The following is a 108,648-nucleotide window of genomic DNA, read 5'->3' on the forward strand; positions in this document are numbered from 1 at the left end:
CGCCTCGTTGGGAAAGGCGCGGCCGAACTCGATGATGGCGAGACCGGTGTCGTGCAGGCTGTCTTCCTTGTTTTGCGCCGCCATGCGCGTTGCCACGAAGGCAATGAAAATGACGATGGCGAAAAGGACGCACCAGACGATAATGCCCACGCCGAGTCTCCGTTCAAAGGGTAGGGTCGGGACCTTGTAGCGCGCGAGACTTGCGCGAATTTGACCGATATCAGATTTTCCTGCGCGCTGCAGCCAGCGCCATTGCGAGCTGGCGGCGCCACTGCGGCGGCTGCAGCGGCCGGTCGAACAGTTGGGCGCCACGCCTCTGTGCCTTGAGGAGCACCGGTTCGGCCAGCGTGGCCGGCAGGAAGGCAGGAAACACGGCTGGCGCAATCGGTCCCGCCCCCCTTGCCTTTGCCAGATGCTCGCGGCCGAGGCCGGCGAAGGCCTCGACGGCGGCGGCGATGCGCGGCCGGTCTTTGCCGGCAAGGAAGCTATCGCGGTCGAGCCCGGTGGCCGAAAGGATCTGCAGCGGAATATAGAGCTGGCCGCGGCGACGATGCAGCGGCATCAAAAGCAGCAGGCCGGCAATCGCCTGGGCGACGCCGGCGTGGCCGGCCGCATCCGCCGATCGTGCTGCGTCCTGCGGCGAAAGCACGAGGCTTGCAAGCTGGATCAGCGCGGAGGCGGTTTCGCCGGCATAACCTTCAAGTGACAGGCGGGTCTCCATCGGGTCGTCATAGAGGTCGAAGGTGCGGGCCTCGATCATGTCGACCAGCGTCTTGCGCGGCAGGCGGTGGGTTTCGATCGCCGTGAGAAGCGCGGCGGCGACGGGATTGGCCGCCGTCGAACCATGCGCACCGCCTTCCAGCAGGTCACGCCAATATTGCATGCGCACCTCGCCTGGCAGCGGCTCGTGCACCAGGTCGCGAATGCGGGCAAGCTCGGCATTGAATGCGTAAAGCGCCGCAAGCGCGCCGCGCCTGTCCTGCGGTGACAGAAGGCAGGCGAGATAACGGTCGCGATCACTGTCGCGCAGCATCGCCAGGCAGATATCCTGGTTCGTCGCGATATTTTCTTCCGCCATCGTCAGACCGCAATCAATGCCGCCGCGACGGCGCGCTGCTCGGCGAGCATGATGTTGAAGGTGCGCACTGCGGCACCCGTGCTCATCGGATCGGAGGCGATACCGCGCGCCTTCAGCGCCTGCTTCAATTCCTCGGGCAGACGGCGAAGCTCGGTTCCTGTGCCGACGAGCAGAACCTCGATATCGGCGGCCTCCTCCAGCACGCGGCGAAAATTTTCAGGCGACAGCGGCTTCGACATGTCCATGTCCCAGCCATGAATGCCGGAGGGCAGGCAAAGGATCGAGCCGCGATGCGACATGTCGGCAAAACGGAAACCGCCATTGCCGTAAGTATCGATCGGGGCGCGCCCGGGAAAATGCGCGGCGCGGATTTCTATGCCTTTGGCCATGTTTTCAAACCACCGTGCCGGATTTTACACCGGCATCCGTCTTGTTGCTCTCCTCCCCGTCGGGGCTCTCCGGCCGCAGCCGGAAGACGATCAGCACGGGAGCGGCGATATAGATCGAAGAGAAAGTGCCGAGAGCGACGCCGAAGAGCATCGCAAAGGCGAATGAGCGCATGACGTCGCCGCCGAACAGGTAGAGCGCCAGCAAGGCAAGCAGCGTCGTCGCTGCCGTCAGGACGGTGCGCGACAGCGTCTGGTTGATCGAGGCATCGATCAGGATCGGCAGCGGCATCTTCGTGTATCGCTTCAGGTTTTCGCGCATCCGGTCATAGACGACGACGGTGTCGTTCAGGGAATAGCCGACAATCGTCAGCACCGCGGCGATGCTCGTCAGATTGAATTCGATGCCGGTCAGCACGAAAAGCCCCAGCATGATGATGACGTCGTGCAGCGTTGCGATGATGGCGCCCACGGCGAACTGCCACTCGAAGCGGATCCAGATGTAGAGCAGGATTGCCGCGAGCGCGGCAGCGATGCCGAGCGTCGCCATCATCGTCAATTCGCCCGAGATGGCGGGGCCGACGACTTCGACGCGGCGGAAATCATAATCCGCCTCGAGCTCGCCGCGCACCAGCGTAGCTGCCGATTGCTCGGCATTCTCTCCGCCGCCCTGGGACGCGATGCGGATCCGCGCGTTGGCCGGGCCGCCGGTGCGTTCGACTCCGACCTCGCCGAGATTGAGATCATTGAGGCGCGATCTGAGATCGGCGATGTCGGCATTGCCCTGTTTCGCCGTCACCTCGATGAGCGAGCCGCCGGTGAAGTCGATGCCGAGCTGCAGGCCGACGGTGGCAAAAGCCGCCATGGCGATCAGCGAGATCGCAGCCGACGCCGTGAAGACATAACGGCGGATCCCCATGAACCGGATATTGGCGTGCTCGAAGAGATGGGTGAGGACGCTTTTCGGCAGGTGCCGGGGGTGGCGTCGCGCCAGCCAGACGGCGACGATCGAGCGGGTCAGCGTGAATGCCGTGAAGACGGTCGTCAGAATGCCGACCGCCAGCGTCACGGCGAAACCACGAATGGATTCGCTGCCGAGGAAAAAGAGAATGACGGCGGCGATAAAGATCGTGACATTCGCATCGACGATCGTCGCAAAGGCACGCGAGAAACCGCGACCGACGGCCTCGGCAAAGGAATGGGCGGTTTTCTCTTCTTCGCGGATGCGCTCGTAAACCAGCACGTTCGAATCAACCGCCATGCCGACGATAAGAACGATGCCGGCAATGCCGGGCAAGGTGAGCGTCGCGCCGGCAAGGCTGAGCGTCGCGATTATGAGGATCAGATTGAAGAAGAGCGAAACGACAGCAATGACGCCGAGGATGCGGTAGAGCGCGATCATCAGCGCTGCGACCAACACGACGGCGACGAGGCCGGCAACAAAGCCGGAGACGATGGATTCGCCGCCGAAGGTCGGGCTGACGCTACGCTCCTCGACGCTCGTCAGCGTCGCCGGCAAGGCGCCGGCGCGCAGCATCACGGCAAGGTCGCGAACACCGTCTTCGGAGAAATTCGCAGAAATCCGGCCCTCGCCGTTGGTGATGGCGGCATCGATGACGGGCGCCGACATGACCTGGTCGTCGAAGACGATGGCAAGGTGCTTGCCAATATTCTGTCCCGTCACCTCAGCCAACCGCTTGGTGCCTTCGGCATCGAGACGATAGGCGATGGAGGTATCCTGCGTCTGCGGATCGACGACCGGCTGGATATCGACCATGTTGCCGGCGCTGGCGAAAGCCGTGCGATCGACAAGATAGGGAACCGGCGGATCGTCCAGCGAATAAAGCACTTGCGATGTCGCCGGCCAGCGGCCGTTCAGCGCCTCCTGCCCCGACATGCTTTCATCGATCAAATGAAAAGAAAGCTTGGCCGGCTGGTTGAGGAGATTCTTCAGCCGCTCGGCATCGACCGATCCCAGCACCTGCACGGTGATCCGGTCGTCGCCCTCGGGACGAACGAGGAAATTCTCGTAGCCGAATCCGGCGATGCGGCGGCCGACAATATCGAGCGACCGGGTCCGGGCGGAGGCAACGTCAGCGGTAATGCCGGCGTCGGAAATCTGCAGCGAAAGCTGCCCTTCGCCCCCCTGCTGCAGCGTGAGCTCGGGCGCGGAATCTCTGCCGGTCGTGGTCAGGGATTTCAGACGATCGACCGCTTTCTGCGTCTCAGCAGGATCGGTGATCCGGACACTAACGGTCCGGTCGTTGCCGGTCAGCCCGGTATAGCGGATGCCGGCGCCGCGCAGCGCGTTGCGCACATTCGCGACTGCCTCTTCCAGGCGATCCTTGACGATATCGGAACGCTCGACCTTCAGAACGATATGCGAACCGCCCTGCAGATCGAGGCCGAGCATTACGCGATCGTGTCGCAGCCAGTCCGGCAGCGAGGCACGCTGTGCCTCGCTCAGCAAATTGGGCGCAGCGATGACGACGGCCGCAAACGCAACCAGCCAAATCAGAAGTGTTTTCCAGCGGGAAAAATGCAACATTCTCTCGACGATCTTCCGATCCGGCGGTTTGCCGCTATCGCTTGTTACGCCGCGTCGGCCTTGACAGGTTCACCCTTGACGCGAACTTCCGAAATGCCACTGCGGACGATGCGCACGCGCACACCTTCGGCAATCTCGACTTCGACTTCCTTGTCGTCGACGACCTTCGTCACCTTGCCGACGAGACCGCCGCCGGTCACGACCTGGTCGCCGCGACGGATCGCCTTCAGGGTTTCCTCACGCTTCTTGGCCTGCGCGCGCTGCGGACGGATCAGCAGGAAGTACCAGACGACCATCAGCGGCACGAACAGAATGATCATTTCGAAACCGGAGCCGCCGAAACCGGTTGCGGTATCGGTCGCACTCTGGGCGAATGCCGGGGTGATGAACATGCTAAACTCCTCAGGCTTGGCGGCGGAACTGCGCCTCATTTTTCAGGTTGCCGGACTATAGTTGCCGCTTCAATGAATGCAACAGAAACAGCCGGAAACAGTACCGATTCCGCTGCCTCATAACCTTTCCGGCGACAAAACGCCATGCTACCCCGCATCGAAAGATAAAGCGGATTGCCGCAGCAAGAAATCAGGAGCTTGCGATGACCGAGGAAATCAACACCGCCCTGCTTGGCGAGCTCAAACGGCTCGCTGATGCCGTCCAGCGCCTTGCCGGACCCGCACCCGCCGTCAACGACTGGGACGCGGCCGATTGTTTCGTCTGGGCGCCGCAGCGCCAGCATCTGCAACCCGTCAAGAAACCCAACCGGGTGGCGCTGAAACTCATCCGCGGCGTCGACCATGTCCGCGATATCCTGCACGAAAATACGGTGCGTTTCGCCGAAGGTTATGCGGCCAATAACGTTTTGCTCTGGGGTGCGCGCGGCATGGGCAAATCGTCGCTGGTCAAGGCCGTGCACGAGGATGTCAGGCGCGAAAGCGGGGTCGCGCTGAAGCTCGTCGAAGTTCACCGCGAGGATATTGCCAGCCTTCCCAACCTGCTCGACCTCCTGAAGGACACGCCATACCGCGTCATCGTCTTCTGCGACGATCTCTCCTTCGATCACGATGACACCGCCTACAAGTCGCTGAAGGCGGCGCTCGACGGCGGCGTCGAAGGCCGGCCGGACAATGTGCTCTTCTACGCCACCTCGAACCGGCGCCATCTGCTGCCCCGTCACATGATGGAAAACGAACAGTCGACAGCGATCAATCCGTCCGAAGCCGTCGAGGAGAAGGTTTCGCTGTCCGATCGTTTCGGCCTCTGGCTCGGATTTCATAAATGCAGCCAGGAAGATTATCTCGGCATGATCGACGGCTATGCCGATCACTTCAAGATCGGGCTCGCGCGCGACACGCTGCACACCGAGGCGCTGGAATGGGCAACGACGCGCGGTGCGCGCTCGGGCCGCGTTGCCTGGCAATACATCCAGGATCTGGCGGGGCGCATGCGCATTCATATCGACCGGGCGTAGACAGCCTCCGGTTCGATGCAAGACGGTCCAAAATGACAAAAGCCCGGCGGGTGGCCGGGCTTTTGCGCTTCCTGGTACGCTCTACCTACTCCAGGAAAGTCATCGGGTTGACCGGGGACGCGTCCTTGCGCACCTCGAAATGGACCTGCGGCTGCTTGACGTCGCCGCTCATGCCGGACACGGCGACGGTCTGCCCGCGCTGGATCTTTTGGCCGCGGGCAACGCTCAGCGTGTCGGCATTGCCATAGACGGTGACGGTACCGTCGTCGTGACGGACGAGAACCGTATTGCCGAGTTCCTTCAGGCCGTTGCCGGCATAGATGACGACGCCGTTTTCGGCTGCCTTGATCGGTGTGCCCTGCGGAACCGAGATATCGATGCCGTCATTGCGGCTGCCGTTGACGTTGGCGCCATAGGCGGCAATGACCTGGCCGCGTACCGGCCAGCGGTATTTGCCGATACCGGTCGATTCCGGCGCGTCGGAGCTGACGTCGGCCTTCTTCTCGACCTCATCGACGGTCTGGGTGGCGGCCGGCGCCTTATAGGGCGCGGGCTGAACGGACGCCGTCTGCTGGGCGGGCGCCGGATCAGCCGGTTTCGACTCGACCTTCTCAGCCGGGATCGAGGCGGTCTTGATCGTGTCGGTTTTGCCGTTCGGGATCTTCAGGGCCTGGCCGACACGCAGCGAGCTCGCCGAGATATTGTTGGCGGCCTTGAGATCGTCGATATTGGCGCCGGTCGCCTTGGCGATCTTTGCCAGCGAATCGCCCTGCTTGACCACATAAGTACCGGCAGCCGCCTTCGGATCCTTGCCAGCACCGGCGGGAACCTTTGCTGCCGGATCGGCACTCGCTATGGTCTTGTCGCGGGCGGAATTGGCGCCAGGGACGACGGCCACCTTCTGCTCCGGCGCCTTGGCCGGCTCCGGCATATTGCCGGGCTTGGCAAGATCGGCCGCCTGCGACGCCGCCTTGGCGGCATTGCCGCCATTGAAGGTCGGGATCAGGATCGCCTGGCCGGGTTGAGCGGCAGAGGCGGTTTTCAGATTGTTGATGCGCAGGATTTCCTTTTCCGGAACACCAAAGCGCCGGGACAGCGTGGCGATGTTTTCACCCGGGCGCAGCGTCACCGAAGGTGCATTGGTCGAGGACCAGCCGGAAATCTTCGGCGTCGTGCCTGTTGTCAACGAATCGGGCGTTGCTTTCGGTGCCGCCGGCGCCACGAGCCGCGGCTTTTGAGCCTGCGGCGAAGCCGGGAACGGCTGGGCCAGCGCTACTTCCTTTTCCCGCTGGCGGGATGGCGCGACAGCCGTCGGCGCGGCCAGCTCGGAACGCTGGATCGAGACCGGCGAAGAAGCCAGGCGTGCGCGGGACGGACGGACCGGCTCGTAACCCGGGTTCGCCGGATAGGACTGGTTCATCGCATTGTTGCCGCCGTAACCGGACTGGCTGGCGACAGCCGAACCGCCGAGATCGGCGCGCGGCACCGGATCGCCCTGAACGCCGCCCCGGCGCGGAATGGAACTTGTGGTGATCTGGTCCTGCCCAGAGGAGGAAAACAAACCGCCAAACCGTGTCACATCGGAACTGCAGCCCGTTGCGGCACTCGCCAGCAGGCCCACAACCAGAAGATTACCGGCCGACTTACCGAACTTCGGCGAAAGACTGAAACGCATTGACTCGACCCACTGAGAACGCAACCATTTGTGAGTCTATTAAAACGCGTTAGTATTACCACGCGGTTAAGATGCTGGAATCAGAGCGATATTTTTGGGAAGTTGATAACCATAGCTTTCGGGTGAAAAATCGCAGTGCCTACAGTAGCGAGGCAAGACGCGGAACGATCGGCAGATAAGGGGCTTCGAACAGTTCTTCGCGTTCGAAACGGCTGCCGGTTTTCGTCAACCGCACCATGCGACATTCGTTTTCGGAAATCATTAGCGGCGCGATCATCGAGCCGCCGGAAACGAGCTGGTCGGTATAAAAGCGCGGCATCGCATTGAAGGCAGCCGTTACCAGGATACGGTCGAAGGTGCCCTCGCCCTGCATGCCGGCGCTGCCGTCGGCATGGCGGATGACGACGTTGCGCAGGCCAAGCGATTCCATGCGCCGCTGCGCTGCCGCTGTCAGCGTCTTATAGCGGTCGATCGACAGCACGCGCTCGGCCAGTCGCCCCATGACGGCGGCGGTGAAACCGCTGCCGGTGCCGATTTCCAGGACTCGCTGGCCCGGCTTGAGCTTCAGGTGATGGAGGATGCGGACGACAAAATCGATGCCTTCTAGAAAGGAACCGCATTCGATCGGAATCGTGCGGCTCGAATAGGCATCGTCGGCAAATTGCGCCGGCACGAACAGCGAGCGCTGCGTCTGCTCGACCGCCGTCAGCAGATCGAGGTCGGAGATGCCTTCGGCACGTAGTCTGAGGACGAGCGCCGCAAAGCCCTCCTTCTCCGCCAGTCTTGCCGTCAAACCTGTGCTCCGTATCCCAGGGCCCGCGCCACGCGGTCCGTCACGGAATAATCGGTCAGATCCAGTTTCAAAGGCGTTACCGAAATCTTGTTATGCTTCAAAGCGTGAATATCGGTACCTTCGATGAAGGCGCCGGCGCGTTCGCCGAATTTCAGCCAGTAATAGGGAAAGCCTCGGCCGTCGGAGCGGGCATCGACCTGCAGATTGAAGGCGAGCTTGCCCTGCATGGTGACTTCGGCGCCGTCGACCTCGCCGGGACGGCAGTTCGGGAAGTTGAGATTAAGGAACGTGCCCTCCGGCAGGTCCAGATCCATCAGCTTTTCCAGAAGAACCGGGGCATGCGCCTCGCAGACTTCCCAGGGCACGATGCGTGCCCCGTCCTCGTAGAGATAGGCCTGGCTGAGTGCGAAGGAGCGCACGCCCTGCATGGTGCCTTCGATGGCGCCGGCGATCGTGCCGGAATAGGTCACGTCGTCGGCGACGTTCGAGCCCGAATTGACGCCGGAGAGAACGAGATCAGGCTTGATGTCCATCACCTGCCGGATGCCCATGATGACGCAATCGGTCGGCGTGCCGCGCAAGGCGAAATGCTTATCGGAGATTTTGCGCAGCCGCAGAGGTTCGGAGAGGCTCAGCGAATGGGCAAGACCGCTCTGGTCGGTCTCTGGCGCCACAATCCAGACGTCGTCGGACAGCGTGCGGGCGATCCGCTCCAGCGCAGCCAAGCCTTCCGCATGAATGCCGTCGTCATTCGTAAGCAGGATGCGCATCGCCTCAGGCCGCCCGTTCGATCTTGGTCAGTCCGCCCATATAAGGCAGCAAAACGTCCGGAATCGTGACGGAACCATCCTCGTTCCAATAATTTTCGAGGACAGCGATCAGGCAGCGGCCGACGGCGGTGCCGGAACCGTTCAGCGTGTGGACGAACCTGTTGGTCTTGTCATCCTTGCCGCGGTAGCGCGCATTCATGCGACGGGCCTGGAAATCGCCGCAGACCGAGCAGGAGGAGATTTCGCGGAAGGCATTCTGCCCCGGCAGCCAGACTTCGAGATCGTAGGTCTTACGCGAGCCGAAGCCCATGTCGCCTGTGCAGAGCGTCATCGTGCGGAAATGCAGACCGAGGCGCTTCAGCACCTCCTCCGCACAGGCGGTCATCCGTTCATGCTCGGCAATGCCGCTCTCGGCATCGGTGATCGAAACGAGCTCGCATTTCCAGAACTGGTGCTGGCGCAGCATGCCGCGCGTGTCGCGGCCGGCCGAACCCGCTTCCGAGCGGAAGGACGGCGTCAAGGCGGTGAAACGCAGCGGCAGCTTTTCCTGGTCGAGGATTTCCTCGCGCACGAGATTGGTGAGCGTCACCTCGGCCGTCGGGATGAGATAACGGTCGTCCGTCGTCTTGAAGAGATCCTCTTCGAACTTCGGCAGATTGCCGGTGCCGAACAGCGCTTCAGCGCGAACCATCAGAGGCGAGCTGACTTCGGTATAGCCGTGCTCGCGGGTGTGGAGATCGATCATGAACTGGCCGAGCGCACGTTCGAGCCTGGCGAGCTGCCCGGTGAGAACCGTGAAACGCGAACCGGAGAGCTTGGCGGCGCGCTCGAAATCCATATAGCCGAGCGCCTCGCCAATCTCGAAATGCTCCTTCGGCGTATGGTTCCAGCGCGGCTTTTCGCCGACGATGCGGGTGACGACATTGTCATGCTCGTCCTTGCCGACCGGCACGTCGTCGAAAGGTATGTTCGGGATGCGCGAGAGCGCGTCGTTGAGTTCGGCCGTCAGCTGCCGTTCTTCTTCCTCGATTGCCGGCAGCAGCGTCTTCAACTCGGCGACCTCGGCCTTCAGCTTCTCGGCGAGTTCGCCGTTCCTCTGGGCCATTGCCGCACCGATCTCCTTGGAGGCGAGATTGCGGCGGGACAGCATGTCCTGCGCCTTCTGCACGGCGGAGCGGCGCTTTTCATCGAGGGCGACGAGACTTTGGGCCAGAGGCTCCGCACCGCGCTTAGCAAGGGCGGCATCGAGCGCTTCGGGATTCTCACGGATCCATTTGATATCGAGCATCGTCGTTCCAGTCGTTGCAACAGAAGTGACCCGGCCAAAGCCTGACCGGGCTTCGACCGGATGAGACGGCGTAAATGAAGGGATTTCCGGATGACCTCAGACGCTGTCCGTCTTGGCAACGTCCGCGGATCCGCTGTCCTTTTCGACCGCCTCCCGGGCACGCTGGCGCTCCACGAGTCGCGCAGCATAGATGGAAATCTCGTAGAGAAGGATCGTCGGTATCGCAAGGCCGATCTGAGACATCGGGTCTGGTGGCGTCAGCACGGCGGCGACGACGAAGGCAAGCACGATGGCGAACTTGCGCTTTTCGGCGAGCCATTGCGACGTCAGCAGGCCGACGCGGGCAAGCAGCGTGGTGATGACAGGCAACTGGAAGACGAGGCCGAAGGAGAAGACCAGCGTCATGATCAGGCTCAGATATTCCGAGACCTTCGGCATCAGCGAGATCGCCACCTCGTCATGCCCCGGCGCCTGCTGCATCGACAGGAAGAACCACATGACCATCGGCGTGAAGAAGAAATAGACGAGTGCCGCGCCCATCAGAAACAGGACCGGCGAAGCGATCAGGAACGGCAGGAAGGCCTGGCGCTCGTTCTTGTAAAGGCCGGGCGCCACGAACTTGTAGACCTGGGCGGCAATGATCGGAAACGCGACCACCAGGCCGCCGAACATGGCGACCTTGACCTGGGTGAAGAAGAATTCCTGCGGCGCGGTGTAGATCAGCTGAGCCTTCTCGACGTCGAGATGCGCCCACTCCACCGCCGTCTTGTAGGGAATGACCAGATAGTTGAAGAGATGCTTGGCAAAAAAGAAGCATGCGATGAAGGCGACGAAAAACGCGCCGATCGACCAGATCAGCCGCGTGCGCAGCTCCATCAGGTGCTCGATCAGCGGCTGCGGCTTGTCTTCGATATCACCGCTCATGCCTCGTCCTTCTTCTTCGTCTGCGCAGGCTTCTTCGGGGTTGCGGGCTTTCTGGCAACCGTCGTTCGTTTCGGCTTTTCGGCAGGCGCGTTTTCCACCGGCGCGGCAATGGCAAAGGCGGCCTTATCCGCAGCCTTAGGGCGCGGCTTGCGTGGAGCCTTCGGCTTGGCGGCAACCGTATCGGCCGCGACGGCCGCTGCGGCGGCGGGTTCCGGCGCAGGAGCCGGCGCCGGCACCAGCGGCGGCGTTTCCGGCAGGCTCATCGATGGCGTCGGGGTGGATATTGCAGCCGGCGGCACTTCGGTCTTGTTCTCAGAGGGCGTGCTGGCTTTCTGCAGGTCGGCCTTGATCTCGTTGCCCATCTGGCGAAGCGGGTTCATTGCCTCGCGCAGGCTGTTGACCGGATTGAGCTTCTGGGCGTCGCCGATCGTCTGGCGGACATCGTCGAGCTCTGCCTCGCGCAGCGCTTCGTCGAACTGCGCGCGGAACTCACCCGCCACCTTGCGGGCGCGCTGCGTCATCTTGCCGAAAGCGCGCAGCATCGGCGGCAAATCCTTGGGACCGACAACGACGATCAGTACGACCGCGATGACCAAAAGCTCGGTCCAGCCAATATCGAACATGCAAGGCTCCTGGACGGGAAGCGCGGGGGCTGCGCTCTTTCCCAGACTTGTTTACTTCGTTTCGTCGGCCTTGTGATCGACGGTCTTTGCCGTTTCCGGCGCGTCTTCGTCCGTCATGCCCTTCTTGAAGCTTTTGATGCCCTTGGCGACATCGCCCATCAGTTCCGGAATCTTGCCGCGACCGAACAACAACAGCACGACGGCCAGAACGATCAGCCAGTGGTAAATGCCAAAAGAACCCATTACGCTTACTCCCTGTTGTGATGTTCCCAGATGTAAGAATTTCCCACACCGTTTCCAACATCAAGCCCTTTGAACTGCGCTTAATGTCACGGTATCGCCCTTTGTGACAAGCCATTGACCCGCCGAAAAATGGTGAGCACCATTGTTTTCGCCATGCATGGCAAAAGCAAGCGGAAGTCCTTCAATCTTCGGAGGTAGAACGCGGGGCGAGCAACCCAAGTTCTTCGAGATCCATCTGGGTAATGGGGTCTTCGTCCTCGCTCAGCTCGTCGTTCATCAATGGCGAGGGAATATTGAAATTCGCCGGGATGCGGCCCGAGAGCAGGCCTGCGCCCTTCAATTCTTCGAGACCGGGCAGATCGCGCAATTCCTCGAGGCCGAAATGGTCGAGAAAATCCCGCGTCGTGCCCAATGTCACCGGCCGGCCTGGCGTGCGCCGGCGGCCACGAAACCGCACCCAGCCCGCCTCCATCAGCACGTCGAGCGTGCCGCGCGAGGTCTGCACGCCGCGGATATCCTCGATTTCGGCGCGTGTCACCGGCTGGTGATAGGCGATGATCGACAGCACTTCCAGCGCGGCGCGCGACAGCTTCTTCACCTCGTTTTCATCGCGGCGGATGACGAAGGAGAGATCGGCGGCAGTACGAAAGGCCCAGGCCCCCTCGATCTGCACGAGATTGACGCCGCGCGGCGCATATTGCTCCTTCAGGCGCAGCATGATCTCGCGCACGTTGGCATTCCTGGGAAGGCGCTCGGCGAGGAAGCCTTCTGGGACCGGCTGCGACGAAGCGAAGACCAGCGCCTCGGCGATGCGCTCGGCCTCGATCTTGGCCTGCAGATCGCGGCCCTCTTCCTCGAAATCCTCTTCGCCCTTCAGATCGATCAAGCCGGCCGCTCCTGTTCCACCACCTGCAGCGTCGCATGTTTCGGTCCGCGGCGCATATAGATCGGCTGAAAGGCGCCGTCCTGGCGGATCTCGAGCTTGCCCTCGCGCACCAGCTCCAGCGAGGCGGCAAAGGCGCTGGCGATCGCGGTGACACGTTCCTCGGGCGCCGCGAGATAACGCAGCAGATAATGCTCCATCGCCGTCCAGTCGCCGACCTCGCCGATCATTTGGGTCAGTAGCTCGCGCGCGTCGGTCAACGACCAGACATTGCGTCTCTCGATCGTCACCTGGGTGATGGCGTGGCGCTGGCGCAGCGCCGCATAGGCGGTCAGGAGATCGTAGAGGCTCGCCACATAAGCCGATTGCTGCCGGTCGGGAATATGCTCGGGCGCGCCGCGCGCGAAGATATCGCGGCCGAGGCGGTTGCGGTTGACGAGGCCCTCGGCCGCCTGGCGCATGGCTTCGAGGCGTTTCAGGCGGAAGGCCAGCGTTGCCGCCATCTCCTCGCCCGACGGGCCATCATCCTTGACCTGCTGGGGGATGAGCAGCCGCGACTTGAGATAGGCAAGCCAGGCCGCCATGACGAGATAGTCGGCGGCAAGCTCGATGCGGATCCGCCGGGCGCTTTCGACGAACTGCAAATATTGCTCGGCCAGCGCCAGCACCGAAATGCGCGACAGGTCGACCTTCTGGTTGCGGGCGAGATAGAGCAACAGGTCAAGCGGACCTTCGAAACCGGCGACGTCGATCACCAGCGCCGGCTCGTGGCTGGCGCGCTCGGCGCCGTTGTCCTGCCACAGCTTGTCCATCGGCGTTGCCGCCTGCGGACGCTCCGTGCCCTTGACCGTGTTCACCACCCTGCTCCTCTGCGATCACACGATCGCAACCATCGCTTCAAATTCCGCTCTCAACTCCGCCTCATCGGCGCCATCCGGCGCGGCGAAGCCTGCTTCCACCACTTTCGCTCGGGCGAGCGACGCGCCGGCGAGCGGCGGAACATTTGCCACGACATCCCGCATCTCGTCCATATGGCCATTGCAATGCAGCACGATATCGCATCCGCCTGCAATGATATTCGCCGCACGCTCGCCGATCGTGCCGGAAAGAGCGTTCATCGAACTGTCGTCGGACAGCAGCAGACCGCTAAAGCCGATATGCTCACGGATGACGCCGTCGATCACGTTGCGTGAGGTCGTCGCCGGATTGTCAGGATCGATGGCGGTGAAGACGACGTGGCAGGTCATCGCCATCAACTCGTCCTTCATCGCGACGAAGGGCGGGAAATCATGGGCTTCGAGTTCATCGCGCGAGACGGTGACGACGGGCAGCTCCAGGTGGGAATCGGCAAAACCGCGGCCATGGCCGGGCATATGCTTCATCACAGGCAGCAGGCCGCCGGCCTTCAGCCCTTCGGCAGCCGCGCGGCCCATGGCGATGACGGTCTCAGGATCGCCGCCATAGGCACGGTCGCCGATGACGTTGCTGCTGCCTTCGACCGGCACGTCAAGCACTGGCAGGCAATCGACATCGATGCCAAGCTTCGAGAGGTCGAAGGCGTGCAGCCGCGACATAACCCAGGCGGCGCGCAGCCCAAGCGCCGGGTCACGGCGATAGAGATCCCCGAGGGCTTGACCCGAGGGATAGCGCGCCAGCACAGGCGGACGGATCCGCTGGACGCGGCCGCCTTCCTGGTCGATCAGTACCGGCGCGTGCCAGCCGACGCTGTCGCGCAGCTCGGCGACGAGATCGGCGATCTGCGAGGCTTCGGAGATGTTGCGCCCGAAGAGGATGAAGCCCCAGGGCCGTTCGCCCCGGAAGAACGCCTTCTCTTCGGATGTGAGGGCAAGGCCGCTGCAGCCAAGGATCATCGCTTTTGATTCGGTCATGTGAAAATCATAGATGGCGGCCCGCCAAATGCGAGCAAGGTCGGGCGCGATGCACAAAAAAGAGCGGCGGACCGATCCGGCCCGCCGCTCTTCAGTTTAACGATCCGACGTTATTTCGAGATGAGGCAGCTTCCACCGGCCGCACGATATTTCTCGCAGAGTGCTGCGGCCTCGTCCTTGGAGCCGACCGGGATTCGGACACGGTAGAACGTGCCCTTGCCGGCGATATCGGCCTTGCGGATCTCATGGGCGCGGCCGCTAAGCACGCCGGCGAATTTCTTCGACAGGCTGGCATAGGACTTGTTCGCCTCGTCTTCCGATGGCAGCGAAGCGATCTGGAGGCCATAACCGCCGGCGGATGCGGCCTGCTGCGGCTGAGCGGCGGCCGGTGTGGCGGAGGCGACCTGCGTCGGCTTCGGCTGCTGCGCCGGCGTACGGACATTACCCTTATCGGTGACGGTGCCGACGACATTGACGGGCTGATCGGCCGGCCGGGCAGTCGGAACCGGGGCCGTATCAGCGATCGTCGTCGTCTTGACCGGCCGTGCCGGCGCATCGACGGGGGCGGGATTTGCCGTCTGCGCATCGGCAGTTGCGGCAGGCGAACCCTGGGCCGGGGCGGATTCGGTCGGTGCTGCGGAACGCGCATCGACGGAAGCGACCTCGGCGCTTGCCGGGAAGCTTGCAGCCGTTCCACTAGCCGGCGGCACGGCCGGGGTCGACGGCGCGGACTGAGCCGTGACCGGCGGCTGGGCCGACGGCGGTGTCTGGGCAGACTTTGCGGCTGGTTCCGGCTGATCGAGCGGCGCGATCTCGTCGCGGGCGACCAGGGTGCCGTCAGGCTTGACGATCATCGTGCGGACCTTGCGGGGCGAAACAGACGGCGTCTTGTCGGCGCCGCTTGCGGACGCGTCGTCGGCGGTGGCCTGGTTCGGCAGCAGACGCGGATCCTCCGTCTCACCGACCGCGGTCGGCGTGACCCGATCCTCGGCGCCGGCGTTCTCGTCGTCCTCGGGCAGCGCTTCCGGTGTCAGCGTACGCTGGACGACATCGACGGGCGCCTCGTCGGACGACACGAGCGCCTGCTGCTTCGGCTCCTCGGCAGAACCCGCGACGCGGTCATAAACCGCCTTGTCCTGGTTGGGCACGGTCTTGCCGCCGGGATTTTCCGGAACGACCTTGACCGGCTCCTTATCGGCGGTGATCACGCGCGGCTCGCCGGATGCGACAATGCCAAGTCCCTCGCCGTTCCAGACGGAGGAATAGACGCCATAACCGACGCCGGCGAAGACCACCAGCACGACAGCTCCGGCAAGCAACCGGCGCATGGAACGGGCGCGACTGAAATCGGCGGCCTGGCTTGCCGATTCGATGTGGACCTCGGAGGTCTCGCGGCGCTCGACCGGCTCGCGCACGCTGCGGCGGAAATCCTCCTCCAGCGCCCGTTCGAAATCGTCGAGGCCGTCAGCAATGGTCGGCTTGACCGGCTTGGCCGCGACAGCGGTATCACGCGGCGACGCCGGAACTTCCCGCGGCTTGGCCGGTTCAAAAAAGCTCGCGATCTCCGCGTCGAGATCGAAATCGAAATCCGCCGTTTTCGCGACCGGAGCGGGCTGCTCGACCGGGGGCAGCGCCGGCACGTGCATGTCGTCGACGGTCTCGGGACGTTCCTCCGGATCGGAGATCATCGCCGGATCGAAAGGCAGGTCTTCGGTCGATTCTGCGGCGGGCGCTTCCGCGACTGGCGTCCAGTTGAAAGCAGGCGCTGGAGTTGGTGCCGGTGGCTCGGCAGCGAAGACGGGTGCGGACCGCGTGGGCGCAGCCGCCTGCTCGGGCGCAGGGGGTGCCGGCTGCGGCTTTGGCTGCGGCGCAGGCGCCTCGGAAAAATCGAGATCGGCAAGTTCCAGCTCGATGCCGGCTAGATCCAGTTCGAAATCGTGGCCGGCGAAAGGATCATCAGCGTCCGGCGCGGGCGGCTGTGTCCGCGTATAGGCCGTCGCGGCAGGCTGGGGCGCGGCGACCTCGGGAGGCTGGGGCGCGACCGGCTTTGCGGCTTCGGCGGCATAGGCAGGAGCCACTTCGGCCGGAGCGGACAGGACCGGTGCAGCGACGACCGGGACGGGCTGTACAACAGGGGCGACGGCCACCGGAGCGGCGGCGATGGTCTCCTGCGACACAGGCGCCAGATTGGCGCGCTGCAATACCGGATGCGGCACCGGATAGCGCGAGACGTCGGCCAGCAGATCGTCGAGATCGAAAGTGCCGGCGGTGTGCGGAACCTCCGGTACAACTTCGGTCAGGGCGGCATCAGCCTGGATCTCGCCTTCGACAGCGGCAGCAAGATCGAAACCGACGTCGGCGCTGAACTCCTCCAGCTCGTCCTCGACCTCAACAAATTCCTCGGCTTCAGCAGTCTCTTGCGGCGCAAGCGCCTCGTCGTGCCGATCGAGCTCGGCGGGAAACCCAAACGAGGCCGAAGCGGAGGCAAATTCCTCGACAGGCTCGACAGCGACCACGTGCGCCGGCTGCTCGACCGCAGGCTCCGGCTCTACCGCCACAGAATCAGCGAGCGGCGATTCAACCACCGGCTCAGCGGCTGCCTCGGCCACCGGCACGGCGAGAGTTTCGGCCGCCGGCTCGATTACATCCGCCAGCGGAGCAACCGGCTCCTCGCGTTTCGCAGCATGGAAATTGGCAAGCGGAAGCCTGATGCTGGCGGCCGACCATTGCGGGGCCTTGGCGGGCTGCGCAAGAGAAGAGACGGGCGCCGCACCGATCGACAATTCGAGCTCTTCGATCAGATCGCGGGCGCCACCGAAGGCTGCCTGGGTGGGCGCCTCGGAAACGGGGTCGACGGAAAGCGGCTGCGGGCCGCCCCTCCAATCGGCAGCGGCAACGTCCCAATTTCCTGCCGCAGGTTGCGCTGCTTCTTCATCGGCGACAGACGCAACGGAGACAGGTTCCGGAGCCTGCGCACGCTCGACAGCCGGGGCGGCATCGAGAACGGGCTCGACATAATCTTCGGGCGCAAAGCCGTCGGAAATCGGCTCGGCCGGATGGTCGAGTTCAGCGAGTGGACGCGGCGAATCGTAACGGTCGAACTCGCGACCAAGCTCGTCCTCAAGATCGAGGGCAGGCTCGCGCCGCGCGGCTTCGCTTACCGTATTCGCTGCAACACGCGGTTCGAAGCCGACGATACGAGCCAGCTCGGCCAACGGATCGTCGTCAGCGAACAGATCGTCTTTTCCGCGCGTATCATACGCAAGTTGTTTCTCAGCCATGCTTTTCCCACTCGCAAACGCCAACGCTCAAATGCCAGCGCATTGTGGGGAAATGGTGACGTTATCGCATTTCGTCAGGTGCGGCAGTGCCTGTAATGGCAAGTCCCGACTTCAAAACCGAAGCGACGGCGTACACCAGCCCAAGTCTGGCAATACTTGATTCTCGGTTTTTATCATTAACAAATCGTAATTCCGTCTGATCTTTACCTTTGTTCCAATGCGCGTGGAAGGAACTGGCGAGGTCGTAGAGGTAAAAAGCGATGCGATGCGGCTCCTGCGACTGAGCCGCTGCTTCGACCACACGCGGGAATTCGGCGAGCTTGGCGACGAGCTGCAATTCGGCCGGATCGCCAATGCCAGCAACGGCTTTCGCAAGATCTTCAGCCGATACTTCGAGGCCGGGGAAAGCCTCCCTCGCCTGCCGGAAGACCGACATGCAGCGGGCATGCGCATACTGCACGTAAAAAACAGGATTGTCCTTGGACTGTTCCGTCACCTTGGCGAAATCGAAGTCCAGCGGTTCGGAATTCTTGCGGTAAAGCATCATGAAGCGGACCGAATCACGGCCGACTTCCTCGACAACGTCCCGAAGCGTGACAAAATCGCCGGAGCGTTTCGACATCTTCACCGGTTCACCGTTGCGATAGAGCTTGACCAGTTGGCAGAGCAGCACCGTCAGCTTCGCCTTACCGTCCGAGACGCCGCGCGCCACTGCTTCCAGGCGCTTGACGTAGCCGCCATGGTCGGCGCCGAGCACATAGATCATCTCGTCGAAACCGCGGTCGAACTTGTTCTTGAAGTAGGCGACGTCGGCCGCGAAATAGGTGTAGGAGCCGTCCGACTTGATCAGCGGCCGGTCCATGTCGTCGCCCACTTCGGTCGAGCGGAACAGTGTCTGTTCGCGATCCTCCCAGTCCTCGGGAAGCTGACCCTTCGGCGGCGGCAGAGTGCCCTTGTAAACGTAACCCTTGAAGGTCAGGTCGTTGATCGCCGTGCGGATCGCAGCCGCGCCATTGGCGTGCAAAGTGCGTTCGGAGAAGAAGATATCGTGATGGACGTTCAGCGCCGCCAGATCTTCCCGGATCATCACCATCATCGCGCTGATGGTGCGATCCTTGACGATCGGCATCCATTGCTCTTCCGGCATGTTGTGCAGCCGCACGCCATAATCGGCGGCAAGTGACTCGCCGACGGGCACCAGATAATCGCCGGGGTAGAGACCCGAGGGGATTTCGCCGATCCGTTCGCCGAGCGCTTCGCGATAACGCAGGAAGACTGAACGGGCGAGCACATCGATCTGCGAGCCGGCGTCGTTGATGTAATATTCCTTCTCGACGCAGTAACCGGCAAAGGCGAGCATGTTGGCGAGCGCGTCGCCGACGACGGCGCCACGGCAATGCCCGACATGCATCGGACCGGTCGGATTGGCCGAGACATATTCGACGTTGACCTTGCGGCCTGCACCGAGGGTCGAGCGGCCGTAATCGGTGCCGGAGGCGATCATCGAGGCGAGCAGCCGCTGCCAATAACCGACGGAGAGACGGATGTTGATGAAGCCGGGACCGGCGACCGAGACATCGGCGACGTCGGCATCTTCCTTGAGCTTGGCGATGATGACGTCGGCAAGCGCGCGAGGGTTGGACCCGAGCGGCTTTGCCAGCACCATCGCGGCGTTGGTCGCAACGTCGCCATGGCTCGCATCGCGCGGCGGCTCGACGGTGATGCGGCCGAAATCGAGTTCGGATCGCTTTTCCCTGACCAGATCGATCTGTTCAAGGGCGGTTTTGATCCTGGCTTCGAAGTCGGTAAAAAGGTTCATCGCACTCTTCCATGCATAGGCTGTGCCAAAGGCGCAAATCGGCCTTCGGCGGGCGACCGCTGCCTATCGCAAATCCGGAGTGTGGTCAAACAATCGCCTGTGGGCACTGATTGCATAGGTGTCGGTCATGCCGGCCAAATAGTCGCCCACATGGCGAGCCTTCGGCGCATCGGCGAGGCCGGCGATATGATCGACCCAGTAATGGCTTTGCATCTCCTTGGGGCTGGCCATGTAGGCGCCAAAGAGGTCGGTGACGATCTGAGCAGCGCCGGCGCGGATGCGCATGATATCAGGATTGCGGTAGATGCGTTTGAAGAGCATCGCCTTGATTTGCCTGTCGGTTTCGGCCATCGCGTCGGAGAAGGTGGCGATCACACGGTCGGCAGCGCGAATGTCGGCTGCGCTCTCAGGGCGAAGAATTGAAAGACGCTGCTGGGCGACGCCGATCACGTCCTCAACCATGCGGGTGATCTGCCGACGCATGATCTCATGGGTGAAGCGGCTCGGTTCCAGATGCGGGTATCGCGCCCTCACCTCGGCCATCAACCCCGCCAGAAACGGGATTTCCTCCAGCATGTCGAAGGTCAGATAGCCGGAGCGCAGACCGTCGTCGATATCGTGGGTATTGTAGGCGATGTCGTCGGCGATCGCCGCGACCTGGGCCTCGAGGCTGGCGTAGGTCGCAAGCTCGAGATCGTGCAGTTCGCAATAATCGAGGATCGGCTGCGGGACCGGGCCGCGTGTGCCCACACCATCCGGCGTCAGCAGCGGACCATTGTGCTTGACCAGGCCTTCGAGGCTTTCCCATGTCAGATTGATGCCGTCGAATTCGGCATAACGCCGCTCCAGCTTGGTCACGATGCGCAGCGATTGGGCGTTGTGGTCGAAGCCGCCATAAGGGAGCAACACCTCATGCAAAGCGTCCTCACCGGTATGACCGAACGGCGTATGGCCGAAATCGTGCACCAGCGCCACGCCCTCGGCCAGATCCTCATCGAGCTTCAGGGCGCGGGCGAGCGCGCGGGCGATCTGCGCCACCTCGATCGTATGCGTCAGCCGCGTGCGATAGTGATCGCCATCCTGGGCGATGAAGACCTGGGTCTTGTGCTTCAGCCGGCGGAAGGCCGTCGTGTGGACGATGCGATCGCGGTCGCGCTGGAAATCCGACCGCGTCGGGCTGTCGTCTTCCGGATAGAGACGCCCACGCGTCGTCCAAGGGTCTGCCGCATAGACCGCCCTTTCGCTGTCGCCGAAACCTAAAGCCCGTCTGTCAATCGTCATTCTTCACCGTCATTCTGCCCGTTGCCGCATCTGCCCATTGACGCCGCTTTGCCCTGTTCATACCTATAGCCCGACGAAACGGCAAAGAGGCACCTGCCGACCGTTGCGCACATCATGGCATTTTCGCGAAGGTCATGGTAAGTTCTTTTGATATCAGGCATTTGAACATTTCAGTGCCAAAACCCATTCTCTCCGGATCTTGACCCCGGCAGGAGGAAACATGACGGATGCGAGTGTAACCCTTTCAGATGCCGCGGCAAAGCGTATCGCGGCGATCATCGGCGCTGAGGCCGGCAAGAGCGCGTTGCGCGTTTCGGTCGAAGGCGGCGGCTGTTCGGGCTTTTCCTATAAGTTCGACCTCGCCGACAGCGCGGCCGACGACGACATCATCGTCGAAAAGAACGACGCGAAAGTGCTGATCGACAGCCTGTCGCTCGTCTATATGGCGGGCTCCGAGATCGACTTCGTCGACAATCTGCTTGGTCAATCCTTCCAGATCAAGAATCCGAACGCGGTGGCAAGCTGCGGTTGCGGCACCAGCTTCTCGATCTGAATATCCAGACGCATTGCACTGTCCCAATGAACTGGCCGAAGAAGCCTCTTCGGCCGGTTTATCGTCTTGTCCAGTTGTGAAAGACCACGATAAAAGAAGCGCACGAAGCGGAACAGGACGAAGAGATGAAGATCGCGACTTGGAACATCAACGGCGTCAAGGCGCGCATCGACAATCTGACGCAATGGCTCAAGGACTCCGATCCCGATATCGTCTGCCTGCAGGAGATCAAGACGATCGACGAGGGTTTTCCCAGGCTGGAGATCGAGGCGCTCGGCTATCATGTCGAGACGCACGGGCAGAAGGGCTTCAACGGTGTGGCGATTCTCTCCAAGAGTTCGCCCTCCGAAGTCAACCGCGGCCTGCCCGGCGATGCGCTGGACGAACAGGCGCGTTTCCTCGAGGCGGTGTTCACGCTGCCGGATACCCGTATCCTGCGCGTCTGCTGCATCTACCTGCCGAACGGCAATCCCGTCGAAACGGAAAAATATCCCTACAAGCTCGCCTGGATGGAGCGCCTGCGGAGCTTTGCGGCAGAGCGCCTCGACTATGAGGAGATGCTGGTGCTTGCCGGCGATTACAACGTCATCCCCGAGCCGCACGACTGCTTCGACCCCAAGGTCTGGGAAAACGATGCGCTGTTTCTGCCGCAGACGCGCGAGGCATTCCGCAGGCTCGAAAATCTCGGCCTGACCGATGCGGTGCGCGCGACGACGGATGCGACGCAGCTCTATTCCTTCTGGGACTATCAGGCGGGTGCGTGGCCGAAGAACAACGGCATCCGCATCGACCACCTGCTGCTCTCACCGGAGGCTGCCGACCGGATGACGTCGGCGGCAATCGAAAAACATGTGCGGGCCTGGGAAAAGCCGTCCGACCACGTGCCTGTGATCGCCTATTTCAATTTTGCGGCCTGACCTTCACAATCCCTAGCAACGCGTCGCTGTAAGCCCGCGACAGGGCGCTGCATGGCGGCTTCAGTCGTCAGAGCCGCTCGCAATGGCGTGCGAGAGCGAGACCGCCGTACGACGATCGGCCTCGTTGGCAACCGAGAAGGCCTGCTCCTGAAGCGCTTCCATCCAGCTGCAGTCCTTCGGCTTGCAGCGGTCGAGAGCGGCGGTCATCAGCGCGAGACCGCGGGCCGACTGGCCTTCGTCGAAGAGAATATTCCCGAAAACCGCCATGGCGCCGGGATGGCCACTCTTGCGCGCCTGGTTCAACCATTTCTTCGCCTGCTGCGGGCTGGCATTGCCACCTTCGCCGGCTAGCATCATCTGCGCCAGTTGGAACTGCGCTTCGGGAACGCCAAAGGTGGAGGCCACCTGGAAATAAAGCTGGCGTGCCTGGGTGAGATCGATCTTGACCGGGCTGCCTGATATGCCGTGCTTGTAATAATTGGCGAGCGAGAGAAGCGCGTTAACGAAAAAGCCAGTGTCTTCCGAACCGGGTTCGACACCTTGCTGTGCAATCTCGCTGTAGATCTTGAAGGCTTCGAAATCGTCCTGGGCGACGCCGTCGCCGTCGGCATACATATTGGCGAGCGCCCAGCGCGAACCGGTATGGCCCTTTTCGGCGGCGTATTTGTAAGCTTCGACCGCCTCCTCCTTCTGTCCGTTTTTATAGGCCTTGAAGCCGAACTTGAAGAGGTCGAAAGGACCGGATTCCTTGCTGACGTCGCTCTTGATGTCGAAAGCGCGAACCGGGCCGGACATTGCCAGCGCTATTCCCATGCCCATCAGCATGAATTTGAGCAATTTGAACTCGGACGTTACCATTTCAACCGATTTCTTTCGTTCATCGCACGCAGCCGGCGTCGGCGCCGTGGATGTATTCATTCGAGGCGAGCGATCCCGCGGTGAGCTCCATGGCTCCTTTGCCCGCGTCGCATCCAGCCCATTGGCCTTTTCCGAAAGGCCGAATTTTCAGCATCTCATCTAGAACCACCCGGCTCCCGGCATGGCCCGACTGCAATCTGCCTGGCACTCCTTTGGCAGGCGCGGCATCCGCCTTCCCGCCCTTATCGCTTTCGTAAACAGCAAATGTGACGAAACCGGTATCGGCTTCTCCGCCCAAGCCGGGCGGCCTGGGCGCGCGCATCGAAAAGACCGGCATTGGACGGATCGATAACCCCGCTGCAAGGCGGGATCTACGGCCGGAACAGCCTTGTCCAAAAAGCGAAACGGCCGCAATCGAACGACTGTCGCCAATCGCGCCGCATGACCTGCTGTTGCCGGAAAAAAATCGACCCATGCTACTCTTTACACGCACCCTACGTCTGCCGTCGTCTCGCCTGCCAATAGCGCTGCGCTCTCTTTGTGGCGGGAAATAGACAAATTCGCCCCGCAGCCACCATACGCCAACCGTCGTAAAAAAGTGTTGCTGAATCGTCACAAAATCGGCACGGGATTGGCATGAATAAGTATGATTAACGGACTTAGAAATAGAAGAGCCCGGCAGTGCCGGGCTTTCAATTCTTCAAATCGGAGTATTAAAACTTAATCTTTAGGCTGGTCGACAGTGCAGTGACCAGATCATTGCCAAAGGAGTAGGAAACGTCGTTGCCGTAAGTCCGGCCGTTATACACGAAGGTGCCGGATTCCCCACTGGTCAGGATGCCGAGCGCGCCGGCCACACGCCATTCGATATGCTCGGTGGGTGTGTAGGCTGCACCAAGCCCCAGCGTCCAGCTGTCTGTCTGCGAACCATAGCCCTGGCTAGTGCCGCGGTCCCATGTGAGGCTGACTGCAGCGGCCCACTGCTCATTGAATTTGTGGCCGATACCGCCGCTGATCGTCCAACCATCGCGGTAGAAGAGATCGAGCGAGGTTAGACCACCCGCGGGGCAAGGCAGGCCGTTGGTCGGGCAGAATGCTACCGACTGCAGGACGCTCCAATTCGTCCATTTAACCGATCCGAATGCAAGCCAATCCGGAGCGATACCGCTTTGCAGCTTCAATTCCAGCGAATCCGGCGCTTCGGCGGAACCGGAAACAGGTGTGACTAGGCCTCCATATAGCGGCACAACTGGAACCTGATGGAGATCAACAGTGCCGGTCAAATTGTCGTACTTGACGCGGCTGTTGTAGACAAGGCTCGCGCGCATTGCATATTCCGGGATCTCGTAAGCCAGACCGGCGCGCCAGCCCCAGCCGCTATCGTCGATATCCAAGCGGCCAATACCGGTGCCGATGCCGAGACCGATCGGAACCGTGGACACCAGACGTTCCTTGAAGCCCTCAACTTCCTGATAGAAAGCGCCGCCGATGAAGCGAAGCTGCCCGGCACCGACGTCAAAACGATAGGAGCAAGTGCCACCGTAGTTGCGGGTCTTGATTTCCGTTTCGATGTTGTTGTTGGCGCCAGCCCAGTTCGAACCCGGATTGGAATGGCCACCAAAGGGTACGGAATAATCGACAAGGCAGTCGACTGCATCGCCGAAACCAGCCTTAAAACCAATGTAGGGGATGGTGTAATTCGCGGTCTCGTCGGCACTGTCCGGGCGGCTGTTCAGATTGCCGCCGCCCGTAAATATCGACGTGTTCGTGTCGCGGACGTCCTTCAGCTTGCGCAGCGGGGTGACGTAGGTAATGCCCGACTGGAACGAAAAAGGCGAGGTATCGAACAGCTGATCGATATTGTATCCGCCGCGCTCCAGACCGCCGGCAAAGGACGGCGATGCGAGCGACGAAAGAAGAATGAGCGACGTTACGCCCTTGGAAAACATACGCGATGCCATTGTGTCTCCCCCACTCCAGCAATTGATGTGGCGCCACTCTAGTAAGTGTTCGCCCGACATGGCAACGCGCCCCACGGCAGCGCTCCCGGGCATTGCAGTGGCCAACTTACGTAAAGAAATTGACGGACACGTCAAAAAATCTGGTTAATAAAATTCTATTCCGAAACCAGCGGGTTTCAGCCTGGCTTTTGGGTTTTCATTCCAAACATTGCGGAAGCTGTATCAATCTGACAACAGTGGCAGTTTTCGCCCTTGGGATGCCGGCAGAGCCACAATCCACAGGCTGAGCGCCTGAAATCAGCCGCTTTCAGGACCGAATCACGTGGCGCCCGCAACGACAAAGACGCGCCCGAGGGCGGACGCGTCTTTGAAATAACTTACCAAAATGGCCGCTAAAACTTATCCGGCTTCGCTGACCCTGGAAAGCGCGGTCTTCAAGCTGGCCATCTGACCCTTCAGTTCCTCGAGGCGGTCGCGCTCAGCCTCGACTACTTCGGGATTGGCGTTGGCGACGAACTTCTCGTTGGAGAGCTTGCCATCGATGCGCGCCATCTCGCCTTCCATCTTGGCAATCGCCTTTTCGAGACGGGCCTTTTCGGCGGAGAGGTCGATCAGATTGCCGAGCGGCAGGCAGACGGTCGCCTCGGCGACGACGATCTGAGCTGCTCCCTTCGGCGCATTGTCGGCGATCGAGATGGCTTCGACGCGCGCGAGACGCTTGATGGCGGCGTCGTGGCGGAACAGCCGTTCGCGGGTCAGGTTGTTGGCCTTGACGACGACCAGCGGCGCGGTTGCCGATGGCGGCACGTTCATTTCGGCGCGTACGGAACGAATGCCGGAAACGAGGTCGATCAGCCAGTTGATCTCGTCGGCAGCCGCGTCGTCAGCGTAGGACGGCGACGGCCATTCGGCATGGCAGACCAGCGTTTCGCGCTCTTTGCCTTCACCTGCCGTGTGCGCCCAGAGCTCTTCGGTCATGAAGGGCATGAAGGGATGCAGCAGCTTGTAGATTTCTTCGAGAATATAGGCGCTGCAGGCCTGGGCTTCGGCCTTGGCACCCGCGTCCTCGCCGTTGAAGACCGGCTTCAGAAGCTCGAGATACCAGTCGCAGACCTCGTTCCAGACGAAACGGTAAAGCGCACCGGCCGCATCGTTGAAACGGAAGGCTTCGAGCGCTTCCGTAACGTCGCGTTCCGTACGGGCAAGTTCCGTCAGGATCCAGCGGTTGATGGTGAGTTCGGCCGCCTCCGGCACGAAATGCGGATCGCTCTTTGCACCGTTCATCTCGGCAAAGCGCGTGGCGTTCCAGAGCTTGGTGCCGAAATTGCGGTAGCCGGCGATGCGGGCCGGATCGAGCTTCACGTCGCGGCCCTGTGCAGCCATGATCGCCAGCGTGAAGCGCAGCGCGTCGGCGCCGTATTCGTCGATCAGTTCCAGCGGGTCGATGACGTTGCCTTTCGACTTCGACATCTTCTGCCCATTCTTGTCGCGCACCAGCGCGTGAATGTAGACGGTATGGAAGGGTTCGACGGGATCGCCATTATCGTCCTTCATGAAATGCAGACCCATCTGCATCATGCGAACAACCCAGAACGGGATAATATCGAAGCCGGTGACCAGAACATTCGTCGGATAATAGCGTGCAAGCTCCGGCGTCTCGTCGGGCCAGCCGAGAGTCGAGAAAGGCCAGAGCGCAGAAGAGAACCAGGTATCGAGCACGTCCTCGTCGCGCGTCAGGATTTCGCCGGGCTTGAAGTTTTCGAGCAGGTCCTCGACATAGGCCTTCATCGGCCCTTCGTGCGAGAGGTAATGCTGGATCGCCGCCTGCAGCGCCTCTTCCTCGGTCTTTTCGACGAAGACCTGACCGTCGGGACCATACCAGGCGGGAATCTGATGCCCCCACCAGAGCTGGCGTGAAATGCACCAGGGCTCGATGTTCTCCAGCCAGTTGAAATAGGTGTTTTCCCAATTCCTGGGAATGAACCGGGTTCTTCCTTCGCGAACGGAATCCAGGGCGGGCTGCCCCAATGTCTTGTTATCGACAAACCATTGTTCCGTCAGCCGCGGCTCGATCGGCACGCCGCCTCGATCGCCATGCGGGACCATATGTTTATGCGGTTCGATCTTGTCGAGGAGGCCAGCCTCTTCGAAGATCTCGACGATCACCTTGCGCGCAAAGAAACGGTCTTGCCCTTCCAGGCGGTCCCAGGCGCCGTGGAGTGCGGCCGGATTGTCGAGCCCCTCGAGGAAATCTTCATTGTCCTTGATGGCAATGGTGCCGTCGACGTTCATGACGTTGATGGCACGCAGCTTGGTGCGTTTGCCGACGTCGAAGTCATTGAAATCATGAGCCGGTGTGATCTTCACCGCGCCCGTGCCGGCCGTCGGATCAGCATAGGAATCGGTGACGATCGGAATCTTGCGGCCGACGATCGGCAGGATCACATGTTTGCCGACAATCGGTTTGTAACGCTCGTCTTCGGGATTCACGGCAACGCCGGTATCCCCGAGCATCGTCTCCGGCCGCGTTGTCGCGACGACGATATAGTCACGCGTTTCGAATTCGGTCGGCTTGCCTTCCTCGTCGAAAGCAATCGGATATTGATAGGTGACGCCCGGCTCAAGGGGATAACGCAGATGCCAGAGATGGCCCTTCACCTCGTGCTGCTCGACCTCCATGTCGGAGATCGCCGTCAGGAGCTTGGGGTCCCAATTGACGAGGCGCTTATCCTTGTAGATCAGGCCTTCCTTATAGAGCGTGACGAAAACCTCGAGAACGGCCTGCGACAGTCCTTCATCCATGGTGAAGCGTTCGCGCGACCAGTCGCAGGACGCGCCCAGGCGCTTCAGCTGGTTGAAGATCAGTCCACCCGATTCCGCCTTCCACTCCCAGATCTTGTCGATGAAGGCTTCGCGGCCCATTTCGCGGCGGCCCGGCAGCTGCTGTTCCATCAGCTTGCGCTCGACGACCATCTGGGTTGCGATGCCGGCGTGATCCATGCCCGGCTGCCAGAGCACGTCCTTGCCGCGCATGCGCTCGAAGCGCACCAGGATGTCCTGCAGCGTGTTGTTCAGCGCGTGCCCCATGTGCAGCGAACCGGTGACATTTGGCGGCGGGATCACGATGGTGAAGGTCTCGGCCCCGGGCTTGGCGTTCGCGCCGGCGCGGAAAGCGTCCGCTTCATCCCATTTGGCCGCGATTTTCGGTTCGACGGCAGCGGAATCATAGGTCTTGTCGAGCATTTTCTGACCAATTTCGAGGTTCGAGGATGGGCGTTTGTAAATAGGATGGCCACGGCCAAGTCAATAAAAAAGCCGCCCCGGAGACCGGAGCGGCTTTTGCAAGAAAAAGCAATCCGATCAGCGGCGCGGGCCGCGCGCCACGCGCTCGATTTCCTCGCGCACCAACCGCTCGACCAGCGTCGGCAGATTATCGTCAAGCCATTCGCGCAGCATCGGGCGCAGCATGTCCTCTGCGATTTCGTCCAGCGAGCGGCGCTCCGCACCGTCGATCGCCGCAGCAAGCTCCTCGAAGGAACGGCTGATCTGCAGACCGGCATCTTCCGAAATAAGCGTCGGCTGGACCTCATCGACGATGCTCGGCAGGAAGCGCTCGGTCGAAGAACCAGCGGGCTCCAAGGCAGGCGGCGCCGTTTCGACGACGTGGGCTGGCTCGGCGGCGGCGACTCGTGCCGTTTCGACAGGCGCCGGCTCGACCGGCTGCTGAATCCCATGCGGGGGAACGGGTGCGGCAGCGGCCGGGAAAACAGGCTGGGCGGGCTGCGGCTGCGGCGCCGTAGCGCGCGGCAGTTCCGGCGTCACGGCCGGCTGCTGTTCGGGCTGGCGGAAGCCGCTCGGAATTTCCCGCAGGGCCTGACCGGCCTGCACGGCGCTACGCTCGGAGGCGGCGCGCACGCGGGCGGCGACATCGGCAAGCGACAGAGCGCGAGCCGGCGCTTCCGTCTCAGGGGCGGTCCCGGCCGAATTGGCGGCGACGAAACGCGGGTCGGAAGAGCGCATGGCCGGTTCGGGAAACTCCACGCCGGCGTAGGTGTCGTCCACAGTCAAATGGATCTCGGAGCCGTTTACGTCTTCGTCAGCGCCGTAAACCGGCGGCAGGGATGCAGAAATCGCCTTGCCGGCGCCGGGTTCATTGCTTTCGATGATCTGGCGGATGGACGCCAAAATTTCTTCCATGGACGGTTCACGCGCTACACTTGGCTGAGCCATATCTATCCCCGTTATCCCAAAACAACGACCGGATGGTGTGGAGAGCGTTCATCCGAATCACCACGACCTTAGAATACCCCAGACGTGAAAAAAATCATCGCGAATCAAATGAATGCGACCTTGCACAGTTTTGTTACCCAATGATTGCCATCGGCAATTCGCGGCCAAGGCGTCATGATAAATGATGTTTGTGAAGGGTTTCCGGCAGCGCGAACGAATCCGCCCGGAAATCGGAATCAATCTTGCGGGCGGATGCGTCAATTCAATCTGTCACAGCGTGCTTTGCGCGTTTAAAAAAGATATGCGGCGCGCAATAAAAACGGGCGCCATTGGCGCCCGTCGCTGCAATTCACCGAAGAGAACAGCGTCAGAAAACGAATTCGCGCGCCTTGGCGAAACCCGGCAGCGGCTTGACCGAAGCATTGAAGAAGACATTCTCCGAAACGGCGCCGCGCTCGGCGACGAAGACCTTGGCGCGGGCGGCATTGCCGTGACCTTCGACCGTGACCAGACGGCCGCCATCACGCAATTGGCCGAGAAGAGCGGCCGGAACTTCCTCGACAGCGCCATTGATGAAGATCAGATCATAGGGAGCGCCGGCGGCGTAGCCCTTTTCGAGCGGGCCGGTCACAACTTCCACCTTGCCGTAGCCGGCAAGCTTTGCCTTCGCCTCGGCGGCCAGACCCTCGTCGCATTCGAGCGCAATGACGGAGCCGGCGATGATCGACAGCAGCGCCGATGTGTAACCGGTGCCGCAACCAACTTCGAGCACGAAATCATCCTTGCTGACGGCCGCCAGCTGCAGCAGCTTGGCGAGCGGCGACGCCTCCATCAGGAAGCGGGCCGGCTTGCCCGGTGCGGCAGCGGAGATCTCGACGTCGTTGTCGACATAGGCCAGCAGCTTTGCCTTCTCCGGCACGAAAGCCTCACGCGGCACCGTGAGAAACGCCGTCAGCACGGAATGCGAGGTAACGTCCGTCGTGCGAACTTGGTTGTCGACCATCTTTGCGCGCGCTGCTTCGAAATCCATCATGTCCTCTCGCTCTTGAAAAGCGGTTCCTGTCCCCCGTCTCTTAATCCCCGACACGGATGCTTTCAAGGCTTGGGAGCGGTCGGCGAAAAGAATCCGACGGACGCCTCTTTCGCGCCACAGCAGGGACAGGACGCTGCAGCTCAAACGTGGAATCCCGTGCCCCGTCATGGTATGATTTGCAGCGGAGGAAATAGGAGGAGCAGGCCATGTCTGCGGTTTTCGAATATCTGACGCTGTTCGATTTCTCCATCCTCGCAGCGCTCATCGGCATCTTCTGCTGCGGGTTGCTGGACGGTGAAACGAGCTGAGAAGCGCGCTCTCCGGCTCGGACGGCGCAGGCCACAATCTCATGCGGGCGGAGGCGGGCTGCGCACGTCGCTTGATCTAGGCTGGACCGAGCGGCGGCGGCATTGGGCGCGATCGTCTCGAAAATATCGAGGATTCACAATCATTTATCAGTCGTGGGGAAATATTGGAGGCCTCGCCCGGAATTGAACCGGGGTACAAGGATTTGCAGGCTTTTCCCCGCTCTTGTTTTTACAGGGCTTTTTGCCCTTGTGTCGCGTTCATGTTGCTGTCAGCTGAGCAAGATGTTCGCCGCTTGTGCTAATTCTGTCCCGTCATCGGCACGCGGGAACAGGTGGCCATAGACGTCCATCGTCATGACGATCGAGGCATGGCCCAGGCGCTCCTGAACCATCTTCGCCGGCAGACCGAGGCCGCCATCTTCTTTCCGATTGATAAGCCAGCTCGCATAGAAATGCCGAAGCGCGTGAAGCCCGGTATACTTCGCCTTCAGGATCGGATTCCCATGCTTGTCGAGCTCCCCCGTGTCGACCGTCACCCCTGCCCTCACCATGGCCGGCTGCAGACCCTTCGTGACGACGTTGGAATGTGAGCGAGATTCGCCGTCTGGATTGGCGAAGACGAGCCCCGGCTTATTCCCTTGCTTCAGCTTCAGCTCTTTCAGGGCATTGACCACCAGCGGCGGCACGGGAATGGTCCGCGCCCCGGCTTCGGACTTCGGCGGCCCTGCTTTCCTGAACTGGTCGACACGCTGGCGAACGCTGATCTCGCCTCGTGCGAAATCCACATCCTGCCAGCGCAGCCCGCGCAGCTCTGACGAGCGCATGCCGGTGAATACGACGGTGAGCAGCAGCGGCCGCCAATTGCCCTCGAGGGCGCCTAGGAGCGCTTTGATCTCCTCGCGGGTGGGAATATCCACGCCGACCTCCAGCCGGCCCTTCTGACGCCGCTCAGCGCGTCTCTCGCGGCCTTTCCGGCTCCCGCGGATATCCCGCACTGGATTGCGCGTTGCAAGCCCCCGCTCGCCAGCGTCGGACAGGATGGAGCCAAGCGAGGTGAGGACCTTCTTGATCATTGCCGGCGATCGGCCCTCGCGACGCATCCTGTCCTCGAAGTCGCGCACGGCCGGCACCGTTAGCTTTGACAGCAGGGTCTGGCCGATCAGCGGCACAATATGATGTTCCAGATGGCTCTTGCGCTGGTTTATCGTCGATCGTTCCAGGCCAGCGCCCTCGCCTGACGCTATCCAGAGCGACCCGGCCTTCTCGACGGTGACGCTGGCACTGTCCGCAACGTGAACGCCTTCCCTGACCTCGACGGCGGCCGTTGCTGCGAACGCGTCCGCTTCCTTCTTCTTCGCGAAGGTCTTCTGCCGGCGCTTCCCGGTGGTGTCGACGTAATCGACAATCCAGGCGGATTTCTTTTCACCCTTCGGAGTGTTCCATTCACGCTTGCGGACAGACATTGAACTTACTCCTGGATGATCTTGCTCGCCGGTAGAGTTGCAATGATCGAATTAACGTCGTCACTAAGCTGATAAACTAGGATCTCCGATCCTTCATCGTAGATTTGCTCGCTCATAGACAATCCCGAGACCCGACTCTCGGAATCGTCATTAGCTGTGACGATGATGCGGCTTCTCTCCGCACGTGACGTAGCGTGCACGGCGTTGAGAGCCCATTTTTCTATGAATTCTCCCAGTCTATAACCAGCTGGAAAGTGCTTATCGACGGCACTTAAAACGAGTGATCTCACTGGCACTCGAAGCTCTTGCGATCGTCGCTCAAGACGACTGAGAACATCCAACGGAAGCACGAGCGGATCTTGAAACGATTCGGTCAACCTTGCGACGATCTCTGCATTTACCGAGCGGCCCATTGTTTTAGCTGCCTCGGTGATTTTATCTTTCATTTCTTCAGGCAGCCGAAGTTTCAACTGCGGGTCTTCCCGGCCCATTCTCTATCCCCTTTTCAGAACACCCTCTTATGCACCACCGTGGTCTTGACATCAAGTGACCACGGTGGTTACGTGATCACCGTGGTTCACAAGTGACGCGCCTAGGAGGGCGAACAGATGGAACAGAAAGAACCCCAGTTCGACCTGATTTGGGGCGGTGCGGAGATCGCGAAGCTAATCGGCAGGACCAAGCGCCAAACCTTTCACATGTTGGAGACTGGACAGTTGCCGGCCAAGAAGGTCGGCGATCGCTGGGTGGCCGAGCGCGGCACACTTCTCCGCTTTTTCATGGAAGCTGCAGCATGACCGGCGTCGATCACGAACACAGCGAATCCGTCGTCCTGGCCGCGCAATGGCTTGCCGAGCAGAACCCGGCGCCGCAGCCGATCATCCCCGAGCTTCGGAAGCGATTTCCGTTGACGGCGCTGCAGGCGTGCGAGGCCGCGGCGCTCTCGAACCGCTATCGCTTTCTCCGAAAGGCGCACGGGTAAGATGGTAGCGATAAACGTCTTTCCCGATGGTAATCATCGATAGGAGGCCGGTCCGTGTTGGATCACGACGATTGCTATTGGCTGCCGGTCCTACCTGCGGAAATTCGCCTGCAGATGGAGAAGCTTCCTCCAAACAAGCAGGATTGGCCGGTTGAGCTCAAAAAGGAATATGATCGGCTTCGGTCAGACTTTGTGAGGGCGAAGGCCGAATTCACGACCTGGTTCCGCAAGGATCGGGACTCTCGGATGAACAGGACCTGCAAGCTCATTTTGGTTTATCTCGTCGACTGCTTGAACTTCGAGACAGGCCGCTGCGATCCATCACAGCAGGCGATCGCCGACGAGCTGTCGATCGGCCTGAGCACAGTAGAGCGATGCATTCGACGGATCGCAGATGCCCGATGGATCGAGGTTGTCCGCCGCGGGAAGACGACGACGAACTTCTATCGGCTCCGAGCTCCCAAGGCAAAGGTCAACGCCCTGCTGGACAACGCCGCCGACCTGAAAGAGCGCCGCTTGGAAGCGAGGAAAATCCGGATGTCCATCCCAAGTGACCCCTCAAAAGTGAGGGATCACTCTGATGGTGACCCCGCAAAAATGAAGGCTCATGACCCGTCAAAAGTGAGGGCTCATGATCCCTCAGAAATGAGGGGTAAACATATAAATAGAACACCTGAAGGAGAACACCCGAACAAGGGTCCTTGCTTCGACGGCAACGAGGATACGTATCCGCGAGAGAGCATCCCTGTCCATGAAGCTCACTTCGGTGATTGGGTAAGGCGAAACATTCCCGACGTTACCCGGCACCGCGAAGCCTTCCGGCTGCTGCGAGAGCGGAAGATGACGCCCGAAATCCTGCGGAGGCTGGCAGCATGAAGAACGATCAGCTTGACCTCTTTGCCTGGGCAATCTCTCGCCCCTCTGCCGAAGTCATCGATCTCGTGCCTATCATTGTCCGGAACATGCCGGACCAAGACCCGCAGTACCCTGAGCCAGCAAAGGTCATTCGTCCTGCGTTTGAGAAAAAGAGGGGCGTCGCATGATCCCCTCTCTATCAGCCCGGTGGCGGATACGGATCGTGGCCGTAGGTCCACTCGGTCTGCCATTTCCCGTCACGCCCTTGCACAAGAACTTGCGCATCGTGACCGCTCTTGCCCGATGCGTGGGCCGCATCAACAGCTGCCTGCATCGCAGCCGCTTGTGTGTTGTATTTATAGTCTTTGTCGTTGTGACGGATTTTCCACTCAGTGCCGTCTCTCAGCACGTAGTAATGCGCTCTTGCCATTGCTTCCTCCCGTTATGGCTGCGGATCAAATTGCCGAAACTACGACCTAGAGTCGAGTCCAATTTTGAGGAGATGACGGCATGAACGAGACGCTTTTCTCGAGAAGCGAATTGCTGGCCGCCGACGGGCTCGGGCCGTGGCCGATCCTCATGCGGCCGGATGAGATCATCAACCTCAAAACCGCCGTACATACCGCCGGCCGCGACGAGAAGACGATCCGCGGCTGGTGCAAGGAATTTGGTATCGGTCGACAGGCCAAGCCAGGCGCGCCGCTCGATATCTCCGCTCCGGCGCTGGAGATGGTGATCCACGGCGATGTAGCGGCGCTGGAACTGCTCCGCGAGGGAAAGCGAACGCATCCCAGGGTCAGGCGCTATTTCGATCACCTTGGCGTCCCGGTTTAGACCGCGCTGAAACCCTCACAGGCTACCGGACGCTTCCAATCCTCACAGGCTGAAATCCGTGTTCTTCTGCATCTCGAAACGGAGATCCAGGAGTAGCGGGAATGCCACTTATCGATAGCAGAGAGCGCCGGCAGAAAGATCCCATCGTCAACGTCATGTTGAACGGCCGCCGGGTGACCTCAGGCTTTCGCACCGCTCTCTTCGCCGCATCCAGCCGCGCCGGTGTCAGCGTCAACGAATATGTCATCCAGGCCGCCGGCGAGAAGCTCCTCGCTTCCGGTAGCCAATTCTCGGGCGTCTTCGAGCCTGGCGATCTTCCGTCGCCCGCGGCGGTCGATGGCTGATCAAAACCTCTCGCACAAGGAATCCCAGCAGCGATGAAAAAGCCCTCGCACACCACACAAGTCAAACCGGGCGTCCACGTCGACATGCGCGACTATGGCCGGCAGCCGGACAGTGCAGTCACGGACATGAGCCATCTCGATCGCAACCGCGCCAAGGCGAAGGCCAGCACGGAAGGGAAGCTCAAGCTCGGAGGCAAGAGCGATGATAAATGAGGGTTCGAAGTTCCCTGGCAAAGACCATTCCGACAATGGCAAATGGATCGGCCCGTGGATGCCGCAATGGCGAGATCCGACCGGCAAAGGTCCGTTCACGACGCTGCGGCAGCTCTACGGCGATATTCAGGACGCCTCGGAAGCGCTGAAAGCGAAGCGGGAAGCCCTGAAGAAAACGGGCGAATTCACGCCTGCAGGTATCACCGGCAAGCTGAAGCAGGTCGCCCGAGCGGAAACCATTCCCGCCATTCGCACGGCTGCGGCCGAGCAGGTACGGCGATTCCGCAAGGAGGTGGATTCGCGGCGGGCGGCAATGAAGCCGTTCGATCACGACCCCAAAGATATCGTCAGCGAAATGCGGCGCCAGGAAGTGCGGGCGTGGCTCCGCACCCTGAAACCGGACGAGCGCACCAAGGCTGTGCGAAGTGCATCCGATCCTTTGATCAAGGAAGCGGCGCTCAGCGTGCCTGTCGAGCTCACAGGTTTGCTTCCGTCGACGCGCGACGATCTCACCCGCGAACTGATCGAAGCGCGTTACGGCGACGAGATCGCGGCCCTGAATGAACTGGACAAGGCTGTATCGACCGTCGAGCGCGCCGTCGACGGTGCCCGCGACGATGTCCGTAAATCCCTCGACATGATCCCGCACGATTTCAACGCAGAGTTCCGCGACGTCGAGGACGAGATAGATCGGCTTGCCGAGATCCGCGCATCGAAGCCTCAGCCCATCGACTTCGATTCCGTCATGTCAACCGTGAAGGCACTGAATATAGACGAGCAGGAACAACTGATGGAAGCAATCAAACACGAACAAAGACGCGAAGATACCCGCGCCTTCTATTCCGAGATGGCCAGGATCAGCGGCAAGTCCGCTGCTGAGATGGACAGAATTGCCGGCAAGTTTGGCGGCAAGAAGTCCGCCTAAGAGATGCGGTCCCCGTCGTTCCACGACCTAGTTCCCGCTGCCGGTCGTGGCGTCACAGCGGCGGGGACCGCACCATTACCGGAAGGGAAAAGCCTCCTCGCCGAGCAGGCGAACGCCGCCTTTCTCGAGAGCGTCGATGCTTTCGGCCAGGCGGCGCTTGCCGAATTGGCGCGTCCCGATGGCGATCGCAAGGTGATCAAGGCGAACGTGGTGACGCACCACCGCCGGCGCCGAGCAGAGATCAAACGGATGGCCGAGGCATTTGGACGGGGCGAGCTGCCGGCAACCGATCGCGCCCTTCTCAGGTTCGCGCTGGAGCGATCCATGGCGACCCTGGACGGGATCTATAAGGATTTCCGTCGATCAGTGAACATCATGCACGAGAAGGGTTGAAGACCATGTTGCAGCAAGGCGTCTCGATTGTCATCGATCCCTCGGGTGCGCAGACCGGCGGCCGCGTGGTCAAGCGCGAGTTTCAGGAGATCGGCGATGCCGCGATCAACGCGCAGCGCATGACCGATACCCTGTCGAAGGCGCAGCAGCAAATGGCGAAGTCCGCGCAACTATCGGCGCAAAGCCTATTCCAGCAGCAGGACGCCTTGCGGGCCCGGTTCAATCCGACCTATGCGGTCCTTCAGCGCTACAAGGTAACGCAGGACGAAATCCGCCAGGCGCACAGGCTCGGCGCCCTGTCGGTCAACGAGATGACAACGGCCCTCTCCCGCGAGCGTCAGGCAGCGCTGTCTGCCATTGCGGCGATCAAGGGGTACAACAGCGCGGTGACGGTCGCGTCCAGCACGCGGCAGACAGCGAGCAAGGGGATCAGGAGCTTCGAGACGGCCAACTTGGCGGCACAGTTCCAGGATATCGCCGTGACGGCCGCAATGGGCATGAGCCCGCTTCAGATCGCCCTGCAGCAGGGTACGCAGCTTTCGGCCGTGCTCGGCCCCATGGGCGCAGGTGGCGCTGTAAAGGGCCTTGGCGCCGCGTTTTTGTCGCTCTTGAATCCAGTCTCCCTGGTGACCATGGGTCTCGTCGCAGGTACCGCCGCCCTCCTCCAGTATGTGGGCAGCGCCGTAAGCGGCACCAAGACGGTCGACGAGCTCCTCAGTCGCCACGCGGAGAATATTCGCGGAATCAAATCCGCCTATGGTGAAGCCGCTGCCGGCCTCAAAGCCTATGTCTCGGAAAGCAAAGCGACGCTTGCAGCCAATGCCGGCGAAACGCTCGAGGCAACCAAGGCGATCGTCGCCAAATCCGCGCGCAACGAGCTATCCGAGGCGCTCGGCCTACCTGCCTCCGATTTCGCCGGCAACATCAACGTCATCGATCGGTTCAAAGAGGCGATCAACCAGCTGAAAAAGAGCACCGAGGCCGGAAAGCCGGACCTCCTGGCTTACCGCGATGCGCTGTCTCAGATCGCCACCAGCGCCGACGCGGCACCTGCTCAGAAAAAGCTCGCCAACAGGCTTCGTGTGATCGACGAGGATGAGCTGAAAGCCGCAATGGCGCTGCCGGGAATGCTGAAGGCGGTCCAGGTCGCCGCGGAACAAAGCGCCGGCGGGCTGGACAGGCTGAAGGCCATCGATCTCTCCCAGACCACACAGGGCGCCGCGGCGCTCGGCACGTCGCTCCAGACGGTTTCGCAGACCGCGAAAGGCACCGCCGCCACGGTCATCGATGTTGCCCAGCAGGCGGCAAACTCGAGGCGGCAGACGCTTACCTCGCTGGAGCAGTCCAGCACCCAGCTGCGCTCGATGAAAACCGAACTCTCGGATCTTCAGAAGGCGATCGCCGAGGCTGCGAAGACACCAGTGTCGGAGGTCTTCGGCGATGGCGTTGCCGGCCAGGCGGCCGCGGACGCGATTGCTCGGGCTGCATCATCTGTCCAGAAGGTCTTCCAAGCGCTTGATGGTGGTCAAACGACCGCGCTGCAGGCGCATGAGAGCCTGGAGCTCATCCGGCAGAGCCTTTACCAGATCGGCGGCGATCCGCGGATCATCGACGGCTTCATAAACGCCCTGATGAACGGGAACGGCCGCGTTCGTGACCTCCAGGCGTCCGTAGAATCCTTGTCGAAATCGATCCTTTCCATCCCTGACAAGACGGTCAACATCGGCATCCGGCAATACACCGTCCCGTCGGCCGGCGGCGGCTCGGCAAACGTCAACGTCATCGGCGGTGGCGCTCCCGATATGACGCTGCAGCAATATTCGATCGGCGGCCGGACGCACAACGTCTACGGCGGCATCAGCACCTTCGCGACGTCCCAGCAATGGGCAACGCTGACCCCGGCGGCGAGGGAACGCATCTATCGCGGTCAGTCGGATTTCATGCAGGAATTGTCGCGCACGACGTCGGGAGGGCTGATCTCTCAGAATGATTTCCAGGCGATGTATGAAACGCTCGGCTACCGTGCCGCGGGCGGTCCGGTGTCCGCCGGCGGAACATACCTCGTCGGCGAAAAGGGCCCGGAGATCCTGACGATGGCAGCGGCCGGCGCCGTGACCAACGCCAACAGCACCGCATCAATCCTCTCGGGTGGCCGCGATACCCTGTCGCTGATCGAGGACCACGCCAGCAATGCGCTGCAGGAACTCCGGATCCACACCAACTATTTCGAGACCTACGAGAGCGACTTTGGCGAGATGCTCGCCAGCCTGAAGGAGGTCAAATCCGGGATTGCATCGGTGGCTGTGGCGGCGCGCGCATCGGTCATGAGTTCTTACGGCTCTTTGGGCGGCAGTTACTCCAGGCGTGGCGGCGGCTTTGCCGGTTCGGGCGGCTCGAGCTCCAACTCTGCGATCGTCGATTACAACTCCCCCTTCATGGGGCCGGGGATCACCTTCACGAACGGTACCGGCGCCATCGGCTACGCCACCTATAACATCACCCCGGGCATAACCGGTATACAGCACAACCCCGGCCTGACTGGTTTCGCCTTGGGCGGCCAGATCATGCCCGGCGAAGATCAGAAGGTCGAGTTCTTCAAGCGCAACAAGGAACGTGTGCTGATCGTCGACGACAGCAAGGTTTCAGATGAGCGCAGCGGCTCGGCGGGCAAGGAAAAGGCCACCGTGAACGCGCCGATCACCGTCCACTTCCACGGCGACACAGGGGACGCTCGTTCCCGCCAGGCCGCGGCGGACGACATTCGCAGGACCATCCGCCAAGTCATGCAGGGGCGATAGACCATGAGCTTGCCGAGGCTGCAGGAATGGGGAACCGTTGAAATGGGTAGCGATAACCGGAATTCTCGACAGCACAAAATCGAGCGGTTAGTCCGCCTCTCGTCGGGGCAGACACCTGCACAAGTCGACGCTGAGTTGGTCCAGGACTACGAGGTAAAGCCGCACGAGGTCGACGCGGTCAGGGAGTTCCTCGCGGCCCATCCCCTGCCGAAATACAAGGAGATGAATGGCCTCCTGAAAATGGCGATTGACCATCCTCGACAGGAGGTCGGGATGGCCGTGCTCATGAAAGCGATGGGCGTTTCCGACGAGAGTGTCTTCTACGCCTTTGTCCGGCAGCTCACCAACGCGGTTTCGAAGGACGAGAACGCCGACGTGTCGGAGCTCAATTCGGCGATCGCCCTGGTAGCCGGGATTGAACCCAGAGATCATCTGGAGGCGATGCTGGCCGTCCAGATGGCGACGGTGCATATGGCAGCGATGCGTCATTCCAGATCAATGCTGACCTCGGGCACGATCGAGCTTCTGGATATCCACGAACGAGCTGCCAACAAGCTGATGCGCACCTTCACCACGCAGATGGAAGCCCTGCGGAAGCATCGTAACGGCGGCAATCAGAAAGTCGTCGTCGAGCATGTCCACGTGCATGAGGGCGGCCAAGCGATCGTCGGGAAAGTCACCCACGGGGGGAGGGTCTCCGAGAAAAGAGAAACGCAATTCCATGAACAAGGTAATTTATCCGTTTCAACTCGCGCCGCGGTGCTCGGCCACGTCGAAGAGAACCAAATCCCGATGCCGATCGCCGGCGGAGAAGGGCAAGAGTGTGTGCCGGTTCCACGGCGCCCGAGCCGGGGCACCAAAAGGTAAGAGGAACGGAGCTTATAAGCATGGCCGGTATACCTGCGAGGCCATCGAAGCCCGCAAGCAAATGGCGGAGATCATGCGGTCTCACCGGGAGCTGATGACGATCTTAGCCGATAAACGTGTTTGATGGGATTGAGTTTATCCATCAATGTGCGTTATATGTTCGCGGCGACCACGGATGAACTGGCGCGATGAATCGGCCGGCCTTTAGAGGTCCGGCCTTTTCTTTTGGAGCGATCAGCCACATGACCGTCTATCGGGGCAGCGGGAAATGTCTTCGCGATTATCAGATCAGCGTCGACGAGGCGGCACGGGTGCTGCATGTCACCGCGGCCCGCATCCGGACGCTCTCCCGAGAGGGCTATATCAAGCCAGGCCGCCGCAAGGGATTCTATCGCCTTGGCGACGTCATTGACGGGCATGCCGAGGCCGTGATGATGGGAGTGCTTGCCCGGCCGCTGGAGCGGGCCAACTGCAGACCGACGTTTGCGTGTCCTCTCGAAGACGACTAGAGATTGTCGGATCGGTTGACGAATCTAGGGGGCGCAGATGGGCTGGTTTTCGCGTGGTGATGATCGCGAGTTCGAAGAGTATCAGCGCCGCGAGCGTGCGCTGGAGCAGTCAACGCCTCAAGAGTATGTTGCTTACTTCATCGGCATCAACAGCAAAGCGATAGTCACCGAGCTGCGGATCATCCGTTGGGTCCTGATCGGAATCTTGATCATGCTCATAACTTTCGCGAACTCACTGCTTCCAGCAGGGTGGTGGCATCGAGGCGCTCTTTGAGAAGATAGCGATAATCACTGTTATCGCTGGTTTAAGCCTGTCAGGAGAAACATCCGGGCGGCGTGATCATCTCGACGGACGCGATTTCCCGATCGCTCAGCGGCTTGCCATTCTCCCAGGATCCGCTGAACGCGAACAGAAAAAAATGGACCTCAAGCGTGTCGCCGATCTGCTTTATCGGGCGATCCGGATAGATGTCGTTGTAGCGCCGGCGGGCGGCTTCAGCCTTGGCTTCCCAGTCCATAAGCCCTAAGTTGGGCATCGCTTGATCGATCGGCAACCAGCCCGCTATTTTACCCGCTTGTAGCAGGCAAGCTGGATGACGTTTACAAATTCGGCAATTTCCTTGGCCTGCATAGCTTCAGTCGAAAAAGCGGGCCGTTCATAAGCTGCAATGATCAACTGCCTAAATGCCTTCTTCAATTCGTCGATCTCCTGCTGCTTGTCGACGACTTCCATCATGACAGACATATCGACGTCTCTCTGCCTTTGTGTCATGACGGCACGCGCAGCCTCGCCGGCTGATTTGCAGATGTCCTCCTCGGCGATTGTTGTATTGGCCGATAGAATGAGCGACGCCACGCCAAACGCGGCGGCACAAAAGCTGTATTTCATAATGGAATCCCCCAACGCTCCACATACCACGAGAATGATGTCTAACGGGGGTTGTGTCTATTACGCCATTTAGGCGATCTCCCTGGATCTCCCTACCAGCGAGAAAGACCGTTATCGCTAGCCTGCGGCTTGCAAGCTAAAGGCGAATAAAAAAATCTCGCTGGATTCACGGATCTTTAGCGCCAGTTCACGCAAAAGTAGGCCCTGACGCGGTTGCGACTCTAGCACATCTCAGCTACCCGTCGCCTTGGGGAGCTTTATAAATGGCGTATTTAGAAGAATTACCTGAGCAATGCCCTCCTGCTACTGCGCAGGATCAAGCATTCGGCCCGGCTTACAGGATACTACCGGCGGCAGCGCCTGCAATTGAACATTTTTATTCCTATCGCCAGCTGGGATTGCCGAAACCAGGGGGCGTTGACGACTGCCGCTATATGTCGTGCTCAATGTTTACCAGCGTCGCCCAGGCGAAGGCTATCGCCAAGTTGCCAAAAAAACGTGCGACGTCTACTCACCTGGCAACGATTATGGTCGAGCCAGGCTTCGGAGCGTCGACCATCAATGCGGTAACGAGCCACGTTGATTTTTGGCCGTACGATACGTTCGATGTTACCTTAGCGGTAACGGGGGTGGTGGCATTATGAAGATGCCTAGAAAACGCAAAGTGACCTTTGCGGCAACGTTGATCTTCGCTGACGAGCCGCAGCTCGTCTTGCTGAAGGATCGAGATTTGCCGATCGTTGCTGTCGCTATCCCAGACGACGATCCGCGTAAGTCGATGTTTCTTGCAACGACTCTTCCTCGTAAAGAGTGGCAATCCTATCTCGATGGGAACTGCGACCTGAGGTATCTCTTTACGTATCCTAAGGCGCGATTAGTCTACACCTTTGACCTCAACGCAATGCAAGATAACATCGTCCGGATGGACCCTTATCTTGAGGCGATACCAGAGGAGCTTCTTCCAGAGCCACGCATGTTCTCCGTGTTTCACACCGAGGAATTGCCAGTCGAACCAATGGCGTCGGACGAAGAAGTTTTGGTGGTTGACGGCGAGTGGGATATGCCGGAGTTCGGTAATTTCTATCAGCGGTACTCGGACGTCTACGCGTTCATAGCTGCAATCAAAAACTGGAAGTCCTTGCACGTCCCCATCGAGCTTCGACAGAAGATTCTACAGATATTCAACACCAAGCCCTTCCAAGGCGGCTTCAGCTATGTCCACTTCTTTCAGGAGTTGAATTCTAGAGTTCAGAGGACGCAGAGGCTCGGTCTTGATAAGATTAGTTATGCTTCTCCGGGGACGGTGGAAATAAGAGGCGAAGCAGAGTTGTTTGCCGAAATGCAAAGCCTAATCCCGAATTTCCTCGAGCATAGGGACGAGATCTCGGAACAGTACAAAAAGCTGTACCAATACCTCTCCGAGAACCGTTACCTTCAGATGTCAGGCGAAAACTACCCAGACGAGCCTGTGATATCGAGCTACATCAATTCTGAAGCGCGAGCGTTAGCGGAATTGATGTCCGAGCCGGATTTTGATGCAGTTCATGCACTTGCCCATGACAATGCATTGGTCACAGCAAAGATCGTACTCGCATTTCAGCGAAGGCTTGATGAAGCCGCAGCCTATTTCGCCCAAGGTCGCGTGAGCTTTAGCTGATTCCAGAAACGGTTACAGGAACCCGTCGCCAGCGTGGTCTTTGAACCTGTCGGCGCGTCGGACATACGTCTCGACTGTCCGGGGATCGCGATGCCTTGTTACCTCCATGATCCGCGAGATGCTGGCACGGTTTTCTGCCGCCGACGTGACGAATCCGGCCCGCAGTGAGTGACCCGATAGGCGCTCGACATCGAGGCCGGCCGCGTCGGCATACTTCTTCACGATCAGAGCGACCGACTGCGCCGTCAGCGGCTCATCCGTCAGATGGTCGCCACGGATGATCCGTCGGAAGACCGGGCCCGAGCTGATGCCGGCAGCCGCAAGCCACTCCTTGAGCCTGTCCGCCGGTCTCAGCGCCTTTCCATTCAGGACGGCAACCGATTGGCCCTTTGCCTCCTGGTCAGTCTTCGACTTCGGCAGGAAGACGTCGACACCATCGTCGGAGAACGTCAGATCCTCGATGGTGATGGCGACCAGCTCGGAGCGGCGGAAGGCGCCGGCGAAGCCCAGCAGCAGTAAAGCCCTATCCCGCCTGCCCTGGAGCGTCTCAGGCTCAATGCGGGCCATGAGCGCATGAATGACATCGACGGTCGCCGGCGCCTTCTGGCGGGGCGCTGTGCCGACGGTGCGACGGATGCCTTTCAGGATGGCAGCCACCCCGGCATTGTCGGTCGGGTTCTCCTCACCGGCGCCGCGGTGGAAGAATCGGATCGCAGCGAGCTTGCGGGCGATCGTCGGCACCTTCTTGCCTGCAGTGGCCAGCGAGGACGCATAATTCGCCACGGTCGCAGGGAGGGCTGGCAGCGAGCTTTTGCCTCTCTCCGCTGTCCAGCACCGGAAATCCTCCCAATCGCATCTGTAGGCTCGCATGGTGTTCTGTGACAGGGCCGCGCGGCCATAGTCCAGTGCGTCGGCGCTCAGATCGGTTGCAGCGTCCAAACCCGGCTGCGGGGTCACCAGCATCAATGCGGACATGCTCAAAACATCCTCCCGTTGATTGGTAGCGATAAAGGGCATTCTCGGCAGCTATTTCACGAGCCGGACACCAGGCTGACCATGATTGAGAAACTCGATGCCCTCACCTTCGAGCGCCCGCATCACGGATTGGATCTTGTCCAAGCCGCTCGTGAGCACTTCCGCGCCGCGCTTCTCCATCGAACTGATGGTGTTGATGTTCACTCCCGCCTTCTTTGCGAGGGTGCCTTGATCCAGGCCGGCCAGTGCACGAGCTGCCTTCAATTGGTTGCCAGTGGTAAGCATTTCGTTCTCCAAAACTACTGCACTAGGAATTTTTCATAGTTTACTGTTGACTGCAAGCGAATTTAATGGTTAATAGGAAACTAGGAATAATTACTAGCCAAGGGAGTTAACGAGATGGCACGCAAATACGAAGTCACCTTTCAGGGTTCGCAAGGCCAGGTCGCCAAGGTTCTGGACCTGAAGGCCAACGTCACCGTCGTAAAGTTCGCCCGCCGCCGCCAGGCAAAGCTCTTCCCGGGCCAGTTCGCTGGCGTCCTCGTCAAGTCCAAAGCCTGAAGGACCCGATCATGTTCACCGCTCTTGCAATCATCGCCATCGGCTTTATTGCGGCTTTCGTCCTCAAGGACATCTACCTCGCCTGAGACAGGCAAGATCCTAAAATCCGGAGATCACCAATGCTTGAGAAATCCGTTCAGGCCGCCGGCGAAGCCATGCTTACCCGCCGCCAACTCATCGCCGCCTCGGCCGCCGTTGCCGTCGGCGTCGCCGCCATCGCGCCGATCGCAGCTCATGCGGCCGCTGCGGATCCGCTGCTGGACGCGGTCGCTGCTTTCCGGTCTGGCATGGCGGATTACAACGCCAACGCGCCGCAAGATGATCCTGGGGCGAATGCCTACAGCCTGATCTCGTGGATGCCGCCACATGCGGTCCTGGCAAACTGGACGGCACCCGCCACCACCCGGGACGGCGCCATGGCCGCGCTTCGCCTCGCGGTCGACGAGGAGGAGACGGGAGACAGCCCCCTGGTCGGTCCGATGATGCGGGCAGCGCTCGCATACCTCGAGCAGGAGGGCCGGCTATGACGAGGATCACCCGCCGGCGCCTCCTTGCTGGCGTCGCCGCTGCATCGCTCCCTGTGGCTCTGCCGGCGGAGGCAGCGGGCTTGGATGACGTTTCCATCGTCCGGATGCTGATCGACGCCCACAAGGCCGCCGTGGGCCGTTGGGACGACCTGGCAGTGGTATGGCCCGACGAGGAATCCGTTGCTTTATGGGAAAAGCTGAGCGCGGAAAAGGACGATGCCGCCGCGGCCGTCTGCTTCTACCGGCCGACGACGATCGAGGGCGTCCACGCAAAGGCCGAATACATCTTTGGCTGCGAGGACTTCGTCGACCAGGAAGCGAACGATGATTGGACCCGAGCGGAGCTGGTCAGCGGCTTTCTGCCGCCGGTCATGGGAACGTGAATCGGGGCGTTCCATGTTGCATTCCATGTCGCGTGGATTCGCCGTGGCTTGACGGAAATCGTTGGAAACCAAGGGAACTGGCTTGCAACATGACGCGACATGAAAATAACCGGGAGACGGTGGCGCCACCTGGTTAACTTCATGATTTCATTGTGGAAAAGTTTGGAGGCCTCGCCCGGAATTGAACCGGGGTACAAGGATTTGCAGTCCTCTGCGTCACCACTCCGCCACGAGGCCTCACATGCTCATTATCTGAGCCGTGGCGAGCGTTTAGAATGATCGTAAGGAAATCGCAAGAGGGCATTTTGCAAAAACGCCATTCCCCGGCAGCCGACAAGACCATTTTTCGATCGCGGAACAGGTCCGGCCTTAGGCTGAAACGTCCTCTTGGCGATCGTGCCCTGCTTCGAACCAACAACAGCATTCGAACGAACTCTTAACTTGACTTCGAACGTCTGCCTGCCATCTTCCGCCCTGGGAGGGTGAAGGAGCTGCTGATGGAATGGGCTGCCCTTAAGTCGAAGCAGGGACGTGCCGCGTATGATGCCGAAACCGGCGATCTCCGCGTAAAGTTCTCTGGTTCCGCGCCGGTGAGACATGCCGACATTCCGCCGCATGTCTACCAGAACCTGCTGGAAACGAATGATCCCCATTTCTATTACCAGTACTATATCGCGCCCTCGCGCGTCCCGCCGGCTCGTCGGGGGCCGATCTCGATGATCACCTATGGGCTGAAGCTCGTTCTGCTTCTCGCCGCCTGCAGCCTGTTGATGGCGACCGACCTCGATCCCGGCCATGGCGGGATTTTCGAGGAAAGCGAACTGAGATCGAATTAGGACCACCGCCGGGATTCATACGTCTCGATCCCGGCAGCCGGCATGGCCCATTCAGGCAACGTTGCTGACAGTCGCAAGCGAGGTCCTGCTCCGGGAGCGGTAGCGGCGTTCGTCCCGGCCCCGGTCGTTGTCGCCGTCGCGCTCGTTGCGGCCGTTAAAATTGCGATAGTTGCGAGGCCCGCTATAGCCGCCGCCCTGGCCTTGATCGATGACGCAGCCTTCCGGACGGCGGCAGATACCGCTGGCGTCAAATCCGCGGCTGTCGACAGGTTGGGCTCCGGCCGCCCCTGCCGAAAGAATCGCCGCCGCTGACAGGACGACAATCAAGAATACCTTCATCACCTCACCCCGCGGACGATCGTGGCACGTTTGGAGCTCCATAAACCACAACGCGAAAAGCGATCACCGTGGGCGGGCTCTTCGGCGTTCACCGTTATCCGGCCGGCCTTCGCCGCCTGTGCCACCAGACCGCCAGCCTGCGCCGAAGCCTGCGCGCTACCGGAAGATCATGCGAGAGCACCAGGAGGCCGAGCGGCAGCATCCAGAAACCCAGAATCGGGAGAAAGCCCAGGAATCCACACAAGACGAGGGCCACGCCGATTGTCATACGCCCAACGCGCGAACGCGGCATTCCAATGCTGAAGGCGCCGAGCATAAGCCTGTGGCTTGCGTGATCGATGCCGAAGCGCCGTGCCCGCACCTTGCGCTTATCGCTGCCCGCGCCCTGGCGATCATTCCTATTTGTCATTTCCCAGAGATGGGCATAGGCTACCCAAATACAAGTTCATTTCATTTTTTTGAAAAAACCGCTTGGCAAATCGGGCAAGCATTTGTATTAGCCCACTCACACCGCGCCAAGCAGTGATCCCTGGTAGCTCAGCGGTAGAGCATTCGACTGTTAATCGACAGGTCGCCGGTTCGAATCCGGCCCGGGGAGCCATTTTTCGAAATAACTGCTTGTTTTTGTCGAGAAATCGAAAAATAGGCACCTGTTTCCCCACTTTCCCTTCCCATTTTTTGAACGCCTTCGCGGCCTGTGGCCTATAGCGCCTCCTTCACTAGCCCTAAATCGGCACCCCCTACTCCTTGCATAAATTCACAAGGCGCATAGATTCAATCCATCAGATAGCTTTTGGCAGGTGACCACGGATGTACTGGCACCGTGCTGATGCAATCAAAGAAGGTCGGCGCGAACGGTCGCGCCGACCTTTCTTTTTATCCAAAGGCCGTTCTGTGGCTACTGCCGATAATTCCCGTGCCGGCCCGATATCTTAATCTGCTGGCGTCGGGGTGCTAAACCGACGGAATCCCCTGCCCGGTTTATGCCGATTACCAAGTCTGCCGACGACACCAGTCATCGATATCCTTCTTGGTACGGTCTTTCTCGTAGCCGTAGCGCTCCTGGATCTTGCCTTCGAGCTGATCGCGCTTACCATCGATGACGTCAAGGTCATCGTCGGTCAGCTTGCCCCACTGCTCCTTGACCTTACCTTTCGCCTGCTTCCAGTTACCTTCGACGCGATTCCAATCCATGGTTATTTCCTCCTATCGCTAGATAAGAGGAACGGAGTCGAGCGACAAGTGTTCCGCTTCGTCGGGCTGCCAACCATTGCAGAGCCGACATTTGTCCAAAGGTCAGCGCCGGCATCAGATTTGGAACCGAGACAACTGTCTAATAGCTGCACGAACGTCCGTCACCGGGTCGGAAGCCATCGGCACAGGCCGGGTTCATCGAGTCTCCTGGCTGATATGCGGACGCCGAGCCATAGGAATTCGGCGCCGTCGAGCAGGCGGAGGCGATAGCGGCAAGAGTGATTGCTCCGGCGGCTGCAAATAACCGAAATCTGTTCATGGATGTTTCTCCCATTTCCGCTTTGACCGAACCGCGAGAGCCCCCCAGGAATATCGGGAGAGTTCCCAGAGCTCATCGCGGCGCATCATCCTGCCCCTAAAGATATAGGCGCTCTCTCAACCGACGTTAGTTCCAGCCGCGCAGATTCTCGCCGTCCGCTAGACATTTGCGTGCGAGCAGCCGCTTTGGTTGCTCTCTGCAGCATCGCAAGTCCTGCTTGACTTGAACGGCAACCAGAACATAATAGGAACATCGGCGCAGACAAAACCTGGTTGGAGTTCTGAAGGAGATCGAGGTCGTGCGTCCTGAGGCAGCTGAGAAACTGGCAGAAGAAGCGTTGAGAGGAGAAGTCGACGCAGTCGTCGCTTTTCACGATGGCGACATTCGTGCCGCCCTCACGACGCTGCTGCTGGATTGCCATCATCTGCGACTTCAGCTTGCCCTCAGCGATAAGGGCATGAGCCGCGGCATGACAGCTGAGCGGACAACCGGTGTCGAAGGGATATGAAACATCGTCGCGGCATCGGACTGGCGCCCCCCGATCACCATGCTGTCGAAATCGACACGGTGACGCTGACGACCCTACCGCAATGGTACGTCATTTACGCCCGTTGCCGCGCATGCCAGCGCCAAACGCTGATCGAGCGGCGGGACGTTGCCCGTCGCGGTAGCCGCGACCTGTCTCTCGCCGAACTGGCCAAGCGCCTCAAATGCCGGCGATGCGGCAACCGTTCCGGCAATCTGCTGTTCCTCGAGATGCTCCCTCGCGATTGAAGAGATCTCCAAAGCTACTCTGCGTCGGCCGGGAACAAACACCGTGCAGAAAAGTTGTGTGGCACCAACCACGTAACGTCGACTTTGACAGGAGGTCTCTCATGGGTCGCGGTATTCTACTTTGGCTGCTCGGTGTCCCACTGCCTATCATCATACTTCTGGCTTTGTTTATGCGATAGGAGCGAATCATGTCGGTCTCAACGACAGGTTCCGGAGAGGTTGTTGCTCCGGTTGAATCCTCAAAATCCGCCATGACATGGGGACCTATCTTCGGCGGGGCGGCCGCCGCTATCGGCGTGACCCTCATCCTTCTGCTTCTGGGATCGGGGCTCGGGCTGACGATGGTGTCGCCCTGGTCGGGGCAAAGCAGCTCGCTCGGCACACTTGGCGTCACGGCGGCGATCTGGCTCGTGCTCGTGCAATGGCTCTCCTCCGCTCTCGGGGGCTATGTTACCGGGCGGCTGCGCACAAAATGGGCTGCGGTCCACACCGATGAAGTTTTCTTCCGCGACACCGCCCATGGTTTCATAAGCTGGGCACTGGCGACGATCTTTGTCGCCGGTTTCCTTGCGTCGTCGCTGACATCGCTCGCCAGCGCCGGCGCACAGGCGGTGGGATCGACCGCGCAAGCCGTCGGCTCGACTGCCGCTGCCGCCGGCACGGCAGCAGCGGCGTCGGCAACATCGCCCCTGGATCTGCCCACCGCCTATTTCACAGACGCCTTATTGCGTCCTGATCAGGCGCGTGCGGCAGCGCCATCGAACGATGCCGCGGCAACATCGGAAGTCTCCCGCATTCTCCTCAACGGCGCCGCCGAGGGGCAAATTCCTGATGACGACAAAGCCTATCTTGCCTCCATCGTCGCTGCGCGGACCGGTCTTTCCGAAGCCGATGCGCGCGCCCGCGTCGACACCGTGCTGAAGCGTATCGACGATGCCAAGGTCGCCACGCAGAAAGCTGCCGACGAGGCACGCAAGGCCGCCTCCACCACGGCCCTGCTCGGATCCCTGTCACTTCTGGTCGGCGCTTTCATCGCCGCGGCAGCCGCGGCTTTCGGGGGATCGCAACGCGATGAAGAGGAAGATCTCATCGTGACCTCCAGGATCTAAAGAACGAATCGAACGGGGGCGAGCTCGACGCTGCGCCCCCGTTTTCTTTGGCACACCGGCTGACATCGACTGGCGGCAACGGGGCGACCGCCTTTATCAAAAGGCTCAATGGACACCGCGCGGTTCTGCACCATCTTCTCCTACAGGGGCTGTGGAGAGCCGTATGCGCTGGCGCTTTCGACGAATTTCCGACCTGCTCGTTTCCTGGACAGGGCATCGCGCGATCCCGGTCGCGCTGATCGCATTGGCTGTCACATGGACAGCAGTCGGCCTGAGCTTTTCCTTTCCACGGCAGTGGTTTTTGCTGACCAACATGGCAGGGACACTCATCACATTCTTTATTTTGCTGCTGCTGCAACAGTCTCAGAATCGAGACATGAAAGCGCTTCACACCAAGCTCGACGAACTGATCCGATCGAGCGAAGCAGGAAACCATTGGATTTCGGCGGAAAAGAAAGACGCTGACGCGATTGAAGGCATGCGCCAGCAACATCAAGAGCAGATTTCGGAGGAGCGGGCTTGAGAGCGATGCGTTTAAATTGACGTCTCGGCGGCGGATCTTTCTTCCGCTTCCTCCTCCATGTGTTCAGCCTTTTCAGCAAGGGTCTTGCTCATTTCTCGGAGTTCGCCCTCGTCCAGCTTCTCGATACCAACAAATTTATTGGCGGCCTGGCTTGTCAGAATGAGCTCATCAAGCTTGGCCTGCAGAGCCTTGCCGTCGCGGTTCTGGCTGTTCTGCAACACAAACACCATAAGGAAGGTGATGATCGTGGTCGTCGTGTTGATCACCAGCTGCCAAGTTTCGGAATAATCGAAAAAGGGTCCGGAAACCGCCCAGACAAGCACGAGCATCAGGGCTGCGACAAAGGTGAACGGCCTTCCCGACAGCTCGGCGACGGTGGTTGCGAAGGAAGAGAAGAAGTTGGATTTGTTGGACATTTAAGAGGGCTCCCGCAGCGTCAATGCTGTCAATCGACAACATCAACTCCATATCTGCGCGGAAGTTCCTTATGCGCTCCAGACCGGCGACGGCGCCCTCACTCCGCCAGATTGCCATCCAGGCGCTCTGCCGCGGACTTCATGCATAAAGTGCGGCTTAACTCTCGGTTTTTGTGGCTGCTCCAGAAACAGCCGCATGTTTTCGGGCGCCACGCGTCAGCGTTTTTGAGATTTGGCGACAGCCCGCTTTTGATGGCTAAGGACGAGCTCGATCTGGACATCCTGCTGAAACTCCAGCACCTGCTGACGGACATCGCTCTCCGCAATGCCCGCGGCCAACAACTGGTCGGCCAGCCTGCGGCATTCGGCCTTCCAGAATTCGATCGCGTCCGCACCATGACGCCGGCCTAGTTCTCGGGCGCAGCGCTCGATATTGGCGATTCCGGTAGCGGAGGGAAAGGCAATGACCTTGCCTTCATGAGAGGCGGCAGGGCGGCGGGTCGTTTCAGTAGCCATCGAACACAGGTTTCCTTTGATCCTATGTGTTGTCTACGGGACGATGGTTAATGCTTTCTATTCGTTTGCCTGGTTCGACGGCAAGACTTGGCTCCGCGTGGTCACATCGCACTGTCTTCGACCTTGACGGCGGCCCGCCGATGCGCCGACAGTCTCGGTCGTGACCGACACCTCAGCCAGCAGAGACCAATGATGACAATAACCGCCGCCCCCCGCGACTTCCTGAAAAGCCTGTTCGACGCGGCGGTTCGCGCCGCCGATCCGTTGACCGGCATAAAGGCCCGTCTGCCGGAGAAGCCGAAAGGCAGAACCGTGGTGATCGGCGCCGGCAAGGGCGCGGCGCAGATGGCCCAAGCGCTCGAAAGCGTCTGGGACGGACCGCTCGAGGGACTGGTGGTCACCCGATACGGCTACGGCTGCGACACGCGCCACACCGAGATCATCGAGGCGGCTCACCCGGTGCCCGATGCGGCGGGGCTTGCTGCGGCAAGGCGGTTGATGGAAACGGTGAACCAGCTGACGGAAGACGATCTGGTGATTGCTCTCGTCTGCGGCGGCGGCTCGGCGCTGCTGCCCGCCCCGCCGAAGGGACTGACCCTTGAAGACGAGATTGCACTCAACGAAATGCTGCTTGCTTCGGGCGCGCCGATCTCGGCGATGAATGTCGTGCGCAAGCATCTCTCCACCATCAAAGGCGGCAGACTTGCGGCGGCGACGAAAGCGAGGGTCGTCAGCCTGATCGTGTCCGACATTCCGGGCGATAATCCCGCCCATGTCGCCTCAGGGCCGACCGTGCCCGACAGTTCAACTCGGCACGAGGCCCTCGAGATTATCAGGCAATACGGATTGCCGCTGCCGCAGGCCGCCCTCGATCATCTGAACTCGCCGAAAGCTGATGCGCCTCGTCCGGACGATCCGGTGTTTTCCCGGCACGAGCATCACATCATTGCCTCGGCCGGCGTATCGCTGGAGGCAGCGGCCGCCCAGGCGAAAGAGCAAGGGATCGAAGCGGCTATCCTTTCCGATGCGATCGAAGGTGAATCGCGCGACGTGGCGCTGGTGCATGCGGCGATCGCCCGCGAGGTGCTCGGTCGGAACAGGCCTTTTTCGAAGCCGGTCGTCATCCTGTCCGGCGGCGAGACGACGGTGACGCTCCGGGGCAAGGGCGGCAAGGGCGGGCGCAACGGCGAGTTCGCGCTCGCCATGGCGCTCGCGATCGACGGACAGCAGGACATTCATGTCCTTGCCGCCGACACGGACGGCATCGACGGCTCGGAAGACAATGCCGGCGCCTTTGCCGATGGCGGCACAGTCAAGCGCCTTCGCACCGCCGGGCTCGACGCGCGCCGGCTGCTTGACGGCAATGACAGCTATTCGGGCTTTGCTGCCGTCGGCGACCTCTTCGAAACGGGGCCGACCGGAACCAACGTCAATGATTTCAGAGCCATTCTGATCGGTTAAGACCCGGCCGGATCACGCCGTGATCCGCCCCTGCCCGACAAGCCAGCCGACCGATTCCTGCACCGCCTGCAGCGACGTATATCGCGGCGTGTAACCGAGCAGGCGTGCGGCTTTGGCGATCGAGCAATTCGGACTGCGGGCAATATGCTCCCATGTCGCCTCCGCATCCTCGGCCGTCTGGCCTTCGGCCCAGACGTCGAACGGGGCGAAGGTGAGGTTCGGTTCTCGCCCGAACCAGCGCGACATCGCCTCCGCATAACCGCGAAGGGTCAGGGCCTGCTCCGAAACCGCGTGGAAACTTTCTCCGATCGATGCGTTCCAGCGGGCAATTGCATCCATGAACATCGCCGCCACGTCATCGGCGTGGACGTGATGAACGGTCTCCAGGCCGAAATTGGGCAGGGCCAGGGTTTCGCCGCGGGCAAGGGTCGAGAAGACCTCCAGGTTGAAATTGCCGGCCGGATTGAGTGGCGCCCATCCGGTGCCGACGATGTGGCCGGGGTGGATGATGGTTGCCGGGAAGCCTTGCAGCCGTGCCTGCTGCAGCAGATAGGTTTCGATCGCCGCCTTCTGGATACCATAGTCACCGAAGGGAGACTTCGGCGCCTCCTCCCGTGTCGGCACTGTCGTGGGGTAACCATGTGTCCAGATCGTGCCGGTGTGCAGGAAGTGGCCGACATGCCCGGACAAGGCCGTCACCAGTTGCTCGGCACTTTCCAGCGTGAAGCAGATCATGTCGATGACGATATCGGCCTTCAATGCGCGCACGGCTTTGCCGAATTCGCCGGCCCGCTCCATCCCGGCCCGATCCATCTGGCGCTGGTCGACGCAGGCCCAGGCGTGGTTTTCCCTATAAGGCTTCGCCGCGCCGCGGCTGATGGTGACGACGTCGTGCCCCGCCTCCACCAGACGCGGAACAAGATAGGTTCCGACATGGCCCGTCGCCCCGATGACCAAAACCCGCATTGTCGTTCCTCCCTTGGCATGATCCGCACCGACTATGCTGCGCCGACCCAAGATCCTGCAAGCGGAGTTTTCCCCGGAATGGCTAACCGCCCGGCTATTGATTCTTGAAAACCAGACAGGTGCCGCCGTGCCGGCGGATCTGGTTGCAGACGTCGTTGGCTTCCATGCGCGTCTGCCGGGCGATGCGGGCGACATAACGCGGACGGAAACCGAAGCTGCGGTCGCGCTGGCGCAGGATCAGCGGCTGCTCCGCATCCAGGGGCGAAGGCAGATCCTGCACGGCATCGAGAAACAGGCGCCGGGCCACCGCTACATCGGCATTCGCGGCCAGCTGAACGCCCCAGGGCGCCCAGTTGCCCTCCTGACGCCAGGGCGTTTCCTTCAACCTCCGCCTTTCGGCGAGCGCAACGCAGCCATCGAGAAAGGGCTTGTCCTTATCGAGCGGGGCTGCGGCATTCTCCGGCGGGTTATCCTTCCATTCCTCGACCGTATGGGCAGTGATCGCCATCACATAACCCCGCGTCTCGTAAGGTAATCTGCCTGACGTAAGATAAGCGGCAAGACCGTTTTCGCCGGCATTATAGGCGGCCGCGGCAAGGCCGAGATTGCCGAACCGATTTCGCAACTCGTCGAGATACTGCGCCGACTTCCTGAGCGCTTCCAATACCTGATAGCTGTCTTCGAGGCCGCGCAGTTTCGCCGTTCCGGGCATGAACTGCGCAATTCCCTGCGCTCCCTTGAAGCTGACGGCATCGGGGCGAAAGGTGCTCTCACGCCAGATGAGACGGGCGAAATAATCCGGCGGCAACTGATTGGCCGCGGCGAAATGCTCGATCGCGGCGCAGAGATCGCGATTGAAATTGTCCTTGCGGATGCAGAGCGTCTCGCCTGATCCCGAGGCCGAAGGCCCCGAATAGAGACAGGCCGGCTCGGCAGTGCTCTCTTCCGGCCGAGCCTTTGGCGTGCCCGCCATGGAAAGCAGGAAACAGAGCGAAAGCATGGCCTTCGCCGATCTCCTCACCATATCGGACTGACGCTTTCGCCCTATCATTGGATCTCGGCAGGTTCGACTTCCATCGCGACGCCTATCTTAGATACCATCAATCCAGGCGCGACGCTTCCCCATTTGGCCCGGACGGTCTGAGCTTTCCAATTTTCGTCTTTCATGCGAAAAAGCGCTCGCAGCCGACGACGATCTATTAGACGCCCCGGCCACCAGAGTGGAGACCAAACATGGGTGTGACTAAGATCGCTATAGGCGCAATACTGCTGGGCACCATTCACCCCGTTTCAGCTTTTGCGGTAAACGCCGAACACGCGACGGCAGCGGGTCCTCTAGCGAATCATGACGATGCGGTCATCAATACGTTTCAGGTGATGTGCACGCTTGAGCCCGAAAATTTTGAACGTATCAGCGCCACAGCGCAGGCGATGTCCATGCGGAAGTCAACGGATAAGACGGAAAAGCAAACTGCAGACATCACGCGTCATGTCGAAGTCTTTGAAGGAACTCTCACCACTGGTCGCTTCAGCTTGCTTCTCGAGAAGATCAGCGGTCCCGCTATCAACGCCACAAACTGCGGAGTGGCATCAAATACACAGGACAAACGCGCATTTTTTGATGACATGGTCAGAACTCTTCACCTGAGCCAGAGCGGCTCCACACGAACCAGCCTAAATGGCAATCCGCTGACAACGTGGGACGATGTTTACGGCCCTCACACATTTCTCGATTTCACAGATCTCAGGGGGAGCAATGGCGTTCTGGTCCAGTTGTTGGATGCGCCAGCGAAACCTGAATAGCCCTGATCACAAAAAAGCCGCCGGGCCAATGGCCACGGCGGCGGGCTTCACAGCAGCGATCAGGCCGACGGCTGCTTCGTCTTTCTCAGATACGGCAGCACCGTATCGAAGGAGCCGAAGCGCGTGATCGCGTCTTCGTTGGACACCGCGGCGGTGATGATGACGTCCTCGCCCTGATTCCAGTTCGCCGGCGTCGCCACCTGGTGCTTTGCCGTCAGCTGGATGGAATCGATGGCGCGCAGGATCTCGTTGAAATTCCGGCCGGTCGTCATCGGGTAGGTCAGGATCAGCTTGATCTTCTTGTCAGGGCCGATGATGAAAACCGAACGCACCGTCGCGTTGTCGGCAGGCGTGCGGCCTTCCGAGCTCTCGCCGGCGCCGGCCGGCAGCATGTCGTAGAGCTTGGCGACCTTGAGATCCTTGTCGCCGATCAGCGGATATTCGACGTCGAAGCCGGTAGCCGTCTTGATGTCGCCCTTCCACTTGGCATGGCTTTCCACAGGATCGACGGAGATACCGATGATCTTGGCGCCACGCTTGGAAAATTCGCCCGCCAGGCCGGCCATGGCGCCGAGCTCGGTGGTGCAGACGGGCGTGAAATTCTTCGGGTGCGAGAACAGAACCGCCCAGCCATTGCCGATCCAGTCATGGAAGCTGATCGGTCCCTGCGTGGTGTCGGCAGTAAAATCGGGGGCAATATCGTTGATACGCAAGCTCATGGTCGGCCCTCCAAAGCCTTGTGTTAAATGTCGTTCATCTCAAATCGAGGGCATGGAACCCGTCCGCCGGAAGCGGTCGCGAGATTACGATGATCAGGATCGCGCCCGCCCACAGTAACAGCTTCCCATCCCAGGATTTTAACTAGGTTATATATCACGATAACCGAAGGCATGCTCTTTCGATTTCCGGCCCGGCGCCGCATTATTTTTTCCCGCGGGCGCACAATGAAAGGGGTCAAAGCAGGCGCAACCGCCGCCCGCGCTCAGTCAGCCTGGATGATTTGATCCTGTCGAGGCCGCTGACAGCAGGCGAAATCGTCCTGGACGCCTTGAGCACCCTTCTGCCATTCAAAAACTTCCACGGTCTCATCGACTACTTCCAAAGATGACCGTATCGACGCCAGCCTTGGATAGGCTTAGAATGCGTGTGGCTATACTGCGCCCGAAAGCGGCAGTTTGATCATTTTTTGTGCATATTTATTTATGCACACTTTTCAGGCGGGCGCGCTTGCCAAAATTGCTGCAGTGCGTCATGAATATAGCAATGACGCATCTCGATCTGACGATTCTGGTCATCGACGAAAATGCCATTCGCGCCTCGATCATCGAAGAAGGGCTGCGCGAGGCAGGGCATGCGCGCGTCACCGTGGTGCATGAGGTCAACGGCATCGCGCGCACCATCGAAACGCTTATGCCCGATGTGATCATCATCGATATCGAAAACCCCAACCGCGACATGATGGAGCATCTGTTCCAGCTGACGCGCACGGTCAGCCGGCCGATCGCCATGTTCGTCGATCGCTCCGACACGGCCTCGATCGAGGCTGCGGTCGATGCCGGCGTCTCGGCCTATATCGTCGACGGATTGAAGAAGGAACGCGTCAAACCGATCCTCGACATGGCCGTCAGCCGCTTCAATGCCTTCAGCCGATTGCGGCGGGAGCTTGCCGATGCCCGTTCGGCGTTGGAGGAGCGCAAGCTCATCGAGCGCGCCAAGGGCATATTGATGAAGAAACGCGGCCTGAGCGAGGAAGAGGCCTTCGCCCTGCTACGCCAGACTGCGATGAACGAAAAGAAGAAGATGTCGGAAATCGCCCAAAGCGTTGTCACCGCCGCGGGACTTTTGATGTGATGGCGAGCGGCCTCCTAAATTTCCGGAGGAAACCGGAGTGGACATGATCACGAAGACCGCCAGTTCCAGCGGCGGGCTGCCTTCGCCCGCGCATATCAACAATGAAGGCCCGAAAGTGCTGCGGGCCGGCTTCATTCCGCTCGTCGACGCATCGGTACTGATCGCGGCAGCGGAATTCGGCTTCGCGCAGAAGGAAGGCCTGACGCTCGATCTCGTCAAGGACGTCTCCTGGGCGAATGTGCGCGACCGCCTGGCATTCCGCCAATTCGATATCGCCCACATGCTATCGCCGATGCCGGTCGCCTCCATGCTCGGCCTCGGCTCCAATCCCTCGCCGACGATCACACCGTTTTCGCTGGGGCGCGGCGGCAATGCGATCACGCTGTCGACGCGGCTCTTCGACCGGATGCGGGATGACGCCGGGCTGCCGGAAACGGCAAGCGCACTGGATAACGCCTATGCTCTGGCAAAAACGATCGCGGCGACAAAGGCACGCGGCGAGCCGCTGCCGACCTTCGGGGTCACCTATCCCTTCTCCTCGCATAATTACGAATTCCGCTACTGGCTGGCGGCCGGCGGCATCGATCCCGACAAGGACGTCAAACTTGTCGTCGTGCCGCCGCCGCTGACATCGGATGCGCTGGCAGCCGGGGCGATCGACGGCTTCTGCGTCGGTGCGCCCTGGAACATGGTCGCCTCGGAGCGCGGTCTCGGCCGCATCGTTGCCGCCAAACAGGATATCTGGCCGTCGGCGCCGGAAAAGGTGATCGGCATGCGGCCGGATTGGGCGGAAAGTCATCCGGAGACTGTTTCCCGGCTGATCGTGGCGCTCGACGCGGCAGCCCGCTGGTGCGACCTGCCGGACAATCACGACGCGCTGGCCGCCGCCCTTGCCGATCCACGTTATATTGCTGCTCCCGTCGATATCATTCGCCGCGTTCTCGCCGGCGAATTCAGCCTCGATGCTAGAGGAAACCGGCGCATCATCGCCGATTATTTCCAGTTTCATTCCGGCTTCGCCAATTATCCCCGCCCGAGCCACGCGCTTTGGATCTACAGCCAGATGATGCGCTGGGGGCAGGCCGAGGCAAGCCTGAACAAGGCGCGGGCCGCGGCCTCCGCCTACCGCCCGGACCTCTACCGCACGGCTCTCGGCGAGGCCAACGCACCTGGTGACGCCGATATCCGCATCGAAGGCAATGACGAAGGCGACCGCTTCATGGACGGCCACGTCTTCGATCCGACCGACCTGCCGGATTATGTGGCAAGCTTTGCCGTCAAAAGCGCCCTGCCCTTCGCTCCCCACAGCGATGAGATCTGATCCATGCCGGCCTGCACAAAACGCCAGCAAAGTTCGATGCCCGCCGTCACCGCAACGCACAAAAGATTTGCACGTTTTTTGACAGCTGCAAAAACGTGCAGATGGCGGCCTTCTGCAAATTATCTTTATTTTCAACAACTTAAAGAAAATCCTCTAAACTGGCACGCAGTTTGCAAGGCTATTATCGCACAGATCAATGGCGATCAGCGCAGTGTGTGGGCGCAATAGGCGCTCGCAGAAGACCAAGAATTCGGCGTCCAATGGCGGGCGCCACCAGCAAAGCCGCTGATCAGGATATTTCGCGCACCTCGTGCAGCGCAGCCTGACCAGCGGCTTTTTGTTTTTAACCCCCAGCGATGGATCGGCGCGACCTTGTCGGGCCACGGAGAAGCCATGTCTGTCATCGAGAAAGTGCAGCCCATGTCCGCCGGCGAACCAGCCAAAGCATTGTGGATCTCCACGGTTGCCTTCACCCTCTGTTTCGCCGTCTGGACGATCTTTGCGATCATCGGCATCCGCATCAAACAGGAGCTCAACCTCAACGAGGCCGAGTTCGGATTGCTGGTCGGCACACCGGTTCTGACCGGTTCGCTCGTGCGCATCGTCCTCGGCATCTGGACGGGGCGTTACGGCGGCCGTCTCGTTTACACGCTGACAATGCTTGCCGCCGCAGTGGCAACCTTCCTGCTCTCCTACGCTCACACCTATACGCAGATGCTGATCGCCGGCCTCGGCGTCGGGCTTGCCGGCGGCTCTTTCGCGGTCGGCGTCGCCTATGTCTCGCCCTTCTTCCCCGCGGAGAAGCAGGGAACGGCGCTCGGCATCTTCGGTGCCGGCAATGTCGGCGCGGCTGTCACCAAATTCGCCGCTCCCTTCGTGCTGCTCGCCTGGGGCTGGCAGGCGGTTGCGGAAATCTGGGCCGTCTGTCTGGCGCTGATGGCTATCGTCTTCTGGTTCACCACGACTGACGATCCGGCCTTCCGTCTGCGCCGCGAGCGCGGCGTCGCCTCCAAGAGCCTCGCCCAGGAATTCGCACCGCTGCAGAACGTCCAGGTCTGGCGCTTCTCGCTCTACTATTTCTTCGCCTTCGGCGGCTTCGTCGCCCTGTCGCTGTGGCTGCCGCGCTACCTGGTCGGCGTCTACGGCTTCAACCTCGAAACTGCCGGCATGATCGCGGCGGCCTACTCGATCCCGGGCAGCATCTTCCGCGCCTTCGGCGGTGTGCTGTCGGATAAGAAGGGTGCACGCAGCGTCATGTATGCGATGTTTGCCGTCTCGGCCGTGGCCACCCTCATCCTGTCGCTGCCGGCCGCGACCATCACACCTGTGATCTTCATCGTCGTCATCTTCGTGCTCGGCTTCTTCATGAGCCTCGGCAAGGCCGCCGTCTATAAGCACATTCCGGCCTATTATCCCGACAGCGTCGGCGCCGTCGGCGGCATCGTCGGCATGATGGGCGGTCTCGGCGGCTTCATCCTGCCGATCGCCTTCGGCCTCCTCAAGGACATGACCGGCCTCTGGTCCAGCTGCTTCCTGCTGCTTTTCGCAATCGTCGCGATCTCGCTTATCTGGATGCACCTGTCCGTCAAGCAACTGTCGCGTCAAGGGCACTCGGCGCCCGTGGCTGCAACCTAATCCAAGGGACTTGAACGTATGACCGAAAAACTCGTCATCATCGGCAATGGCATGGCGCCCGGGCGCATGCTGGAGCACCTCTTCGAACGGGCGCCCGGACGCTATGAAGTCACGATCTTCAATGCCGAGCCGCGCGTAAATTACGACCGTATCATGCTGTCGCCGGTCCTCTCGGGCGAGAAGGACTACGAGCAGATCATCATTCACGGTGACGGCTGGTACATCAAGCATGGCATCATGCTCTACAAGGGCCACAAGATCATCAACATCGATCGTGATGCCAAGACGGTCACCTCCGACCATGGCGTTACTGAAAGTTATGACAAGCTGGTGATCGCCACCGGCTCCGTGCCCTTCATCATCCCGGTGCCCGGCAAGGATCTGCCCGGCGTCATCACCTATCGCGATCTCGACGACGTGCAGGCCATGCTGCTTGCCGCCCAGTCGCGCGAAAAGGCGGTCGTCATCGGCGGCGGTCTGCTTGGTCTCGAAGCGGCGGCCGGCCTCGCCCAGCGCGGCATGGACGTCACCGTTCTGCACGTCATGCCGACGCTGATGGAGCGCCAGCTCGATCCCGCCGCCGGTTATCTCCTGCAGAAGGCGGTCGAGGAACGCGGCATCAAGGTCATCTGCAAGGCCAATACCAAGGCGATCATCGGCAATGGCAAGGTCGAAGGCATCGAACTCGACGACGGCCGCATCATCCCGGCAACCCTCGTCGTCATGGCCGTCGGCATTCGTCCGAGCGTCGGCCTGGCGAAGGACGCCGGCCTTGCGGTCAATCGCGGCATCGTCGTCGATGCCGGCATGCAGACCTCGGACGGCGATATCTTTGCGCTCGGCGAATGCGCCGAGGTGGGCGGCATGGTCTACGGCCTCGTCGCGCCTCTTTACGAGATGGCCCGCATTGCCGCGGCACATCTGTCGGACGACCGCACGCCTGCATTCGTGCATGCGGACACGCCGACCAAGCTGAAGGTTACCGGCATCGAACTCTATTCGCTCGGCGATTTCGCCGACGGCGATGACCGCGAGGAGATCGTGCTGCGCGATGCCAGCGCCGGCGTCTACAAGCGCCTCGTGCTGAAAGACAACAAGATCATCGGCACGGTGCTGTACGGCGAGACCGCCGACGGCGCCTGGTTCAATGATCTGAAGAAGAAAGCGACCGATATTTCGGAGATGCGCGAGACGCTGATCTTCGGTCAGGCCTACCAGGGAGGGTCGCCGCTGGACCCTATGGCGGCCGTTGCAGCCTTGCCGGATGACGCGGAAATCTGTGGCTGCAACGGCGTATGCAAGGGCAAGATTGCCTCGACGATCACGAGCAAGGGGCTGACGTCGCTCGACGACGTGCGCGCCCATACCAAGGCCTCCGCCTCCTGCGGCTCCTGCACCGGCCTCGTCGAACAACTCATGGCGCTAACGCTCGGCGACGGCTACAATCCGGCCGCCGTTCAGCCGATGTGCACCTGCACCGAACTCGGCCATGACGACGTTCGCCGCCTGATCAAGGCAAAGGGTCTAAAGAGCATTCCCGCCGTCATGCAGGAATTGGAATGGAAGACCTCCTGCGGCTGCGCCAAGTGTCGCCCGGCGCTCAACTATTACCTCGTCTGTGACTGGCCGGACGAATATGCCGACGACTACCAGTCGCGTTTCATCAACGAGCGCGTGCACGCCAACATCCAGAAGGACGGCACCTACTCCGTCGTGCCGCGCATGTGGGGCGGCGTCACCAATTCGAACGAGCTGCGCGCCATCGCCGATGTCGTCGACAAGTTCGAAATCCCGATGGTCAAGGTCACGGGCGGCCAGCGCATCGACCTGCTCGGCATCGAGAAGGAAGACCTGCCCGCCGTCTGGGCCGATCTCGGCAAGGCCGGCTTCGTCTCCGGCCAGGCCTATGCCAAGGGCCTGCGTACGGTCAAAACCTGCGTCGGCTCCGACTGGTGCCGCTTCGGCACCCAGGATTCCACCGGCCTCGGCATCCGCATCGAGAAATTCATGTGGGGCTCATGGACGCCGGCCAAGCTGAAAATGGCCGTGTCCGGGTGCCCGCGCAATTGCGCCGAAGCAACCTGCAAGGATATCGGGGTGATCTGCGTGGATTCCGGTTTCGAAATCCATTTTGCCGGAGCGGCCGGTCTCGACATCAAGGGCACCGAGGTGCTCGGCTTGGTGAAGACCGAGGACGAGGCGCTGGAGCATATCGTGGCGCTGACGCAGATGTACCGCGAGCAGGCCCGCTATCTCGAGCGCATCTACAAATGGGCCAAGCGGGTCGGTCTGGATGAAATTCGCCGGCAGATCATGGGCGATGCCGAAAAGCGCAAGGCCTATTACGACCGCTTCGTCTTCTCCCAGAAATTTGCCCAGGTCGATCCCTGGTCGGAGCGTGTTTCCGGCAAGGACAAACACGAATTCAAGCCGATGGCGACGATCGGCTATCCACAGGCAGCCGAATAAGGAGATGGACATGAACTGGATCGCAATCGGTGACATCTCCGATATTCCCCTGCGCGGCGCACGCTGCGTGAAGACGCCGCAGGGCAAGATCGCCGTCTTCCGCACGGCCGAAAACGAGGTCTTCGCCATCGAGGATCACTGCCCGCATAAGGGCGGCCCGCTCTCCCAGGGCATCGTGCATGCCAAGGCGGTCACCTGCCCGCTGCACAACTGGGTGATCTCACTCGAAACCGGCAAGGCGCTCGGCGCCGACGAGGGCGAGGTACGGACCATACCGGTCCGCAATGAGGACGGCGCCCTGTTCATCGCGCTCGAAAGTCTGTTGATGGCGGCTGAATAATGGCGGCTGAGGTCAAGACCACCTGCCCCTATTGCGGCGTCGGCTGCGGCGTTATCGCCACGGTCGACGACGCCGGCGCCGTCAGCGTCAAGGGCGACCCCGAGCATCCGTCGAATTTCGGCCGGCTCTGCTCGAAGGGTTCGGCGCTGGCCGAAACCATCGATCTCGACGGCCGGCTGCTTTATCCCGAAATCGCAGGCGCGCGCAGCGGCTGGGACGAGGCACTCGATCTGGTCGCCCGTCGCTTTTCCGAAACGATCGCCGAACACGGGCCTGATTCCGTCGCCTTCTACGTCTCCGGCCAGTTGCTGACCGAAGATTACTACCTCGCCAACAAGCTGATGAAGGGCTTCATCGGCTCGGCCAATATCGACACTAATTCCAGGCTCTGCATGTCCTCGTCCGTGGCCGGGCATCGCCGCGCCTTCGGCGCCGATACCGTGCCAGGGACCTATGAGGATATCGAGCTTGCGGATCTGGTGGTGCTCACCGGCTCCAACCTCGCCTGGTGTCATCCCGTCATCTATCAGCGGCTGGCCGCGGCAAAGGCGGCGCGGCCGAACATGCGGATCGTAGTCATCGATCCGCGCCGGACGATGACATGCGATATCGCCGACCTGCATCTGGCCATCCGCCCGGACGGCGACGTCGCGCTGTTCATGGGGCTGCTTGCCCATCTCGCCACAAGCCCTGCGATCGACCAGAACTATATCGCCTCCCATACGGAAGGTTTCGCCGGCGCCTTTGCTTCAGCCGCAGCGCTTGATATCAACGATCTGCTCGAACGGACCGGCCTGCCGGCCATGCAGATTCGCGAATTCTTCCGCCTGTTCGAGACGACATCGAAGGTCGTCACCTGCTACAGCCAGGGCGTCAACCAATCCTCGTCCGGCACCGATAAGGTCAATGCCATCCTCAACTGCCACCTGGCGACCGGCCGCATCGGCCGCCCAGGCATGGGCCCCTTCTCGCTGACCGGCCAGCCGAACGCCATGGGCGGGCGCGAAGTGGGCGGTCTCGCCAACATGCTCGCCGCCCATATGGCAATCGAAAATCCTGAAGACCGCGACCGCGTTCAGCGCTTTTGGGAATCGCCGGTCATCGCATCAAAACCCGGTTTGAAAGCGGTCGACATGTTCCGCGCCGTCGCCGACGGGCGCATCAAGGCGCTCTGGATCATGGCCACCAATCCTGTTGTCTCGATGCCGGATGCGAACAGCGTCGAAAGCGCAATCGCCGCCTGTCCCTTCGTCGTCGTCTCCGACATTCTGCGAGAGACGGATACGGCCCGGCACGCACAGGTGCTTCTGCCCTCGCTCGGCTGGGGCGAGAAAGACGGCACGGTCACCAATTCCGAACGGCGCATTTCCAGGCAGCGGCCGTTTCTCGGCATATCAGGCGATGCGAAGGCCGACTGGTGGCAGCTCGCCGAGGTCGGGCGCCGCATGGGATTTGCTGCCGCCTTCGACTTCGATGCGCCGGCCGAAATCTTCGCCGAACACGCCGCCCTTTCCGCCTTCGAAAACAACGGCAGCCGCGACTTCGACATCGGCGCCCGCGCCGACATGACCGGCGCCGCCTATGACGAACTGTCGCCCTTCCAATGGCCGCAGGCGGCAGGCAGCTCGCCCGGCGTCACCCGCTTCTTCGCCGATGGCGGTTTCTACCATGCCGACGGCAAGGCACGCTTCGTCGCGGTGGAACCGCCCGCAACCGATCGCACCAATGCTGACTTCCCCTTCACGCTGAATACCGGGCGCATCCGCGACCAGTGGCACACGATGACGCGAACCGGAAAGAGCGCCAGGCTTTCCGCCCATATCGCCGAACCCTTTGCCGAGATCCATCCGCGCGATGCGATCGAGGCCGGCATATCGAGCGCCGGTCTCGTCGAGATCGACAGCCCGCACGGCCAGGCGATCGTCCGGGCCCTGGTGACCGATCGCCAGGCGCGCGGCGGCATTTTCGCACCGATGCACTGGAACGACCAGTTCGCGGCAAAAGGTCGGATCGACGCGCTTGTCGCGCCGATCACCGACCCTTTTTCCGGTCAACCGGCGTCGAAAAACGTTGCCGTCGCCGTTCGCCCCTTCCGCGCCACCCATTACGGTTTCGCCGTTTCGGCCGTCAAACCGGCCATGCCTGACGCGGCCTATTGGGCGCTGGCGAAGGCCGTCGGCGGCTGGAGGCTGGAACTTGCCTTCTCCGAAGCCGTCGACGACTGGGTGGCCTGGTGCCGCGCGGTTTTCGCCATTCCCGACGAAATCGAACCGCTGGGTTATGCCGACCGGCAGACCGGCGACCTCAGGCTTGCATTCTTCGACGGCGAGACGCTGCTTGCCGCCCTGTTCCTTGCACGAGAGCCGGTCGCCGTCGCGCGCAATTGGGCGATCTCGCAGCTTTCCGTTGCGCACGGCGATCTGAGGAAACGCTTTGCGCTCGTTGCTGGTCGTCCCGGGGCTGGCAGGCCGGATCCGGGTGCGACCGTCTGCTCCTGCTTCAGCGTCGGGGTCAACCAGATCGCCGCTGCCGTGCGCGGCGGATGCCACAGCGTCGAGGCCGTCGGCAAGGAAACGAGCGCCGGAACCAATTGCGGCTCCTGCCGCAGCGAAATCGGCCGGATCATTGATCGCTGTCTTGCCGCGGCCGCGGAGTGAAAGGCAGGAAACCGAAATGCGGCCTGCTATAAGGCCGCGTTCGAGACGACGAGCATTTTATGGTCGTCCGAGATGCGAACCGAGATCTGATCATAGGATGGGAGGGTCGGGTGAAGTGTCTCCATCTTGTGGTGATGGGTAGCCGTAACGACCATGACATCGGCGCCTGCGGCCTCTCCAGCGGCGATGCCGGCAGCAACATCCTCGAACACCAGGCAATCCTCCGAACTGACACCGAGGCGTTCGGCACCGAGGATATAACATTGCGGATTGGGTTTTCCGACCGTCACATCCTCGGCCGTCACCATGAACCTCGGCCGCGGCAAACCTGCCGCCTCCAGCCGCCGGTGCGCCAGACGCAAAGGTGAAGAGGTGACGATCGCCCAGCGATCCGGCGGCAGCGAGTTCAGGAAAGCCGCCGCTCCTGGAATGGGAACGACGTCTCTGACATCAGCGATTTCCGCCTCGGTCACCAATTTTGCCTCATATTCGGGGTCGATGCCGGGCAGATTCAGCCGGGTAATCGTGTCGATGCCGCGCGAGCCGTGCATCTTAGGCAAAAATTCTTCGACATCGAGCCCGTGACGCCGCGCCCATTCGCTCCATGCGCGCTCGGCCGCGTGAATCGAGTTGAGGATGGTGCCGTCCATATCGAACAGGAAGGCGGCATAAGGCTTCTCGAAGCCGCGGGGCATCGGCAGGGACAAAGGCGGATCCTTTTGGGAGAGCATCGGATGGTTGTCGCTATCGCCGGATCAAACGGCAAATCAGCAGCTTTTGCAAGCTTTCAAGGCGACAGTCCATCTCGTGCCATGCATCAGGGGACGCAGTTTCAGCGGATCCGTCCGCGAGCAAATCCACATGGACCGGCAAGGGCGATAGACCGAGATCTGCCGCCTCGCGAGGGGTAATGATCAATAACGCCCTTGAGCTGCGGAGCGGCGTTTCCTCATGCCACTACGGCAGGTGGGCACGCCAATCCAGCGGCTTTGCCGTTACGGTTTATCTGCAGCGATACAAGGTACGCGTGCAAAGTTTCTCAGAAATTTCGGAACAATGATTCAGAGGTGTAGTTACCCAAGGGTCATCCAAGATGAAAATCAAAGGAGGATATCCTCATGACAAGATCCCTTATCGCCGCGTCGCTGCTGGCAATCGGCATGGCATCTTCGGCCTTTGCGCAGTCGAACCCCGATCCGATCGGGCCGACGAATGGTGGCTCGACCGATCCGAGTTCGGGTAACTATTCGTCCGATTACACCAACAGCGACAACGGTATTCATCCAGTACAGGTCGCTCCGGTCGATCCGACCACGACACAGAGCATCGGCCGGCCGCAGTCCATGGAATGCCCCGGCATGCCGCAGCAGATGTCCGGCGTCGATACGCGCGGCGGTCAGAGCGGCGCATCGATCAGCGAAGCGTGCCGCGAATACGACAACTAAACAGGCAATTTCTCCTCCCAAAGCGCGTCGCGCGAGCGCGCGTCATGCATGGAAAGGGCCGGTTCACGCCGGCCTTTTTTCATGTCGCGGCAGCGGTGAAAAACTCGCCGCGCGCTGAAACTTTTAATCCGGGCCTTCCGTACATCCGTAGCAGCTTGAACGGCACACAGATGGGGAACGGCTTCATTGGCAAAGGACGCAGCAAAACCTGTCATCCTCTGGTTTCGCAAGGATTTACGCCTTGATGACAACAAGGCGCTCAACGCCGCCCATTTTTCGGGGCGGCCGATCATTTCTCTGTACATAAGGGAGCCGGAGGCTGCAGGCACCGGTCCTTTAGGGGCGGCGCAGGCCTGGTGGCTGCACCATTCGCTGGAAGCGCTGGACGGCTCGCTGCGCAAGCGGCGCGGAGGGCTCTTGCTTGCCAGCGGCGAAGCGCTTGAAGTGCTCCGCGCCCTGATCAGGCAAAGCGACGCCGATGCCGTCTTCTGGAACCGGCGCTATGATCCGCCGGGCATCTCCATCGACGCCCGCATCGAGCACGAACTGGAAAAGCGGGCGATCGAAGTGAAAAGCTTCGGCGGCCAACTGCTGCACGAACCTTCGCAGCTGATGACCGGCAGCGGCACACCCTATCGCGTCTATACGCCTTTCTGGCGCGCGCTCGAGAGCTCCATCGAACCCGAGCCGCTGGACATTCCGTCGAAATTACAGCTGGCATCGAAGCTTCCCGGATCGGAAAAGTTGGAGAGCTGGAAGTTGCTGTCGACGCAGCCGGACTGGGCGAGCAATTTCGCAGATCTCTGGACGCCCGGTGAGGAAGGCGCTCAGGAAAAGCTTCGCACTTTCATTGAGGATAGGCTCGACGGCTACAAGGAAAACCGTGACTATCCGGCAAAACCGGCAACATCGATGCTGTCGCCGCATCTGGCGCTCGGCGAGATCTCCCCTGCCCGCATCTGGGATGCGACGCGCGGCTTGTCGAAACACGTGCCGGCCGCCGACATCGTGCATTTTCGCAAGGAAATCGCCTGGCGCGAATTCTCCTATCACCTGCTCGCCCATTTCCCGCGTCTTGCGACGGCCAACTGGGACGACCGTTTCGACGGCTTCGAATGGCGTCGCGCCGAGAAAGATTTCAAAGCGTGGTCCCGCGGCATGACCGGCTATCCGATTGTCGATGCCGGCATGCGCCAGCTCTGGCGTTACGGTTGGATGCACAATCGCGTGCGGATGATCGCCGCCTCTTTCCTCATCAAGGACCTGATGGTCGACTGGCGCCACGGCGAGGCCTGGTTCCGGGATACGTTGGTCGATGCCGACCCGGCCAACAACGCGGCAAGCTGGCAATGGGTGGCGGGGTCGGGCGCGGATGCCTCGCCGTTCTTCCGCATCTTCAATCCTGTGCTGCAGGGCGAAAAATTCGATCCCGACGGCGACTTTGTCAGGGCTCATGTGCCGGAGCTTCGGAAGCTCGACGCAAAATATATCCACCGGCCGTTCGAGGCGCCGAAGAGCGTGCTCGACGCGGCTGACGTCATCCTTGGCGAGACTTATCCGGAACCCGTCGTCGATCACGCCGGAGCCCGCAAGCGGGCGCTCGCCGCCTACAACGCCATAAGGGGCGCGGCATGAACGCGCATTTCGGTTCCACTCCGCGGCGGCTGAAAATCGCCGTCATCGGCTCCGGCATTTCCGGCGCCTCCGCAGCTTGGGCATTGCGTGAGGTGCATCAGGTTACGCTTTACGAGAAGCAGGCGCGGCCAGGCGGCCATACGGCGACGGTCGACTTGGATTACGAAGGATTTCGGATTGCAGTCGATACCGGCTTCATCGTCTATAACGAATTGAATTACCCGAACCTGACGGCGCTCTTTGCCGAGCTCGGCGTTGCGACACATGCGAGCGACATGAGCTTCTCGCTCTCACTCGACCGCGGCAAACTGGAATGGAGCGGCGGCGGGCTCTCGTCGATCTTCGCCCAGAAGCGCAATCTGCTGCGCCCCTCGTTCCTCTGGATGATCCGCGAGATCCTGCGTTTCAATCGCACGTGTCTCGCAGATCGCGCCGCCGGCCATCTCGCCTCGCGATCACTCGGAGACTATCTCGACTGGCGCGGCTTCTCGCCCGGCTTCACCAACAATTATCTCGTGCCGATGGCAGCAGCGATCTGGTCGACGCCATCGGCCCGCATGTTGCAGTTCCCGGCGGAGCATTTCGTCAATTTCTTCGACAATCACCGCCTGATCTACCACCGGCAGCAGCAATGGCGCACGGTGACGGGGGGTAGCCGCACCTATCTCGACCGGCTGCTCCAGCCGCTCGGCGAGCGAGTGAAACTGTCCTGCGGCGTGCGTGGAGTGATCCGCTCCGAACATGGCGTTACGATCATCGACGAAACGGGCAGCGAACGCGCCTTCGACAAAGTGATCTTCGCCTGCCACGGCGATCAGACGGCACGCCTGCTCACCAATGCCACCGGGCTCGAAAGCAGACTGCTTGCCGCCATCCCCTATCGGCCGAACCGCGTCGTCCTGCATCGCGACGAAGCGCTGATGCCGCAGCGGCGCAGGGTCTGGGCGTCATGGAACTATTTGCGCTCGAGCCATACGGATGGAATGGCGGGTGTAGCGGTCACCTACTGGATGAACCGGCTGCAGGGCATCGACTACAGATTCCCGCTGTTCGTGACGCTCAATCCGGGCCGCGAACCGGACCCTCGCAAGGTGTTTGCGGAATTCACTTACGAGCATCCGCAATTTTCAGCCGAGGCCATGGCGGCGCAACAGGCGCTGGCGGCCATTCAGGGGGAGAATCATTGCCATTTCGCCGGCGCCTGGACGGGATACGGCTTCCACGAGGATGGGCTCGTTTCCGGCCTGGCGGCAGCCGAGGCCCTCGGTGGGGTCATACCCTGGAGGCCTTCCCGAACCATCTTCCACGAACCCCGAACGGATACGGCGGCATGAGCGGGCGAGATAAGAGACGCGGTATCAGCATGACTGAAAACGGCCCTCCACCGGATACCGCAGCGGCGCTCTATGTCGGCGACATCATGCATCAACGCACAAAACCCTTCGGCCATCGCTTCCGCTATCGGGTATTCTCGCTGCTCGTCGATCTCGACAGGCTGGAGGAGGCCGGCAGCCTGTCGGCGCTGTTTTCCGTCAACCGAGGCAATCTCGTCTCTTTTCACGAACAGGATCATGCCGCTGCCGGCAGCGCGACGTTGCGCGCCTATGCCGACCGGCTGCTTGCCGAGGCCGGGCTCGAACGCGCCGTAAACATATTGCTTGTCTGCTATCCCCGCATTCTCGGCTATGTCTTCAATCCGCTCTCCGTCTATCACGCCTATGATGGCGACGGCGCGCTCGTCGCGATGATCTACGAGGTGCGCAACACCTTCGGCGAGCGGCATAGCTATGTCTGCCCCGTGGGGCATGGCGAACTGTCCGAAGGCGGGCTTCGCCAGAGTTGCAATAAGCTCTTCCACGTCTCGCCTTTCGTCGGCATGGCGGCGCGCTATCATTTCCGCATGCTGCCGCCCGGCGAGCATATCCGCTGGCGGATCCTCGAAACCGATCGCGAGGGCCCGCTCCTTTCGGCGACGTTCTCAGGACGGCAGGTCCCTTTGACCACCGCCTCGCTTCTCGGGCTGACAGCGCGCATCCCGTTCCTCACCTTCAAGATCATTGCCGGCATTCATTCGGAAGCGCTTAAGCTCCTGCTGAAGGGTGCGCGTTATTTCAGGCGCCCCATGCCGCCACCTGAAGTCAGCATCCACCGGCCCCGTTCGCTTGCAGATGCGCCGGAATAACATTAGCGTTTGACGCAATGGCCGGAGGCCGCCCGAGCACATCGCCCCGGATGTGTCGTCGTCCTTAACCGGCAAAAAAATGCTGGAGGAGGTTGGATGAACAAGGCGCAGGACCGGAATCTGCTGGCCGGGGACGCGGTGACGCTGACGGCCGAAAACATATCCCGTCTGGTAAAAGGGCTGCCGTTCAAGGCGAAACTGGCGCTACGCGGGCTTCTGCGCATGCAACACGGCTCGCTTGCGGTTACCCTCCCCGACGGTCGCAGGCTGCTGATCGAGGGCAAGAAGGCCGGGCCGAAGGCGGCCCTCAGCCTCAACAACTGGAACCTTGCCTACCGGGCGCTGACAAGCGGCACGATCGGGGTTGCCGAAACCTATATGGACGGTGACTGGGACAGTCCTGATATCACCGCCTTCCTCGAACTTTTCCTTGTCAATGGCGAGGCCGCGCACCGCTATGCCCACGGCAAAAGCGGCGTCGGCCGCCTTGTCGAGCGTGTCCGCCACTGGAAGAACGCCAATACCAAGGCGGGCTCAAAGCGCAACATCTCCGCCCATTACGATCTCGGCAATGATTTCTACCGGCAATGGCTCGACCCGAGCATGACCTATTCCTCAGCGCTCTATTCGACTGGCGCCAACGATCTGCGATCGGCCCAGAACGCCAAGTACCGCGCGCTCGCAGACGCGACCGGCATCGCGCCCGGCGATCATGTGCTGGAAATCGGCTGCGGCTGGGGCGGTTTTGCCGAATTTGCGGCCAGCGAGCTGAACTGCAAGGTAACCGGACTGACGATCAGCCGCGAGCAGCTCGCCTTTGCCGAGGAGCGCATCCGCAAAGCCGGCCTCGATGATCGAGTCGAATTCCGCTTTCAGGACTACCGCGACGCGGCCGGGCTCTATGACCGGATCGTGTCGATCGAGATGTTCGAAGCGGTCGGCGAGAAATATTGGCCGTCCTACTTCTCCAAGCTCCGCCAATGCCTGAAGCCCGGCGGCAAGGCCGGGCTGCAGATCATTACCATCCGCCCCGAAGCCTTCGATCAATATCGCAGCAATCCTGACTTCATTCAGAAATATGTCTTTCCCGGCGGCATGCTGCCGACGCGCAATCATCTCGCCGAACTCGCCGGCAAGGTCGGTCTGTCACTGGTCAGGGACTTCAGTTTCGGGCTCGACTATGCCCGGACGCTGGCCGAATGGCGCGAGCGCTTCCGGTCGGTCTGGGAACGCATCCGCCCGATGGGATTCGACGAACGTTTCAAGCGGCTCTGGGAATTCTATCTGTTCTATTGCGAAGCCGGCTTCCGTGCCCGCAATATCGATGTGCGCCAGGTCGTGTTCTCACGCAGTTGATCATTCCGCCGGATGCGGCGTCATCGGATGGCGACCCGTTGAGGACGGCCGCTCTCGCCAGCCGGTTACGCGGTTTACCAGCGCGAAATAAGCGCTGTAGGGAAGCAAGCGCGCCAGCTTCATCAGAGCGGTGAAACGCTTCGGGAAAGTGATCTCGAAGGCCTGCGATTTCAGACCGGCGGCGATTTGCCGGGCAGCTTCATCGATCGAGACGAGGGCCGGCATGGGAAAGGCATTCTTTCGCGTGGCCGGCGTGTCGACGAAGCCGGGGCTGATGAGCTGGATGCGGATGCCGATCTTGTCGAGATCGAATTTCAGGCTCTCGGCCATATTGATCAGCGCCGCCTTGGTGGCGCCATAGGCGGCGCCGGTCGGCAAGCCGCCATAGCCGGTGACGGAGGAGACGATGGCAATCTGCCCCTGCCCTTTCGCCTTCATGTGGCGGATCGCCGGCAAGAGACAGTTGACGACGCCGGAAAGATTGACGGCGAAGCTCTTTTCGAAATCGGCGCGATGCAGGTCCTCGGCATGAACGGGCAGATAGATGCCAGCATTGAGGATCGCCATGGCGAGCGTGCCGTGCTCGTATTCGATGGAGGCCATGGCATGTTCCATGTCCTCGGCATCGGTGACGTCACCGTCGAGAACGACGATGCTGCCGTCAAGGCCGCGGGCCTCGGCCTGCAGCTCGACCAGTTTTTCATGGCTCCTGGCGGTGACGGCGACCTTGTATCCCTCGCCGGCGAGCTTCAGCGCGAGCGCCCGGCCGATCCCGGAACTCGCGCCCGATATCCAGACGATTCCATGTTCGGGACGGGCGATGAAATCACGCATGACATGTTCCTCCGGCTCAGCCTGATCAACACGAAAACAGGGCCCGGAAGTTTTCATCTCCTCCCGGATTTACGGCTCTATCACACCATTGTGGCTGCTTTCAGCCGATCAGGTCGCCGATCATCTGACGAAGGGATCCGGTGAGCCTGACCGGCCCGTTGGAAACGGCAAAGGCGATGCAGGGCCTGTCCTTTTCGGCGACCGGCCGATGCTCGACCGTCTCATCGGCGATGGAGATGTCGCCAGGACCAAAATGGCCGCGTTCATCGTTGAAGGCGCCGTCGAGGATGAGGATCAGCTCCATGCCTTTATGGGTGTGGGCCGGTAATGCGCGGCCCGGACGGATCCACATCAGGCTGACCTCGCAGCCCTGCATGTCGAACGAATAGTCCTTGAAACCGGGCAAGCGCCGGCGCCACGGCACGTCCTCGGCTTCGAAGCCGAGCAGATCGCGCAAAGCCTGGGGAAATGGCGCCCCTGCCGGCCCCTTGGAAACATGGGATCCGGAGGCGGGAGGCGCAGAGGAAAAGATTGCCGCAAGCCGCTGGTCGCGATCGGCAATGGCGGCTTCCGGTGAGCGCTCCAGGGCTTCCCCGGCCAAAAGCTCGAGGCTGCTCACCAGGCGTCGATTATCCGGCTTCATTTGCAAATGGGATCGTACCAGCACCCGCGCCGGCTCGGGCAAGGAACCGGCGACGTAATGCGCCATCAATGCGTCGATCGTATCGATCTGCTCGTGAACCATGTCGGTTTTGGTCACGCCCTGTTGCTGCGTTCCGCTTCGGTTTGTCGTCATCTGTACGGGTAAAGTCAATCTTCGGATCACAGCGCAACCGCCGGATGCCGGGTGATGCGCCTTTTTAGGCAGGAAAGCGAAATTTTGTCGTGGCCGACAGAGGCATGGAATAGCATTTCTTGCCAACACAGCCTTGTGAAGGGAAAAGACCGTTCTTAAAGTAAGAGTTCGAAAGAGGCAGATTCCATGACCTTCCACCCCTCCGTCCTCGAAGCCATCGGCAACACGCCCCTGATCAAACTCAAGGGCGCCTCGGCGGCAACCGGCTGCACCATTCTCGGCAAGGCCGAGTTCCTGAACCCCGGCCAGTCGGTCAAGGATCGTGCTGCGCTCTTCATCATTCGTGACGCCGAGCGGAAGGGGCTGCTTCGGCCCGGCGGCGTCATCGTCGAAGGCACGGCCGGCAATACCGGCATCGGGCTGACGCTGGTCGCCAAGGCACTCGGCTACCGCACCGTCATCGTCATCCCGGAAACGCAGAGCCAGGAAAAGAAGGACGCGCTGAAACTGCTTGGCGCCGAACTCGTCGAAGTGCCCGCCGTTCCCTACAAGAACCCGAACAACTACGTGAAGGTATCGGGGCGGCTTGCCGAGCAAATGGCAAAGAGCGAGCCGAACGGCGCGATCTGGGCAAACCAGTTCGACAACGTCGCCAACCGGCAGGCACATGTCGAAACGACCGCACCGGAAATCTGGAAGGACACCGACGGCAAGATCGACGGCTTTATCTGCTCCGTTGGTTCCGGCGGTACGCTGGCAGGTGTCGCTGCCGGCCTCAAGGCTTTCAAGGCCGACATCAAGATCGGCATCGCCGATCCCGATGGTGCCGCTCTCTATGAATTCTACCAGAACGGCACGCTGAAATCCGAAGGTTCATCGATCACCGAAGGCATCGGCCAGGGCCGCATCACCGCCAATCTCGAAGGCTTCACGCCGGACTTTTCCTATCGGATCTCCGATGCCGAAGCCCTTCCCTATCTTTTCGATCTCGTCGAAAACGAAGGCCTGTGCCTCGGCGGCTCGACGGCGATCAATATTGCCGGCGCCGTCAATCTCGCCCGGGATCTCGGCCCAGGTCACACGGTGGTGACAATCCTCTGCGACTACGGCAACCGCTATCAGTCGAAACTCTTCAACCCGGATTTCCTGAGGTCGAAAGGACTGCCCGTTCCGGGCTGGATGGCGAGGTCGTCCGACATACATGTTCCCTACGAACCCGTGTGAGACCCATGCCCGTCAATGCCCTCTATCGTGACGACTTCTATCTCTCGACATGCGAGGCGGTCGTCACCGCCATTCACGACGACGGGGGCATCGAACTCGACCAGACCTGCTTCTATGCCGCATCGGGCGGCCAGCCCGGTGACACCGGTCAGCTTGAACGCGCCGACGGCAGCAAGATCGCGCTCGGTCAGACGAAACATGGTGCGAGCAAGGATATCATCATCCATGTGCCGCTCGAAAATGAGCCGCAGCCTGAGATCGGCGAAACCCTGGTGCTGCATGTCGATTGGCCGCGCCGCTACAGGCTGATGCGCATGCACACGGCCTGCCACTTGCTGTCCGTCGTCTGCTCCTATCCGATCACCGGGGCGGCGGTCGGCGAGGAGGAAAGCCGCATCGACTTCGACATGAGCGAGACGATCGACAAGGACGAGGTCACGGCCAGGCTGATGGAACTGGTCGGCCAGAACCATCCGGTTTATCTGCAATGGATCACCGACGACGAGCTTGCGGCCAATCCCGATATCGTCAAATCGAAGAATGTGCGCCCGCCGATGGGGCTCGGGCGGGTCAGCCTCGTCTGCATCGGCAAGAACTCCTCGATTGACAGCCAGCCCTGCGGCGGCACACATGTCTCTGAGACGCAGGAAGTCGGCCAGATTCACATCGCCAAGATCGAAAAGAAGGGCAAGGAGAACCGGCGCTTCCGCATCCGCTTCGGCGTGCCCGGCGACGAAGCCTGACAAGGGAGACCATTAATGACTGAGAGCAAGAGCCGTTTCGTCGTCTCCGCCGACTGGCTGCAGGGCGAGCTCGGCAAACCGGATCTGCGTGTGCTCGACGCTTCCTTCTATCTGCCGGCGCAGAAACGCGATGCCGATGCCGAATATGCGGCTGGCCATATTCCCGGCGCCATCCGTTTCGATCAGGACAAGATCGCCGACCATTCGACGTCGCTGCCGCATACGATCCCCTCGCCCGACTATTTCGCCACCGAAGTCGGCCGGCTCGGCATCAGCGAGAATGATCGCATCGTCGTCTATGACGGCATCGGGCTGTTCGCCTCGCCGCGCGTCTGGTGGCTGTTTCGGGTAATGGGGGCAAAGAACGTCTTCGTGCTCGATGGCGGGCTTGACGGCTGGAAAGCCGAAGGCCGTCCGCTCGAAACCGCCGCGCCGCCCTATGCGCCGGCGACCTTCACTCCTGATTTCGACGAAAGCCGCGTGGTGACGCTCGATACGATGCGCGACATCGTCTCAAGCGGCGTGATGCAGATCGCCGATGCCCGCAGCGCCGGCCGTTTCGCCGCCACCGAGCCTGAGCCGCGGGCCGGCATGCGCTCCGGCCATATGCCCGGCGCCCGCAGCCTGCCTTCCGGCGTCTTTGCCAGCCAGGGCCGGTTCAAATCACTGCCCGAACTCCGCCAGACGATCGAGGATGCCGGCATCGATCTTTCGAAGCCGGTCGTCACCTCCTGCGGCTCGGGAATCACGGCGGCGATCATCACGCTGGCGCTGGAATCGCTCGGCCATCATGACAACAAGCTTTACGACGGTTCCTGGAGCGAATGGGGCAGTCGTGACGATACGCCTGTCGTCACCGGCCCGCCGACGCCGGTCAAAGCCTGACCGCCATGGGAAAGACACCCGCTTCGCTGAAAGCTCACATTACGCGGCTCGAAATGACGGGAGCGCCGAAGGCCAGCATGCCGGTGCCGGTCAATATCCAGACGGCGATCATGCGCGCGCCCGGCATACCGCTGCCCTTCTACCGCTATCTCTACCGGCAGGTCGGCGCGCGCTGGCAGTGGGTGGACCGGCTGCGCATGAGCGACGAGCAGCTTGCCGCGACACTGAACGACAAGCGCAACAATATCAGCGTTCTCTATGTGAACGGGGCGCCGGCCGGCTTCTATGAATATTTCTGCGAAGACGAGGAGACCATCGAACTCAGCCATTTCGGCCTGATCGAACATGCGCTCGGCCTCGGCATCGGCAAATGGTTCCTGCTGCAGGCGCTCTATGCCATCTGGTCGCTCAATCCGAAGCGCGTCACCACGACCACCAACAATCTCGACCATCCGCGCGCGTTGCAGCTCTATCAAATGTACGGCTTTTCCCCGGTTTCAACCGGCACTGGCATCGTCCGGCCGCTCAGCGACAAGGAACTGCTGGAGATCGCGCGGAAGGGCTGATGGCTTGGTCTGCTTTCCGGTGCATCTGTCTGCGTGCTGACCACCTCAAGTACCCAGGCTATGTGGTGAACGCCTCCACCTCCCCTCCCTTCATTCCTTTGCCCGGCACAGGAATCCAGCCACGGCGCGTCTGCGCCGTGAATGAAGCAACACTTCAAGGGAAGAGTCTCCCGCGCCCAAGGACTTGGGCGCGCTGGATCCCTGTGACGAGCACAGGGAGGGCGTAGTAAGTGCCGGCCTAATGAAGCACCCGTTGTGATGTATCTCTGTACGCTGGCGGCGAGTTTGGCGAGAACGCCAACCACACTCTCCGTCGTCCTCGGCCTTGAGCCGAGGACCCATGCCACGGATGCTGGTGGATGCCGTGTGGATGCTCGGCTCAAGGCCGAGCATGACGGAGGGTGGGGTGGGCAGGAGAAACCATTCACCGCGCAGATGCCGGTGTCAGTGACGCCATCGGCACGCGAAACCAGACAATGCCAGCCACGGCCTAAACTGACTTGGTGAGGGAGGAGAGTGGCATTTCCCTCAAACGTTGATGAATTGGCTGCCTGGCGTTTTGCAACGGCGATCTCGACAAACAACAACTGGCGCAAGAAACGGGTGGCTTGGATGGCGGTCCGGGCGCAATTTCATGGCGATCACAAAGGAGATTTGCCATGACCGCCATCCGTTTTGCCGCCATGCCGACTGCCGATGCCAGAGCCCTCTGGGACGGCAGCCGCGACGCCTATGACAATCTGCCCGAGACGATGATATCAGACGGTGACGGCAACCCTTGCCGCCACTGCCTGCAGGATATCGACGAGGGCGAGGAAATGCTGGTTTTCGCCTACCGGCCCTTCCCGGAACTGCAGCCCTATGCCGAAACCGGGCCGATCTTCCTGCACAAGCAGCGCTGCGCGCGTTACGCCGCGGAGGAAATCCTGCCGCCGGTGCTGACGACCAGCCGCGATTTCATCGTGCGCGGCTACGGCGAAAACAACCGCATTGTCTATGGCACCGGCGCGGTGACCGCTATTGCCGATATTCCCGCCTATGCCGAGACATTGCTGGCACGGCCCGAGATTGCCTATGTGCATGTGCGCTCGGCCCGCAACAACTGCTTCCAGTGCCGGATCGACAAGGCAAACGCGCCGGCCCTGACGGAGACCGGCGCCCTCACCTAACCCAGAGTCAGGCAGTTTACGCCACGTTCAATACGCTCTCCGGCGCGAAGGCTTCGTAGCCGAGGGCTTCGGCGACCGGCTTGCTGGTGATGCGGCCCTTATGCACATTGAGGCCGTTTCTCAGGTGCTTGTCTTCGGCAATGGCGCGCAGGCCGCGATCGGCGAGCGCCAGCCCATGGACCAGCGTGGCGTTGTTCAGCGCGTGCGCCGAGGTGACCGGCACGGCGCCGGGCATGTTGGCGACGCAGTAATGCACCACGCCGTCGACTTCGTAGGTCGGATCGGAATGGGTCGTCGCATGCGAGGTCTCGAAGCAACCGCCCTGGTCGATGGCGACGTCGACGATAACGGAGCCCCTTTTCATGCCGGACAGCATTTCGCGCGTGACGAGCTTCGGGGCAGCCGCGCCGGGAATGAGCACGGCGCCGATGACGAGGTCGGCCGAAAAGACCTCCTCCTCCAATGCCTGGATGCTGGAATAACGCGTGTGCACGCGGCCCGCAAAAATGTCGTCGAGTTGGCGAAGGCGCGGCAGCGACTTGTCGAGAATGCTGACATCGGCGCCGAGGCCGGCGGCCATTCTGGCGGCGTGCAGGCCAACGACGCCGCCACCGATCACCGTGACCTTGGCCGGCAGCACACCGGGTACGCCGCCAAGCAGGACGCCGAGACCACCATTGGCCTTCTGCAGCACGGTCGCTCCCGCCTGGATCGACAGCCGTCCCGCCACTTCCGACATCGGCGCCAGCAGCGGCAAGCCGCCGCGGTCGTCGGTTACCGTCTCATAGGCGATGGCAGTGACGCCGGAGGCGACCAGACCCTTGGTCTGCTCGGGGTCGGGCGCCAGATGCAGATAGGTGTAGAGAAGCTGACCGTCGCGCAGCTGCGCCCATTCGGAGGGCTGCGGCTCCTTCACCTTGACGATCATGTCGCACTTTTCGAAGATATCCTTGGCGGAGGCGGCGATCTTCGCGCCAGCCGCAGCGTAGGCGGCGTCATCGGCGCCGATGCCGGCGCCCGCCTTGGTCTCCACCCAGACCTCGTGGCCATGGGCGACGTATTCGCGCACCGAAGCCGGCGTCAGGCCGACGCGATATTCATGGTTCTTGATTTCCTTCGGGCAACCGACACGCATTGGCGTTCCTCTCATTTTGTCTCCGCGGTCGCGGATCTCCTCGCAGGATGAATCCAACCACCAAGACAACGAAATGTCCTTGCAAAGACGATTTGCACGGAAGCGATTTTTCGCGGATTATTGCGCGATCATCATTATTTTTCGAAGGTTCCTCGAATGACTGCTCTCGACACCATCGATCTTGCGATTCTCAAGGTCCTGCAGGCCAATGCCCGCATCACCAACGCCGAGCTTGCCGAAAAGATCGGGCTGTCGCCTTCGGCCTGTTCGCGCCGGCTCGACATCCTCGAACGAAGCGGTGTCATCGGCGGCTATCACGCCCGGCTTTCGCACAAGGCACTCGACTACAAGATGATTGCCATCGTGCATATCTCGCTCTCCGGCCAGTTCGCCAAGACGCTGGCGGAATTCGAGGCGGCGGTGAAACTCTGCCCGAACGTGCTCGTCTGTTACCTGATGTCGGGCGAATATGATTATATCCTCCGGGTCGCCGCCCGCGATCTCGAGGATTACGAGCGTATCCATCGTGACTGGCTGTCGGCGCTTCCCCATGTGGTCAAAATCAATTCGAGCTTCGCGCTCAGAGAAATCATCGACAGGCCGAATGTGGGGCTTTGAGACCTTGCATCTTCGTTGAAAGCCTGCCCAGACTTTGGCGCGCCCAGGCGTTTCCCGTTCAATGGCAAATCATGACATCGAAGACCCACGGTTATATTTTCGCTCTGCTGGCGATCACCATCTTCTCTCTGCAGGACGCCATCTCGAAACATCTGGCGTCGACGTACCCGCCGATCTTCGTGACGATGATCCGTTATTGGGCCTTCGCGCTGTTCACGATCGTCCTCGCGTCGAAGATGCGCGGCGGCCTCAAGGCGACGGCCCGCACCAAACGGCCGCTTCTTCAGGTGGTGCGCGGCGTGCTGCTTGCCGTCCAGGTGGTTCTGGCCATCACCTGCTTTGCCGTGATCGGCCTTGCCCGCTCACAAGCGATCTTTTCCGCGACGCCGATCCTGATCGCGCTGCTGTCGATGCCGATCCTCGGCGAGCGGGTCGGATGGCGACGGTGGACGGCGATTAGCGTCGGGCTTTTCGGAGTGCTGCTGATCCTGAAGCCGGAAGGCGAGTTTTTCGATGTGAAGCTGCTTCTGGCCATTCTTTCGTGCTTCAACTTCGCCTTCTATGTCATCGCCACCCGTCTCGCCAGCCGCGACGATTCGTCGATGACCAGCTTCTTCTATACCGGCGTCATCGGCGCCATCACGATGACCGCCATCGGCCCGTTCTACTGGAGCTGGATGTCCGTGGGAGACTGGGGCTGGATGGCGCTCGTCTGCATGACCAGCATTTCCAGCCACTATTTCCTGATCCGCGCCTACGATCTTCTCGATGCCGCCGCCGTCCAGCCGCTGACCTATCTGTCACTGGTCTATGCCTCGATCATCGGTGTAGCGATCTATGACGAAACGCTCAGTCTCAACACTATCATCGGCTCGATCATCGTCGTTGCAGCCGGCATTTTCACCGTCTGGCGCGAGCACGTGGTGGGCCGCAGGGCGGCTGTCGCTCGAGTTCCGCGCGCCCAATAGGACGCTCTATCGCTTTGATAAAAACGTTCGGCGCAGAAAGACCGTCTGTCGCTTATCGTCCTGTTCCTCGTCGCATTTCAGTGCACATGGGTAGAGCGATCATTCTACTTTTCTCCAATGACAACGAGAAAAGAAAAAATCGCCGGTGATCTTGACCGCCAGTTTGCGGAGATGGGTTTCGCCGAACAGGGCGTCGAAGCGCTGCGAGCGGGGGCCGATGTGTCCTTGCGAACGCTGTACAAGTATTTTCCGAGCCGCGAAGCGATGGTGGTTGGAGCGCTGGAGCATCGCGACAAATCCTATTTCGACTGGCTCGCGGGCGGGCCTGAGAGCGGGATCGAGCATGTTCTCCATCCGATCGTTCGGCTCGGTGACTGGTTGCGTGAAGTGGCGAACACCGGCTGTCTCTTCCTGAATGCATTGGCGGAACATCCAGACAGCGCTGCTATTCGCGAAACCGTGCTCGACCATAAGGCGCGGCTTGCGGATGAATTTCGTATCCGTCTGCAAACCATTGCTCCCGACAAAGACGTAGAGCGGATCGCCGAAACGCTTTTCCTCCTTCACGAAGGCATGACGCAGACTGCGCGCCTGCATGGACGAGATCGAGCGACGGAGGCGGCACTTCGAGCGGCGAAAGCAGCGTTGGCGGCGGAGGGTATCGCGTGAACTATTATCGGCTTCCAATCCTGAGGGGATCGAAATGAGATTTTCCGACAAGAAAGTCCTCGTCACCGGTGCTGCCGGCGGTATCGGGGCGGCCATCGTGCGCCAACTTCGCGCCGAGGGAGCACGCGTGGCGGTTGCCGACCGCGATGTTTCTGATATCGAGGCCGAAGTGCATCTGCCTGGCGACCTCCTGGGAGCGGCCTATGCCGATGGGTTGCCGCAGGCCGCCTTCGAGGCGCTCGGCGGTCTCGACGTCGTCGTCAACAATGCCGGCGTCATCACCCGTGGAAAGGTGACCGAAACCACGGACGCCGATTGGGACCTCTCCGTCGGTGTCAACATGCTGGCGCCGTTTCGGATCAGCCGTGCGGCGATCCCACTTCTAGCGGCCGGAGGCGGTGGCGCGATCGTCAACACCGCTTCCTGCTGGGGCCTGCGTCCCGGTCCCAACCATGCCGTCTATTGCATGACCAAGGCGGCCATTGCCTCGCTGACCCAATGCATGGGCATGGACCATGCCCACCAGAACATCCGCATCAATGCGGTCTGCCCGAATGAGGTCAACACGCCGATGCTGCGCACAGGCTTCATCAAGCGTGGGTTCGATCCGGATACGGCGGTTGCCGAGCTTGGCAAAACCGTACCGCTCGGCCGTATCGCCGAGCCGGAGGATATCGCCGATGTCGTGCTCTTCCTCGCGTCTGATGCCGCACGCTACCTGTGCGGCACGCTGGTCGAGGTAAACGGCGGAAAGGCGGTGGGCTGATGCGCTTCAAAGGAAAGGTTGCACTGGTCACCGGTGGCCGTTCCGGCATCGGTCAAGCGATTGCCCGGAGATTACGGGATGAGGGTGCGCAGGTTTTCACCGCTCAGCGTGGCGAAGACCAGGAATTCATGAGTTTTCCGGTCGATTTCGCCGATCCCGCCTCGGCGGGCCGGGCGGTTGAAAAAGTGGTCGCAGAGGCTGGACGGCTCGATGTGCTCGTCAACAATGCGGGCATGATGCAGGAGGCGCTCGCCGAGGAGATGACGCTGACGGATTGGGAGCGGAACGTCGCCGTCAATCTCACCACGCCCTTCATGCTGATCAAGGCCGCCTTGCCGCATCTAAGGGCGTCAACGGGCGCCATCGTCAATATCGGCTCGATCGAGGGTCTCGGATCGAACCCGAAGCATGCGGCCTATTGCGCGTCCAAGGCAGGTCTTCACGGCCTGACGCGGGCAATCGCGATCGATCACGGGGCCGAGGGTATCCGCTGCAATGCGGTCGCGCCGGGGTGGATCGATACCGACCTCAACGTGGATTTCATCGAGAGCATGCCTGACCCGCAGGCCTTCCGCCGCGAGATCGGCCGCATCCACCCGATCGGACGGACAGGACGGCCGGAAGAAGTGGCAGCACTGGTTGCCTGGCTTGCCTCGCCGGAAGCCGGCTTCGTCACCGGTCAGATCTGGACCATCGATGGCGGACGCATGGCGAAGCTGAGCCTGCCGTAAAGCGGATGTGAGATGGTGAGTGAGGCGGTTTGTTACCTTTCACACTGCGCGTAAAACAGATCTCATATATTGAATCGATCATATGATCGATTCAGTGCAATTTTAGCCAAGCCCCTAAAACCATTTCAATTTTCCGGCGCTATGCTCCCTTGGCAATTGAGGGAGACAGCATGAGCAGCAACTTGAAAATTACGGCGCGGAAGGCCGATCGGAAGAATTGCCGCGTCTTCGGCAGCGTCAAATATCTCAACAGCGAAGTGGATGTCCGAATTCTCAACCTGTCGGTGACCGGCGCCGCGCTTGAGACGAAGACGCCGCTCCAGGCCGCTTCCGGCAGCAAGGTGCGGATCGAAGCCGAAAACCTCGGCCTGCTCGAAGGCATCATCCGCTGGAAGCACAATGGCCGCATCGGCATCCAGTTCGACGTGAATTCGAATGCAAGGGCGCAGGTCTCCTCCTATTTCCGCTTCTTCCATCAGGAAATACGCCCTGTGCTGGCGGTGCGCCAACTGAGAGCCGCGACCAGCGTCGAGCGCCCGTCCCGTTCTGCGACGTTGACGCTGAAGCCTTAGGACTGAACCGCTTCCATAGCAAAGGAGCGGCTGAAATCGTTCCAGTTGCTACTGGTTGACATTGACGTCGAGCGCAACAGGAGCCTTGCGTCTGCGGCGGGCCGGCGTCGACGTTCCCGATGTCGATAGCGCCACCCGATGACGGCCCCGGTCATGATCCCGGCCTCGATCCATTTGGGCCGAAGGGCTGCACCATACATTGCATTTTGAAATCGCGTCGCCGTTGCTACCGATTGTTTTGCCATCCTGTCATTTTCGCAGTGTACTCCTCGCCAAATCGTCCTAATTCTGACGGGCCGGACGATGCATGATCCCATAGGAGAATTCCATGTCTTCCATTTTCGATGTCGGCGTCATGAGCCGCCGTTCCCTGCTTGGCGGTCTCGCCGCGACTTCCGCCCTGGTGCTGCTGCACCCGTTCAGCGCCCGCGCCAGCGCCAATCAGGCGCATCTGCGGCTGATGGAAACGACCGACATTCACGTCAACGTCTTTCCTTATGACTATTACGCCGACAAGCCGAACGACACGATGGGCCTGTCGCGCACCGGAACGATCATCGACAATATCCGCGCGGAGGCCGTCAACTCGCTGCTGATCGACAATGGCGACGTGCTGCAGGGCAATCCGATGGGCGACTACATGGCCTATCAGCACGGCATGAAGGACGGCGATGTCCATCCCGTGATCAAGGCGATGAACACGCTCGGATACACGGTCGGGACGCTCGGCAATCACGAGTTCAATTACGGCCTCGACTTCATGTTCAAGGTCCTGTCCGGCGCCAATTTCCCCTTCGTCTGCGCCAACCTGACCAAGGGCCAGCTCGCCTCGGATCCGAAGCAGGACGATCTCTTCTTCAAACCCTACATCATCGTGGAAAAGCAGATCAAAGACGGCGCCGGCAAGGAGAGCCCTGTCAAGATCGGCTTCATCGGTTTCGTACCGCCGCAGATCATGCTCTGGGATATCAAGAACCTCGAAGGCAAGGCGCAGACGCGCGATATCGTCGAGGCGGCCAAGGCCTGGGTTCCCGCCATGAAGGAAGCCGGCGCCGATATCGTCATCGCGCTCTCCCATTCCGGCATTGACGGAGCAGCACCGTCCGACAAGATGGAAAACGCCTCGCTGCATCTCGCCGCCGTCGAAGGGATCGATGCGATCTTCACCGGCCATCAGCATCTCGTTTTCCCCGGCCCGAAGAGCTGGGACGGCATCGCCAATGCCGATCCCGTCAAGGGCACGCTGCATGGCAAACCCGCCGTCATGGCCGGCTTCTGGGGGTCGCATCTCGGCCTCATCGACCTGCTGCTCGAAAAGGACGGCAACGGCTGGAAGATCGTCGATTTCACCTCGGAAGCGCGGCCGATCTATCACCGCGACGACAAGAAGAAGGTGGTTGCCGACTACGCCGACAAGAAGGATGTGGTCGAAGCCGCCAAGGCCGAGCATGAGGCAACGCTCGCCTATGTCCGCACGCCGGTCGGCAAGACGTCGGCACCGCTCTATTCCTATTTCGCGCTCGTCGCCGACGACCCTTCGGTGCAGGTCGTCAGCCAGGCCCAGACCTGGTACATCAAGCAGATGCTCGCCGACACCGACTACAAGGATCTGCCGGTACTTTCAGCGGCGGCCCCGTTCAAGGCCGGCGGCCGTGGCGGCGCCGACTATTATACCGATGTCCCGGCCGGCGATATCGCCATCAAGAACGTCGCCGACCTCTATCTCTATCCGAACACGGTGCAAGCTGTGGCGATCACCGGTGCCCAGGTGAAAAACTGGCTGGAAATGTCGGCCGGCATGTTCAACCATATCGACGTCGGCGCGAAGGATGCGCCGCTGCTCAATGCCGATTTCCCGTCCTACAATTTCGACGTGATCGACGGCGTGACATACCAGATCGACCTCTCGCAGCCGCCGAAATATGATTCATCCGGCAAGGCGATCAATCCGGATACCAACCGCATCCAGAACCTCGCCTTCGATGGCAAGCCGATCGATCCGGCCCAAAAGTTCGTCGTCGTCACCAACAATTACCGTGCTGGCGGCGGCGGCAGCTTCCCGGAGATCGCTGCCGACAAGGTGATCTTCCAGGCGCCGGATACCAACCGCGACGTCATCGTGCGCTACGTCCACGAACAGGGCACGATCAATCCGTCGGCTGATGCGAACTGGACCTTCAGGCCGCTGCCGGGCACGACGGTGACCTTCGAAAGCGGCCCCAAGGCGAAGCAGTTCCTCGCCGCGGTCAAGAGCGTCAAGATCGAGGACGCAGGCGACGGAACCGACGGCTTCTCGAAGTTCAGGCTGGTTCTTTAAGCGAAGAAACGTTAGCGAAGGCGCGGCTCCGCGCCTTCGTCATTCGGCCGCGAGCGGCGGTGCGGTGTCACGCAGTTCTGCCATCTCGGCATGGAAATCGGCCTGGTTCGGGCAATGGGAAAGCCGTGTGCGGAAGGCGTCGATCATCCAGCTGGCGGCAGGCCCGGGCGGGTTGGCGAGCTGGCGCATCGAATAGATGGCATATTCGCCCTGCTCATAGGCATCCAGATCGAGATGGATGAGCGCGCCGCTGCGCAGATCATCATGGATGACGGATGCCGGAAGTCCGCCCCAGCCCAGGCCGGCCTTAATGAGCTGGTGTTTCATCGCAATATCGCTGACGCGCCACGTCTTGTAGGAGAGGACATTGAAATCCCGCCCCTTCGTCCGGCCCGACGCGTCCGTGACGACGAGCTGCACTTCCTCGCGCACGTCGCCAAGCGTGAGCGGCCGGTCTATTCGGGCAAGCGGATGGTGGGGCGCGGCAACGGGCAACATGAAGGAATGCCCAATCCGCTCGGTGACGACGGAATCGTCCTGCTTGAGGACTGCACCTCCAATCCCGATCGTCGCCTTGCCGCTAAGGACGAGGTCCATCACCACGCCGAGCTCGCCGACATTGAGGTTCAACGCAACGGACGGAAATCTTTCGCGGAATTCATGCAGCACGTCCACGACGGCCCGCGATGGCACCATGACGCTGATGGCGACGGAAACCTCGGCTTCGAGGCCCTCTCTCAGGCTCTTGACGCGCGCCCGCATGACCTGCAGGTCGCCGAGAATGCGGCGCGCATCCTCGAGCATCGCCTTGCCCGCTTCCGTCAGCTTCGGCTGGCGCGCGCCAGACCGCTCGAAGAGCGGCATTTCAAGCTGCGCTTCCAGATTGGCGATCGTATAGCTGACGACCGACTGCGCCCGGTTCAGCGCCCGCGATGCGGCCGAAAAGCTGCCGGTTTCGGCAACGGTCAAAAACACCTGCAACTGGTCTAAAGTCGGGTTCGGAAGCATCGTCCATCCATTCCATCGATAGTTTCGATCGACATTATCACCGTTTTTTCGATAGCGGGCCAGACTTATTTTCCTTCTCGACACCGCGGCTCACCTCCCAGCAACGAGCCGTCCAATTCAATTCGAAAGGAAATGCAGCATGTCGTCCATCCTTCTTCTGACGTCCAGCCCGCGCGCCGAATCGCTCTCGACCCCGATCGCCGTCGATCTCGCCGAAAAGCTGAAGAACCAGAAGCCGGGCAGCGTCGTCGTCCGCCGCGACCTCGCCGCCAATCCGCTGCCGCATATCGATGACCTCTTCACCGCCGCCATCCGCAAGCCTGCGGAAGCCCGCACGGCCGAAGAAATCGCCGCCATCAAGACCTCGGACGAGCTCGTCAACGAACTGCTGGCCGCCGACACGATCGTCATCAGCACCGGCCTCATCAACTTCAGCATCTATTCGTCGCTGAAGACCTGGATCGACAACGTCGCCCGCGCCGGCCTGACCTTCAAGTACACGGAAACCGGCCCGGTCGGCCTCGTCACCGGCAAGAAGGTCTATGTCGTACTGACCTCCGGCGGCGTCTATTCGCAGGGCCCGGCCGCCCCCCTGAACCATGCCGTACCGTACCTGAAGTCGGTCTTCGGTTTCCTCGGCATCACTGACGTCGAGACCATCTATGTCGAAGGCCTGGCCTTCGGCCCGGAAGCCGCTGAAAAGGCCATCGACGCCGCCAAGTCGCGTGTCCAGGAAATCGCGCTGGCCGCCTGATCGGCTCTCAAACGCTTGGGTGCAATGCAACGGCCGGCCCTTCGCCGGCCGTTTTTCATTTGTCGATAGCGGCGACAAAATCGCGAATCGTCTCGAGGATTTCGGCCGACAGCGCCTCATCGGAGGAAATCCTGGCAAGGCCGACGCCGCCGGCCATCATCGCGAAGGCCGTGATCGCCTTGCGTCGTCTTTCCCCTTCATCCGCTCCTGCGGCCTTGCTGGCCAATCCGGCGAAATTGCGCCTGAGTCCGTCCGTCGCGATCGCTCGCGCCTTCTCGCCGCTGCGCGATATATCGGAGGTCAGCGCCGCAAAAGGGCAGCCCTCGCCGGGATTGTCGCGGTGATAGGTGCTGACATAACGCTCGGCGATATCGGCAGCCGTCATCTCCGTCGGGTTGATCCCCTCGGCCTCCAACTTGCGTCCCCATGAATCGAAAGCCGACTGGATCGCCTCGGCGACCAGATCGTCACGGGAGGCGAAGTGCTTGTAGAAGCCGCCGACGGTCAGCCCGGCCTCCTTCATCAGGTCGGCAACGCCGATACCGTCGAGTCCCGCTTCGCGCAGCCGCCTGGACGCGGTCTCCACGATCTTCTCATGCGTCTTCTGTTTTTCCAGCTGCGAACGCCCCATCGGTGCCTCTTGACTTATGTGGATTACAATTATAATCCTTCTAGATAACGATCATAATCCATATCGTTGTCATTTCCAAGAGGAGCATGAATCATGCGTCTAAGAAACAAGGTGGCCCTGATCACCGGCGGCAATAGCGGCATCGGTCTTGCGACCGCCAAGGCCTTCATCGATGAGGGCGCCAAGGTCGTGATCACCGGCCGCAATCCGGAAACGCTCGCTGCCGCCGAAAAGGTGCTCGGGGCTGGCGTCGTGGCGCTCAACCTCGACGTCACCGATGCAGCCGCCACCGAAAAGGCCTTTGCGGAAGCCGCCGCAAAGGTCGGCAGGTTCGACATCGTCTTCGCCAATGCCGGCATCGGCGGCGCGACACCGCTCGGTGACACCTCGTCGGAACAGTTCAATCGGATCATCAGCACCAATCTCACGGCGGTTTTCTTCACCGTGCAGGCGGCCCTGCCGCATCTCAACGACGGCGCCTCGGTCATCCTCAACGGTTCGGTGCATGCCGTGCTCGGCGCTCCGGGCTGGACGGCCTATGCGGCGACCAAGGCCGCGGTCCGGGCGATGACGCGCAATATGGCCTCCGAGCTTGCGCCGCGCGGCATCCGCGTCAATCAGGTGACGCCTGGCGGCACGAAGACGCCGATCTGGTCGCCGATGGCCCAGACCGAAGACGCGATGTCGGCGCTCGAGGCCCGCATCGGCGGCATGAGCCCGCTCGGCCGCATGAGCGAAGCCGACGAAATCGCCAAAGCCGCGCTCTATCTCGCCTCCGACGACGCATCCAATGTCACTGGCATCGAGATCACCGTCGATGGCGGCATGACGAGCGCACCGTCCGGCGCCAAGATCTTCCGCGCCGCCTAATTCAGCGAGAGCCGGGCAAGTCGACCTTGCCGGCCTCGGTTAGCCATTCCTTACGCGGCGGACCACGCGAAACAGCACGATTGCCAAATTGGCGATGGCAAGCAGCAGCAGCACGTAGAGCATGGCCTGGATGCCGGAGGAAACGATCAGGTTGCCGGCAATCAGCGGAAAGCCGAAGACGCCGATGAAATAGGACAGCGAGAACAGGAGCAGCGATTGCGGCATAAGGCCCGCGGGCGCCTCGTTTGCCGCCAGGCCGTTGATGACGGAATAGGTCAGCCCATAACCCAGCCCCAGCATCGCCGCGGCGCCGAAATAGGCCAGCTGGCTCGAGGTCACCACCAGGAACAGCAGGATAGAGACCAGCGTCAGGCTGGTCAGGACCAGAAGCGAATAGAACGGATCCTTCTTGACCACATATCCCGCCACGAACAGCCGGCTCAGGATGGCGGCGGACATGAAGCCGATGAAGAACAGCGAATAGTCGAAACCATGCGCCTTGGCGTAGCTGGTCTGAAAGCTGGACAGCCCGCCGAAAATCGCGCCGCCGATGCCGACCATGGCGATGGAATAGATCGCCCGCGAACCGATCACCTGATGCGCTGCGGCAAAGGAGATCTTGTTGACATGCGGCAGAATTTTGCCGGCGCTGGTCAGCCTGATATGCAGCAGGAAATAAAGCGCGCCGCCGGCGAGACTGGACAGAAACGCAAAGGCGAAGGCCGTCTCGATCGGCATGGACCAGCCGGTGGCGATGCGCCCGATGATCGGTCCGACGGCGATGCCCGACATCATCGATCCCGACAGCAGCGCAAAGAACCTGATCCGATGCTCCGGCTCGGTGATCGCGGCGACCAGGATCGGACCGAGCGCGTAAAAGGTGCCCCAGCCGATGCCGAGAACGAAACCGACGGTCATCATGCTGAGCCCGGCTGCCGGGACCATGGCAAATCCCAGTCCGGAGGCCGCAAGAAAGAGCCCGGAAACCGCCACCGCCCGCGCAGAGCCGATGGCATCGGCGATGTGACCGGAGAGGATGACCAGAACGACGGTGCTGACGGTCGCGGCCGAGATGATCACGCCGGCAAGCGCCTCGTTGCCACCGCGCTGGCCGACCAACACCGGGATCAGAAAGGTTACGCCATAGGCGATCGAAAGAAGAAACCCGCCGATGCACAAAACGGCAAATTCGCCGCCATCAACCTTCGTTCGTAAAGCTATATCACTCATGTCTCCACGTCCCTCGCATGCGAAATGTCGAGGCAATGGAGATCACGTTTGCATTATGCCAACAAGCCGTTTTTATTGATACGATAAGATATTGAAAATACACACACATGAAGACATTTGTTTTGATTTACTCAACACCCCAAACACCTGCACCGACCTATCGCACTGATCGGGAGATCAGCCGGCTTAACCGAGTTTCACCAGGCCGGAGCGGCCAACGACACAGTTGCGGCCGCCCTTCTTTGCCGCGTACAGGCGGCCATCGGCAGCCGACAGCACCGTGGTGAAACTGCTGCCGTCCTCCTCGGCCGTGGCCACGCCGATAGAGACGGTGACCGGACTGCCATCCGGCGTCTTGACGCTGGTCGCAATCGTCCAACGCAGACGCTCGGCAAGCAGCAGTCCTTCCTCATGGCTCGTGCCGGGGCAGACGGCGACGAACTCTTCGCCACCGAAGCGGAAGATACGGTCGCTGGAACGCAGCGTCGTGCCGAGCCGGGCGGCGATCGACTTCAGCACCACGTCACCCTGGAGATGACCGTAACCATCATTGACGTCCTTGAAGTGATCGGCGTCGATAATGAGAACGGTCGCAGACAGCCCCTGCCGCAGCGCCTCGCGCAACATCAGCGGCGCCTCCAGTTCCATACGCGTGCGGTCATAGACGCCGGTCAGCATGTCGCGGCCGGTGCGCTCGAGAAGATCATTGTAGCGCTCGCGGAATGTCAGATCGCCGAAGACGTCACTGATGGAGCGCGCGGCGGCGTCGGCGCCGAGGCGGCGGATCCGATATTCATAGATCGCAAACATTGCCCCATAGAGGCAGACGGAAAGCATCTTCGCCTTCCAGCCACCCCAGAATACGGCGATCGGCACATCGAGGAAATAATGCAGCGCGGCGAAGAAGCCGACCTGGTCGAAGGTCAGCAGCACGAAGCCGGAGATCATGAAACGCAGCACGACGCGCCTGCGGAAGAAATCGCCGAGTTTTTCGTATAGCAGGATGATGCCGAGCGAATCGACATAGAGCAGCGCCGTGCCCCAGATCATCAGCCAGCCCATCTCCTTCAGAAAATCGACGTCGGGCGTATGGTTTGAAGACAGTTGCAGCGGTTGGTGCATTTGCAGCACCCAGGCAATGCCGACGGTCAGAAGGTTGCCGAGGAACAGGCCGTAGATCGGCTGGCGCACCGTCGCGGCATCCTCCCACAGGTACAGCATCAGGATCATCATCAGCTTGCCGGAGAAGAAGACGGATGAACCCGGCGACACATCCCCGAACGGCAGCGAGACGTAAAAGACCGCCGCCAGATAGGTCTCCATGAAATGCATGACGCCGAGCGCCGTCAGGAAGACCCCGAGACCGAGCCGACGGCGGAAGTGCAGAAGCGTCACCATCAGCACGAAATAGGCAATGGCTTCAACGACGAAGAGAACGAGGTTGAGAGCCTCCATCACGACACCTCGGCTGCAGGCCGGCGCCGCGCGGAAGCGGCGATCGCGGCTGCGGATCTTTTGGTCGATCGTCCGAAAAAGTCAAACACGAGGGCGTCCTGCAAATCCTGCAGGCCATAGCTTTCACCGCAATCCTTTAAGATTGCGTGAGCCCATCCTCATATTTGGGACGCTCAAGTCATACGCTTGAAAAGCAAGGGATTTCTGTCCAGCGCCCTGGGTCGGAACGATCGCGGCCTCAGACCTGGCGAAGCTTCTCGCCGTCGCCGAAGAGCGACGGGCCATGCTGGTCGATGATCTGGTGCGCCTTGCGCACTGTGCACTCGATCGCGTCGTCGGAGGACGAGAAAAGATCGGCGCGGATGAAATTGCGCACCAGCACCTCGTCGCCGACCTTCTTTTCGATACGGCCGGCCAGACGGTATTGGCTGCCTTCCTTGCGCGGCTCCGCATAGATCGTGCAATCGCCGTAAAGCTGCGGCTCGCCGGAAGGGCCTGCCACCTCCGAAGCGGGCTTGCCGCCGGAGAACATCGAAAAGAGATTTGAAAGGAACGAAGCCATGATCCGTCTCTAACACGCCGCCATCGCGCTCGCCAAGTCAAATGATCAGGCTGGCGAGGATCTCGTTTTCGGTAATATCCTCGTAACCCATGCCGGCGGCTTCGAAATTTGCGATCAGCCGGGCGAAATTCTCCGGCGCCTTGGTTTCGATGCCGATCAGGATCGAGCCAAAATTGCGCGCCGATTTCTTCAGATATTCGAAGCGGGCAATATCGTCGTCGGGACCGAGCAGATTGAGGAAATCCCTGAGCGCGCCGGGGCGCTGGGCAAGCCTGAGGATGAAGTATTTCTTCAGCCCTGCGTAACGCATGGCTCTTTCCTTTACGTCAGGCAGGCGCTCGAAATCGAAATTGCCGCCGGAGACGACGGCAACGATGGTTTTGCCGCGGATCGCCTGGGCATCCATCGCGGCGATCGCCGTCAGCGACAGGGCGCCGGCCGGCTCCAGCACGACGCCCTCGACATTCAGCATCTCCTGAATGGTGACGCAGATGGCGTTCTCGGGCATCAGCTGCACTTGGCTTGCCGGGAAATCGCGCAGAGCGGCGAAATTCAGGTCGCCAATGCGGGCGACGGCTGCGCCGTCGACGAAGTTGTCGACCTTGGCAAGCGTCGTCACCTGGCCCGCCTCGATGCTGCGTCTGAGACTCGGCGCACCGGCGGGCTCGGCAAAGACAAAGGCCGATTTCGGCACGATGCCGTCGAGATAACCGGTAATGCCTGCGGCAAGTCCGCCGCCGCCGACCGGCAGCACGACCATGTCAGGCACCGTTCCCTCAGGCAGCTGCTGCATGATTTCGGCAGCAACGGTCGCCTGCCCTTCGATGATATCGGCGTGGTCGAAGGGCGGCACCATGACGCCGCCGATCGCCTCGACATGATCACGCGCGGCCTGGTAGCACTGGTCGAAGAAATCGCCGATCAGCCGGATGGTGATGAATTCGGCGCCGAACATGCGGGTCTTGTCGATCTTCTGCTGTGGTGTCGTCACCGGCATGAAGACGACCCCCGGCACGCCGAAATGGCGGCAGACATAGGCGAAGCCCTGGGCATGATTGCCGGCCGAAGCGCAGACGAAGGTCTTGCCGGCCGCCCCCTGCCCGATCGCCTTGCGGAAGAAATTGAAGGCTCCGCGGATCTTGTAGGAGCGCACCGGCGACAGATCCTCGCGCTTCAGCCAGATATCGGCGCCGTAGCGGGCGGAAAGATGATCGTTGAGCTGCAGTGGCGTTGCCGGAAACAGGCTGCGCATTGCCTCCTCGGCGCTTTCGACTTCAAGTCTCGTCACGGGCGTGGTCCATTCCTAGAGAGTAGCCGCCGCTATGGCACAGGCCGGCCGGCAAAAGAAAGGCCGCTCCGGCCATTTCCGGTTCGCTGACCGAGCCGCTCATATCCTGATGCCGGCTCCAGCCTCGGGAAGCCTTTCTTAAGCCAACCGCAAAATCGGCGGCAGATGAACCGATTTTAACTGTCAATGCAAAGGCCTGCCACTTATATGGAGCGATGATGATCTTCAAATTCGCAAAACCGCTGGCCTGGCTGCTGCTCGCCTTGATCCTCTTTGTCACGGTTTCGCCGATCGGGCTGAGACCACATACGGTCACGACCGTCGATACGGATCGTGGCGGCGCCTATGTTCTCCTCGGCCTCGCCTTCGCCCTCGCCTATCCCAGACAGTGGAAACTGGTGGCCGCGCTGCTGATAACAGGGGCGGTCGCCATCGAATATCTGCAATACTTCGCGCCGACCCGCCACCCCCGCCTGCATGATGCCGGCGTCAAGGCGATGGGGGCCGCGCTCGGCCTGCTGGCCGGCTGGGTGATCAACAGATGGCGCGAAACCAGGGCGCCGAACACCCTTCCCGTCGCGGAACGCTGATTATTCCTACTTAGAAATCGCGCAGTTGTATCGCCCAGAAAAACAGTGGGACCGCTGCGATCACGGTTCCCAGAACAAGTGCGACACTGGTTTTGAAGACCCGAATGCGCCGGGCCCTTACCCCACTCCAATCGTAAACCATCGTCTTACTCCCACAAGACAACACTTACTTACCCCGCCGCGGCGCAATCCTTGCATTGAAAACGCCATTGTCAAGCAATAACGCGCGTTTTCACGCAATATACAGCGTATTCAAACAGGATTATGAACGTGGTGCAGCGAACGGGAGAAAGTTCGAACCATTTATGGGAGGCGATCCTTGAAATGACGACGTGGGTGCACGTCCTAACACACACGAGCCTACGCTAGGATCACTCTGCATTGAAGACCTTGGTGTCAGAACACGGATCGCGCTGCGTTGTCGCGATCCGTGTCAACATTAGGCGCACCGTCCTTCCACCCGTGTCTCTCCTAGCGCTCACTTGAAGTCCTGCCTCGACACGCTCGGCCTGTTGTTCTGGCTTAGCATTGACCAATGCTCACCCGCCCCCCCCCCGGACAGACGGATTCGAATCAAATACGATCCGATCAGTTGCCCGCTTGCGTCAGGTAGTGGGAAGAGATGTTCAATCCCGATGGCCGAGATTGCGCGCGCCGGTATCCGCTAGCGGCGGCACGCCGGTGCTCGACTAGGATTCAAGAGGGTGTCCCGTGACAGACAAACCATCGCAAGACCGCCACTTTCAACGCCGGCAGAAGGCCGCAATTGCCGGATTGCATTTGCCGACCGCCGAGGAACTGCTTCGTGGCATGGCGTTCTTCCGCGAGGACTTGGCCGAAGACATCCGCGAATACGCCGGTCGGTTCTCGGGTCGAGTCAAAAAGCGCAAACGGACTGGTCTCGAACTCCTCGCGACCACCCTGGACGAGCTTGTAGTGGAACCGAGTGAGGACGGTGTCCTTGCAGTGGAGGCTGCTCTTGATCTCATCGATGATGCCCAAGGTTTGCCAGCCGCTGAGTGCCGCCTGCGGTGCAGAATCTATCGAGCCTTCTTTGGGGACGGCCAGGCAACGGCGATAATCGCAGGAGAAATCGCCCATCTCGCATCTGGGGATCTATCGCCTGCGGAGTGCCGCGCCCTACTTTGGCGTTCGCTTGGTTGGGCAGCGCAATCCCGCATACTCGACTGGCGCCGACGGGCAGGCGTCTCTGTTCAGAGGTCCGCTGAGTGGTTTGAGCCGGAAGTCCGCACCTACGAAGCGCACTTTAGGAATGTGATCACGTCATCAATGGATGCCGAGGCGGAATCGAAGGACACATCCTCCGTTGGCCTTGCGGCAACAACTTGGGAAGAAGAGCCGTCAGAACACGAAGAAAGTGGGACGCACGGAGTGATTGTGATCAGCGGCATTGGTAATGACACAACGCCTGAAGGGAAGCGAGTGGCGAAGGAATTCGAGAAGTTCAAGCAGCGGCCATTAAAACTGCCCGGCATGCCCGAACTAACGGCTGTTCGCGAGCGATTGATCGCGGAGTTTCCATATGCGGTTACTATTGTTGACAGCGCGCTCGAAGGACTTGGAGACCGGCCAAATGTCTACCTAAGACCAATAATCCTGCTTGGAGCACCCGGAAGTGGCAAGACGCGGTTCGCCCGGCGACTGACGGAGGAACTCGGGGCGCCCTACGAGCTCATTTCTTGTGGAGGCTTGAGCGATAGCGCAGTCGGCGGAACCGCCCGGAGATGGACATCGGGCGAACCTAGCCTCGCGATCATGGCCGTGCGCCGACACCGATGCGCCGGACCAGTCGTTATTCTTGACGAGATCGAGAAGATCGGCACCAGCCGCCACAATGGCAACGTGCACGACGTCTTGATCGGCCTGTTCGAACAGGAGACATCGCGCCGCTGGCATGATCCCTACCTTCAAGCCCACTGCGATCTGTCGCATGTCTCGTGGCTAATGACCGCGAACTCGCTCGAGCCGATCCCGGCGGCCTTGCGCGACAGGTGCCGAATCCTTCGCTTTCCCGACCCGGGAGCCGATCAATTGCCGCTGCTCGCCCCGCGGATCCTGGAGCGGCTGTACATCGAGGCGGGTTACGATCCGCGCTGGGCCACGCCGCTTGAAGGATTCGAACTGGATGCCTTGGCTAGCGTCTGGACGGGTGGCTCGATCCGGCCGTTGGAACGGCTGGTAGATGGACTGCGGAAAGCGCGCGAGTCTGGTAGGCGACGACAATGAGTACGGAGAGCCGTATGGATCTAACAGCCATAGGACCGCCCGTATTATGGGGGAAGTCAACCCAAGCAGGCCAACCTCTTCGCGTAATGGGATGTCCTCTATGGCGACTGTTTGAAGAGGTACCTGGCATGCCGCAAGGTGGAAAGAGCGATGAGGGCAAAACTGGCGACACTACCCGGATCAGAGAACCGGAGGGAGGAACGGAGACGTTTGGCGAAGCGCTGTCAAAGGCAGGGTTCGTACCGGCCAACGCTGGGCGCAAGATTGTGTCACAGGGGAAGCGCAGGAAAAGTCTGAAGAAGAGGTCGTCCACCGACCCTAACACTTAGGTTCTGAAAACCTGCGCCGCGCCGGGGAGTGACTACGACCGGGCTACGCCCACCCTCGGTCACACCCCGGCGAGTCTCATCCTGATTGACGCTGAATCTCAATTTGATTGCCGCTACGCAGGTTGGGCCGGAAGCGGTCAGTCTGGTTTCAGGCACAACTCAGCGCGAGCTGCCGTATGCTGTGGCGATGTCGCCCAACGAGAATCTAACGGCAACCGACACAACTTTGGCACACGTGGGCAGGTGCGATTAGCTGAGGGTGAAAAATCGGGGCCGCTTGCGGACTGTCCGCTGTCGGCGAGAAGTCTCAAACATGGACATAAGAGATCCGGTCGGCTTAGCGCAGCTTCACCCCGTACGGTCGCGTCACCCCGCAGCGCGTGATCCTCAAGAGTAGTTTGACGCGGACGCAAGTAGCCTGCGACCTGCAGCAAAAATGAGCAACCTCCGGATTCACCGGAGCCACCCAATAAGCAGTATTGAAACGCACGCCGGACTGTAGTTTGACTGGTACCGCAATGACATTTCGAGCCTTCAACCTTTCCCTCCCGCATTCGCAGTGAAACCCAGCATTAAGATCGAAGCATGGCCATACCCAAGAAATCAAAGACGTCCGGCGACGTAACCGTCAAGAAATCTAGTCCTGACACGAAGACGCCTGCACATCTCACGCACTATACCGATCTCGCTGGTTTGAAAGGAATCATTGAGAATAACGAGCTGTGGCTCAGCCACGCTGCCTTTCTGAACGATCCGCAAGAACTTGAACATGGCGTCGAGCAAACGAAAAAGGTCTTGAACAACCTTCTGGACGGCAAAGCCGTCGAGCCGACCGCAACGGCTCGGCAGAAGCTTATCAAGGACATTGCGGATGATATGGAGAACTTTGAACGGCCGGCAGCCTATATTGTATGCTTTTGCGAACGCTCCGACATTTTAAGCCAATGGCGAGGGTACGCCTCCCGCCAGGGCGTCAGTATCACCTTTAAGATGTCCGGCCTCAGGAGTTGCTTTAGCGAGCTCGATGCTGAGCTGTTGCAGGTTGCCTACGGTATAAACGAGGCAAAACGCCACCTGAGGACCGCGATAGCCGAAAAGTTTCCTGATATCGTCGATGATTTTGACTACATGCTTGGGACTGAAGAGGACGATGCAATCCGACGAAAATTCAAGGATCTGCTTGCGACACTGGTGCCCAGATTCAAGCATTATGGATTCCGGGAAGAGCAGGAGTGGCGCCTGGTTGTCCGCAACCCACCGATTGACAAGCTCAAGTTTCGGCCGCGCGGGCAACTGATGCTGCCCTATCTCGAACTGAAATCAAAGAATAAGAAGCTCCCGATCAGCGCCGTCAGGATCGGTCCAGGCGTCAATGATGAAGCGGTGGAAAAGAGCATCAGATTCTTTCTTGAGACCTGCGGTTATGATCCTGATTTGGTGGAGACGAGCTCGACCCCCTACAGGACCTGACGCTCTCCAGCCTGCTTCTTCTCAAGCCACATAGCCGCGGAACCCTGATGCACCCTCTTTTCTCGATCACCAAAGCCGACATCAAAGCTCTCAACGATGAGCAAGCGCGCGAATTGGTCGCTCGTTTGAGCATGGCAGACCTTGAAGCGCAGGGACTTTCCCGTGCGTCGGTTACATGGGGTGGGAACCAACGCGCCGCAGATGATGGCGTGGATGTCGAGGTTGCCAGCGCCAATCCCATAAAGGGTGGAGGATACATCCTCGCTCCGTTTACCGCCTTTCAGGTTAAGGCTGAGGAGTTCCCACCCGCAAAAATAACTGACGAGATGAAGCCGAAGCCGGCGGGTATCTTGCGCAAGGTTTTCGACGATTTAGCCGCGGGTAATGGCGCATACATTATCGTTTCGACACGAGACGATGTCTCCAAGAAGTTCCTAAAGACCCGGGCAGACGCGATGAGCGATGCTCTGGTAGGCTCCCGGCATGTCGGTAAGGTGAGGCTGGGATTCTACGATGCACAGAAAATGGCCGATTGGGCTTCAGCCCATCCGGCGGTTGCTGTTTGGCTGAGGTCGGCTCTTGGCCACTTCGGGGCTGGAAGGCATATGGTGCGTGGGCGCATGGCGAGACGGACGAAACTGCCGAGTTCCTCTTCGACGATGGCGTCCGGATTTTTCGATCCGGCAGAGAAGGTGACCTTTCCGCCCTCGAAGCCGTGAACGCATTGCGGGAGGATTCGCCGGGCAACCGCAACATTCGGATAGTCGGGCTGTCGGGGGTCGGAAAAACACGCCTCGTCCAGGCTCTTTTCGACAGCCGACTGAGGACGGCTAACGCGACCTTGGACCCCAATCGTGTGATTTATTGTGACTTACAAGGTGACGTGGACCCACCGCCGGCAGTCATGCTGGACGCGTTGGCGGCATCCGATCCGAGCAGCGTCCTCGTTGTCGACAACTGCTCCTCGACGCTGCACAGCCGCCTTGCGACGGGAAATGCGGCGCCAACGCCTACCCGCCTCATAACCGTGGAATACGATATCCGCGACGACGATCCCGAAGGCACGAACTTCTACAGGCTGGAGGGAGTGTCCGCCGAAATCATCCAGAAGATACTCGAACGGCGATACCCGGTCCTCACTTCCATCGACATATCGACGATCGTGAATTTTTCTGACGGGAATTCCCGAGTGGCGCTCGCGCTGGCGTCGACCGCAACAAAAGGAGGCGAGCTCGCCGCCCTCGGAGACGAGACGCTCTTCCGACGGCTGTTTGATCAAAATCAGGCCAGCAGCGATGAGTTGATACGGGCTGCTGAGGCGATGAGCCTCCTCTATTCGTTTAACGGTTCGGATACAGGTCCAGCGTCGGAGCTTTCAATTTTGGCAAAGCTCGCTGATCTCAGTATGCGCGCTATCACGCGGCAGATGTCAGAGCTGAAAAACAGGGGGTTGCTGCAATCAAGAGCGGAATGGAGGGCAGTGCTACCCCATGCCGTCGCTAATCGCCTTGCCGGGCAGGCTGTCACAGCCATATCCATTGCGGATCTCACAACCGAACTTTTGCAGGGCCCGGAAAGAATGGCTCGCTCGTTCTCACGCAGGCTTGGTTATCTTCACCATTCTGCAGTTGCTCAATCGTTGGCCAGCGACCTCCTAGCTGACGGCGCATGGCTGAGTGATGTCTACGGTTTGGACGATTTCCGTTTCGGGATGTTCGAAAACCTCGCTCCTGTTGTGCCGGCGGAAGCACTTGCATGTTTCGAGCGCGCCTTTTGGGTCGCTAGCGAAGAGCAGCTTCGTTCGTACCGGTCTCAGGCCATCGCCACAATCCTGCGCGCCATCGCCTATGAAGCGGCATTGTTCGATCGAGCCAGCCGCTTGCTGATACGGCTCGTCGAGGCCGAGGAAAAGGACTCCAGTTCAGATTCGCACTTGGCAACATTTGCCTCGCTGTTTCATTGCTTTCATTCCGGCACGCACGCGTCGATTGATCAGCGATACCAGGTCGTCGAACGGTTGGTCCAAAGCGCGGAGAAGTCACAGCAGGACGTGGGCCTCGGCCTGCTTGAGGCATGTTTATCTGACTGGAATAAGTATCAGTCACTGGAACCAGACTTTGGCGCGCATAAGCGTGATCACGGTTGGTGGCCACGATCTCTCGACGAAATGATGGCGTGGTATCGACCGTTTCTCTCTCTCGCGGTGAAGCTGATTAACGGAAGGGGTGACGTTGCCCCTCGGATCGAGCTGATGCTTGCGGAAGCGATGAGGGGGCTTTGGACCTCGCGAGGAATCTGGCGCACTCTGCAGTCGGAAATCGAGAACATCGATGCGTCTAGGCAATGGCCGGAAGGATGGCTAGCGCTGCGGACGATTAGGACATTGGACGAAAAGCATTTCGAGGACGGCGAACGCGAAGCCTTGGATGCATTGTGCGCCAAACTGAGGCCCGCGGACCTGGCAGGGAATATCCGTTCGAAGATTTTGGCACGCGGTTCATTCGGCGCAGAGGATTATTCCGACGATGATACGATTGATGATGTCCACGCCCGTCACCACCGTAGCCACGATGAAGCGGTGGAGCTGGGTCGGGTAGCCGCTGACGATCTGGCGACGGTCTCAGCGCTAATGCCTCAATTTCTGACCAACTCCTCTGGCGGGCTGAAGGTCTTGTATTTCGGAAAGGGCCTCGGCGAAGCTTTTGTCCGCCCTGACCAGGTCATAGGCATGTTCCGGGAGGAGCTTGCAAAGGTCGACCGAGCTTCCGTCGGATTGGTCACGGGCTTTCTTCAGGGGTGGAAACTGAAAGATGCCAACGCCGTGGAGGCATTCTTCGAGGCGGCCATAATAGACGATGTATGGGGACGGTGGTTCACCTATCTTCAGTGCGGCGTCGGACTTGATAGCAGAGCCTGCCAGCGTCTGATTCAGATCTTGGAAAGTGGAAGAGCGCCCGTCGACACCTACACTGCGCTTATGTACGGCCGGGCCACCGATCCTCTCACAGTTCCGGAAATCGTCCGCTTGATCCAGGCGATATCAGCGACCCGCGCCGGTGTACCGGTTGCCGTTGAAGTCTTGCGCATGGTCATTTTCTCATCAGCGGAGAAGCCGAAAGAGTATGCCAATGAGCTGGCACTCGCGGTCTGCGCGTTTCTGCAATACATGAACTGGGCCGATGTTGCAAACAGGGGAGTCAATTTCGATGCCGAGCTGCAGGGCGTCATCAAGTTCGCTGTAAAGCGCGCCGGTGTATTCGACGCTGTTCGGCAAAGCTTCATTAACCTGCTTGCTTTCGGGCGATCGTCGGCTGGCAAATACCGAGAGTTTGGGCACTATGCCGGGCCGTACTTTCGTTTTTTCCCGAAGGATGCTTTGGATCTTGTCTTTCAACCGGACGATAACGGCAGATACACGACCGGCCTGCGGTTGGTCGGAAACGCGCTCGGCCGCCGAATTGAGACACCCGTCAAAAACATCGAGGACTGCGTTCTCGTCGAGTGGTGTGGTGGTTCTGAAGATAGGCGCAGATTCATCGCAAACGCTTGCAAACTCTATGAAAAGGTTGAAAGCGACGACGAAGACGGAATCTTGGAACTGTCGGCGATTTTGCTCGCTCTTGCAGTCAGCTCTACGAACAAACCCGCGTTTCTGAACATACTGTTCGATCGGGTCGAGCGCTCATCAATCAATGGGCCTTATTCTTCCAATTTAATCCGCGCCCGAGAGATCTACTTTCGGACCAGGACTGGCAACGATGAGGTTGATCAGCTTTTGGCGACGCGGGCGCAACAGCTCACGGGCGAAATAGATGCTCAGCTCGCTGCGGAACAAGCCGAGGAAGAAAGGGAAGGTCGCAACAGTTTCGAATAGCCTTCTAGTTCCCGCGCTATCGACACCAATTTCCAACCAATCGTCGGACCACCCTACGCCGCCCAGTTCGCGCATTGCGGCCAATGCAGAAGCCGTTACTTATTTTCTGTTAAAGCCACAGTGACTGTTTCAGGTTCGGGAGATTCACAGTAGTAAGACAGGAAGTAAGTTGCCTTTGGGGGAGGCTGTTAAACGTGCCGTCGGCGTGGGACATCACGATAGTCGAAACACTCACGCTGCTTGACGGCGAGTTCAGTGAGTTCGCGCAGGGCCTTGCGAACGATTCCTACGCGGTCTGGCTTGGCGCCGGCATTTCCTTGTCCAAAGTCCCGGGTCTCGTCGACGTCGCCGAGGGTGTTCTCGAGCACCTGCGCGCTAGGGTCGATCCCGCAAATGACAATTGCCGCTTCAAACGCAGCCTCGATCGAATCATCGGTCTGGTTAATCTGAGTGCGGACGATCGCAAGGAGGTCGACTATGCCAAACCGGTGGCGCAATGGCGCGACCGGGAGCGCATCGCGAAGAGCCTCACCGGCGTCTACGCTAGAATGCTCGACCAGCATCCACAGGGAGAGCCGGCCGACTATCTTGTGTGGGACGGCATCGGCGTCGTCGCCCGATATGCCGATCCTGCGAGCAGCCCTGGTCCGGAGCATCTCGGCCTCGCGGGGTTGATCATGGAGGGCGTCGTCTCGGATGCAGTCAGCGCCAACTGGGACGGCCTGGTTGAGAAGGCTATCGCTCTGCTCGCGGGTGCCGGGCCTGGCGTGATGCAGGTGCGCGTGCTTCCCGACGATGTGAAGGACAACACGGCGCGCGCCCGACTTTACAAGTTCCACGGCTGCGCTGTCCTCGCCGGCCAAGACGAAGCCCACTACCGGGACCGGCTCGTCGGGCGAGCCTCTCAGATCCACGGCTGGGCAGACAAGGCTGAGAACAAGGTCATCGCCGCAAAGCTCGTCGATCTCGCGGTCTCGAAATCAACGCTGATGCTCGGCCTGTCGACGCAGGACACGAACATCCAGAACGTCTTCGTCGTCGCCCAGGGTAATCTTCCGTCGCATTTCCCCACGCACCCGCCGTCCGTGATACTATCGGAGCAAGATGTGGGTGCTGATCAATTGTCGCTGCTGCAAAACTTCTACAAGCTGGATTATTGTGGCAAGGCTGCGGAGATCGAGCAAGGCTCATTGCTCAGGAGCTACGGTCAGTCGTTGCTGCCGGCTTTATGGCTGCACGTGCTCGCGGCCAAACTGGAGGCGCTTGTCGCACCGGCAGCCGCTGGACTTTCGGAGGCGGCACACAAGGCCCTGAGAGCGGACCTTCGGAGCTTACGCGACGCCACAGCCTTTGGTGTCGCGGTGAAGGACAACGAGGCCTTCATGCTGAAGGCGCTCGCCTGGGCCGGGCGGTCGACAAGCTTCTTCCGGGACGGCAAGGAGCTGGAAGCAGCAAGGGGCGTGTATACACCACTCTCAATCAACAGCGTTGCCAAGACCTTGGCTGACCCGACAGTCGCGAGTTCCGGCCTGCCCCAACTGGCTCTTGGCCTTGCCTTAATCGGTCGCGGCAAGGCAGCCGGCCATTGGACGCTGAGCCTCGGCGATCCCGCGAATGCCAAGGCGGGCGCCGTCAAGGTGGCGGGCCCGGTCCGTTTCGCCGAGATCTTCTTTGCGGCGAACGCGCAGGCAGCGGCGAGGCTTGTCACCGCCGGGCATGCGTCCGAGGACGACGACGCCATCATTTTGCACAGTCATGAAGTGCCCCCAAGGGCCGTGCGTCACCCAACAGCCGCTCCCGGCCGCACCTTGAGGCGGGGACGTCGGGAATTCAGCCTGGCGGAGTTGGCGCAGGGTGAGGCCGACCTTGATCGGCTAATGCTGCGCTTCAAGGGAGAGATGGCGATATGACGGAAACAACACCCATCGAGCGCGTCGCGGAGCTGCTCAGGAAGGCAGATTTCAGAAGAATTCCGATTCCGCTTTCGATCGGCGGATTGCAGATTGACGCCGCAGCCGCCTTCGTCGGCGAGCCGCCGTGCCCGGATCTCGTTGTCGTCGGCGACACGCTGGATCAGACGCCGGCACGGCTGCAGCAAACGGTCGAGGGTGTCGGTCGGGCCTTGGACATGATGGGGTCGAGGCGACCTCTGACGCTCGTTGTCGTCGGTCCGAGACCGGAATCGTCCACGCTCACAAGACTGTCCCGACATGCCCGCGTGTTGCCAGTGGGCGATGCATCCGATCAGTCCAATCTGGAAAACTGGCTGGCGGTGCTGCTGCCGCTGGAGCTGCCAAAATTGCAGGAAAGCCGCGCCGATGCCGCGTTCGACAAATTGCTTCAAGCCACTAAGGATCCAATCGAGCGTGAGTTGATAGAGCTTTCTCACGCGGGAGAGGCAGCGGTCTCCAGCCGGCTGGCCGCACTGGTAGACGAGCCATTTGTCGAGACTGACGACAGCGGAGCGCAGCAATGAGCGGCCGGATGACGTCTCTCACCGTCCGCAATTTCCGCAGCATACGCGGTGACGTAACCATCTCGCTCGATGCGCCCGCAGTTCTCATCCACGGGCCGAACGGCACGGGGAAAACCAGCCTTCTGTCGGCGATCGAACTCGGGCTAACGGGAGCGGTTGCGTCACTCGCGCGCTTCGATCCCAACCACCTGACTTATCTCCCCCATAAGCTGTCCCCGGACTCCAGCGCCCATGTCTCGATCCAGGCGGACGAGAAAATGTTCGATGGTTCAGGAGGCAGCCTCACCGCCAACGGTTCCGCCATTCTGGGACAAGGCAAGCTCTCAGAAGAGCAGGCCCGGTTCTACACCGAGCGGTGCTATCTCGCGCAGGCGACTCTGGGTCGCCTGCTCGAGATCTATGAGCATCAGGATGCCCGCAACAGCAGTTCACCGCTTACGCGCTTCGTCAAGGAAATGCTCGGCCTCGATGCGCTGGATGCCTTGATTGACGGACTGCACCTTTCCGGCGACGTCAGACGGTTCCGCGAGCCGTCCCCCCTCTTTTGGGCTGCGCGTGCCGATGCGCCGAGCCTAGATGACGCGGTCGAAGCCGCGGCGGCTCGGGTAGAGACGGCGGAACGCGAGCGAGACCAGATTGAAGCCCGATTGCGTGACCTCTCCGGCTCGACCCTTGCAGCCGATCGTGCCATCGCCCCCGACAGGCTGCGCCCGGACCTCGAGCGCCGCGTTCAGGAGCACGAGGAGAAGCTCAGCCGGCTTGCCAGGATCCGACGCGATCTCAATGCCGCAACCTCGCAGGTCGCGGCCGCTGCGAAGACGGAGGCCGGCAGCGCACGCGTGGACGCGGAAAAGACAAGTTCCGGGGCGCGGGAGGCACTCGCCCGCTGGCGGGCAGGGTCAGGGGCGCGCCTGGAACAACTGCTGACCGCCATCCAAAAGGCCTTTCCCGAGATTCCCGCTTCCTCGTCGGATCCTTCGGCAGCGCATGCCGCCGCCAAGCAGGCCGTTGAGGGAGCAAGAGCACGCCTTCGCGGAACCGTCGACGCGGATAGCGCTGCAACAAAGACCCTCAGCGAAATCACGACGTCCGTGACCCAAGGCCAGGGTCGTATCGACGCCATTGATCGACAGTTGGCTGCGGAAGGTGGCGCCAACCGCGAGCTTGCCGAGGCACTTAGCGCGATCTGCACTCACATAAACGATGAACATTGCCCCGTCTGCGGCCGTGACTATGCAGAACTCGGGGACGGGCCGCTTGCCGCACATGTTTCAGCGGAAGTCGGCCGCCTCGTCACCGCGGCAGGACGTGTCGAAGCGTTGGTCCGCGATCGCTCGAACACACTCGCGGCTTTGACGGACGCTCGACGCAAGCAGACCGAGCTTCAGGGCACGGTTCTCTCGCCGACCGAGCGCGAACGCGTAATCTTCGAACTTGCACAGCGGAACGAATGGCTCAATAGCCTGCAGGACTTGGCGGGGGAAGCTGTTGCCGGTTCTCGCTTGATCCGCGACGCAACCAAGGCGGCACAGGTCCTCGCCGCCTTGAACAGCCAGACGACGTCGATTTCCGGCCTGCGTGCGGAACTCGACATCTATGCCCTGCAGTTGGGAATCGAGCCGGAACCGGCCGACGTGCCACTTGCGGCAGTCATCCAATCCATGACGTCGGAGCTCGATCGTCAGGAGGCAACCGAAAGTTCTGGCAAGGCCAAACTCGAACAAGCGCTCACGACCCTCAGGACACTCGCGTCGAACCAACAGTCCCTTGATGAAAACACGAAGATGCTCGAGGCTTTGCAAGAAAAGCAGACCAGATCGGCCACCCGACGCCAAGAGGCCGACAGGCGTATTTCTGTCGCAAAGGACCTTATGGCGCGTGCGCAGACAGTGCGCGGGAATCATGTCCGGGACATCTTCAATGAGGAACTGAATGCCGTCTGGCGTCAGCTCTTCATCCGTCTGGCTCCCGATGAGAACTTCGTTCCTGCATTCGCGCTTCCGGAGGTCGCAGGAAAGCCGGTTGAGGCCGTGCTGGAAACACACTACCGTTCGGGCGGCAAGGGTGGCAATCCCCGCGCGATGCTGAGTGCAGGAAATCTGAACACAGCGGCATTGACTTTGTTCCTATCGCTGCATCTTTCGGTGCGACCGAGGTTGCCCTGGCTGGTGATCGACGATCCCGTCCAAAGCATGGACGATGTCCACATCGCCCAATTCGCAGCGCTGCTGCGGACGCTGAAGCAACATGGCCGCCAGGTCATCATCGCTGTTCACGATCGGCAGCTCTTCGATTATTTGAGCCTAGAGCTCAGCCCTACCTTCAACGGGGATCGACTTATCACCGTTGAACTAGGACGCAACGCCGACGGCTACACGACAGCTCCTTGGGCTCTGACTACGTTTGAACCGGACAGGGCTGTCGCTGCCTGAGCTGACAACGTCCGTAAGAATGTATGATCCGGCTGGTCTGCGTTGTTCAGCCTATGTCTGCTTCCGAATGTAAGCCTCCGGTGAAGGCCGCAGGTCAGGCCGCTTGAGCGTTGACGGTCGGCGGCGTCCAATTCCACGGAAGCAACTGCTCCAGCCTGGTAATCGACGTATCAGCGATGCTGGCAAGAACGTCGGCCAGCCACACCTGCGGATCGATGTCGTTGAGTTTTGCCGTCATAATCAATGTGGCCATGAAGGCCGCACGATCTGCACCGCGGTCTGATCCGGCGAAGAGCCAGGATTTTCTG

The 108,648-nt window shown here is 60.7% G+C and carries 113 protein-coding genes and 2 tRNA genes (1 of these 115 cut by a window edge); 62 read left to right on the top strand and 53 right to left on the bottom strand.

Going from position 1 to position 108,648, the window contains the following annotated elements:
• From EFD56_RS14640 to yajC, 5 genes are all read right to left on the bottom strand, one after another.
• Positions 1 to 150 carry the start of a hypothetical protein gene (locus EFD56_RS14640; protein WP_037117799.1) on the bottom strand. It extends 318 nt beyond the left edge of the window, so the window shows 150 of its 468 coding nt (coding positions 1-150); it begins with the start codon at positions 148 to 150; the stop codon falls past the left edge of the window.
• 70 nt (positions 151 to 220) lie between these two features.
• Positions 221 to 1,078, bottom strand: coding sequence for a phytoene/squalene synthase family protein (locus EFD56_RS14645; protein WP_126905605.1), 858 nt, complete (start codon positions 1,076 to 1,078; stop codon positions 221 to 223).
• Between the two features lie 2 nt (positions 1,079 to 1,080).
• On the bottom strand, positions 1,081 to 1,467 hold the full coding sequence (locus EFD56_RS14650; RefSeq protein WP_004678846.1) for an Mth938-like domain-containing protein: 387 nt from the start codon (positions 1,465 to 1,467) through the stop codon (positions 1,081 to 1,083).
• Between the two features lie 4 nt (positions 1,468 to 1,471).
• Positions 1,472 to 4,012: a protein translocase subunit SecDF gene (gene secDF, locus EFD56_RS14655; RefSeq protein WP_126905606.1), complete on the bottom strand. Its 2,541-nt coding sequence runs from the start codon at positions 4,010 to 4,012 to the stop codon at positions 1,472 to 1,474.
• Between the two features lie 44 nt (positions 4,013 to 4,056).
• Positions 4,057 to 4,404, bottom strand: a complete 348-nt coding sequence (gene yajC, locus EFD56_RS14660; RefSeq protein ID WP_004678848.1) for a preprotein translocase subunit YajC — start codon at positions 4,402 to 4,404, stop codon at positions 4,057 to 4,059.
• Between the two features lie 203 nt (positions 4,405 to 4,607).
• Between yajC and EFD56_RS14665 the strand changes: the two genes are divergently transcribed.
• Positions 4,608 to 5,480 carry an ATP-binding protein gene (locus tag EFD56_RS14665; RefSeq protein ID WP_010004490.1) on the top strand — a complete coding sequence of 291 codons (873 nt, stop codon included), beginning with the start codon at positions 4,608 to 4,610 and terminating at the stop codon, positions 5,478 to 5,480.
• A gap of 85 nt (positions 5,481 to 5,565) precedes the next feature.
• On the opposite strand, the gene EFD56_RS14670 is transcribed toward EFD56_RS14665, so the two are convergent.
• The 13 genes from EFD56_RS14670 to EFD56_RS14730 all read right to left on the bottom strand — a co-directional run bounded on the left by EFD56_RS14670 (position 5,566) and on the right by EFD56_RS14730 (position 20,949).
• A complete protein-coding gene (locus EFD56_RS14670) occupies positions 5,566 to 7,155 on the bottom strand; it encodes a M23 family metallopeptidase (RefSeq protein WP_085742403.1) in 1,590 nt (529 codons plus the stop codon).
• A gap of 139 nt (positions 7,156 to 7,294) precedes the next feature.
• The gene (locus tag EFD56_RS14675) at positions 7,295 to 7,948 is read right to left on the bottom strand and encodes a protein-L-isoaspartate(D-aspartate) O-methyltransferase (protein WP_004678857.1); all 654 of its coding nucleotides are present in this window, start codon (positions 7,946 to 7,948) and stop codon (positions 7,295 to 7,297) included.
• Positions 7,945 to 8,718, bottom strand: coding sequence for a 5'/3'-nucleotidase SurE (gene surE, locus EFD56_RS14680; protein ID WP_085742402.1), 774 nt, complete (start codon positions 8,716 to 8,718; stop codon positions 7,945 to 7,947). The genes EFD56_RS14675 and surE overlap by 4 nt, the downstream gene beginning before the upstream one ends.
• Positions 8,719 to 8,722: 4 nt before the next feature.
• The gene (gene serS, locus EFD56_RS14685) at positions 8,723 to 10,006 is read right to left on the bottom strand and encodes a serine--tRNA ligase (RefSeq protein ID WP_126905607.1); all 1,284 of its coding nucleotides are present in this window, start codon (positions 10,004 to 10,006) and stop codon (positions 8,723 to 8,725) included.
• 96 nt (positions 10,007 to 10,102) lie between these two features.
• A complete protein-coding gene (gene tatC / locus EFD56_RS14690) occupies positions 10,103 to 10,930 on the bottom strand; it encodes a twin-arginine translocase subunit TatC (RefSeq protein ID WP_004678862.1) in 828 nt (275 codons plus the stop codon).
• Complete coding sequence (gene tatB, locus EFD56_RS14695; RefSeq protein ID WP_085742400.1) at positions 10,927 to 11,553, bottom strand: Sec-independent protein translocase protein TatB; 627 nt, start codon at positions 11,551 to 11,553, stop codon at positions 10,927 to 10,929. The genes tatC and tatB overlap by 4 nt, the downstream gene beginning before the upstream one ends.
• Before the next feature lie 51 nt (positions 11,554 to 11,604).
• Positions 11,605 to 11,796 (bottom strand): twin-arginine translocase TatA/TatE family subunit, encoded by a 192-nt coding sequence (locus EFD56_RS14700; RefSeq protein WP_003558879.1) that lies wholly within the window; start codon positions 11,794 to 11,796, stop codon positions 11,605 to 11,607.
• 181 nt (positions 11,797 to 11,977) lie between these two features.
• Positions 11,978 to 12,682, bottom strand: coding sequence for an SMC-Scp complex subunit ScpB (gene scpB / locus EFD56_RS14705; RefSeq protein WP_064818073.1), 705 nt, complete (start codon positions 12,680 to 12,682; stop codon positions 11,978 to 11,980).
• Positions 12,679 to 13,536, bottom strand: coding sequence for a segregation and condensation protein A (locus EFD56_RS14710; RefSeq protein WP_029531141.1), 858 nt, complete (start codon positions 13,534 to 13,536; stop codon positions 12,679 to 12,681). The genes scpB and EFD56_RS14710 overlap by 4 nt, the downstream gene beginning before the upstream one ends.
• Positions 13,537 to 13,554: 18 nt before the next feature.
• Positions 13,555 to 14,568 (bottom strand): beta-N-acetylhexosaminidase, encoded by a 1,014-nt coding sequence (gene nagZ / locus EFD56_RS14715; protein ID WP_085743623.1) that lies wholly within the window; start codon positions 14,566 to 14,568, stop codon positions 13,555 to 13,557.
• Positions 14,569 to 14,678: 110 nt separating this feature from the next.
• Positions 14,679 to 17,849, bottom strand: a complete 3,171-nt coding sequence (locus EFD56_RS14720; protein WP_126905608.1) for an SPOR domain-containing protein — start codon at positions 17,847 to 17,849, stop codon at positions 14,679 to 14,681.
• Positions 17,850 to 17,910: 61 nt separating this feature from the next.
• The gene (gene argS, locus EFD56_RS14725) at positions 17,911 to 19,668 is read right to left on the bottom strand and encodes an arginine--tRNA ligase (RefSeq protein ID WP_126905609.1); all 1,758 of its coding nucleotides are present in this window, start codon (positions 19,666 to 19,668) and stop codon (positions 17,911 to 17,913) included.
• Positions 19,669 to 19,731: 63 nt separating this feature from the next.
• Complete coding sequence (locus EFD56_RS14730; protein ID WP_085742397.1) at positions 19,732 to 20,949, bottom strand: deoxyguanosinetriphosphate triphosphohydrolase; 1,218 nt, start codon at positions 20,947 to 20,949, stop codon at positions 19,732 to 19,734.
• A 220-nt stretch (positions 20,950 to 21,169) separates the two neighbouring features.
• Between EFD56_RS14730 and erpA the strand changes: the two genes are divergently transcribed.
• Positions 21,170 to 21,502: an iron-sulfur cluster insertion protein ErpA gene (gene erpA / locus EFD56_RS14735; RefSeq protein ID WP_010004555.1), complete on the top strand. Its 333-nt coding sequence runs from the start codon at positions 21,170 to 21,172 to the stop codon at positions 21,500 to 21,502.
• Positions 21,503 to 21,627: 125 nt separating this feature from the next.
• Positions 21,628 to 22,419, top strand: coding sequence for an exodeoxyribonuclease III (xth, locus tag EFD56_RS14740; protein WP_085742396.1), 792 nt, complete (start codon positions 21,628 to 21,630; stop codon positions 22,417 to 22,419).
• 60 nt (positions 22,420 to 22,479) lie between these two features.
• Here the strand turns inward: xth and exoR are convergent, their stop codons facing one another.
• From exoR to EFD56_RS14780, 8 genes are all read right to left on the bottom strand, one after another.
• The gene (gene exoR / locus EFD56_RS14745) at positions 22,480 to 23,277 is read right to left on the bottom strand and encodes an exopolysaccharide production regulator ExoR (RefSeq protein WP_037115459.1); all 798 of its coding nucleotides are present in this window, start codon (positions 23,275 to 23,277) and stop codon (positions 22,480 to 22,482) included.
• A gap of 19 nt (positions 23,278 to 23,296) precedes the next feature.
• Positions 23,297 to 23,614, bottom strand: a complete 318-nt coding sequence (locus tag EFD56_RS14750) for a hypothetical protein (protein WP_210293849.1) — start codon at positions 23,612 to 23,614, stop codon at positions 23,297 to 23,299.
• Between the two features lie 376 nt (positions 23,615 to 23,990).
• Complete coding sequence (locus EFD56_RS14755) at positions 23,991 to 25,238, bottom strand: OmpP1/FadL family transporter (protein WP_126905610.1); 1,248 nt, start codon at positions 25,236 to 25,238, stop codon at positions 23,991 to 23,993.
• 399 nt (positions 25,239 to 25,637) lie between these two features.
• Positions 25,638 to 28,481: a valine--tRNA ligase gene (locus EFD56_RS14760; protein ID WP_085742394.1), complete on the bottom strand. Its 2,844-nt coding sequence runs from the start codon at positions 28,479 to 28,481 to the stop codon at positions 25,638 to 25,640.
• Between the two features lie 117 nt (positions 28,482 to 28,598).
• On the bottom strand, positions 28,599 to 29,468 hold the full coding sequence (locus EFD56_RS14765; RefSeq protein WP_085742393.1) for a PopZ family protein: 870 nt from the start codon (positions 29,466 to 29,468) through the stop codon (positions 28,599 to 28,601).
• Positions 29,469 to 29,835: 367 nt separating this feature from the next.
• The gene (locus EFD56_RS14770) at positions 29,836 to 30,501 is read right to left on the bottom strand and encodes a protein-L-isoaspartate O-methyltransferase family protein (protein WP_183819670.1); all 666 of its coding nucleotides are present in this window, start codon (positions 30,499 to 30,501) and stop codon (positions 29,836 to 29,838) included.
• Between the two features lie 577 nt (positions 30,502 to 31,078).
• On the bottom strand, positions 31,079 to 32,272 hold the full coding sequence (locus EFD56_RS14775) for a site-specific integrase (RefSeq protein ID WP_126905611.1): 1,194 nt from the start codon (positions 32,270 to 32,272) through the stop codon (positions 31,079 to 31,081).
• 5 nt (positions 32,273 to 32,277) lie between these two features.
• Positions 32,278 to 32,763 carry an Arc family DNA-binding protein gene (locus EFD56_RS14780; protein WP_126905612.1) on the bottom strand — a complete coding sequence of 162 codons (486 nt, stop codon included), beginning with the start codon at positions 32,761 to 32,763 and terminating at the stop codon, positions 32,278 to 32,280.
• A gap of 117 nt (positions 32,764 to 32,880) precedes the next feature.
• Between EFD56_RS14780 and EFD56_RS14785 the strand changes: the two genes are divergently transcribed.
• Genes EFD56_RS14785 through EFD56_RS32620 form a run of 4 tightly spaced genes read left to right on the top strand, consistent with a single transcriptional unit; the run spans position 32,881 to position 34,297 of the window.
• Entirely contained in the window at positions 32,881 to 33,069 is a 189-nt protein-coding gene (locus EFD56_RS14785) for a DNA-binding protein (protein WP_126905613.1), read from the top strand.
• Positions 33,066 to 33,254 carry a hypothetical protein gene (locus EFD56_RS14790; RefSeq protein WP_126905614.1) on the top strand — a complete coding sequence of 63 codons (189 nt, stop codon included), beginning with the start codon at positions 33,066 to 33,068 and terminating at the stop codon, positions 33,252 to 33,254. Before EFD56_RS14785 ends, EFD56_RS14790 begins: the two co-directional genes overlap by 4 nt.
• A gap of 54 nt (positions 33,255 to 33,308) precedes the next feature.
• Positions 33,309 to 34,130 carry a helix-turn-helix domain-containing protein gene (locus EFD56_RS14795; RefSeq protein WP_126905615.1) on the top strand — a complete coding sequence of 274 codons (822 nt, stop codon included), beginning with the start codon at positions 33,309 to 33,311 and terminating at the stop codon, positions 34,128 to 34,130.
• Positions 34,127 to 34,297 carry a hypothetical protein gene (locus EFD56_RS32620; RefSeq protein ID WP_164736830.1) on the top strand — a complete coding sequence of 57 codons (171 nt, stop codon included), beginning with the start codon at positions 34,127 to 34,129 and terminating at the stop codon, positions 34,295 to 34,297. The genes EFD56_RS14795 and EFD56_RS32620 overlap by 4 nt, the downstream gene beginning before the upstream one ends.
• A gap of 11 nt (positions 34,298 to 34,308) precedes the next feature.
• Here the strand turns inward: EFD56_RS32620 and EFD56_RS14800 are convergent, their stop codons facing one another.
• Positions 34,309 to 34,539, bottom strand: a complete 231-nt coding sequence (locus EFD56_RS14800) for a DUF2188 domain-containing protein (RefSeq protein WP_126905616.1) — start codon at positions 34,537 to 34,539, stop codon at positions 34,309 to 34,311.
• Between the two features lie 80 nt (positions 34,540 to 34,619).
• On the opposite strand from EFD56_RS14800, the gene EFD56_RS14805 reads away from it, so the two are divergent.
• The 9 genes from EFD56_RS14805 (at position 34,620) to EFD56_RS14845 (ending at position 41,266) form a co-directional block, all read left to right on the top strand.
• Entirely contained in the window at positions 34,620 to 34,943 is a 324-nt protein-coding gene (locus tag EFD56_RS14805) for a hypothetical protein (RefSeq protein WP_126905617.1), read from the top strand.
• 101 nt (positions 34,944 to 35,044) lie between these two features.
• A complete protein-coding gene (locus EFD56_RS14810; protein WP_126905618.1) occupies positions 35,045 to 35,287 on the top strand; it encodes a hypothetical protein in 243 nt (80 codons plus the stop codon).
• Positions 35,288 to 35,320: 33 nt separating this feature from the next.
• Positions 35,321 to 35,500, top strand: a complete 180-nt coding sequence (locus EFD56_RS14815) for a hypothetical protein (protein ID WP_126905619.1) — start codon at positions 35,321 to 35,323, stop codon at positions 35,498 to 35,500.
• A complete protein-coding gene (locus EFD56_RS14820; RefSeq protein WP_126905620.1) occupies positions 35,490 to 36,425 on the top strand; it encodes a hypothetical protein in 936 nt (311 codons plus the stop codon). Before EFD56_RS14815 ends, EFD56_RS14820 begins: the two co-directional genes overlap by 11 nt.
• A 3-nt stretch (positions 36,426 to 36,428) precedes the next feature.
• Positions 36,429 to 36,818, top strand: a complete 390-nt coding sequence (locus tag EFD56_RS14825; protein WP_126905621.1) for a hypothetical protein — start codon at positions 36,429 to 36,431, stop codon at positions 36,816 to 36,818.
• A gap of 5 nt (positions 36,819 to 36,823) precedes the next feature.
• Positions 36,824 to 39,616, top strand: coding sequence for a phage tail length tape measure family protein (locus EFD56_RS14830; protein ID WP_126905658.1), 2,793 nt, complete (start codon positions 36,824 to 36,826; stop codon positions 39,614 to 39,616).
• A gap of 3 nt (positions 39,617 to 39,619) precedes the next feature.
• Entirely contained in the window at positions 39,620 to 40,483 is an 864-nt protein-coding gene (locus EFD56_RS14835; protein WP_245440588.1) for a hypothetical protein, read from the top strand.
• Positions 40,484 to 40,725: 242 nt separating this feature from the next.
• On the top strand, positions 40,726 to 40,992 hold the full coding sequence (locus tag EFD56_RS14840; RefSeq protein ID WP_126905622.1) for a MerR family transcriptional regulator: 267 nt from the start codon (positions 40,726 to 40,728) through the stop codon (positions 40,990 to 40,992).
• Positions 40,993 to 41,029: 37 nt separating this feature from the next.
• Complete coding sequence (locus EFD56_RS14845) at positions 41,030 to 41,266, top strand: hypothetical protein (protein WP_126905623.1); 237 nt, start codon at positions 41,030 to 41,032, stop codon at positions 41,264 to 41,266.
• A 40-nt stretch (positions 41,267 to 41,306) separates the two neighbouring features.
• Here EFD56_RS14845 and EFD56_RS14850 read toward each other — a convergent pair whose 3' ends face one another.
• Together EFD56_RS14850 and EFD56_RS14855 are read right to left on the bottom strand one after the other, a co-directional pair.
• Positions 41,307 to 41,546, bottom strand: coding sequence for a hypothetical protein (locus EFD56_RS14850; RefSeq protein WP_126905624.1), 240 nt, complete (start codon positions 41,544 to 41,546; stop codon positions 41,307 to 41,309).
• Between the two features lie 8 nt (positions 41,547 to 41,554).
• On the bottom strand, positions 41,555 to 41,881 hold the full coding sequence (locus EFD56_RS14855) for a hypothetical protein (RefSeq protein WP_126905625.1): 327 nt from the start codon (positions 41,879 to 41,881) through the stop codon (positions 41,555 to 41,557).
• A 263-nt stretch (positions 41,882 to 42,144) separates the two neighbouring features.
• Between EFD56_RS14855 and EFD56_RS14860 the strand changes: the two genes are divergently transcribed.
• Positions 42,145 to 42,525, top strand: a complete 381-nt coding sequence (locus EFD56_RS14860) for a hypothetical protein (protein WP_126905626.1) — start codon at positions 42,145 to 42,147, stop codon at positions 42,523 to 42,525.
• Positions 42,522 to 43,538, top strand: coding sequence for a hypothetical protein (locus tag EFD56_RS14865; protein ID WP_126905627.1), 1,017 nt, complete (start codon positions 42,522 to 42,524; stop codon positions 43,536 to 43,538). The genes EFD56_RS14860 and EFD56_RS14865 overlap by 4 nt, the downstream gene beginning before the upstream one ends.
• Positions 43,539 to 43,550: 12 nt before the next feature.
• Here the strand turns inward: EFD56_RS14865 and EFD56_RS14870 are convergent, their stop codons facing one another.
• Positions 43,551 to 44,513 (bottom strand): site-specific integrase, encoded by a 963-nt coding sequence (locus EFD56_RS14870; RefSeq protein WP_245440593.1) that lies wholly within the window; start codon positions 44,511 to 44,513, stop codon positions 43,551 to 43,553.
• A gap of 51 nt (positions 44,514 to 44,564) precedes the next feature.
• Positions 44,565 to 44,798 (bottom strand): helix-turn-helix domain-containing protein, encoded by a 234-nt coding sequence (locus EFD56_RS14875; RefSeq protein ID WP_126905628.1) that lies wholly within the window; start codon positions 44,796 to 44,798, stop codon positions 44,565 to 44,567.
• A 114-nt stretch (positions 44,799 to 44,912) separates the two neighbouring features.
• Here EFD56_RS14875 and EFD56_RS32625 point away from each other — a divergent pair, with 114 nt between their 5' ends.
• The 3 genes from EFD56_RS32625 (at position 44,913) to EFD56_RS32630 (ending at position 45,984) form a co-directional block, all read left to right on the top strand.
• Entirely contained in the window at positions 44,913 to 45,074 is a 162-nt protein-coding gene (locus EFD56_RS32625) for a hypothetical protein (RefSeq protein WP_164736831.1), read from the top strand.
• Between the two features lie 119 nt (positions 45,075 to 45,193).
• On the top strand, positions 45,194 to 45,601 hold the full coding sequence (locus EFD56_RS14880) for a hypothetical protein (protein WP_126905629.1): 408 nt from the start codon (positions 45,194 to 45,196) through the stop codon (positions 45,599 to 45,601).
• Positions 45,598 to 45,984: a hypothetical protein gene (locus tag EFD56_RS32630; protein ID WP_164736832.1), complete on the top strand. Its 387-nt coding sequence runs from the start codon at positions 45,598 to 45,600 to the stop codon at positions 45,982 to 45,984. Before EFD56_RS14880 ends, EFD56_RS32630 begins: the two co-directional genes overlap by 4 nt.
• 163 nt (positions 45,985 to 46,147) lie before the next feature.
• Here the strand turns inward: EFD56_RS32630 and EFD56_RS14890 are convergent.
• Positions 46,148 to 46,221, bottom strand: a tRNA-Cys gene (locus EFD56_RS14890).
• Between the two features lie 260 nt (positions 46,222 to 46,481).
• Between EFD56_RS14890 and EFD56_RS14895 the strand changes: the two genes are divergently transcribed.
• Positions 46,482 to 46,820 carry a KTSC domain-containing protein gene (locus EFD56_RS14895; protein WP_037138324.1) on the top strand — a complete coding sequence of 113 codons (339 nt, stop codon included), beginning with the start codon at positions 46,482 to 46,484 and terminating at the stop codon, positions 46,818 to 46,820.
• A gap of 51 nt (positions 46,821 to 46,871) precedes the next feature.
• On the opposite strand, the gene EFD56_RS14900 is transcribed toward EFD56_RS14895, so the two are convergent.
• Together EFD56_RS14900 and EFD56_RS33145 are read right to left on the bottom strand one after the other, a co-directional pair.
• Positions 46,872 to 47,159 carry a hypothetical protein gene (locus EFD56_RS14900; RefSeq protein ID WP_037138322.1) on the bottom strand — a complete coding sequence of 96 codons (288 nt, stop codon included), beginning with the start codon at positions 47,157 to 47,159 and terminating at the stop codon, positions 46,872 to 46,874.
• Positions 47,160 to 47,253: 94 nt separating this feature from the next.
• On the bottom strand, positions 47,254 to 47,568 hold the full coding sequence (locus EFD56_RS33145; RefSeq protein WP_037138320.1) for a membrane protein: 315 nt from the start codon (positions 47,566 to 47,568) through the stop codon (positions 47,254 to 47,256).
• Between the two features lie 117 nt (positions 47,569 to 47,685).
• Between EFD56_RS33145 and EFD56_RS14910 the strand changes: the two genes are divergently transcribed.
• Positions 47,686 to 47,760, top strand: a tRNA-Asn gene (locus tag EFD56_RS14910).
• Positions 47,761 to 48,149: 389 nt separating this feature from the next.
• On the opposite strand, the gene EFD56_RS14915 is transcribed toward EFD56_RS14910, so the two are convergent.
• Complete coding sequence (locus EFD56_RS14915; RefSeq protein WP_004671283.1) at positions 48,150 to 48,353, bottom strand: CsbD family protein; 204 nt, start codon at positions 48,351 to 48,353, stop codon at positions 48,150 to 48,152.
• A 139-nt stretch (positions 48,354 to 48,492) separates the two neighbouring features.
• Positions 48,493 to 48,672, bottom strand: a complete 180-nt coding sequence (locus EFD56_RS33150; RefSeq protein WP_080574718.1) for a hypothetical protein — start codon at positions 48,670 to 48,672, stop codon at positions 48,493 to 48,495.
• 298 nt (positions 48,673 to 48,970) lie between these two features.
• Between EFD56_RS33150 and EFD56_RS14925 the strand changes: the two genes are divergently transcribed.
• The 4 genes from EFD56_RS14925 (at position 48,971) to EFD56_RS14940 (ending at position 51,078) form a co-directional block, all read left to right on the top strand.
• A complete protein-coding gene (locus EFD56_RS14925) occupies positions 48,971 to 49,180 on the top strand; it encodes a hypothetical protein (RefSeq protein WP_010007046.1) in 210 nt (69 codons plus the stop codon).
• On the top strand, positions 49,177 to 49,446 hold the full coding sequence (locus EFD56_RS14930) for a hypothetical protein (RefSeq protein WP_037138318.1): 270 nt from the start codon (positions 49,177 to 49,179) through the stop codon (positions 49,444 to 49,446). Before EFD56_RS14925 ends, EFD56_RS14930 begins: the two co-directional genes overlap by 4 nt.
• Positions 49,447 to 49,634: 188 nt before the next feature.
• Positions 49,635 to 50,555, top strand: coding sequence for a hypothetical protein (locus EFD56_RS14935; protein ID WP_064818065.1), 921 nt, complete (start codon positions 49,635 to 49,637; stop codon positions 50,553 to 50,555).
• 163 nt (positions 50,556 to 50,718) lie between these two features.
• The gene (locus EFD56_RS14940; protein WP_004671286.1) at positions 50,719 to 51,078 is read left to right on the top strand and encodes a low affinity iron permease family protein; all 360 of its coding nucleotides are present in this window, start codon (positions 50,719 to 50,721) and stop codon (positions 51,076 to 51,078) included.
• Between the two features lie 11 nt (positions 51,079 to 51,089).
• Here EFD56_RS14940 and EFD56_RS14945 read toward each other — a convergent pair whose 3' ends face one another.
• Positions 51,090 to 51,494: a low affinity iron permease family protein gene (locus EFD56_RS14945; protein ID WP_004671289.1), complete on the bottom strand. Its 405-nt coding sequence runs from the start codon at positions 51,492 to 51,494 to the stop codon at positions 51,090 to 51,092.
• A 216-nt stretch (positions 51,495 to 51,710) separates the two neighbouring features.
• On the bottom strand, positions 51,711 to 52,010 hold the full coding sequence (locus tag EFD56_RS14950) for a DUF6074 family protein (protein WP_004671291.1): 300 nt from the start codon (positions 52,008 to 52,010) through the stop codon (positions 51,711 to 51,713).
• A gap of 192 nt (positions 52,011 to 52,202) precedes the next feature.
• On the opposite strand from EFD56_RS14950, the gene EFD56_RS14955 reads away from it, so the two are divergent.
• Positions 52,203 to 53,471, top strand: a complete 1,269-nt coding sequence (locus EFD56_RS14955; RefSeq protein ID WP_126905661.1) for a glycerate kinase type-2 family protein — start codon at positions 52,203 to 52,205, stop codon at positions 53,469 to 53,471.
• 12 nt (positions 53,472 to 53,483) lie between these two features.
• Here the strand turns inward: EFD56_RS14955 and EFD56_RS14960 are convergent, their stop codons facing one another.
• Positions 53,484 to 54,437 carry an NAD-dependent epimerase/dehydratase family protein gene (locus EFD56_RS14960; RefSeq protein ID WP_126905631.1) on the bottom strand — a complete coding sequence of 318 codons (954 nt, stop codon included), beginning with the start codon at positions 54,435 to 54,437 and terminating at the stop codon, positions 53,484 to 53,486.
• Between the two features lie 94 nt (positions 54,438 to 54,531).
• Complete coding sequence (locus EFD56_RS14965; protein WP_126905632.1) at positions 54,532 to 55,488, bottom strand: lytic transglycosylase domain-containing protein; 957 nt, start codon at positions 55,486 to 55,488, stop codon at positions 54,532 to 54,534.
• Positions 55,489 to 55,670: 182 nt separating this feature from the next.
• Between EFD56_RS14965 and EFD56_RS14970 the strand changes: the two genes are divergently transcribed.
• Positions 55,671 to 56,240, top strand: coding sequence for a hypothetical protein (locus EFD56_RS14970; protein WP_039619341.1), 570 nt, complete (start codon positions 55,671 to 55,673; stop codon positions 56,238 to 56,240).
• 59 nt (positions 56,241 to 56,299) lie between these two features.
• Here the strand turns inward: EFD56_RS14970 and EFD56_RS14975 are convergent, their stop codons facing one another.
• Positions 56,300 to 56,959, bottom strand: a complete 660-nt coding sequence (locus EFD56_RS14975) for a peroxiredoxin (RefSeq protein ID WP_004672227.1) — start codon at positions 56,957 to 56,959, stop codon at positions 56,300 to 56,302.
• A 544-nt stretch (positions 56,960 to 57,503) separates the two neighbouring features.
• Here EFD56_RS14975 and EFD56_RS14985 point away from each other — a divergent pair.
• The 6 genes from EFD56_RS14985 (at position 57,504) to EFD56_RS15010 (ending at position 66,513) form a co-directional block, all read left to right on the top strand.
• Positions 57,504 to 58,091, top strand: a complete 588-nt coding sequence (locus EFD56_RS14985; protein ID WP_064825174.1) for an ANTAR domain-containing response regulator — start codon at positions 57,504 to 57,506, stop codon at positions 58,089 to 58,091.
• Between the two features lie 37 nt (positions 58,092 to 58,128).
• Positions 58,129 to 59,412 carry a CmpA/NrtA family ABC transporter substrate-binding protein gene (locus EFD56_RS14990; protein ID WP_183819676.1) on the top strand — a complete coding sequence of 428 codons (1,284 nt, stop codon included), beginning with the start codon at positions 58,129 to 58,131 and terminating at the stop codon, positions 59,410 to 59,412.
• Between the two features lie 393 nt (positions 59,413 to 59,805).
• The gene (locus EFD56_RS14995) at positions 59,806 to 61,047 is read left to right on the top strand and encodes an MFS transporter (protein ID WP_064827452.1); all 1,242 of its coding nucleotides are present in this window, start codon (positions 59,806 to 59,808) and stop codon (positions 61,045 to 61,047) included.
• A gap of 18 nt (positions 61,048 to 61,065) precedes the next feature.
• Entirely contained in the window at positions 61,066 to 63,516 is a 2,451-nt protein-coding gene (gene nirB, locus EFD56_RS15000) for a nitrite reductase large subunit NirB (protein ID WP_126905634.1), read from the top strand.
• A gap of 4 nt (positions 63,517 to 63,520) precedes the next feature.
• Positions 63,521 to 63,856 carry a nitrite reductase small subunit NirD gene (gene nirD / locus EFD56_RS15005; RefSeq protein WP_020921100.1) on the top strand — a complete coding sequence of 112 codons (336 nt, stop codon included), beginning with the start codon at positions 63,521 to 63,523 and terminating at the stop codon, positions 63,854 to 63,856.
• Positions 63,856 to 66,513, top strand: a complete 2,658-nt coding sequence (locus EFD56_RS15010) for a nitrate reductase (RefSeq protein WP_126905635.1) — start codon at positions 63,856 to 63,858, stop codon at positions 66,511 to 66,513. The genes nirD and EFD56_RS15010 overlap by 1 nt, the downstream gene beginning before the upstream one ends.
• 26 nt (positions 66,514 to 66,539) lie before the next feature.
• Here the strand turns inward: EFD56_RS15010 and EFD56_RS15015 are convergent, their stop codons facing one another.
• On the bottom strand, positions 66,540 to 67,220 hold the full coding sequence (locus EFD56_RS15015; RefSeq protein WP_184332983.1) for an HAD-IA family hydrolase: 681 nt from the start codon (positions 67,218 to 67,220) through the stop codon (positions 66,540 to 66,542).
• A 411-nt stretch (positions 67,221 to 67,631) separates the two neighbouring features.
• Here EFD56_RS15015 and EFD56_RS15020 point away from each other — a divergent pair, with 411 nt between their 5' ends.
• From EFD56_RS15020 to EFD56_RS15040, 5 genes are all read left to right on the top strand, one after another.
• The gene (locus tag EFD56_RS15020) at positions 67,632 to 67,958 is read left to right on the top strand and encodes a hypothetical protein (RefSeq protein ID WP_009997973.1); all 327 of its coding nucleotides are present in this window, start codon (positions 67,632 to 67,634) and stop codon (positions 67,956 to 67,958) included.
• A 186-nt stretch (positions 67,959 to 68,144) separates the two neighbouring features.
• Positions 68,145 to 69,593 carry a cryptochrome/photolyase family protein gene (locus EFD56_RS15025; RefSeq protein ID WP_126905637.1) on the top strand — a complete coding sequence of 483 codons (1,449 nt, stop codon included), beginning with the start codon at positions 68,145 to 68,147 and terminating at the stop codon, positions 69,591 to 69,593.
• Positions 69,590 to 70,927: an NAD(P)/FAD-dependent oxidoreductase gene (locus EFD56_RS15030; RefSeq protein WP_126905638.1), complete on the top strand. Its 1,338-nt coding sequence runs from the start codon at positions 69,590 to 69,592 to the stop codon at positions 70,925 to 70,927. Before EFD56_RS15025 ends, EFD56_RS15030 begins: the two co-directional genes overlap by 4 nt.
• A complete protein-coding gene (locus EFD56_RS15035; protein WP_126905639.1) occupies positions 70,924 to 71,775 on the top strand; it encodes a DUF1365 domain-containing protein in 852 nt (283 codons plus the stop codon). Before EFD56_RS15030 ends, EFD56_RS15035 begins: the two co-directional genes overlap by 4 nt.
• A gap of 96 nt (positions 71,776 to 71,871) precedes the next feature.
• Positions 71,872 to 73,131, top strand: coding sequence for an SAM-dependent methyltransferase (locus EFD56_RS15040; RefSeq protein ID WP_126905640.1), 1,260 nt, complete (start codon positions 71,872 to 71,874; stop codon positions 73,129 to 73,131).
• On the opposite strand, the gene EFD56_RS15045 is transcribed toward EFD56_RS15040, so the two are convergent.
• Complete coding sequence (locus EFD56_RS15045) at positions 73,132 to 73,965, bottom strand: SDR family NAD(P)-dependent oxidoreductase (RefSeq protein ID WP_037114409.1); 834 nt, start codon at positions 73,963 to 73,965, stop codon at positions 73,132 to 73,134. It lies immediately after the preceding gene.
• Positions 73,966 to 74,065: 100 nt separating this feature from the next.
• Positions 74,066 to 74,725, bottom strand: a complete 660-nt coding sequence (locus tag EFD56_RS15050; protein ID WP_184332985.1) for a ChrR family anti-sigma-E factor — start codon at positions 74,723 to 74,725, stop codon at positions 74,066 to 74,068.
• 222 nt (positions 74,726 to 74,947) lie between these two features.
• Between EFD56_RS15050 and EFD56_RS15055 the strand changes: the two genes are divergently transcribed.
• From EFD56_RS15055 to EFD56_RS15080, 5 genes are all read left to right on the top strand, one after another.
• On the top strand, positions 74,948 to 75,985 hold the full coding sequence (locus tag EFD56_RS15055; RefSeq protein WP_064818052.1) for a cysteine synthase A: 1,038 nt from the start codon (positions 74,948 to 74,950) through the stop codon (positions 75,983 to 75,985).
• Positions 75,986 to 75,990: 5 nt separating this feature from the next.
• A complete protein-coding gene (locus EFD56_RS15060; protein ID WP_037114406.1) occupies positions 75,991 to 76,728 on the top strand; it encodes an alanyl-tRNA editing protein in 738 nt (245 codons plus the stop codon).
• Positions 76,729 to 76,743: 15 nt separating this feature from the next.
• Entirely contained in the window at positions 76,744 to 77,613 is an 870-nt protein-coding gene (gene sseA, locus EFD56_RS15065) for a 3-mercaptopyruvate sulfurtransferase (RefSeq protein ID WP_126905641.1), read from the top strand.
• Between the two features lie 5 nt (positions 77,614 to 77,618).
• Positions 77,619 to 78,179: a GNAT family N-acetyltransferase gene (locus tag EFD56_RS15070; RefSeq protein ID WP_126905642.1), complete on the top strand. Its 561-nt coding sequence runs from the start codon at positions 77,619 to 77,621 to the stop codon at positions 78,177 to 78,179.
• A gap of 659 nt (positions 78,180 to 78,838) precedes the next feature.
• On the top strand, positions 78,839 to 79,348 hold the full coding sequence (locus EFD56_RS15080; protein ID WP_126905643.1) for a DUF1203 domain-containing protein: 510 nt from the start codon (positions 78,839 to 78,841) through the stop codon (positions 79,346 to 79,348).
• A 16-nt stretch (positions 79,349 to 79,364) separates the two neighbouring features.
• On the opposite strand, the gene ald is transcribed toward EFD56_RS15080, so the two are convergent.
• Positions 79,365 to 80,483, bottom strand: coding sequence for an alanine dehydrogenase (ald, locus tag EFD56_RS15085; protein ID WP_126905663.1), 1,119 nt, complete (start codon positions 80,481 to 80,483; stop codon positions 79,365 to 79,367).
• 156 nt (positions 80,484 to 80,639) lie between these two features.
• On the opposite strand from ald, the gene EFD56_RS15090 reads away from it, so the two are divergent.
• From EFD56_RS15090 to EFD56_RS15120, 7 genes are all read left to right on the top strand, one after another.
• Positions 80,640 to 81,101: an Lrp/AsnC family transcriptional regulator gene (locus EFD56_RS15090; RefSeq protein WP_126905644.1), complete on the top strand. Its 462-nt coding sequence runs from the start codon at positions 80,640 to 80,642 to the stop codon at positions 81,099 to 81,101.
• A gap of 71 nt (positions 81,102 to 81,172) precedes the next feature.
• On the top strand, positions 81,173 to 82,069 hold the full coding sequence (locus EFD56_RS15095; protein WP_064818048.1) for a DMT family transporter: 897 nt from the start codon (positions 81,173 to 81,175) through the stop codon (positions 82,067 to 82,069).
• Between the two features lie 171 nt (positions 82,070 to 82,240).
• Positions 82,241 to 82,738 (top strand): TetR/AcrR family transcriptional regulator, encoded by a 498-nt coding sequence (locus EFD56_RS33705; protein WP_164736833.1) that lies wholly within the window; start codon positions 82,241 to 82,243, stop codon positions 82,736 to 82,738.
• A gap of 34 nt (positions 82,739 to 82,772) precedes the next feature.
• On the top strand, positions 82,773 to 83,504 hold the full coding sequence (locus EFD56_RS15105; protein ID WP_126905645.1) for an SDR family NAD(P)-dependent oxidoreductase: 732 nt from the start codon (positions 82,773 to 82,775) through the stop codon (positions 83,502 to 83,504).
• Positions 83,504 to 84,235: an SDR family NAD(P)-dependent oxidoreductase gene (locus tag EFD56_RS15110; protein ID WP_261341270.1), complete on the top strand. Its 732-nt coding sequence runs from the start codon at positions 83,504 to 83,506 to the stop codon at positions 84,233 to 84,235. The genes EFD56_RS15105 and EFD56_RS15110 overlap by 1 nt, the downstream gene beginning before the upstream one ends.
• A gap of 170 nt (positions 84,236 to 84,405) precedes the next feature.
• On the top strand, positions 84,406 to 84,807 hold the full coding sequence (locus EFD56_RS15115) for a PilZ domain-containing protein (RefSeq protein WP_085742313.1): 402 nt from the start codon (positions 84,406 to 84,408) through the stop codon (positions 84,805 to 84,807).
• Between the two features lie 328 nt (positions 84,808 to 85,135).
• Positions 85,136 to 87,124 carry a bifunctional 2',3'-cyclic-nucleotide 2'-phosphodiesterase/3'-nucleotidase gene (locus EFD56_RS15120; protein WP_126905646.1) on the top strand — a complete coding sequence of 663 codons (1,989 nt, stop codon included), beginning with the start codon at positions 85,136 to 85,138 and terminating at the stop codon, positions 87,122 to 87,124.
• Between the two features lie 39 nt (positions 87,125 to 87,163).
• Here EFD56_RS15120 and EFD56_RS15125 read toward each other — a convergent pair whose 3' ends face one another.
• Positions 87,164 to 88,132 (bottom strand): LysR family transcriptional regulator, encoded by a 969-nt coding sequence (locus EFD56_RS15125; protein ID WP_085742311.1) that lies wholly within the window; start codon positions 88,130 to 88,132, stop codon positions 87,164 to 87,166.
• 139 nt (positions 88,133 to 88,271) lie between these two features.
• Between EFD56_RS15125 and EFD56_RS15130 the strand changes: the two genes are divergently transcribed.
• Positions 88,272 to 88,886, top strand: coding sequence for an FMN-dependent NADH-azoreductase (locus EFD56_RS15130; protein ID WP_010006692.1), 615 nt, complete (start codon positions 88,272 to 88,274; stop codon positions 88,884 to 88,886).
• 55 nt (positions 88,887 to 88,941) lie between these two features.
• Here the strand turns inward: EFD56_RS15130 and EFD56_RS15135 are convergent, their stop codons facing one another.
• Positions 88,942 to 89,517 carry a TetR/AcrR family transcriptional regulator gene (locus tag EFD56_RS15135; RefSeq protein WP_064827434.1) on the bottom strand — a complete coding sequence of 192 codons (576 nt, stop codon included), beginning with the start codon at positions 89,515 to 89,517 and terminating at the stop codon, positions 88,942 to 88,944.
• Positions 89,518 to 89,610: 93 nt separating this feature from the next.
• Between EFD56_RS15135 and EFD56_RS15140 the strand changes: the two genes are divergently transcribed.
• Positions 89,611 to 90,387, top strand: a complete 777-nt coding sequence (locus EFD56_RS15140; RefSeq protein WP_085742310.1) for a glucose 1-dehydrogenase — start codon at positions 89,611 to 89,613, stop codon at positions 90,385 to 90,387.
• 39 nt (positions 90,388 to 90,426) lie between these two features.
• On the opposite strand, the gene EFD56_RS15145 is transcribed toward EFD56_RS15140, so the two are convergent.
• The 5 genes from EFD56_RS15145 to EFD56_RS15165 all read right to left on the bottom strand — a co-directional run bounded on the left by EFD56_RS15145 (position 90,427) and on the right by EFD56_RS15165 (position 95,151).
• Entirely contained in the window at positions 90,427 to 91,617 is a 1,191-nt protein-coding gene (locus EFD56_RS15145; protein ID WP_126905647.1) for an MFS transporter, read from the bottom strand.
• 186 nt (positions 91,618 to 91,803) lie between these two features.
• Positions 91,804 to 93,075 carry a GGDEF domain-containing protein gene (locus EFD56_RS15150; RefSeq protein WP_184332989.1) on the bottom strand — a complete coding sequence of 424 codons (1,272 nt, stop codon included), beginning with the start codon at positions 93,073 to 93,075 and terminating at the stop codon, positions 91,804 to 91,806.
• A gap of 235 nt (positions 93,076 to 93,310) precedes the next feature.
• Positions 93,311 to 93,634, bottom strand: coding sequence for an HlyU family transcriptional regulator (locus EFD56_RS15155; protein WP_037138261.1), 324 nt, complete (start codon positions 93,632 to 93,634; stop codon positions 93,311 to 93,313).
• 37 nt (positions 93,635 to 93,671) lie between these two features.
• Complete coding sequence (gene ilvA / locus EFD56_RS15160; protein WP_037114385.1) at positions 93,672 to 94,922, bottom strand: threonine ammonia-lyase; 1,251 nt, start codon at positions 94,920 to 94,922, stop codon at positions 93,672 to 93,674.
• Complete coding sequence (locus EFD56_RS15165) at positions 94,909 to 95,151, bottom strand: hypothetical protein (RefSeq protein ID WP_125461092.1); 243 nt, start codon at positions 95,149 to 95,151, stop codon at positions 94,909 to 94,911. Before EFD56_RS15165 ends, ilvA begins: the two co-directional genes overlap by 14 nt.
• Here EFD56_RS15165 and EFD56_RS15170 point away from each other — a divergent pair.
• From EFD56_RS15170 to EFD56_RS15205, 8 genes are all read left to right on the top strand, one after another.
• A complete protein-coding gene (locus EFD56_RS15170; RefSeq protein ID WP_085742307.1) occupies positions 95,138 to 95,512 on the top strand; it encodes a VanZ family protein in 375 nt (124 codons plus the stop codon). The genes EFD56_RS15165 and EFD56_RS15170 overlap by 14 nt on opposite strands.
• Before the next feature lie 711 nt (positions 95,513 to 96,223).
• On the top strand, positions 96,224 to 97,759 hold the full coding sequence (locus EFD56_RS15175) for an AAA family ATPase (protein ID WP_126905648.1): 1,536 nt from the start codon (positions 96,224 to 96,226) through the stop codon (positions 97,757 to 97,759).
• Between the two features lie 914 nt (positions 97,760 to 98,673).
• Positions 98,674 to 99,558 (top strand): DUF2971 domain-containing protein, encoded by an 885-nt coding sequence (locus EFD56_RS15180; RefSeq protein WP_126905649.1) that lies wholly within the window; start codon positions 98,674 to 98,676, stop codon positions 99,556 to 99,558.
• Positions 99,559 to 99,605: 47 nt separating this feature from the next.
• The gene (locus EFD56_RS15185; protein ID WP_126905650.1) at positions 99,606 to 100,277 is read left to right on the top strand and encodes a hypothetical protein; all 672 of its coding nucleotides are present in this window, start codon (positions 99,606 to 99,608) and stop codon (positions 100,275 to 100,277) included.
• A 185-nt stretch (positions 100,278 to 100,462) separates the two neighbouring features.
• Entirely contained in the window at positions 100,463 to 103,432 is a 2,970-nt protein-coding gene (locus tag EFD56_RS15190; RefSeq protein ID WP_126905651.1) for a hypothetical protein, read from the top strand.
• A 194-nt stretch (positions 103,433 to 103,626) separates the two neighbouring features.
• On the top strand, positions 103,627 to 105,342 hold the full coding sequence (locus EFD56_RS15195) for an SIR2 family protein (protein ID WP_126905652.1): 1,716 nt from the start codon (positions 103,627 to 103,629) through the stop codon (positions 105,340 to 105,342).
• Entirely contained in the window at positions 105,339 to 105,908 is a 570-nt protein-coding gene (locus EFD56_RS15200) for a hypothetical protein (protein WP_126905653.1), read from the top strand. Before EFD56_RS15195 ends, EFD56_RS15200 begins: the two co-directional genes overlap by 4 nt.
• Positions 105,905 to 108,340 carry an AAA family ATPase gene (locus EFD56_RS15205; RefSeq protein WP_126905654.1) on the top strand — a complete coding sequence of 812 codons (2,436 nt, stop codon included), beginning with the start codon at positions 105,905 to 105,907 and terminating at the stop codon, positions 108,338 to 108,340. The genes EFD56_RS15200 and EFD56_RS15205 overlap by 4 nt, the downstream gene beginning before the upstream one ends.
• Positions 108,341 to 108,434: 94 nt before the next feature.
• Here EFD56_RS15205 and EFD56_RS15210 read toward each other — a convergent pair.
• A partial coding sequence (locus tag EFD56_RS15210; protein WP_164736834.1) for a transposase domain-containing protein occupies positions 108,435 to 108,648 on the bottom strand: 214 nt, incomplete at its 5' end.

It is taken from the genome of Rhizobium phaseoli, from assembly GCF_003985125.1.
Lineage (GTDB): Bacteria > Pseudomonadota > Alphaproteobacteria > Rhizobiales > Rhizobiaceae > Rhizobium > Rhizobium phaseoli.

Coding starts and splice junctions, on each gene's coding strand:
- EFD56_RS14700 (WP_003558879.1), bottom strand. CDS start 11,796: ATGGGTTCTTTTGGCATTTACCACTGGCTGATCGTTCTGGCCGTCGTG.
- EFD56_RS14985 (WP_064825174.1), top strand. CDS start 57,504: ATGACGCATCTCGATCTGACGATTCTGGTCATCGACGAAAATGCCATT.
- nirB (WP_126905634.1), top strand. CDS start 61,066: ATGACCGAAAAACTCGTCATCATCGGCAATGGCATGGCGCCCGGGCGC.
- EFD56_RS32630 (WP_164736832.1), top strand. CDS start 45,598: ATGACGAGGATCACCCGCCGGCGCCTCCTTGCTGGCGTCGCCGCTGCA.
- tatC (WP_004678862.1), bottom strand. CDS start 10,930: ATGAGCGGTGATATCGAAGACAAGCCGCAGCCGCTGATCGAGCACCTG.
- EFD56_RS14940 (WP_004671286.1), top strand. CDS start 50,719: ATGCGCTGGCGCTTTCGACGAATTTCCGACCTGCTCGTTTCCTGGACA.
- EFD56_RS14955 (WP_126905661.1), top strand. CDS start 52,203: ATGACAATAACCGCCGCCCCCCGCGACTTCCTGAAAAGCCTGTTCGAC.
- EFD56_RS14760 (WP_085742394.1), bottom strand. CDS start 28,481: ATGCTCGACAAGACCTATGATTCCGCTGCCGTCGAACCGAAAATCGCG.
- EFD56_RS15130 (WP_010006692.1), top strand. CDS start 88,272: ATGTCGTCCATCCTTCTTCTGACGTCCAGCCCGCGCGCCGAATCGCTC.
- EFD56_RS14875 (WP_126905628.1), bottom strand. CDS start 44,798: ATGCTTACCACTGGCAACCAATTGAAGGCAGCTCGTGCACTGGCCGGC.
- EFD56_RS14865 (WP_126905627.1), top strand. CDS start 42,522: ATGAAGATGCCTAGAAAACGCAAAGTGACCTTTGCGGCAACGTTGATC.
- EFD56_RS14750 (WP_210293849.1), bottom strand. CDS start 23,614: ATGCCGGTCTTTTCGATGCGCGCGCCCAGGCCGCCCGGCTTGGGCGGA.
- EFD56_RS15140 (WP_085742310.1), top strand. CDS start 89,611: ATGCGTCTAAGAAACAAGGTGGCCCTGATCACCGGCGGCAATAGCGGC.
- EFD56_RS14670 (WP_085742403.1), bottom strand. CDS start 7,155: ATGCGTTTCAGTCTTTCGCCGAAGTTCGGTAAGTCGGCCGGTAATCTT.
- EFD56_RS14770 (WP_183819670.1), bottom strand. CDS start 30,501: ATGATGGATTTCGAAGCAGCGCGCGCAAAGATGGTCGACAACCAAGTT.
- EFD56_RS15155 (WP_037138261.1), bottom strand. CDS start 93,634: ATGGCTTCGTTCCTTTCAAATCTCTTTTCGATGTTCTCCGGCGGCAAG.
- EFD56_RS14720 (WP_126905608.1), bottom strand. CDS start 17,849: ATGGCTGAGAAACAACTTGCGTATGATACGCGCGGAAAAGACGATCTG.
- EFD56_RS15020 (WP_009997973.1), top strand. CDS start 67,632: ATGACAAGATCCCTTATCGCCGCGTCGCTGCTGGCAATCGGCATGGCA.
- ald (WP_126905663.1), bottom strand. CDS start 80,483: ATGCGTGTCGGTTGCCCGAAGGAAATCAAGAACCATGAATATCGCGTC.
- EFD56_RS15055 (WP_064818052.1), top strand. CDS start 74,948: ATGACCTTCCACCCCTCCGTCCTCGAAGCCATCGGCAACACGCCCCTG.
- EFD56_RS14810 (WP_126905618.1), top strand. CDS start 35,045: ATGCCACTTATCGATAGCAGAGAGCGCCGGCAGAAAGATCCCATCGTC.
- secDF (WP_126905606.1), bottom strand. CDS start 4,012: ATGTTGCATTTTTCCCGCTGGAAAACACTTCTGATTTGGCTGGTTGCG.
- sseA (WP_126905641.1), top strand. CDS start 76,744: ATGACTGAGAGCAAGAGCCGTTTCGTCGTCTCCGCCGACTGGCTGCAG.
- EFD56_RS14935 (WP_064818065.1), top strand. CDS start 49,635: ATGTCGGTCTCAACGACAGGTTCCGGAGAGGTTGTTGCTCCGGTTGAA.
- EFD56_RS14775 (WP_126905611.1), bottom strand. CDS start 32,272: ATGTCTGTCCGCAAGCGTGAATGGAACACTCCGAAGGGTGAAAAGAAA.
- EFD56_RS33145 (WP_037138320.1), bottom strand. CDS start 47,568: ATGACAAATAGGAATGATCGCCAGGGCGCGGGCAGCGATAAGCGCAAG.
- EFD56_RS14800 (WP_126905616.1), bottom strand. CDS start 34,539: ATGGCAAGAGCGCATTACTACGTGCTGAGAGACGGCACTGAGTGGAAA.
- EFD56_RS14915 (WP_004671283.1), bottom strand. CDS start 48,353: ATGGATTGGAATCGCGTCGAAGGTAACTGGAAGCAGGCGAAAGGTAAG.
- EFD56_RS15185 (WP_126905650.1), top strand. CDS start 99,606: ATGCACCCTCTTTTCTCGATCACCAAAGCCGACATCAAAGCTCTCAAC.
- EFD56_RS32625 (WP_164736831.1), top strand. CDS start 44,913: ATGGCACGCAAATACGAAGTCACCTTTCAGGGTTCGCAAGGCCAGGTC.
- EFD56_RS15070 (WP_126905642.1), top strand. CDS start 77,619: ATGGGAAAGACACCCGCTTCGCTGAAAGCTCACATTACGCGGCTCGAA.
- EFD56_RS14790 (WP_126905614.1), top strand. CDS start 33,066: ATGACCGGCGTCGATCACGAACACAGCGAATCCGTCGTCCTGGCCGCG.
- EFD56_RS14830 (WP_126905658.1), top strand. CDS start 36,824: ATGTTGCAGCAAGGCGTCTCGATTGTCATCGATCCCTCGGGTGCGCAG.
- EFD56_RS15010 (WP_126905635.1), top strand. CDS start 63,856: ATGGCGGCTGAGGTCAAGACCACCTGCCCCTATTGCGGCGTCGGCTGC.
- EFD56_RS14815 (WP_126905619.1), top strand. CDS start 35,321: ATGAAAAAGCCCTCGCACACCACACAAGTCAAACCGGGCGTCCACGTC.
- EFD56_RS15120 (WP_126905646.1), top strand. CDS start 85,136: ATGTCTTCCATTTTCGATGTCGGCGTCATGAGCCGCCGTTCCCTGCTT.
- EFD56_RS15125 (WP_085742311.1), bottom strand. CDS start 88,132: ATGCTTCCGAACCCGACTTTAGACCAGTTGCAGGTGTTTTTGACCGTT.
- EFD56_RS33150 (WP_080574718.1), bottom strand. CDS start 48,672: ATGAACAGATTTCGGTTATTTGCAGCCGCCGGAGCAATCACTCTTGCC.
- yajC (WP_004678848.1), bottom strand. CDS start 4,404: ATGTTCATCACCCCGGCATTCGCCCAGAGTGCGACCGATACCGCAACC.
- EFD56_RS15205 (WP_126905654.1), top strand. CDS start 105,905: ATGAGCGGCCGGATGACGTCTCTCACCGTCCGCAATTTCCGCAGCATA.
- EFD56_RS14855 (WP_126905625.1), bottom strand. CDS start 41,881: ATGAAATACAGCTTTTGTGCCGCCGCGTTTGGCGTGGCGTCGCTCATT.
- erpA (WP_010004555.1), top strand. CDS start 21,170: ATGACGGATGCGAGTGTAACCCTTTCAGATGCCGCGGCAAAGCGTATC.
- EFD56_RS15090 (WP_126905644.1), top strand. CDS start 80,640: ATGACTGCTCTCGACACCATCGATCTTGCGATTCTCAAGGTCCTGCAG.
- EFD56_RS15040 (WP_126905640.1), top strand. CDS start 71,872: ATGAACAAGGCGCAGGACCGGAATCTGCTGGCCGGGGACGCGGTGACG.
- nirD (WP_020921100.1), top strand. CDS start 63,521: ATGGACATGAACTGGATCGCAATCGGTGACATCTCCGATATTCCCCTG.
- EFD56_RS15115 (WP_085742313.1), top strand. CDS start 84,406: ATGAGCAGCAACTTGAAAATTACGGCGCGGAAGGCCGATCGGAAGAAT.
- EFD56_RS15170 (WP_085742307.1), top strand. CDS start 95,138: ATGATGATCTTCAAATTCGCAAAACCGCTGGCCTGGCTGCTGCTCGCC.
- EFD56_RS14895 (WP_037138324.1), top strand. CDS start 46,482: ATGGAATGGGCTGCCCTTAAGTCGAAGCAGGGACGTGCCGCGTATGAT.
- EFD56_RS33705 (WP_164736833.1), top strand. CDS start 82,241: ATGGGTTTCGCCGAACAGGGCGTCGAAGCGCTGCGAGCGGGGGCCGAT.
- EFD56_RS14665 (WP_010004490.1), top strand. CDS start 4,608: ATGACCGAGGAAATCAACACCGCCCTGCTTGGCGAGCTCAAACGGCTC.
- EFD56_RS15145 (WP_126905647.1), bottom strand. CDS start 91,617: ATGAGTGATATAGCTTTACGAACGAAGGTTGATGGCGGCGAATTTGCC.
- EFD56_RS14960 (WP_126905631.1), bottom strand. CDS start 54,437: ATGCGGGTTTTGGTCATCGGGGCGACGGGCCATGTCGGAACCTATCTT.
- EFD56_RS15105 (WP_126905645.1), top strand. CDS start 82,773: ATGAGATTTTCCGACAAGAAAGTCCTCGTCACCGGTGCTGCCGGCGGT.
- EFD56_RS14860 (WP_126905626.1), top strand. CDS start 42,145: ATGGCGTATTTAGAAGAATTACCTGAGCAATGCCCTCCTGCTACTGCG.
- EFD56_RS15080 (WP_126905643.1), top strand. CDS start 78,839: ATGACCGCCATCCGTTTTGCCGCCATGCCGACTGCCGATGCCAGAGCC.
- EFD56_RS14975 (WP_004672227.1), bottom strand. CDS start 56,959: ATGAGCTTGCGTATCAACGATATTGCCCCCGATTTTACTGCCGACACC.
- xth (WP_085742396.1), top strand. CDS start 21,628: ATGAAGATCGCGACTTGGAACATCAACGGCGTCAAGGCGCGCATCGAC.
- EFD56_RS14645 (WP_126905605.1), bottom strand. CDS start 1,078: ATGGCGGAAGAAAATATCGCGACGAACCAGGATATCTGCCTGGCGATG.
- exoR (WP_037115459.1), bottom strand. CDS start 23,277: ATGGTAACGTCCGAGTTCAAATTGCTCAAATTCATGCTGATGGGCATG.
- serS (WP_126905607.1), bottom strand. CDS start 10,006: ATGCTCGATATCAAATGGATCCGTGAGAATCCCGAAGCGCTCGATGCC.
- EFD56_RS15035 (WP_126905639.1), top strand. CDS start 70,924: ATGAGCGGGCGAGATAAGAGACGCGGTATCAGCATGACTGAAAACGGC.
- EFD56_RS14805 (WP_126905617.1), top strand. CDS start 34,620: ATGAACGAGACGCTTTTCTCGAGAAGCGAATTGCTGGCCGCCGACGGG.
- EFD56_RS15135 (WP_064827434.1), bottom strand. CDS start 89,517: ATGGGGCGTTCGCAGCTGGAAAAACAGAAGACGCATGAGAAGATCGTG.
- EFD56_RS14945 (WP_004671289.1), bottom strand. CDS start 51,494: ATGTCCAACAAATCCAACTTCTTCTCTTCCTTCGCAACCACCGTCGCC.
- EFD56_RS14970 (WP_039619341.1), top strand. CDS start 55,671: ATGGGTGTGACTAAGATCGCTATAGGCGCAATACTGCTGGGCACCATT.
- EFD56_RS14780 (WP_126905612.1), bottom strand. CDS start 32,763: ATGGGCCGGGAAGACCCGCAGTTGAAACTTCGGCTGCCTGAAGAAATG.
- EFD56_RS15110 (WP_261341270.1), top strand. CDS start 83,504: ATGCGCTTCAAAGGAAAGGTTGCACTGGTCACCGGTGGCCGTTCCGGC.
- EFD56_RS14995 (WP_064827452.1), top strand. CDS start 59,806: ATGTCTGTCATCGAGAAAGTGCAGCCCATGTCCGCCGGCGAACCAGCC.
- EFD56_RS15190 (WP_126905651.1), top strand. CDS start 100,463: ATGCTGGACGCGTTGGCGGCATCCGATCCGAGCAGCGTCCTCGTTGTC.
- EFD56_RS32620 (WP_164736830.1), top strand. CDS start 34,127: ATGAAGAACGATCAGCTTGACCTCTTTGCCTGGGCAATCTCTCGCCCC.
- EFD56_RS14870 (WP_245440593.1), bottom strand. CDS start 44,513: ATGTCCGCATTGATGCTGGTGACCCCGCAGCCGGGTTTGGACGCTGCA.
- EFD56_RS15200 (WP_126905653.1), top strand. CDS start 105,339: ATGACGGAAACAACACCCATCGAGCGCGTCGCGGAGCTGCTCAGGAAG.
- EFD56_RS14765 (WP_085742393.1), bottom strand. CDS start 29,468: ATGGCTCAGCCAAGTGTAGCGCGTGAACCGTCCATGGAAGAAATTTTG.
- surE (WP_085742402.1), bottom strand. CDS start 8,718: ATGCGCATCCTGCTTACGAATGACGACGGCATTCATGCGGAAGGCTTG.
- EFD56_RS14840 (WP_126905622.1), top strand. CDS start 40,726: ATGACCGTCTATCGGGGCAGCGGGAAATGTCTTCGCGATTATCAGATC.
- argS (WP_126905609.1), bottom strand. CDS start 19,668: ATGAACCTTTTTACCGACTTCGAAGCCAGGATCAAAACCGCCCTTGAA.
- EFD56_RS14835 (WP_245440588.1), top strand. CDS start 39,620: ATGAGCTTGCCGAGGCTGCAGGAATGGGGAACCGTTGAAATGGGTAGC.
- EFD56_RS14845 (WP_126905623.1), top strand. CDS start 41,030: ATGGGCTGGTTTTCGCGTGGTGATGATCGCGAGTTCGAAGAGTATCAG.
- EFD56_RS15060 (WP_037114406.1), top strand. CDS start 75,991: ATGCCCGTCAATGCCCTCTATCGTGACGACTTCTATCTCTCGACATGC.
- EFD56_RS15180 (WP_126905649.1), top strand. CDS start 98,674: ATGGCCATACCCAAGAAATCAAAGACGTCCGGCGACGTAACCGTCAAG.
- EFD56_RS14880 (WP_126905629.1), top strand. CDS start 45,194: ATGCTTGAGAAATCCGTTCAGGCCGCCGGCGAAGCCATGCTTACCCGC.
- EFD56_RS14755 (WP_126905610.1), bottom strand. CDS start 25,238: ATGGCATCGCGTATGTTTTCCAAGGGCGTAACGTCGCTCATTCTTCTT.
- EFD56_RS14900 (WP_037138322.1), bottom strand. CDS start 47,159: ATGAAGGTATTCTTGATTGTCGTCCTGTCAGCGGCGGCGATTCTTTCG.
- EFD56_RS14650 (WP_004678846.1), bottom strand. CDS start 1,467: ATGGCCAAAGGCATAGAAATCCGCGCCGCGCATTTTCCCGGGCGCGCC.
- tatB (WP_085742400.1), bottom strand. CDS start 11,553: ATGTTCGATATTGGCTGGACCGAGCTTTTGGTCATCGCGGTCGTACTG.
- EFD56_RS14930 (WP_037138318.1), top strand. CDS start 49,177: ATGAAACATCGTCGCGGCATCGGACTGGCGCCCCCCGATCACCATGCT.
- EFD56_RS14785 (WP_126905613.1), top strand. CDS start 32,881: ATGGAACAGAAAGAACCCCAGTTCGACCTGATTTGGGGCGGTGCGGAG.
- EFD56_RS14730 (WP_085742397.1), bottom strand. CDS start 20,949: ATGACGATTGACAGACGGGCTTTAGGTTTCGGCGACAGCGAAAGGGCG.
- EFD56_RS15045 (WP_037114409.1), bottom strand. CDS start 73,965: ATGCGTGATTTCATCGCCCGTCCCGAACATGGAATCGTCTGGATATCG.
- EFD56_RS14965 (WP_126905632.1), bottom strand. CDS start 55,488: ATGATAGGGCGAAAGCGTCAGTCCGATATGGTGAGGAGATCGGCGAAG.
- EFD56_RS15095 (WP_064818048.1), top strand. CDS start 81,173: ATGACATCGAAGACCCACGGTTATATTTTCGCTCTGCTGGCGATCACC.
- EFD56_RS15030 (WP_126905638.1), top strand. CDS start 69,590: ATGAACGCGCATTTCGGTTCCACTCCGCGGCGGCTGAAAATCGCCGTC.
- nagZ (WP_085743623.1), bottom strand. CDS start 14,568: ATGACCGAATCAAAAGCGATGATCCTTGGCTGCAGCGGCCTTGCCCTC.
- EFD56_RS14825 (WP_126905621.1), top strand. CDS start 36,429: ATGCGGTCCCCGTCGTTCCACGACCTAGTTCCCGCTGCCGGTCGTGGC.
- EFD56_RS14820 (WP_126905620.1), top strand. CDS start 35,490: ATGATAAATGAGGGTTCGAAGTTCCCTGGCAAAGACCATTCCGACAAT.
- EFD56_RS14950 (WP_004671291.1), bottom strand. CDS start 52,010: ATGGCTACTGAAACGACCCGCCGCCCTGCCGCCTCTCATGAAGGCAAG.